The sequence below is a fragment of the Bacillus sp. FSL W8-1141 genome, from assembly GCF_038593205.1.
In the GTDB taxonomy this organism is placed as follows: domain Bacteria; phylum Bacillota; class Bacilli; order Bacillales; family Bacillaceae; genus Bacillus; species Bacillus altitudinis.
In genome coordinates, this window is the sequence record NZ_CP151973.1 from 1,365,639 (window position 1) to 1,480,981 (window position 115,343).

The 115,343-nt window shown below is 40.6% G+C and carries 123 protein-coding genes (2 of these 123 cut by a window edge); 99 read left to right on the forward strand and 24 right to left on the reverse strand.

What is annotated here, in order from left to right; translation table 11 throughout:
* From NSQ52_RS06900 to NSQ52_RS06965, 14 genes are all read left to right on the forward strand, one after another.
* Positions 1-279, forward strand: the end of a protein-coding gene (locus NSQ52_RS06900; protein ID WP_024719569.1) for an EAL-associated domain-containing protein. 942 nt of this gene lie to the left of the window's left edge; only the last 279 of its 1,221 coding nucleotides appear in the window; the start codon falls outside the window, past its left edge; its stop codon occupies positions 277-279.
* A gap of 262 nt (positions 280-541) precedes the next feature.
* Positions 542-1,438, forward strand: a complete 897-nt coding sequence (locus NSQ52_RS06905; RefSeq protein WP_019743902.1) for a manganese catalase family protein — start codon at positions 542-544, stop codon at positions 1,436-1,438.
* A gap of 184 nt (positions 1,439-1,622) precedes the next feature.
* A complete protein-coding gene (locus tag NSQ52_RS06910) occupies positions 1,623-1,865 on the forward strand; it encodes a DUF1797 family protein (protein WP_003212254.1) in 243 nt (80 codons plus the stop codon).
* A gap of 139 nt (positions 1,866-2,004) precedes the next feature.
* Positions 2,005-2,520: a ribonuclease H-like YkuK family protein gene (locus tag NSQ52_RS06915; RefSeq protein WP_024719568.1), complete on the forward strand. Its 516-nt coding sequence runs from the start codon at positions 2,005-2,007 to the stop codon at positions 2,518-2,520.
* Positions 2,521-2,669: 149 nt separating this feature from the next.
* Positions 2,670-2,861: an antirepressor AbbA gene (abbA, locus tag NSQ52_RS06920; protein WP_008347999.1), complete on the forward strand. Its 192-nt coding sequence runs from the start codon at positions 2,670-2,672 to the stop codon at positions 2,859-2,861.
* A gap of 147 nt (positions 2,862-3,008) precedes the next feature.
* Positions 3,009-3,452, forward strand: a complete 444-nt coding sequence (gene cbpB / locus NSQ52_RS06925) for a cyclic-di-AMP-binding protein CbpB (protein WP_007498671.1) — start codon at positions 3,009-3,011, stop codon at positions 3,450-3,452.
* A gap of 96 nt (positions 3,453-3,548) precedes the next feature.
* A complete protein-coding gene (locus NSQ52_RS06930) occupies positions 3,549-4,430 on the forward strand; it encodes a LysR family transcriptional regulator (RefSeq protein WP_039168691.1) in 882 nt (293 codons plus the stop codon).
* 95 nt (positions 4,431-4,525) lie between these two features.
* Complete coding sequence (locus tag NSQ52_RS06935; protein ID WP_058337405.1) at positions 4,526-4,933, forward strand: DUF4275 family protein; 408 nt, start codon at positions 4,526-4,528, stop codon at positions 4,931-4,933.
* Between the two features lie 199 nt (positions 4,934-5,132).
* Entirely contained in the window at positions 5,133-5,609 is a 477-nt protein-coding gene (locus tag NSQ52_RS06940; RefSeq protein WP_008347992.1) for a flavodoxin, read from the forward strand.
* Complete coding sequence (locus tag NSQ52_RS06945; RefSeq protein WP_058337404.1) at positions 5,599-6,492, forward strand: hypothetical protein; 894 nt, start codon at positions 5,599-5,601, stop codon at positions 6,490-6,492. Before NSQ52_RS06940 ends, NSQ52_RS06945 begins: the two co-directional genes overlap by 11 nt.
* Positions 6,493-6,508: 16 nt before the next feature.
* On the forward strand, positions 6,509-6,967 hold the full coding sequence (locus NSQ52_RS06950; RefSeq protein ID WP_008347989.1) for a flavodoxin: 459 nt from the start codon (positions 6,509-6,511) through the stop codon (positions 6,965-6,967).
* Positions 6,968-7,076: 109 nt separating this feature from the next.
* Complete coding sequence (gene dapD, locus NSQ52_RS06955; protein WP_008347987.1) at positions 7,077-7,787, forward strand: 2,3,4,5-tetrahydropyridine-2,6-dicarboxylate N-acetyltransferase; 711 nt, start codon at positions 7,077-7,079, stop codon at positions 7,785-7,787.
* 34 nt (positions 7,788-7,821) lie between these two features.
* Positions 7,822-9,000: an N-acetyldiaminopimelate deacetylase gene (locus tag NSQ52_RS06960; protein ID WP_268389761.1), complete on the forward strand. Its 1,179-nt coding sequence runs from the start codon at positions 7,822-7,824 to the stop codon at positions 8,998-9,000.
* Positions 9,001-9,050: 50 nt separating this feature from the next.
* Positions 9,051-9,293, forward strand: a complete 243-nt coding sequence (locus tag NSQ52_RS06965; protein WP_024424725.1) for a YkuS family protein — start codon at positions 9,051-9,053, stop codon at positions 9,291-9,293.
* Positions 9,294-9,315: 22 nt separating this feature from the next.
* Here NSQ52_RS06965 and NSQ52_RS06970 read toward each other — a convergent pair whose 3' ends face one another.
* Positions 9,316-10,125 carry a mechanosensitive ion channel family protein gene (locus NSQ52_RS06970; RefSeq protein ID WP_342474021.1) on the reverse strand — a complete coding sequence of 270 codons (810 nt, stop codon included), beginning with the start codon at positions 10,123-10,125 and terminating at the stop codon, positions 9,316-9,318.
* 271 nt (positions 10,126-10,396) lie between these two features.
* Between NSQ52_RS06970 and ahpA the strand changes: the two genes are divergently transcribed.
* The 3 genes from ahpA to NSQ52_RS06985 all read left to right on the forward strand — a co-directional run bounded on the left by ahpA (position 10,397) and on the right by NSQ52_RS06985 (position 12,737).
* The gene (ahpA, locus tag NSQ52_RS06975) at positions 10,397-10,939 is read left to right on the forward strand and encodes a biofilm-specific peroxidase AhpA (RefSeq protein WP_007498654.1); all 543 of its coding nucleotides are present in this window, start codon (positions 10,397-10,399) and stop codon (positions 10,937-10,939) included.
* Positions 10,940-11,215: 276 nt separating this feature from the next.
* Positions 11,216-11,674 (forward strand): TlpA disulfide reductase family protein, encoded by a 459-nt coding sequence (locus tag NSQ52_RS06980; RefSeq protein ID WP_008345174.1) that lies wholly within the window; start codon positions 11,216-11,218, stop codon positions 11,672-11,674.
* A gap of 481 nt (positions 11,675-12,155) precedes the next feature.
* Positions 12,156-12,737, forward strand: coding sequence for a hypothetical protein (locus tag NSQ52_RS06985; RefSeq protein WP_007498648.1), 582 nt, complete (start codon positions 12,156-12,158; stop codon positions 12,735-12,737).
* Between the two features lie 62 nt (positions 12,738-12,799).
* Here the strand turns inward: NSQ52_RS06985 and NSQ52_RS06990 are convergent, their stop codons facing one another.
* A complete protein-coding gene (locus tag NSQ52_RS06990; protein ID WP_041507373.1) occupies positions 12,800-13,717 on the reverse strand; it encodes a hypothetical protein in 918 nt (305 codons plus the stop codon).
* A gap of 83 nt (positions 13,718-13,800) precedes the next feature.
* Here NSQ52_RS06990 and NSQ52_RS06995 point away from each other — a divergent pair, with 83 nt between their 5' ends.
* Genes NSQ52_RS06995 through moaD form a run of 6 tightly spaced genes read left to right on the forward strand, consistent with a single transcriptional unit; the run spans position 13,801 to position 17,931 of the window.
* Positions 13,801-14,382, forward strand: a complete 582-nt coding sequence (locus NSQ52_RS06995; protein WP_208755865.1) for a molybdenum cofactor guanylyltransferase — start codon at positions 13,801-13,803, stop codon at positions 14,380-14,382.
* Positions 14,383-14,411: 29 nt separating this feature from the next.
* Entirely contained in the window at positions 14,412-15,428 is a 1,017-nt protein-coding gene (locus NSQ52_RS07000; RefSeq protein ID WP_342474022.1) for a thiazole biosynthesis adenylyltransferase ThiF, read from the forward strand.
* Positions 15,429-15,437: 9 nt separating this feature from the next.
* Positions 15,438-16,712 (forward strand): gephyrin-like molybdotransferase Glp, encoded by a 1,275-nt coding sequence (glp, locus tag NSQ52_RS07005; protein ID WP_342474023.1) that lies wholly within the window; start codon positions 15,438-15,440, stop codon positions 16,710-16,712.
* The gene (gene mobB, locus NSQ52_RS07010; protein WP_024719560.1) at positions 16,694-17,221 is read left to right on the forward strand and encodes a molybdopterin-guanine dinucleotide biosynthesis protein B; all 528 of its coding nucleotides are present in this window, start codon (positions 16,694-16,696) and stop codon (positions 17,219-17,221) included. The genes glp and mobB overlap by 19 nt, the downstream gene beginning before the upstream one ends.
* Complete coding sequence (locus NSQ52_RS07015) at positions 17,214-17,705, forward strand: molybdenum cofactor biosynthesis protein MoaE (RefSeq protein ID WP_041092418.1); 492 nt, start codon at positions 17,214-17,216, stop codon at positions 17,703-17,705. The genes mobB and NSQ52_RS07015 overlap by 8 nt, the downstream gene beginning before the upstream one ends.
* Positions 17,698-17,931, forward strand: a complete 234-nt coding sequence (gene moaD, locus NSQ52_RS07020) for a molybdopterin converting factor subunit 1 (protein ID WP_008345159.1) — start codon at positions 17,698-17,700, stop codon at positions 17,929-17,931. The genes NSQ52_RS07015 and moaD overlap by 8 nt, the downstream gene beginning before the upstream one ends.
* 47 nt (positions 17,932-17,978) lie before the next feature.
* Here the strand turns inward: moaD and NSQ52_RS07025 are convergent, their stop codons facing one another.
* A complete protein-coding gene (locus NSQ52_RS07025) occupies positions 17,979-18,356 on the reverse strand; it encodes a hypothetical protein (protein ID WP_039168668.1) in 378 nt (125 codons plus the stop codon).
* Between the two features lie 517 nt (positions 18,357-18,873).
* On the opposite strand from NSQ52_RS07025, the gene NSQ52_RS07030 reads away from it, so the two are divergent.
* From NSQ52_RS07030 to lepB, 8 genes are all read left to right on the forward strand, one after another.
* Positions 18,874-19,494, forward strand: coding sequence for a YIP1 family protein (locus NSQ52_RS07030; protein ID WP_024719557.1), 621 nt, complete (start codon positions 18,874-18,876; stop codon positions 19,492-19,494).
* A 20-nt stretch (positions 19,495-19,514) separates the two neighbouring features.
* Complete coding sequence (locus NSQ52_RS07035) at positions 19,515-20,621, forward strand: efflux RND transporter periplasmic adaptor subunit (RefSeq protein ID WP_024719556.1); 1,107 nt, start codon at positions 19,515-19,517, stop codon at positions 20,619-20,621.
* The gene (locus NSQ52_RS07040) at positions 20,618-21,304 is read left to right on the forward strand and encodes an ABC transporter ATP-binding protein (protein ID WP_045034218.1); all 687 of its coding nucleotides are present in this window, start codon (positions 20,618-20,620) and stop codon (positions 21,302-21,304) included. The genes NSQ52_RS07035 and NSQ52_RS07040 overlap by 4 nt, the downstream gene beginning before the upstream one ends.
* Positions 21,305-22,498, forward strand: a complete 1,194-nt coding sequence (locus NSQ52_RS07045; protein WP_058337396.1) for an ABC transporter permease — start codon at positions 21,305-21,307, stop codon at positions 22,496-22,498.
* Positions 22,499-22,833: 335 nt separating this feature from the next.
* Positions 22,834-23,589: a DeoR/GlpR family DNA-binding transcription regulator gene (locus NSQ52_RS07050; RefSeq protein ID WP_024719553.1), complete on the forward strand. Its 756-nt coding sequence runs from the start codon at positions 22,834-22,836 to the stop codon at positions 23,587-23,589.
* Positions 23,586-24,497 (forward strand): 1-phosphofructokinase, encoded by a 912-nt coding sequence (pfkB, locus tag NSQ52_RS07055; RefSeq protein WP_342474024.1) that lies wholly within the window; start codon positions 23,586-23,588, stop codon positions 24,495-24,497. Before NSQ52_RS07050 ends, pfkB begins: the two co-directional genes overlap by 4 nt.
* 13 nt (positions 24,498-24,510) lie before the next feature.
* On the forward strand, positions 24,511-26,403 hold the full coding sequence (locus NSQ52_RS07060) for a fructose-specific PTS transporter subunit EIIC (RefSeq protein ID WP_342474025.1): 1,893 nt from the start codon (positions 24,511-24,513) through the stop codon (positions 26,401-26,403).
* 210 nt (positions 26,404-26,613) lie between these two features.
* The gene (gene lepB / locus NSQ52_RS07065) at positions 26,614-27,186 is read left to right on the forward strand and encodes a signal peptidase I (protein ID WP_235701813.1); all 573 of its coding nucleotides are present in this window, start codon (positions 26,614-26,616) and stop codon (positions 27,184-27,186) included.
* Between the two features lie 63 nt (positions 27,187-27,249).
* On the opposite strand, the gene NSQ52_RS07070 is transcribed toward lepB, so the two are convergent.
* A complete protein-coding gene (locus NSQ52_RS07070; protein ID WP_024719551.1) occupies positions 27,250-27,525 on the reverse strand; it encodes a hypothetical protein in 276 nt (91 codons plus the stop codon).
* 144 nt (positions 27,526-27,669) lie between these two features.
* Between NSQ52_RS07070 and NSQ52_RS07075 the strand changes: the two genes are divergently transcribed.
* Entirely contained in the window at positions 27,670-29,289 is a 1,620-nt protein-coding gene (locus NSQ52_RS07075; RefSeq protein WP_007498620.1) for an ATP-binding cassette domain-containing protein, read from the forward strand.
* Positions 29,290-29,329: 40 nt separating this feature from the next.
* On the opposite strand, the gene NSQ52_RS07080 is transcribed toward NSQ52_RS07075, so the two are convergent.
* The 3 genes from NSQ52_RS07080 to mreBH form a co-directional block, all read right to left on the reverse strand.
* A complete protein-coding gene (locus NSQ52_RS07080; RefSeq protein WP_008345134.1) occupies positions 29,330-30,562 on the reverse strand; it encodes an aminopeptidase in 1,233 nt (410 codons plus the stop codon).
* 107 nt (positions 30,563-30,669) lie between these two features.
* A complete protein-coding gene (locus tag NSQ52_RS07085; protein WP_003210922.1) occupies positions 30,670-30,801 on the reverse strand; it encodes a protein YkpC in 132 nt (43 codons plus the stop codon).
* A 74-nt stretch (positions 30,802-30,875) separates the two neighbouring features.
* Positions 30,876-31,883: a rod-share determining protein MreBH gene (gene mreBH / locus NSQ52_RS07090; protein ID WP_017359401.1), complete on the reverse strand. Its 1,008-nt coding sequence runs from the start codon at positions 31,881-31,883 to the stop codon at positions 30,876-30,878.
* Positions 31,884-32,159: 276 nt separating this feature from the next.
* On the opposite strand from mreBH, the gene NSQ52_RS07095 reads away from it, so the two are divergent.
* The 5 genes from NSQ52_RS07095 to ade all read left to right on the forward strand — a co-directional run bounded on the left by NSQ52_RS07095 (position 32,160) and on the right by ade (position 37,442).
* Positions 32,160-32,438, forward strand: coding sequence for an AbrB/MazE/SpoVT family DNA-binding domain-containing protein (locus NSQ52_RS07095; RefSeq protein WP_017359400.1), 279 nt, complete (start codon positions 32,160-32,162; stop codon positions 32,436-32,438).
* Positions 32,439-32,582: 144 nt separating this feature from the next.
* Positions 32,583-33,872, forward strand: coding sequence for an ATP-binding protein (locus tag NSQ52_RS07100; RefSeq protein WP_024719547.1), 1,290 nt, complete (start codon positions 32,583-32,585; stop codon positions 33,870-33,872).
* 27 nt (positions 33,873-33,899) lie between these two features.
* A complete protein-coding gene (locus NSQ52_RS07105) occupies positions 33,900-34,742 on the forward strand; it encodes a gamma-glutamylcyclotransferase family protein (RefSeq protein ID WP_144678854.1) in 843 nt (280 codons plus the stop codon).
* Positions 34,743-34,779: 37 nt separating this feature from the next.
* Positions 34,780-35,448 (forward strand): TrkA family potassium uptake protein, encoded by a 669-nt coding sequence (locus NSQ52_RS07110; RefSeq protein WP_008345123.1) that lies wholly within the window; start codon positions 34,780-34,782, stop codon positions 35,446-35,448.
* 263 nt (positions 35,449-35,711) lie between these two features.
* The gene (gene ade, locus NSQ52_RS07115; RefSeq protein WP_259254152.1) at positions 35,712-37,442 is read left to right on the forward strand and encodes an adenine deaminase; all 1,731 of its coding nucleotides are present in this window, start codon (positions 35,712-35,714) and stop codon (positions 37,440-37,442) included.
* A 99-nt stretch (positions 37,443-37,541) separates the two neighbouring features.
* Here the strand turns inward: ade and rnjA are convergent, their stop codons facing one another.
* Entirely contained in the window at positions 37,542-39,209 is a 1,668-nt protein-coding gene (gene rnjA, locus NSQ52_RS07120; RefSeq protein ID WP_012009818.1) for a ribonuclease J1, read from the reverse strand.
* 5 nt (positions 39,210-39,214) lie between these two features.
* Positions 39,215-39,424, reverse strand: coding sequence for a DNA-directed RNA polymerase subunit epsilon (locus NSQ52_RS07125; RefSeq protein ID WP_008345114.1), 210 nt, complete (start codon positions 39,422-39,424; stop codon positions 39,215-39,217).
* 394 nt (positions 39,425-39,818) lie between these two features.
* Here NSQ52_RS07125 and NSQ52_RS07130 point away from each other — a divergent pair, with 394 nt between their 5' ends.
* The gene (locus tag NSQ52_RS07130) at positions 39,819-40,598 is read left to right on the forward strand and encodes a Cof-type HAD-IIB family hydrolase (protein ID WP_024719544.1); all 780 of its coding nucleotides are present in this window, start codon (positions 39,819-39,821) and stop codon (positions 40,596-40,598) included.
* A gap of 38 nt (positions 40,599-40,636) precedes the next feature.
* Here NSQ52_RS07130 and def read toward each other — a convergent pair whose 3' ends face one another.
* Together def and NSQ52_RS07140 are read right to left on the reverse strand one after the other, a co-directional pair.
* The gene (gene def, locus NSQ52_RS07135) at positions 40,637-41,194 is read right to left on the reverse strand and encodes a peptide deformylase (protein WP_039963315.1); all 558 of its coding nucleotides are present in this window, start codon (positions 41,192-41,194) and stop codon (positions 40,637-40,639) included.
* A 112-nt stretch (positions 41,195-41,306) separates the two neighbouring features.
* The gene (locus NSQ52_RS07140) at positions 41,307-41,486 is read right to left on the reverse strand and encodes a YjcZ family sporulation protein (protein ID WP_026050085.1); all 180 of its coding nucleotides are present in this window, start codon (positions 41,484-41,486) and stop codon (positions 41,307-41,309) included.
* A gap of 235 nt (positions 41,487-41,721) precedes the next feature.
* Between NSQ52_RS07140 and NSQ52_RS07145 the strand changes: the two genes are divergently transcribed.
* From NSQ52_RS07145 to lpdA, 5 genes are all read left to right on the forward strand, one after another.
* Positions 41,722-42,390, forward strand: coding sequence for a YkyA family protein (locus NSQ52_RS07145; protein ID WP_144678852.1), 669 nt, complete (start codon positions 41,722-41,724; stop codon positions 42,388-42,390).
* Between the two features lie 567 nt (positions 42,391-42,957).
* The gene (pdhA, locus tag NSQ52_RS07150; RefSeq protein ID WP_007498599.1) at positions 42,958-44,073 is read left to right on the forward strand and encodes a pyruvate dehydrogenase (acetyl-transferring) E1 component subunit alpha; all 1,116 of its coding nucleotides are present in this window, start codon (positions 42,958-42,960) and stop codon (positions 44,071-44,073) included.
* Positions 44,074-44,076: 3 nt separating this feature from the next.
* The gene (pdhB, locus tag NSQ52_RS07155; RefSeq protein WP_007498597.1) at positions 44,077-45,054 is read left to right on the forward strand and encodes a pyruvate dehydrogenase complex E1 component subunit beta; all 978 of its coding nucleotides are present in this window, start codon (positions 44,077-44,079) and stop codon (positions 45,052-45,054) included.
* A gap of 108 nt (positions 45,055-45,162) precedes the next feature.
* Positions 45,163-46,506, forward strand: coding sequence for a dihydrolipoamide acetyltransferase family protein (locus NSQ52_RS07160; protein ID WP_327878361.1), 1,344 nt, complete (start codon positions 45,163-45,165; stop codon positions 46,504-46,506).
* A 4-nt stretch (positions 46,507-46,510) separates the two neighbouring features.
* The gene (gene lpdA, locus NSQ52_RS07165; RefSeq protein ID WP_003211097.1) at positions 46,511-47,923 is read left to right on the forward strand and encodes a dihydrolipoyl dehydrogenase; all 1,413 of its coding nucleotides are present in this window, start codon (positions 46,511-46,513) and stop codon (positions 47,921-47,923) included.
* Positions 47,924-48,249: 326 nt separating this feature from the next.
* On the opposite strand, the gene NSQ52_RS07170 is transcribed toward lpdA, so the two are convergent.
* Positions 48,250-48,630, reverse strand: coding sequence for a hypothetical protein (locus NSQ52_RS07170; RefSeq protein WP_223255627.1), 381 nt, complete (start codon positions 48,628-48,630; stop codon positions 48,250-48,252).
* Positions 48,631-48,948: 318 nt separating this feature from the next.
* On the opposite strand from NSQ52_RS07170, the gene NSQ52_RS07175 reads away from it, so the two are divergent.
* Positions 48,949-49,068, forward strand: coding sequence for a GapA-binding peptide SR1P (locus NSQ52_RS07175; protein WP_003212464.1), 120 nt, complete (start codon positions 48,949-48,951; stop codon positions 49,066-49,068).
* 43 nt (positions 49,069-49,111) lie between these two features.
* On the opposite strand, the gene NSQ52_RS07180 is transcribed toward NSQ52_RS07175, so the two are convergent.
* Positions 49,112-50,584 (reverse strand): aminotransferase class I/II-fold pyridoxal phosphate-dependent enzyme, encoded by a 1,473-nt coding sequence (locus NSQ52_RS07180; RefSeq protein WP_135008947.1) that lies wholly within the window; start codon positions 50,582-50,584, stop codon positions 49,112-49,114.
* A 190-nt stretch (positions 50,585-50,774) separates the two neighbouring features.
* Here NSQ52_RS07180 and NSQ52_RS07185 point away from each other — a divergent pair, with 190 nt between their 5' ends.
* The gene (locus NSQ52_RS07185; RefSeq protein ID WP_338704980.1) at positions 50,775-51,044 is read left to right on the forward strand and encodes a UPF0223 family protein; all 270 of its coding nucleotides are present in this window, start codon (positions 50,775-50,777) and stop codon (positions 51,042-51,044) included.
* Positions 51,045-51,071: 27 nt separating this feature from the next.
* Here NSQ52_RS07185 and NSQ52_RS07190 read toward each other — a convergent pair whose 3' ends face one another.
* Positions 51,072-51,707 carry a DUF1054 domain-containing protein gene (locus NSQ52_RS07190; RefSeq protein ID WP_024720286.1) on the reverse strand — a complete coding sequence of 212 codons (636 nt, stop codon included), beginning with the start codon at positions 51,705-51,707 and terminating at the stop codon, positions 51,072-51,074.
* Between the two features lie 287 nt (positions 51,708-51,994).
* Here NSQ52_RS07190 and NSQ52_RS07195 point away from each other — a divergent pair, with 287 nt between their 5' ends.
* The 6 genes from NSQ52_RS07195 (at position 51,995) to NSQ52_RS07220 (ending at position 56,221) form a co-directional block, all read left to right on the forward strand.
* The gene (locus NSQ52_RS07195) at positions 51,995-52,183 is read left to right on the forward strand and encodes a hypothetical protein (protein WP_008345085.1); all 189 of its coding nucleotides are present in this window, start codon (positions 51,995-51,997) and stop codon (positions 52,181-52,183) included.
* A 133-nt stretch (positions 52,184-52,316) separates the two neighbouring features.
* Positions 52,317-53,123, forward strand: coding sequence for an inositol monophosphatase family protein (locus tag NSQ52_RS07200; protein ID WP_025207273.1), 807 nt, complete (start codon positions 52,317-52,319; stop codon positions 53,121-53,123).
* Positions 53,124-53,306: 183 nt separating this feature from the next.
* Positions 53,307-55,160 (forward strand): hypothetical protein, encoded by a 1,854-nt coding sequence (locus NSQ52_RS07205; RefSeq protein ID WP_342474026.1) that lies wholly within the window; start codon positions 53,307-53,309, stop codon positions 55,158-55,160.
* Entirely contained in the window at positions 55,150-55,413 is a 264-nt protein-coding gene (locus tag NSQ52_RS07210) for a hypothetical protein (RefSeq protein WP_342474027.1), read from the forward strand. Before NSQ52_RS07205 ends, NSQ52_RS07210 begins: the two co-directional genes overlap by 11 nt.
* Positions 55,413-55,931 (forward strand): sigma-70 family RNA polymerase sigma factor, encoded by a 519-nt coding sequence (locus NSQ52_RS07215; RefSeq protein WP_072367728.1) that lies wholly within the window; start codon positions 55,413-55,415, stop codon positions 55,929-55,931. The genes NSQ52_RS07210 and NSQ52_RS07215 overlap by 1 nt, the downstream gene beginning before the upstream one ends.
* Complete coding sequence (locus NSQ52_RS07220) at positions 55,928-56,221, forward strand: zf-HC2 domain-containing protein (RefSeq protein WP_025207277.1); 294 nt, start codon at positions 55,928-55,930, stop codon at positions 56,219-56,221. Before NSQ52_RS07215 ends, NSQ52_RS07220 begins: the two co-directional genes overlap by 4 nt.
* 44 nt (positions 56,222-56,265) lie before the next feature.
* Here NSQ52_RS07220 and NSQ52_RS07225 read toward each other — a convergent pair whose 3' ends face one another.
* A complete protein-coding gene (locus tag NSQ52_RS07225; protein WP_216895036.1) occupies positions 56,266-56,901 on the reverse strand; it encodes a hypothetical protein in 636 nt (211 codons plus the stop codon).
* A gap of 273 nt (positions 56,902-57,174) precedes the next feature.
* Positions 57,175-57,354 (reverse strand): DUF5325 family protein, encoded by a 180-nt coding sequence (locus tag NSQ52_RS07230; protein WP_003211596.1) that lies wholly within the window; start codon positions 57,352-57,354, stop codon positions 57,175-57,177.
* Between the two features lie 113 nt (positions 57,355-57,467).
* Here NSQ52_RS07230 and typA point away from each other — a divergent pair, with 113 nt between their 5' ends.
* Positions 57,468-59,306 (forward strand): translational GTPase TypA, encoded by a 1,839-nt coding sequence (gene typA, locus NSQ52_RS07235; protein WP_012009833.1) that lies wholly within the window; start codon positions 57,468-57,470, stop codon positions 59,304-59,306.
* Between the two features lie 54 nt (positions 59,307-59,360).
* Positions 59,361-59,684 (forward strand): YlaH-like family protein, encoded by a 324-nt coding sequence (locus NSQ52_RS07240; protein WP_007499841.1) that lies wholly within the window; start codon positions 59,361-59,363, stop codon positions 59,682-59,684.
* A 29-nt stretch (positions 59,685-59,713) separates the two neighbouring features.
* Here NSQ52_RS07240 and NSQ52_RS07245 read toward each other — a convergent pair whose 3' ends face one another.
* Both NSQ52_RS07245 and NSQ52_RS07250 read right to left on the reverse strand, forming a co-directional pair.
* The gene (locus tag NSQ52_RS07245) at positions 59,714-59,944 is read right to left on the reverse strand and encodes a YlaI family protein (protein WP_008345063.1); all 231 of its coding nucleotides are present in this window, start codon (positions 59,942-59,944) and stop codon (positions 59,714-59,716) included.
* 309 nt (positions 59,945-60,253) lie between these two features.
* Positions 60,254-60,871 (reverse strand): YhcN/YlaJ family sporulation lipoprotein, encoded by a 618-nt coding sequence (locus NSQ52_RS07250; protein ID WP_039168625.1) that lies wholly within the window; start codon positions 60,869-60,871, stop codon positions 60,254-60,256.
* A 140-nt stretch (positions 60,872-61,011) separates the two neighbouring features.
* Here NSQ52_RS07250 and NSQ52_RS07255 point away from each other — a divergent pair, with 140 nt between their 5' ends.
* On the forward strand, positions 61,012-62,334 hold the full coding sequence (locus NSQ52_RS07255) for a PhoH family protein (RefSeq protein WP_342474105.1): 1,323 nt from the start codon (positions 61,012-61,014) through the stop codon (positions 62,332-62,334).
* A 15-nt stretch (positions 62,335-62,349) separates the two neighbouring features.
* Here NSQ52_RS07255 and NSQ52_RS07260 read toward each other — a convergent pair whose 3' ends face one another.
* The gene (locus tag NSQ52_RS07260) at positions 62,350-62,832 is read right to left on the reverse strand and encodes a hypothetical protein (protein WP_008345056.1); all 483 of its coding nucleotides are present in this window, start codon (positions 62,830-62,832) and stop codon (positions 62,350-62,352) included.
* 120 nt (positions 62,833-62,952) lie between these two features.
* On the opposite strand from NSQ52_RS07260, the gene glsA reads away from it, so the two are divergent.
* From glsA to NSQ52_RS07285, 5 genes are all read left to right on the forward strand, one after another.
* Entirely contained in the window at positions 62,953-63,882 is a 930-nt protein-coding gene (gene glsA, locus NSQ52_RS07265) for a glutaminase A (RefSeq protein WP_019743436.1), read from the forward strand.
* 122 nt (positions 63,883-64,004) lie between these two features.
* A complete protein-coding gene (locus NSQ52_RS07270) occupies positions 64,005-64,286 on the forward strand; it encodes a YlaN family protein (RefSeq protein WP_003212509.1) in 282 nt (93 codons plus the stop codon).
* Between the two features lie 210 nt (positions 64,287-64,496).
* A complete protein-coding gene (gene ftsW / locus NSQ52_RS07275; protein ID WP_008345051.1) occupies positions 64,497-65,708 on the forward strand; it encodes a putative lipid II flippase FtsW in 1,212 nt (403 codons plus the stop codon).
* A gap of 79 nt (positions 65,709-65,787) precedes the next feature.
* Positions 65,788-69,234 carry a pyruvate carboxylase gene (gene pyc, locus NSQ52_RS07280; protein ID WP_342474028.1) on the forward strand — a complete coding sequence of 1,149 codons (3,447 nt, stop codon included), beginning with the start codon at positions 65,788-65,790 and terminating at the stop codon, positions 69,232-69,234.
* Between the two features lie 299 nt (positions 69,235-69,533).
* Positions 69,534-70,967 (forward strand): deoxyribodipyrimidine photo-lyase, encoded by a 1,434-nt coding sequence (locus tag NSQ52_RS07285; protein ID WP_327878357.1) that lies wholly within the window; start codon positions 69,534-69,536, stop codon positions 70,965-70,967.
* 39 nt (positions 70,968-71,006) lie between these two features.
* On the opposite strand, the gene NSQ52_RS07290 is transcribed toward NSQ52_RS07285, so the two are convergent.
* The gene (locus NSQ52_RS07290) at positions 71,007-71,930 is read right to left on the reverse strand and encodes a heme A synthase (protein ID WP_024720295.1); all 924 of its coding nucleotides are present in this window, start codon (positions 71,928-71,930) and stop codon (positions 71,007-71,009) included.
* Positions 71,931-72,319: 389 nt separating this feature from the next.
* Here NSQ52_RS07290 and cyoE point away from each other — a divergent pair, with 389 nt between their 5' ends.
* From cyoE to ctaG, 6 genes are all read left to right on the forward strand, one after another.
* The gene (gene cyoE / locus NSQ52_RS07295) at positions 72,320-73,237 is read left to right on the forward strand and encodes a heme o synthase (RefSeq protein WP_024720296.1); all 918 of its coding nucleotides are present in this window, start codon (positions 72,320-72,322) and stop codon (positions 73,235-73,237) included.
* Positions 73,238-73,515: 278 nt separating this feature from the next.
* Entirely contained in the window at positions 73,516-74,583 is a 1,068-nt protein-coding gene (coxB, locus tag NSQ52_RS07300) for a cytochrome c oxidase subunit II (protein ID WP_039168612.1), read from the forward strand.
* A gap of 188 nt (positions 74,584-74,771) precedes the next feature.
* Positions 74,772-76,643 carry a cytochrome c oxidase subunit I gene (ctaD, locus tag NSQ52_RS07305; protein ID WP_342474029.1) on the forward strand — a complete coding sequence of 624 codons (1,872 nt, stop codon included), beginning with the start codon at positions 74,772-74,774 and terminating at the stop codon, positions 76,641-76,643.
* A complete protein-coding gene (gene ctaE, locus NSQ52_RS07310) occupies positions 76,640-77,263 on the forward strand; it encodes a cytochrome c oxidase subunit III (RefSeq protein WP_089374148.1) in 624 nt (207 codons plus the stop codon). The genes ctaD and ctaE overlap by 4 nt, the downstream gene beginning before the upstream one ends.
* 2 nt (positions 77,264-77,265) lie before the next feature.
* Complete coding sequence (ctaF, locus tag NSQ52_RS07315; protein ID WP_003211520.1) at positions 77,266-77,595, forward strand: cytochrome c oxidase subunit IVB; 330 nt, start codon at positions 77,266-77,268, stop codon at positions 77,593-77,595.
* A 30-nt stretch (positions 77,596-77,625) separates the two neighbouring features.
* On the forward strand, positions 77,626-78,504 hold the full coding sequence (gene ctaG, locus NSQ52_RS07320) for a cytochrome c oxidase assembly factor CtaG (RefSeq protein ID WP_326111703.1): 879 nt from the start codon (positions 77,626-77,628) through the stop codon (positions 78,502-78,504).
* A 30-nt stretch (positions 78,505-78,534) separates the two neighbouring features.
* On the opposite strand, the gene NSQ52_RS07325 is transcribed toward ctaG, so the two are convergent.
* On the reverse strand, positions 78,535-78,900 hold the full coding sequence (locus NSQ52_RS07325) for a YugN family protein (protein WP_008345035.1): 366 nt from the start codon (positions 78,898-78,900) through the stop codon (positions 78,535-78,537).
* A gap of 161 nt (positions 78,901-79,061) precedes the next feature.
* Between NSQ52_RS07325 and NSQ52_RS07330 the strand changes: the two genes are divergently transcribed.
* The 9 genes from NSQ52_RS07330 (at position 79,062) to coaD (ending at position 84,123) form a co-directional block, all read left to right on the forward strand.
* Positions 79,062-79,484: a CBS domain-containing protein gene (locus NSQ52_RS07330; RefSeq protein WP_034646433.1), complete on the forward strand. Its 423-nt coding sequence runs from the start codon at positions 79,062-79,064 to the stop codon at positions 79,482-79,484.
* A 122-nt stretch (positions 79,485-79,606) separates the two neighbouring features.
* On the forward strand, positions 79,607-80,650 hold the full coding sequence (locus NSQ52_RS07335) for a CAP domain-containing protein (RefSeq protein WP_058337381.1): 1,044 nt from the start codon (positions 79,607-79,609) through the stop codon (positions 80,648-80,650).
* Between the two features lie 109 nt (positions 80,651-80,759).
* Positions 80,760-81,173, forward strand: a complete 414-nt coding sequence (locus NSQ52_RS07340) for a YlbD family protein (protein WP_024720298.1) — start codon at positions 80,760-80,762, stop codon at positions 81,171-81,173.
* 19 nt (positions 81,174-81,192) lie between these two features.
* Entirely contained in the window at positions 81,193-81,441 is a 249-nt protein-coding gene (locus NSQ52_RS07345) for a YlbE-like family protein (protein ID WP_017359376.1), read from the forward strand.
* A gap of 73 nt (positions 81,442-81,514) precedes the next feature.
* A complete protein-coding gene (locus NSQ52_RS07350; protein ID WP_007499810.1) occupies positions 81,515-81,922 on the forward strand; it encodes a hypothetical protein in 408 nt (135 codons plus the stop codon).
* Between the two features lie 57 nt (positions 81,923-81,979).
* Positions 81,980-82,429 (forward strand): YlbF family regulator, encoded by a 450-nt coding sequence (locus NSQ52_RS07355; protein ID WP_017359375.1) that lies wholly within the window; start codon positions 81,980-81,982, stop codon positions 82,427-82,429.
* A gap of 65 nt (positions 82,430-82,494) precedes the next feature.
* Positions 82,495-82,767: a YlbG family protein gene (locus tag NSQ52_RS07360; RefSeq protein WP_008345023.1), complete on the forward strand. Its 273-nt coding sequence runs from the start codon at positions 82,495-82,497 to the stop codon at positions 82,765-82,767.
* A 312-nt stretch (positions 82,768-83,079) separates the two neighbouring features.
* Positions 83,080-83,637 (forward strand): 16S rRNA (guanine(966)-N(2))-methyltransferase RsmD, encoded by a 558-nt coding sequence (gene rsmD / locus NSQ52_RS07365; protein WP_007499805.1) that lies wholly within the window; start codon positions 83,080-83,082, stop codon positions 83,635-83,637.
* A gap of 3 nt (positions 83,638-83,640) precedes the next feature.
* Positions 83,641-84,123, forward strand: coding sequence for a pantetheine-phosphate adenylyltransferase (coaD, locus tag NSQ52_RS07370; RefSeq protein ID WP_007499803.1), 483 nt, complete (start codon positions 83,641-83,643; stop codon positions 84,121-84,123).
* A 13-nt stretch (positions 84,124-84,136) separates the two neighbouring features.
* Here the strand turns inward: coaD and ylbJ are convergent, their stop codons facing one another.
* Positions 84,137-85,345, reverse strand: a complete 1,209-nt coding sequence (gene ylbJ / locus NSQ52_RS07375; protein ID WP_061418996.1) for a sporulation integral membrane protein YlbJ — start codon at positions 85,343-85,345, stop codon at positions 84,137-84,139.
* A 156-nt stretch (positions 85,346-85,501) separates the two neighbouring features.
* Between ylbJ and NSQ52_RS07380 the strand changes: the two genes are divergently transcribed.
* Together NSQ52_RS07380 and NSQ52_RS07385 are read left to right on the forward strand one after the other, a co-directional pair.
* Positions 85,502-86,281: a patatin-like phospholipase family protein gene (locus NSQ52_RS07380; protein WP_007499796.1), complete on the forward strand. Its 780-nt coding sequence runs from the start codon at positions 85,502-85,504 to the stop codon at positions 86,279-86,281.
* 4 nt (positions 86,282-86,285) lie between these two features.
* Entirely contained in the window at positions 86,286-87,314 is a 1,029-nt protein-coding gene (locus NSQ52_RS07385; protein ID WP_017359372.1) for a SepM family pheromone-processing serine protease, read from the forward strand.
* Between the two features lie 33 nt (positions 87,315-87,347).
* Here the strand turns inward: NSQ52_RS07385 and NSQ52_RS07390 are convergent, their stop codons facing one another.
* Positions 87,348-88,775: a nucleotidyltransferase gene (locus tag NSQ52_RS07390; RefSeq protein WP_342474030.1), complete on the reverse strand. Its 1,428-nt coding sequence runs from the start codon at positions 88,773-88,775 to the stop codon at positions 87,348-87,350.
* 26 nt (positions 88,776-88,801) lie between these two features.
* Between NSQ52_RS07390 and NSQ52_RS07395 the strand changes: the two genes are divergently transcribed.
* The 3 genes from NSQ52_RS07395 to gerR all read left to right on the forward strand — a co-directional run bounded on the left by NSQ52_RS07395 (position 88,802) and on the right by gerR (position 90,193).
* Positions 88,802-89,320: a DUF177 domain-containing protein gene (locus tag NSQ52_RS07395; protein WP_024720301.1), complete on the forward strand. Its 519-nt coding sequence runs from the start codon at positions 88,802-88,804 to the stop codon at positions 89,318-89,320.
* A gap of 21 nt (positions 89,321-89,341) precedes the next feature.
* On the forward strand, positions 89,342-89,515 hold the full coding sequence (rpmF, locus tag NSQ52_RS07400) for a 50S ribosomal protein L32 (RefSeq protein WP_008354700.1): 174 nt from the start codon (positions 89,342-89,344) through the stop codon (positions 89,513-89,515).
* A gap of 138 nt (positions 89,516-89,653) precedes the next feature.
* A complete protein-coding gene (gerR, locus tag NSQ52_RS07405) occupies positions 89,654-90,193 on the forward strand; it encodes a sporulation-specific transcriptional regulator GerR (RefSeq protein WP_017359370.1) in 540 nt (179 codons plus the stop codon).
* A 53-nt stretch (positions 90,194-90,246) separates the two neighbouring features.
* Here gerR and NSQ52_RS07410 read toward each other — a convergent pair whose 3' ends face one another.
* Positions 90,247-90,726: an N-acetyltransferase gene (locus NSQ52_RS07410; RefSeq protein ID WP_007499784.1), complete on the reverse strand. Its 480-nt coding sequence runs from the start codon at positions 90,724-90,726 to the stop codon at positions 90,247-90,249.
* Positions 90,727-90,936: 210 nt separating this feature from the next.
* Between NSQ52_RS07410 and NSQ52_RS07415 the strand changes: the two genes are divergently transcribed.
* The 20 genes from NSQ52_RS07415 to NSQ52_RS07510 all read left to right on the forward strand — a co-directional run.
* On the forward strand, positions 90,937-91,830 hold the full coding sequence (locus NSQ52_RS07415) for a 2-dehydropantoate 2-reductase (RefSeq protein ID WP_159159609.1): 894 nt from the start codon (positions 90,937-90,939) through the stop codon (positions 91,828-91,830).
* Positions 91,831-91,895: 65 nt separating this feature from the next.
* Entirely contained in the window at positions 91,896-93,515 is a 1,620-nt protein-coding gene (gene bshC / locus NSQ52_RS07420; RefSeq protein WP_058337376.1) for a bacillithiol biosynthesis cysteine-adding enzyme BshC, read from the forward strand.
* A gap of 128 nt (positions 93,516-93,643) precedes the next feature.
* Positions 93,644-94,075 carry a division/cell wall cluster transcriptional repressor MraZ gene (mraZ, locus tag NSQ52_RS07425; protein ID WP_003211163.1) on the forward strand — a complete coding sequence of 144 codons (432 nt, stop codon included), beginning with the start codon at positions 93,644-93,646 and terminating at the stop codon, positions 94,073-94,075.
* Positions 94,076-94,141: 66 nt separating this feature from the next.
* Positions 94,142-95,074 carry a 16S rRNA (cytosine(1402)-N(4))-methyltransferase RsmH gene (gene rsmH / locus NSQ52_RS07430; protein ID WP_007499781.1) on the forward strand — a complete coding sequence of 311 codons (933 nt, stop codon included), beginning with the start codon at positions 94,142-94,144 and terminating at the stop codon, positions 95,072-95,074.
* A gap of 36 nt (positions 95,075-95,110) precedes the next feature.
* Complete coding sequence (ftsL, locus tag NSQ52_RS07435; RefSeq protein WP_058337375.1) at positions 95,111-95,458, forward strand: cell division protein FtsL; 348 nt, start codon at positions 95,111-95,113, stop codon at positions 95,456-95,458.
* 7 nt (positions 95,459-95,465) lie between these two features.
* Positions 95,466-97,616 (forward strand): penicillin-binding protein, encoded by a 2,151-nt coding sequence (locus tag NSQ52_RS07440; protein WP_342474106.1) that lies wholly within the window; start codon positions 95,466-95,468, stop codon positions 97,614-97,616.
* Between the two features lie 125 nt (positions 97,617-97,741).
* Positions 97,742-99,661, forward strand: a complete 1,920-nt coding sequence (locus NSQ52_RS07445) for a stage V sporulation protein D (protein WP_019743279.1) — start codon at positions 97,742-97,744, stop codon at positions 99,659-99,661.
* 211 nt (positions 99,662-99,872) lie between these two features.
* Complete coding sequence (locus NSQ52_RS07450; protein ID WP_342474031.1) at positions 99,873-101,348, forward strand: UDP-N-acetylmuramoyl-L-alanyl-D-glutamate--2,6-diaminopimelate ligase; 1,476 nt, start codon at positions 99,873-99,875, stop codon at positions 101,346-101,348.
* Positions 101,349-101,484: 136 nt separating this feature from the next.
* Positions 101,485-102,459, forward strand: coding sequence for a phospho-N-acetylmuramoyl-pentapeptide-transferase (gene mraY / locus NSQ52_RS07455; protein WP_007499771.1), 975 nt, complete (start codon positions 101,485-101,487; stop codon positions 102,457-102,459).
* Positions 102,460-103,815 carry a UDP-N-acetylmuramoyl-L-alanine--D-glutamate ligase gene (gene murD / locus NSQ52_RS07460; RefSeq protein ID WP_342474032.1) on the forward strand — a complete coding sequence of 452 codons (1,356 nt, stop codon included), beginning with the start codon at positions 102,460-102,462 and terminating at the stop codon, positions 103,813-103,815.
* 59 nt (positions 103,816-103,874) lie between these two features.
* Complete coding sequence (gene spoVE, locus NSQ52_RS07465) at positions 103,875-104,975, forward strand: stage V sporulation protein E (protein WP_039166797.1); 1,101 nt, start codon at positions 103,875-103,877, stop codon at positions 104,973-104,975.
* A gap of 198 nt (positions 104,976-105,173) precedes the next feature.
* Positions 105,174-106,268: an undecaprenyldiphospho-muramoylpentapeptide beta-N-acetylglucosaminyltransferase gene (murG, locus tag NSQ52_RS07470; RefSeq protein WP_024720309.1), complete on the forward strand. Its 1,095-nt coding sequence runs from the start codon at positions 105,174-105,176 to the stop codon at positions 106,266-106,268.
* 30 nt (positions 106,269-106,298) lie between these two features.
* Positions 106,299-107,210: a UDP-N-acetylmuramate dehydrogenase gene (murB, locus tag NSQ52_RS07475; protein WP_007499764.1), complete on the forward strand. Its 912-nt coding sequence runs from the start codon at positions 106,299-106,301 to the stop codon at positions 107,208-107,210.
* A 136-nt stretch (positions 107,211-107,346) separates the two neighbouring features.
* Positions 107,347-108,126 (forward strand): cell division protein FtsQ/DivIB, encoded by a 780-nt coding sequence (locus NSQ52_RS07480; protein WP_342474033.1) that lies wholly within the window; start codon positions 107,347-107,349, stop codon positions 108,124-108,126.
* Complete coding sequence (locus NSQ52_RS07485) at positions 108,123-108,812, forward strand: DUF881 domain-containing protein (protein ID WP_007499760.1); 690 nt, start codon at positions 108,123-108,125, stop codon at positions 108,810-108,812. Before NSQ52_RS07480 ends, NSQ52_RS07485 begins: the two co-directional genes overlap by 4 nt.
* 20 nt (positions 108,813-108,832) lie before the next feature.
* Entirely contained in the window at positions 108,833-109,558 is a 726-nt protein-coding gene (locus NSQ52_RS07490; RefSeq protein WP_007499758.1) for a DUF881 domain-containing protein, read from the forward strand.
* Positions 109,558-109,926, forward strand: coding sequence for a small basic family protein (locus NSQ52_RS07495; protein WP_003210988.1), 369 nt, complete (start codon positions 109,558-109,560; stop codon positions 109,924-109,926). The genes NSQ52_RS07490 and NSQ52_RS07495 overlap by 1 nt, the downstream gene beginning before the upstream one ends.
* A gap of 159 nt (positions 109,927-110,085) precedes the next feature.
* A complete protein-coding gene (gene ftsA / locus NSQ52_RS07500; RefSeq protein ID WP_007499754.1) occupies positions 110,086-111,408 on the forward strand; it encodes a cell division protein FtsA in 1,323 nt (440 codons plus the stop codon).
* A gap of 33 nt (positions 111,409-111,441) precedes the next feature.
* Positions 111,442-112,587 (forward strand): cell division protein FtsZ, encoded by a 1,146-nt coding sequence (gene ftsZ / locus NSQ52_RS07505; RefSeq protein WP_007499752.1) that lies wholly within the window; start codon positions 111,442-111,444, stop codon positions 112,585-112,587.
* Between the two features lie 307 nt (positions 112,588-112,894).
* On the forward strand, positions 112,895-115,343 hold the 5' portion of the coding sequence (locus tag NSQ52_RS07510; RefSeq protein WP_342474107.1) for a S8 family serine peptidase. Its footprint extends 1,865 nt past the window's final position; 2,449 of the gene's 4,314 nt are visible here — the first part of the coding sequence; its start codon is at positions 112,895-112,897; its stop codon lies beyond the right edge, outside the window.

The following is a 115,343-nucleotide window of genomic DNA, read 5'->3' on the forward strand; positions in this document are numbered from 1 at the left end:
AATGAAGAAGGGTTTCAAATCACTGGAAACGTATTTAAGAAAGAGAAAGAATGGCTGTTTCAGCCAGAGTATATAGAGAAAAACTGGAGCTGGCGCCCTTATTTTCTAGCAAATATTCTTCAAATGAGAATTAGCGGAAAAGGATTTTTTAGCGATATCTACAGTGATTTAGAAACTGGAGAACGAATACGTACGTTTTCTTATCCGCTAGAGGGAGACGTGTATTTGTTTGTAGATCTTCCGTATGCTTATCTATATGAGCAGGAAGGATTAATTTAAAAGCAGCCGTCATGGCTGTTTTTTTTATTAGAAAAAAGATAGAAAAAATGGTTGACAATGAAACTGATAATCATTATCATTTAGTTATAGAGAGAAGCTACTCTCTGTTCCCCAACCCCTCTATCAGATCAAGATCCAAAAAACTTGGCGCTACCCCCGCCAAGTTTTTTTTTGTGCGCCAATCATTCCCTTCATGCATAGGACATCCCAATTCATCCATACACCTTAAATGATGATAGTTAGACAGTAGGAGGGAAAAGTCATGATCAAACGTGACAAGCGGCTGCTGATTGATTTACCAATGCCAGATCACCCAGATGCAAATGGTGCAGCGGCTGTGCAAGAATTACTCGGCGGAAAATTTGGTGAAATGTCCACATTAAACAACTACATGTTTCAATCGTTTAACTTTAGAGGGAAACGAAAGCTCAAACCATTTTATGATCTTGTATCAAGTATTACAGCTGAAGAATTCGGTCATGTAGAGCTTGTGACAACTGCAGTCAATCTCATGATTACGGGAACCACCCATGGGGGCGATCCAGATACGACCCCGATGAAAGCGGCTGTTGATAAACGAAATACGCAGCATTTTATCCAAACGGCACAAACAGGCTATCCGTTTGACTCCATGGCAAAGCCGTGGACGGGTGAGAATGTGTTCTCAAGTGGTAATCTGATTCTGGATCTTCTTCATAACTTCTTCCTAGAGTGCGGAGCTCGCACGCATAAAATGCGTGTATATGAAATGACGGATCACCCTACGGCAAGAGAAATGATCGGTTATTTACTTGTCAGAGGCGGCGTTCATGTTGTGGCGTATGCAAAAGCCCTTGAGGTAGCGACAGGGGTAGATGTTGGGAAGATGCTGCCAATTCCAAATCTCGACAATAAATACTTTGACTCTGCAAGAAAGTTTGAAGATCAGAATATTCATACAAAACTGTATACATTTAGTGATACGGATTATAAGGATATCAATCAAATTTGGAAAGGAAACCATCCGATTGATGGAAAGCCGCTGACAGTTATTGAGGGCACGCCAAAAGGTGCACCCGTGCCAGATTATAGAGATTTGCCGGAAGAGTTTGCTCCAGGTATTTCGAAAGAAGATTTTGACGAAATTGCAAAACGCCTGATGAGATCGGCCGGTTTATAAAAAACAAGATGCATGAGAAAAGAAAAAAGACTCAAAATAAAAAAACAGATTCTTTTTCTTTTTTTGAATTCAAGAGGAAAAATATCATCTGAGAACACTTTATGGTATGATGCTTTGTAGGACTTGTGTATAATCAATACGGGTTCATCTTGAGTTGTTTTTTTGAAAGGAGTCTTTTTTTAGAATGTCACAATTAATGGGTATCATTACAAGGCTGCAAAGTCTTCAAGAGACAGCAGAAGCTGCAAACGAGCCGGCACAGCGTTATTTCGAAGTGAACGGTGAGAAAATCTGTAGTGTTAAGTATTTCGAAAAGAATCAAACGTTTGAATTGACTGTTTTTCAACAAGGGGATAAGCCAAACACTTTCCCATTTGACAACATTGATATGATTTCGATTGAGATTTTTGAGCTTCTACAATCCTAAGCTGAATCGTATGAAATGTTTTTTCTAAGAATTCCTTCGTTGATTGCGGAAGCATACACTTCATAAGTGATGAACAAATGGAAGATGATCATTCAGTGCAATATTCGGATAAGAGACCATTGAAAAGGAGTTCCTTTCTGTGAGTGATTCTTTTTTCTTTAATCTTTCTGAAGAGCATTTAGCGTTTTCTGATGTTGTCATGAGAATGAAAGACTTTATTCAGAAAGACCCGAGATCTGTTTATGTACTATCAATTGGTACGGACTCTCAGGTCAATCAGAATGTCACAAGATTTATGACTGCAATTCATCTTCACCGGATCGGCAAAGGAGCTTGGGGCTGTCTCACGCAGCAAGTGTTGAATCGGCCTGTACAAAGTCTTAGAGAAAAAATTTCATTAGAGACAGCGTTTAGCCAAAAGGTATGTGCAGACATCCTTGAGGGACCTTTAACAGAACTGATGGATTTGCTTCTTCCGTTTGCTGAGGAAGGGGCAGACCTTCGTTTTGAAGTCCATCTAGATATTGGCAAAAAAGGAAGTACAAAAGAGCTGATCCAGGAAATGACCGGAATGATCACAGCCATGGGAATTGAAGCAAAAATAAAACCCGACTCATACGCAGCATTTTGCTACGCCAATCGATACACAAAATAAATTCCGTCATTTTTCTCCAAACGTTGTCGAAACGTGCGGTTGACGATTCGATTCTAGTTCCTTATTCTAGCTGTATAGAGAGGAAGCAGACATTCAAACGCCTGCTAATCAATATAAAAGCATATATGAAACAGGGGGCCTGATGTTGAATGAGCGTCATCGAAAATCGTTTTAATGAAGAAGAGAAAAAGCTATTATTAAACGTATTACTGAATCAGGAATATGCTGTCGAATTACTAAGCAGTGAGATCAATGATATAGAATGTGGAACAAAAAATGTCGACGACAATACGTATAAGAAATTGATCACATTGTATGACAGAGTAAGGTTTGAGAATTAATATCGATTGAACATTCTATTAGATACTCTACGCTGAGTATCTTTTTTATGCAGAAAAAAAATCTTTCGACAAAATTCGTTTTAGTTTATGCTTAATGTTAAAGGGGAATGTATGATTGATGATTGAGAGAAAAGGGGTCGAAGAAACATGATAGAGATAGAACCGGCTCAATTACTTGAGTCAACAGTAGCTGAGCATATGATTGATGCAGATAAAGTGGCACACGTTCAAATTGGAAATAATCTTGAGCACGCCCTATTGGTCCTGACAAAAACAGGATATACAGCGATACCTGTTCTGGATGCTTCTTATCACCTTCATGGGTTAATTGGAACAAATATGATCATGGATAAAATCTTTGGCTTAGAACGAATTGAATTTGAAAAGCTCGACCAATTGAAGGTAGAAGAGGTCATGCTATCAGATATTCCAAGACTGAAAACGACGGATCCTGTTTTAAAAGGCGTTCACGCTGTGACGAATAATGGATTTGTTTGTGTGGAAAATGAAGAGCAAGTATTCGAAGGAATTTTCACTCGGCGTGTTGTATTAAAGCGCTTAAATGAAGTCATTCATTCCGCAAAAAAATGAGCTGTAGCCCAGCTTATTTTTTTTGCCTTCATAAGCTATTATTTATATAATGACTATATAAAATAAGAAAAACTTATCAAGAGAAGGAGGGCGCCCATGCAGCTTCAAGAGTTACATATGCTTGTTGTACTTAGTGAGGAATTGAATATGAGAAAGGCTTCAGAGCGGCTCTTTGTCTCTCAGCCTGCCTTATCTCAAAGACTGCAAACGATTGAAAAAGAGTGGGGAACCAAAATCTTTTTTCGTTCACAAAAAGGCTTGACAGTCACTTCAGCTGGCGAACAGATTATTCAATTCGCCAAAGAGGTCACGACTGAGCAGGATCGAGTGCGAGAGAGAATTGACGAGCTTGAAGGAGAAATTCACGGTACACTCAAGCTTGCAGTTGCGTCCATTATTGGTCAGCACTGGCTGCCAAAGGTGCTGAAGCGGTATGTCGAGAAATACCCAAATGCCAAAGTATCTCTTGTGACAGGCTGGAGCAGTGAGATGCTTAAAAGTCTGTATGAAGACCATGTCCACATTGGCATCATTCGCGGGAATCCTGATTGGAAGGGCACAAAGGAATACTTAATGACCGATCATTTATATTTAGTCGATTCTGTCATCAAGGACGTGGATGAGTTAATTGAGACAGAACGCCCGTTTATTCAATTTAAAAGTGATAGCACCTATTATCAAGAAATTCAGCACTGGTGGCATCAAAAGTTTAAAGTGTCGCCAAAACAGACGATTCTTGTGGACCAGATTGAGACATGTAAACAAATGGCCTATCACGGTATCGGCTACGCCATTTTGCCTTCGGTCACCTTATATGATCATGAGAAAAGTGTACACAAAACCCCGCTCGTAGACGCAAATGGAGAGCAAATCGGACGTGACACATGGCTGTTAGGATATGAAGCCTCTTTTCAGTTAAAACAAGTTCAAGCATTTGTTGGTGTGGTGAAAGAAATGCTTGAAAGTGAGGCAGTGTAAGTACTTCTGGAAGAGGAGGTGCTTTTTAGGATAAGTGGTTTGATTAGGTTTCTAATAGATTTATCTACTGAAAAAGCAGAAAGCTGGAAGAAATGATGAGAAATCAACAAAAAAAGAAGATGGATATACCGAAGTGGGGAACTTATTTACGCGAGAGATGGCGTGGACGTTTTGCAAGTCATCTTTCTTTAGAAGAACAAAAAGAGATTGGGATGGATGGTTTCCTATGGCACTTATGCAGCTGGGGAAAAGTTGAATGCCTTGAAAAAGAGGCAGCGATAAACGCCTTTCATCAGCAATCAAAGCATACATGTACTATTTTTTATCAATTTACTCAAGAAGCGTATCTGTTTGAAAACGCCAAGGAACTGTCAGTGAAGGAATTGCCATATACAGACGGACACATGGACTATAGCGATCTGTATGTCATGGATTGGGAAGAAAATTGGACATTTGTGATGACGCACGAATCCGATTGCGGTCCATATTTTATTCAGAAATAAAAAAAGAGTAAATCACAAAGAGATAGAGTGATAATCAATTATAGCCGCCTTCCAATTGGAATGAGCGGTTTTTTGATGTACGTCATGTTTATTTTGAACAGCACCTTTTCATAAAACATTTGACAATGAAAATCATTATCATTTAAAGTGTACATATAATAATTGAAAATGATTATCATTTAGATGAGGTGACCAATAGATGAAAGCACTAATTGCATTTGCGAGTATGTCTGGCAATACGGAAGACATGGCAGCGATCTTAAAACAAACGCTTGAAGGAAAAGGGATAGAGACAGAGATGATGGAATTTGACGACACAAGTGCAGAAGATCTTTCTTCATACGATTATGTCATGATCGGCTCTTACACATGGGGTGACGGTGATCTCCCTTATGAAGCTGAAGATTTTTATGAAGAGGTCTCAGCTCTTGAACTTAGTCACATCAAAGCGGCGGTATTTGGATCAGGCGATTACAGTTATCCGAAGTTTTGCGAGGCTGTTCATACCTTTCATGACATGCTGAAATCGACAGGTGCATCCGTATTTCCTGAAACATTGAAAATGGAACTTGCACCAGATACAGATGAAGATGTGGCGTGCTGTGAGGAGTTTGCAACGAGCTTTTTAACGTGGGCATCATTGTCTGAGAAAAGAGTTGAAAATCATGTTTCATAAAGGTGCGACAGCTGTTGCTGCGTCTAAAAGTGGCGGCTACTTTGTTGCCGTCAAACGAGAAGGTATTTTTCATTACAGTGTGGAGGGCGGATGGCAGCAGCTTTTTAAGCTCAAGCATAAAATCCACGCTATCAGTTATATTGGTCCGTATTTGTTCGGAGTTGGTGAAAATGGAACTGTCATACGATCAGGAGATGAGGGCCACACATGGGCGCTATCATCTTTTCCAACAAATGCAGTTGTTTGGTCTATTACAGGACGCAAAGATGGGTTTGTATGCGCACATGGAAAGCATAGTATTTATGTGTCAACCGATTTCGGAATTTCCTGGGAAATTATGAAGCCGTTTGCTCATGTGAATCAGCCCCCTGTGATTCGTTCATTATGTGTAGCCGGTGATTATCTTTATATTGGAACGCAGATTCATGAGGTGCATGGAGGAATATGGGTGTATGACTTGCAAAGTGAACAGATTTTTCTCCTAAACAGAGAAGAGCACCGAATGACTGCTTCTATGCTGCTTTGCAGGGAACACCTCCTTGTCTGTGCGTTGGGCTCTAAAAAAGGGAAAAGAGGGTCTGTTCAAATTTTAGACTTACATACAAATATGCTGCATGATATTCAATCACAAGCTTTTGCGCAAGAGGAATCATTTTTGGATGTGTCAGAGGATAACGGCATTGTGTACGTGACCACTTCACAGGATGAGTATGGATTTTCTAAAGTGTATCAGCTTGATATAGAGCAAAAAGAGCTCAAATGGTTTGATACGATCAAAGGGCACGGTTTTCGTGTCGCCAATCAAAAGGAGAATTTTTTCTGTGCGGGTTTATATGAAAGTAAGTTTGTCAGGCCTTATGAGGAACCTGCACTGATTCATTAATAAGGAGGAAGAAAAAGTGACGAAAAAAGTTTTATTGGTGTATGCCACAATGTCAGGAAATACAGAAGCAATGGCTGATTTAATCGAAAAAGGATTAAAGGAAGCTGGTGCTAGCGTGGACCGGCATGAAGCGATGGATATTGATGCTGAACTCCTTCATGATTACTCGCACATTCTGTTAGGTGCATATACTTGGGGAGATGGTGATCTTCCAGATGATTTTATTGATCTATATGAGGAAATGGAAGAGCTTGATTTGACGGGTAAAGCATTTGCTGTATTCGGTTCTGGAGATACATCTTATGAACATTTTTGCGGAGCTGTGGATTTAATTGAAGAAAAAGTGAAGGAGCTGGGCGGTGATATCGTCCTACCATCCATCAAAATAGAGCTGAATCCAGAAGGAAACGAGGAAGAGGAATTGATTTCTTTTGGGAGACAATTTGTTCATCTTCATCAGCAAGAAGCGGGATAAAGAGGCCCGCTTGTTTTATTTGCCAAGGCGCAGACAATTCTTTCACTTGTCATTAAAACTCTCCTTTGGTACAGTAATGAAGTATAAATTAAGAGGAGGACATACATACATGAAACAAATGGACGCTAATGAAATTATTTCATTTATTCAAAATAGTACAAAATCAACACCTGTGAAAGTCTACATTAAAGGGGACTTAGAAGGTATTGAATTTGGTGAACATGCAAAAACATTTATCACAGGTAATACTGGGGTTGTCTTCGGTGAATGGAGCGAAATTCAAGAAGCTCTAGCATCAAACAAAGACAAAATTGAAGATGTTGTCGTGGAAAATGACCGTCGTAACTCTGCGATTCCTATGTTGGATTTGAAAAACATCAAAGCACGTATTGAGCCAGGTGCAATCATTCGTGATCAAGTGGAAATTGGCGATAATGCAGTCATCATGATGGGGGCATCTATTAATATCGGTTCAGTCATCGGTGAAGGTACGATGATTGATATGAACGTTGTTCTTGGCGGCCGTGCGACAGTAGGTAAGAACTGTCATATCGGTGCGGGATCTGTTCTTGCAGGTGTTATTGAGCCGCCTTCTGCTAAGCCAGTTGTAGTAGAAGATGATGTTGTCATCGGTGCAAATGCTGTTGTTTTAGAAGGTGTGACCATTGGGAAAGGTGCAGTTGTAGCAGCTGGAGCGATCGTTGTGAACGATGTCGAGCCTTACACGGTTGTAGCAGGTACACCTGCAAAGAAAATCAAAGACATTGATGAAAAAACAAAAGGTAAAACTGAAATCAAACAAGAACTGCGTCAGCTTTAATTGACACAATTCGCAGCTGAAGACATAGACGTGGATGATATATCCACGTCTTATTCGTATAGAGGAAAGGAAGCGAGTTCACTTGTTAAATCGTGAGCAATTAATATCCATTCGAAGAGATTTACACCAAATTCCTGAGCTTGGTTTTAAGGAATTTAAAACACAAGCTTACCTCATCAAGCATCTCGAATCGTACCCAACAGATCGAATCGAGATGGAAACATGGCGGACTGGACTTTTTGTGAAAGTAAAAGGGACAAATCCTACGCGCGTCTTTGCGTATCGTGCAGATATGGACGGATTATCTATCCCTGAAGAAACGGGCTACCCATTTCAATCGGTACATGAGGGCAACATGCATGCATGTGGACATGATCTTCATATGACCATTGCTCTTGGTATCATTGATCATTTCGTGCATCAGCCAATCAAAGAAGATCTGCTATTTATTTTCCAACCGGCAGAAGAAGGGCCAGGCGGAGCTGAACCAATGCTTACAAGTGATGTTCTAAAAAAGTGGACGCCAGACTTCATTACAGCGCTGCATATTGCACCTGAATATCCAGTCGGCACGATTGCAACAAAGCCGGGCCTATTATTTGCTAATACGAGTGAGCTTGTGATCGATCTTGAAGGAAAAGGCGGGCATGCCGCATACCCTCATTTAGCAAATGATATGGTGGTGGCTGCAAGTGCACTAGTAGGGCAGCTGCAATCGGTGATTTCACGAAATGTGGACCCTCTTGATAGTGCCGTCATTACAGTTGGCACGATTACAGGTGGCACTGCTCAAAATATCATTGCGCAGCACGCAAAGCTCGATGGAACCATTCGCACGCTCTCGCCAGAGTCTATGGAAAAGGTGAGAAAACGAATTGAAGCACTCGCAAAGGGAATTGAAATTGGCTACGAATGCAAGGCGACCGTTCGATACCCTTCATCTTATTACGAAGTGGACAATTCAAAGGATTTGACAGAGGAATTTATGTCATATGTAGCCGAAGAAGGGCTTGCGAATGTCATTGAATGCAGAGAAGCGATGACAGGAGAAGATTTCGGCTACATGCTGAAAAAATACCCTGGGTTCATGTTTTGGTTAGGGGTAGATTCAGAATATGGACTGCACCATGCCAAGCTGACTCCTGACGAAAATGCGATTGAAACAGCTGTGAACGTCATGACGGCTTATTTTAAAAAGCAAGCAGGTGAATGAATAATCAAATGACCTCCTGTACACCTTATGTACAGGAGGTGTTCTTGATTATGACAAGAATTGGTGTAGAACAATCTTTATCCGATGTAGAAGAGCTTTTGAAGCAAAAAGGGTATGATGTCGTACGTATTCAAAATGAACAGCAAATGGATCAGTGTGACTGCTATGTGGTCACAGGACTAGATTCAAATGTTCTTGGCATTTCAGACACAACGACAAAGGCATCTGTCATTACAGCGTCAGGTATGACGGCTGATGAAATTTGTCAAGAAGTAGAACAGCGTGTTCAATAAAACAAACAAAAGAACCAGGATTTTATGATCCTGGTTCTTTTTGCTCTTTGGCTAGATCAAGTGCTTCTTTCATTTTTTTGCGCAGAATTCGTTCGACACGCCACTGCTCCATCGTTTCAGTTTTTGCAATGATACGAAGGACGAGGGATGAGGAGCCAAATGATTCCACTCCAACGACTTGAGGACCTTCGATGATTTGCGGCATGCTCTCACGAACTTCATCACAGGCTGCTTGCAAAGTGGTGATCATCTGATCCACATTTTCATCTGGGGATAATTCGATATCAACGAGTGCCTGCATCGTCCCTCGTGAATGATTGCTTACATTAAGTATACTTCGGTTCGGAATGAAATGAAGAGTGCCATCAAAGCTTCTAAGCTGTGTTGTTCTCAGTCCAATTTGTTCAACGATCCCATCGAAACCAGCAACCGTTATATACTCGCCGACATCAAATTGTTTTTCCAGCAGTATGAAGAAGCCTGTCACAATATCACTCACTAATCCCTGAGCGCCAAATCCAATGGCAAGTCCTACAACACCTGCCCCAGCCAGCAAGGCGGTTGGGTTATAATGAAATAAGTCGAGGATCATCACAACTAGAATAAAAATCAGCAAGTAGGCGAAAATATTTAAGGTAAGACTTTGCAACGTTTGAGCTCGTGATAAAGAGACATCGTGCTTCTCAGAGAATGCTGAATAGGCACGCTTAATCATCTTGTTTCCAATCGCTTTGATGATAAAATAAATCACAAAAATAGCAATGAGTTTTAGCAAAATCATACTGATATTCATGATGATGGAAACCCAATCTGCTTGTTCAAGTGCTTTCATGATCTTCAAAACCTTTCTATGTATGTGCGAAATGAGAAGCTAATCATTTGTTCCCTTATGCAAGTCATGTTAAACTTTTAATAGTTGGAACGAGAGATTGTGACAAATCGTTAATTAAATTTATTATTAATTAATATTGACTAAAAATCGCTTAAGTATTATAATTATATTTGTGAAGTTATTAACTAAATGAGAATTTAACCTATTGATTCTCATTTTATATACAGCTAAGAAGTCTGTATAAAGATATTATTTTTGGAGGGATTTACATATGGCAGAGCGTTTTGTAGGAAAACAAGCTCCACGTTTTGAAATGGAAGCAGTACTTGCTAATAAGGAATTTGGTAAAGTGAGTTTAGAGGAAAACATCAAGAATGACAAATGGACAGTTCTTTTCTTCTATCCAATGGATTTCACTTTTGTTTGTCCAACTGAAATTACAGCAATGAGCGATCGTTATGATGAGTTTGAAGATTTAGATGCAGAAATCATCGGTGTATCTACTGATACAATCCATACGCATCTTGCTTGGATCAACACAGATCGTAAAGACAATGGTCTTGGAGAATTAAAATACCCACTAGCTGCTGACACAAACCACACAGTATCTAGAGAATACGGTGTTTTAATTGAAGAAGAAGGAATTGCACTTCGTGGTCTATTCATCATTAACCCAGAAGGCGAACTTCAATATCAAACAGTATTCCACAACAATATCGGTCGTGATGTAGATGAGACACTACGTGTTCTTCAAGCATTACAAACTGGTGGACTTTGCCCAGCGAACTGGAAGCCTGGTCAAAAAACACTTTAATTGATAGTTGAAGAAGCAGTCTAACTGATGTTAGACCTTCAGATTGTTGACAAAGGGCTAAAATGTTGTTTATTTTAGCCCTTTGTCTTCTTTTCAGCGTGATAGAAAACCCTTGCAGCCCTAGGAAGGACGAGTACTGGCGCGAAGCGAATGTGACATTCGTGAGCACCAGCACGCAGGACTGACAAAGAATGCGAGGGTTTGTCTACACGCTGGGGTCTAACTGATGTTAGACCTTTTTGTTTCGAGACATACAATGGATGGAGGCGCTTCAAAATGAAATTACGTCAACCAATGCCAGAACTAACTGGTGCAAAAGAATGGTTAAATGGAGAAGTAACAAGAGAAGAATTAATTGGTGATAAACCAACATTGATCCACTTCTGGTCAGTTAGCTGTCACCTTTGTAAAGAGGCGATGCCGCAAGTGAACCAATTCCGTGATGAATACAAGGATCAACTAAACGTGATCGCAGTTCATATGCCACGTTCAGAGGATGACCTAGACCTAGAAAAAATCAAAGAGGTTGCAAATGAGCATGAAATCACACAGCCAATCTTTGTAGACAGCGACCATAAATTAACAGAAGCATTTGAGAACGAATATGTACCAGCTTACTATGTATTCGATAAAACAGGTGCTTTACGCCACTTCCAAGCTGGCGGAAGCGGTATGAAAATGCTTGAAAAACGTGTCAATCGAGTTCTTTCTGAGTCTGAAAAGGCTGCAGAATAGGCTTTCCCCCCATGAATGGGGGTTTTTTCATGGGGAAAAATAGGAGTCATATTGCACTGGATGAATATGATTGTAGGTGGAATGCCTAAGAAAAGAGAAAATGAGGGATTTCATTAAAAAAATTCCCTGAAATAAAAAGGTATTATGACCTATTTACATTTTTATTTTGAAATGAAAATGTAAAGATTTTAACTTTTTACTATTCAGAACGTTTTTGCACAAAAGAAATTTCAGTTTGGTAAATAACTATATAAATCAAGTAGTATAAGCATTTATTCAAAATTTTTACAATATTTTAAAGGTGGTCAAAAGCCTATAGTGGCAATGAAATGGGTGCCGATTTTTCTTCTTTGGCAAAATTTTAGTTGGAAATACCTATCTGATAGCAAACTGTAAAATGATAAAAAAATAGTTGATAAAATTAGTTTTCTAATCTAATATTTACTATAGAATATTTTTTATATGATGAGGGGGAAATCCATTGTTTAATGAGAGGGAAGCGTTACGTTTACGATTGGAACAATTAAATGAAGCAGAAGTAAAGGTCATCCGTGAATATCAAATTGAACGAGATGCGATTTACGCAAAACTAAGAGAATTAGACCGTCAAGGTACAGGTCTCGTCACAGATACAAAAAAAGAAGTGCGTACAGAGAGAAAAACAGATTCACTGCCTGTATTAGCTGAGCTGGCTGCACAAGAAATGAGAAGCTACAATCAGCCTGCGCAAACGCAGTCAAACGTTACATCATCTTTAGGAACAGGTCAGCTAAATGGTGCACCTGTAGGTATTCCTGAAGGATCTACAAGACGCAGAAGAGGCACAGCTAGACCTGGATCAAAGGCAGCTAAGCTTCGTGAAGCTGCAATCAAAACATTAAAGCGTCATAATGCGGCGATTAAAAGCTCTGAACTTCAAAAAGAGATTGAAAAAGAGAGCGGTCTTGAAATTCCAAATATGACAACGTTTATGCAAAGCTTAATTAAAATGTACCCAGAAGTGAAGAAACCTTATCGCGGACAGTATATTTTAGAAGGCGACATTCAAACAGAAGACGAATAAATAAAAAAGAAACTGCTGGGCTTAAATGCCAGCAGTTTTTTCTTGCGTACGTGATGAACTGATCACTTTTTTTGATCAACTGTATAGACAATCTTTCGTTCTTTGGGCATGTTGTCGCGCTGTTTTTTAAATCCATCGATCTTCACTGTCATGACCTCTCCACTCCGCTGCACAGCATCGACTTTTGCCTGGAGCGTTTCTACTTGTTCGTTTAGTTTCTTCAAAATCGGTCCTATTTCTTCGGTTGTTTGCAAAATAGGGTCTTGTGAGAACGGCTCGGCATTTGTTTGGGCTGACTGGTCGATATCAGCAAAATGAGAAGCGATCCATTCCTCGCTTTCGGCTAACTGTTTTTGGTAGCTCGTGAGCGTTTCATAAAAAATGGCTTCTTTTGCTTTTTCGATTTGCAGTAATTTTTCTTGTGTTTCATAAAAACGCTCCTGTAGATGCCGGACGCCTTCTTGTAATAAATGTAGCTCTGCGTTTTTATCGCCTAGAGTTTGCTGCAGTTTTTCAATCACCACGGATAAAGTATTTCCTTTTTTCTCCTCTTTTGCAAGCTGTTTATCTTGGTCTAGTAATCGCTCCTGTAGTTGCTGAGACATTTCCTTATATTTTACAACCTTCAAATGCAATCGGTGCTTTTCCTCTGTTTCTTTTCGTCTATGATAGGTTTCCTTTTGCAGCATTTCATGAAGAAGGACGATTTTATGTAATAATTCCGATTTGCTATAAGAGAGATCCTGTATTTTAGATGATGCTTCGTCTTGGTCAATGGTCATTTCATCCAATTGTTGTTTTAATTGAGTGAAATCCTTTTTCATCTCATGATATTCTTGAGATAGCTTCTTGTTTTTAGCATACGTATATGTGGACTGTAAATCTGAAATCATCTGTTGATATTTGGCCGTTTCAGCTTTTAAAAATAGATTTTCTTGAGACAGATCATGGAATAGGGGAGAAGCATGGCGCCGGTTCATAGGTAGACCCTCCTTATTCATGTTATCAATAAAGTATGCGAAATGAGTGCGATTAGAACAACCATATCAAAGGGGATGAGATGATGAGAATAGTGAATGTGATACTAGCCGGAGGTGCTTCTAGGCGTTTTGGAGAGCCAAAGGCAAGTCATGTCTATCAGGGGAAACCACTATATGAACATGTGAAAGAGCAACTTTTGAAAGGGGAAACCATCATCATCAGTCACCCGAAGCTTCTGCCTTTTTTCAAAGCGAGAGGGGAACAAGCTGTTTGGTTAGATGATGAACAGATGCGTGGGTATGGCCCGCTTGCAGGCATATATACCGCTATGCAAAAGCAAGAAGCAGAGTGGTATTTAGTGACGGCATGTGATATGCCATTCATACGAAAAGAGACAGCCGTCGCTTTATCTTCTTATTGCCATGAGCATGTAGATGCTGTGGTCCCGATGGTGCAGGAAAGATTACAGCCGTTATTTGCGCTTTATCACCGCCGCAGTCTTCCGTTTATTTATGCGTGCTTAAAAGAGAATCAATTAGCTATTAAAGACTTATTACAAAAACTTCACGTCCAGGTTGTTCCAGCCGACGAACTGAACGTGGCACCAAATGAATTTCACAATATCAATAAAAGAAGCGATTTACCTGAAAACGGTATGATATGATACATAAAAACGAGGAGGAGAGAACAATATTGAACGAGCGATATTCAAGGCAAATCTTGTTCCCTCCGGTAGGGGAAAAAGGGCAGTCTGCGCTTGCCGAAAGTCATGTCCTTATTGTTGGAGCTGGTGCACTTGGAACAGCGTCTGCTGAAGGGCTTGTCCGTTCAGGAATTGGTACTTTGACGATTGTAGATCGTGATTATGTCGAATTCTCAAATTTACAGCGGCAGCAGCTGTACACTGAACACGATGCAAAGATGCATGTGCCAAAAGCGGCAGCAGCTAAAAAACGTCTCCAAGAGATCAACCATGAAGTGACCATTCACGCTCTTATTGAAGATGCAGGAGTAGAGCTGTTAAGACCTTTATTCCGAAAGGCAGATATCGTCATTGATGCGACTGATAATTTTGAGACAAGAATGGTGATGAATGACTTATCTTTAGAAACAAATACGCCTTGGATTTACGGTGCCTGTGTGAGCAGTCAGGGAATGTATATGACCATTTTGCCGGGCAAAACACCTTGCTTATCCTGTGTGTTTACCTCAATGCCTGTTGGGGGTTTGACATGTGATACAGCTGGTATTATTTCTCCTGCTGTCCAAATGGTGTCGGCTTATCAGCAAACAGAGGCATTAAAATATTTAACAGGGCATGAAGAGCAAATGGAGCGAAAGTTTGTCACGTTTGATTTGTGGCAGTCGTCTTCGTTTAAAATGGATGTATCTCGTACGAAGCAGGAAAGTTGTCCATCTTGCGGCACAAATAGAACGTATCCATATTTACAGGAACAGCGCAAAAAAACAGCGGTTCTTTGCGGACGTGCCACCGTTCAAATCATATCGAAGGATTTAGAAAACCTTTCATTTCAGCATGTAAAAGAGCGTCTGTCCTCTATTTGTGAGGTGGAAGTGAACGATTTTTTAATTCATATACGCTATGAAAGACACCGTATCGTTTGTTTTAAAGGAGGACGTGTATTAATCCATGGGACAAATGATGAAAAAGTAGCCAATTCATTACTAGCAAGACTGCTAGGCATATAGGAGTGAGAAGTGATGGAAAGACGACAGCCAATTCCAGTAGAAGAGGCAGTAAAGAAAGTCCACCAATTTCAAAAACATGGACAAGTCGAATGGGTTCCTTTAAAGAACAGCCTTGGAAGATGGCTTGCAGAGGATATTTTAGCAGATCACGATGTTCCTGCCTTTGATCGTTCTCCGTATGATGGTTTTGCACTTCGAGCAGAAGATACAAAGGATGCATCGAGCGAGCATCCGGTTGAATTTGAGGTCATTGATCATATAGGGGCAGGTATTGTTTCTGCAAAAACGATCGGCCCTTTTCAAGCGATTCGCATCATGACAGGAGCGAAGATTCCAAAAGGAGCAAATGTTGTGATCATGCTCGAATTGACGAAAACGTTTGAAAAAGACGGTAAATCAATGATGTCACTTAAAAGACCTCTGAAAAAGGGTGACAATATTTCTCGCCAAGGAGAAGAGACCCTCAAAGGGAACGTCATGATCAAAAAAGGCTCAAAAGTAACCCCAGGCGTGACGGCGATATTGGCAACGTTCGGGTATGCGGTTGTGCCGGTCGTCAAAAAACCGGTCATCGGTATCATCTCAACAGGCACCGAGCTCCTACAAGTAAGTGATGCCATGGTGGACGGTAAAATTAGAAATAGTAACCTGAGTATGGTCTACGCCCAGGTTCTTGAAGCTGGAGGAGAACCGCTTGATTTAGGCGGTGTATCCGATGATTTTGATCAAAGCTATGAAGCCGTAAAAGCAGCCTTAAGCAAAGTTGATATGCTCATCACAACAGGTGGTGTATCGGTAGGTGATTTTGACTTTTTACCTGCTATTTATGAAAAACTTGGTGCAGATGTGTTGTTTAATAAAGTGGCCATGAGACCTGGAAGTGTGACGACCGTTGCTGCGTTGCCAAATGGTCAATTGCTTTATGGGCTGTCAGGAAATCCGGCTGCCTGTTTTGTTGGCTTTGAACTATTTGTCAAACCGATCATTTATAAATGGTGTTTGAAAGAAAATCCATTTCCCGTTTTTGCTGAGGCGAAGCTGACACATGATTTTCCAAAAGCCAATCCGTTCACACGATTTGTTAGAGCATCACTTGATTTCGTTGGCAGCCAGCTGAGTGTGACGCCAACAGGTCTTGATAAATCTAGTGCGGTGACATCGATTGCTCATGCTGATTGTTTCATTGTATTGCCCGGAGGAACAAGAGGGTTTAGTGCAGGTGACCAGGTCAGCGTTCTGCTATTTCATCACGAAGGCGGTGCTCCATGTTGGATGACAAATTAAACATTCTACAAGTCGTGGGCTATCAAAATAGTGGTAAAACGACGCTGATCGAAAAATTATGTCAGCTGGCGGATGAAGAAGAAATGCAGCTAGGCTGCTTCAAACATCACGGACATGGCGGAAAGCCAGACCGTCTGTTCAAACAAAAAGATACGGATCGATATGTTCAAGCGGGTGCATTTGCCGCAGGTGTGGAGGGAGAAGGTGAATGTCACTTTTTCATACGGCACATGACATTCGCGCAACTACTCAACATGTGTCAGCATCTTCCTTTAGATGCCGTCTTGATCGAAGGATACAAACAGGCGCCTTACCGCAAAATCCTGTGTGTCAAAGACGAACAGGAACTCATTGATCTTTCAACACTTTCTCATATACAAGCAGCCATTTATTTCAATAAAGAAATACAATTCACTGAGAAATACCCGTTTCCTGTGTTTTCAGCATTTGATAAGCGCGGGATCACATTTGCTTTTAATTTATTGAAGGGGGAAGCCTCGTATGAATGAACTTTTTAACATCACAAAAGAGCCGATTGATGTGAATGAATTGATTCAGCATGTCACAAGACGCAAAGCGGGAGCCATTACGACATTCATAGGCACGGTAAGAGAATGGACAAATGGCAAAAAAACGCTGCGTTTAACATATGAAGCATACATACCAATGGCGGAAAATATGTTGAGTCAAATTGGACAAGAAATTAAAAAACGCTGGCCCGATACAGAAGCTGCTATTGTGCATCGTATTGGCACTCTTGAGATATGTGACATTGCAGTGGCAATAGCTGTTTCATCACCTCATCGGAAAGCTGCATACGAAGCCAATGAATATGCGATTGAACGAATAAAGGAAATAGTTCCTATTTGGAAAAAGGAATACTGGGAAGATGGAGAGGCTTGGATAGGTGATCAGCTTGAAACCGTTTCATACCCGGAAGGAAAACCTAGTACTCTCCAACTTAACGAGAAAGAAGGGAAGCGGCATGATTAGCGTATTATTGTTCGCCGGCCTTGCTGAGAAGGCCGGTAAACAACAAATCATCATTCAAAAAGATCAAACAACGGTTGATGAGATTAAAATAGAATTACAGGAGGTATATGGTGTTGATACTGCACAAAACGTGATGGTTGCAGTCAACGAAATATATACGAGGGGAAATGCTGAAGTGCGTAGCGGGGACACTGTTGCACTCATTCCTCCTGTAAGTGGTGGATAATAGATATTAGAGGACTTGGTTATGGCCGGCGGCTGTAACCAATTTTTTTATGTGTGAAAAGATTGTAGAGGTACTTGGGTATGATCTTCGTAAATAAAACATCCCCGGCGTGCTTTAGAAATGTGAGGATCGAGCTGTTGAATGAGATCATACAATTCGCTGATTCGTCTCACATTGAAATCTGTTCGTGCTTGAAGCTGTTCTTTTAATTCTTTTGTGCTCACAATGCTTCCCTTTTTTTCTTTAATAATATCTACACACCTTGCTGCGTAGTATATTTTGTCATTAGAAGGTCTGCTCTCTTTCATATCAAGTAATTTAAGCTCATGATAAATCAGTTCTCTTTCCTTTCGAAAGTATTGCCATGCTTCTTGTTCCTTTTCATAAAGTAAAATCAATTGCAGTTTCAATTTTTCTCTTAACATTCACTTGACTCCATTTCCACTATCATTTAACCTACCTCTATTTTACATTATATGAAAAAATAACATTTGATCAAGTAAAATCCTTTTATTTTTATTTTTTTAATATGAAAGTATTGTTACTAAAGGCTCATCTGTTCTATAAAAGGCGCTAAACATAGTCCTATAAAGCCGGGATTCATTGAAATTACTAGGAATATTTTAACAAAAAATTGTTGTGTCTAACTGAGACCATCTGAATCCAAAGGAAAAGGATATTTATTCCGAAAGACATGTTGTTTACTTCATAAAATGTTTTTCAGTCAGTAAAATCAGGATTTTTTCATATGAATATGGTCGGTCCAAGTATCATTTGAAGGATGTCGTTCATGAAAATAGAATAATAGATTCAATCCTATCACTATGAAAATAAGAAAATCAAATGATCTATCACTTATTGGCAATCTTTTGATAAAATAGAAACAACAAGAGTATGAAAAAACGTTTCCATACTTACAGCACATGGAGAGGATGACATTTGATGAAAGAAACAACGCAAAAACCCACAATTATAGGCGTAAGCACAAGACCATCAGAGCATTTAAAAAGAGTGTGGGAGCAGCCATTCGTTTGGTGGCCTTTATCATGTGTGCTTGTATTAACAGTTGTTGTCACTTATTTGTCTCAGCTAGTGAATGAAGGAATGTGGGCAGATTTAATTTTACCAATCCCTTTCGTTTATGTGATCACGCTCATTGGTTTGGTCATTGGGATTGTCATTAATACTGCCGTATACAAGTTCATCGTCTTTTTAGCAAAAGGTGATGCAACGTTTCAGCAGCTATTTTCAGGTGTGCTTTATATCACACCTATTACGATCATTGGTACGATCATTTCTCATTTAGCGATCATTATGTTTCATGTGCCAAAAGATATCACTATTACCTCATTAAACGCATTCATTCGAATGTCTGGTTCATGGCATGCTGTGTTAGGAAATATTGACCTTTTTGTGATCTGGAATCTTGTTTTAACAGGCTTTTTATTGATCAAGGTCGGCCGCATTTCGCCAAGAATATCTTGGATTATTGTGAGTGTCTTTTATGTATTATCTTTAATTTTTCAATATGTAGGAACTACGATCACCATCAACATGCAGTAAGCTGGAGGTAGAATGTTTTTATGAGAAAGAAAATCATCATCGGATCCATTATCATTATTGTGATTGGTCTATTTATTGGATTTAATATTGCAAAAAACCAATCAAAGCCTGCTTCTACGGCATCATTTAAAACAGTCCAACTTGCATCAAAAGAAATAACCTCTAAGGTGATGACGCCTGGAACACTTTCATTCTCGGAGGAGCAATTTATTTATACAGAAGAGGAGAAGGGAAGCCTGAATCATATCGCTGTGAAAGAAGGAGAAAAAGTGAAAGCTGGAACACCGCTCCTTACATATGAAAATAAGGAACTGGAGCTTGAAGAACAGCAGCAAGCACTTGCGGCTGAATCAAGTACACTAAAGCTTGAACAATTACAAAATAGACTCAATTCATTAGATGAAAATCAGGGAAAAAAGGCGGGCTCTGATTCGAAAAACGAGCGAGATCAGCTTGAACTCGAACTCAAAGCTGCTGAATTAGAGCAAAAACAAGCGGAGCTTAACCAAGAAAAAGTAAAGGCACAAATAGAAGATTTAACGATACATAGCAAAATTGAAGGAACAGTCATCTCCATCGAGCAAGATGCTGGCGCAGGGAAGCTAGAAGAGAGACAGCCGGTAATCCATATTGCCAATGAGAAAAAAATGATTGTACGAGGCTTAATCAGTGAGTATGATGCTATGAAAGTCAAAAAGAAACAAAAAGTAAAGGTAACGTCTGATGTCATTCGCGGAAAGAGTTGGCAAGGAGTGGTGAAAAAAGTGGGCGCTGTGCCTGCCCAGTCAACAGCAGAAACAGCTGCTAGTGATCAAACCGTACAATATCCAGTCGAAATTGAAATAAAAGGGAAAAAGCCGGATGCAAAACCAGGCTTTAAAATGATCATGGAAATTGAAACGGACAAGCGTCAAGTGCACACAATTCCTGAAACAGCTGTGAAAAAAGAGAAAGATGGTTCATACGTTTATGTTGTTGAAAAGAATGCACTGAAGAAAGTAAAAGTGACATTAGGTGAAACGTCAGGTCAAGATCTTGAAGTGACGAAAGGTTTAACAAAAGAAGATCAAATCATTGCAGAGCCATCAGATGATATGTATGACGGAATGGAAGTGAATGCTGAATGATTCAGCTTTCAAACGTGACAAAAAGCTACGAAGTCGCTGAGGAGACATTTGATGTATTAAGTGAAGTGGACCTCGTCATTGGTAAAGGCGAGTATATGTCCATTATGGGCCCGTCCGGCTCTGGGAAATCAACGTTAATGAATATCATTGGCTGTCTGGACCACCCGACCTCCGGACAGTACCATTTTCAAGGTATGGAGCTGTCGGCAGCAAAGGATCAAGAACTGGCAGTGATTCGAAATCGATCCATTGGTTTTGTTTTTCAACAATTTTATTTACTGCCTAGATTAAATGCGAGGCGAAATGTTGAACTTCCGATGATTTACGCTGGTATCAGTCAAAAGGAAAGAAAAGAACGTGCGGAAATGGCACTTGAAAAGGTTGGTTTGGCAGATCGAATGAAGCATATGCCAAACGAGTTGTCAGGGGGTCAAAAGCAAAGAGTAGCCATCGCACGTGCGATTGTCAATGAGCCGGAGCTTATCTTGGCAGATGAACCAACAGGCGCTCTTGATTCAAAAACGAGCGGCTCGATTATGGAACAGTTTACAAAGCTCAATGAGGAAGGAACAACGGTTGTGCTCGTTACTCATGAAGAAGAAATAGCTGCGTATACAAACCGGATAGTCGTTGTGAGAGATGGACGCCTCGCTCAAGATAGATTGATACAAGGAGACGAATGAATGAAACTCTTTGAAAATATCAAAATAGCGCTGAATTCTGTCCTTGCTCATAAATTGCGGTCTATTTTAACGATGCTTGGCATTATTATTGGGGTTGGCTCGGTGATTGCAGTCGTTGCCATCGGTCAAGGCGGCGAGCAAATGCTGAAAGAATCAATTTCAGGGCCAAACAATACCATTGATATGACCTATACACCCTCTGATGAGGAGTTAAATGCGAATCCGAATGCGTTATTTGAAGCCACATTTACTGAAGAAGACATTCAAAGTGTTCAAGCATTGAATGGGGTTAAACAGGTTGCCTCCTCCACGGCACAAGGCATGCAATTAAGATTCCAAGATACAACAATAGATGCAACGGTCAATGGGATTAATGAAGGTTACACGAATGTACACTCGTTACATATAGCAGAAGGACAGGACTTACGTGAAATCGATTTTAGGAGCGGAAGAAGGGCAGCTGTTATTTCAGAAGGGATACAAAAAGAATTGTTTAATGGAGAGAAGGCAGTAGGCGAGTTGATTTGGATGAATGGACAGCCGGTTGAGGTGATCGGAGTTCTAGCAAAACAGGAAGGGCTGTTTTCATTTGATATGAATGAAATATATGTCCCTTTTGCAATGCTGACAACTGCATTTGGTGTGAAAGAATATGATAAGTTGTCTATTCAAGTCGCACATGTTGATCAAATGAAAGAAGTAGGAAAGAGTGCGGCTGCACGCTTAAATGAAAATCACCATACAGAAAATGCTTACGAAATGATCAATCTGGAAGAGATTGCAGCAGGCATTGGTCAGATTACGTCTGTCATGACAACAATCATTGGCTCAATTGCTGGTATCTCATTACTTGTCGGCGGCATTGGTGTCATGAATATTATGCTCGTATCTGTCACAGAAAGAACAAGAGAAATTGGAATTCGAAAGGCACTTGGGGCAACTAGGGCTCAAATACTCGTTCAGTTTTTAATTGAGTCTGTCGTCCTTACACTGATCGGTGGGTTACTTGGAATCGCGCTTGGCTTAGGAGGTGCTTCACTTGTGTCACTGTTTGCAGGGTGGCCCTCTCTTGTATCGTGGCAAATCGTATGTGGAGGCGTCCTATTTAGTATGCTCATTGGTATTATTTTTGGACTGATTCCTGCCAATAAAGCAGCGAGGCTCGATCCTATTGAATCACTTAGATATGAATAATCCTAAAGTTAACGTTCAAGGTGCTGACAAGAAGGTAGAACGAGATATGTTGCCTGCTGTTCCGCACCTGAAGCCTTTATGCAAAACGCATAAAGGCTTTTTTTCGTTCAATTGAATGAAATGAAAAATGATAGAAATGCTAATATCATGACTTTCTTCTCAATGTCACATATTTTTCAGTTTACAAATGGTACATATAAAGGTAAGATGACCATTGTGAAAGATTTTGATAGTTATTGAATGTATTTGATTGTTTTGTATTGATAATGTTGAAAAAAGCGATTACAATAAAGGTGCGCGCAAAATGAATACGTTTTCAAAAGGGGGTGTTTTCAATGCTAACACCAGAAAGACATCAACTCATTATCGACTATTTAGAAGAAAACGATGTCATCAAAATACAGGACTTAACGATTATGACGGATGCGTCTGAATCTACAATTAGAAGAGATTTGTCAGCCCTCGAAGAAAAAGGTTTTCTTAAAAGAGTTCATGGAGGAGCTGCTAAAATATCTAGTATTCGTCTTGAGCCAGATGTGTTTGAGAAATCTGCCAAAAACCTTCATGAAAAGTCATTGATTGCAGAGGCAGCTGCATCACTTTTAAAACAAGGCGATTGTATTTACTTAGATGCTGGTACGACAACACAGCAAATGATTGACTTTATCGATCCAGATCAAGATATCGTGGTGGTGACAAATGGTGTCATGCACATTGAAGCACTCATGAGAAAAGGCATTTCTTTTTACCTGATAGGCGGATCAGTGAAACATCGAACAGGAGCCATGGTGGGAGCCGCAGCTTTGACAGCTATGGAAAATTACCGTTTTGACAAAAGCTTTGTTGGGACGAACGGCATTCATCCCGAGGCAGGGTTTACAACACCTGATCCAGAAGAAGCGCTCATTAAAAAAAGAGCTATAAAGCAGGCGAAAAAAACCTACATTTTAACAGATGCCTCAAAGTTTGGCGAAATATCGTTTTCAACCTTTGCTAGTTTACAGGAAGCCACCATTATCACAAACGACGCAAAAGAGGATTCATTCGATAATTACCATGAAAAAACGGTTATAAAGGTAGTGAAAACATGATTTATACAGTTACTTTAAACCCATCAGTTGATTACATCGTACACGTGGAGGATTTTGCGGTCGGCGGTTTAAATCGTTCAATCTATGACAAAAAATATCCAGGTGGTAAAGGAATCAATGTCTCAAGGCTTTTAAAACGGCACGGTGTTGAATCAAAAGCACTTGGATTCATTGGCGGTTTTACAGGCAAATATATTCAAGACTTTTTACAAAACGAACAATTACAAACAGCCTTTCATGAGGTGTCAGAAGATACACGTATCAATGTGAAACTAAAAACAGGCGAAGAAACGGAAATCAATGGGCTCGGTCCAAGTATTACTGAAGCACAGTTCGATTCGTTTTTATCCCAATTCACTTCATTAACAGAAGGCGATGTCGTTGTATTAGCAGGCAGCATTCCTTCTTCGCTGCCTCATAACACATATGAGCGCATTGCTGAAGTATGTGCGAAGCAAGGGGTAAGAGTAGTACTTGATATTTCTGGAGAAGCCTTAAAAAAAGCAGCAGATCTGAAACCATTCTTAATGAAACCAAACCATCATGAGTTAGGTGAAATGTTTGAAACCAGTATTTCATCTGCAGAAGAAGCCATTCCTTATGGGAAAAAGCTGTTGGAACAAGGTGCTGAACATGTCATTGTATCTATGGCTGGAGACGGCGCTCTCTTATTCAGTAAGGAAGGGATCTTTCAATCTAATGTTCCAAAAGGCAAGCTGATCAACTCAGTTGGTGCAGGTGATTCAGTCGTTGCAGGATTCTTAGCTGGCGTTTCTAAAGGCCTTTCCATAGAAGAATCATTTAAGCTTGGCGTCACATCAGGAAGTGCTACAGCATTTTCTGAGGAACTTGGAACAAAAGAGCTTGTCGATACATTATTGCCACAAGTAAAAGTCACACGCATTTAAAGGAGGAGTCATCATGAAAATTACAGAACTACTCACGAAGCATACGATTAAGCTTCAATTAGACAGCCAGCAAAAAGAAGCCGTTATTGAAGAACTGGTCACTGTATTAGATACAGCTGGTAAATTAAATGATAAAGAAGGCTACAAAGCAGCTGTTGTTAATCGTGAAAAACAAAGCTCTACGGGAATCGGAGAAGGAATTGCGATTCCTCATGCGAAAACAGCAAGTGTGAAAGAACCTGCTATTGCATTTGGTCGTTCAACAGCTGGTGTAGATTATGAATCATTAGACGGACAGCCAAGTCATCTTGTCTTTATGATTGCAGCAACTGAAGGCGCAAACAACACGCATTTAGAAGCACTTTCTCGTTTATCCACACTTCTCATGCGTGAAGAGATCCGAAAGCAACTTCTTGAAGCGGCTACTGAAGATGAAATCATTGAAATTATCAATACACATGATAAAGACGATGAAGAAGAAGAGGAAGTCAAAGAGGAACCGGCTGCACCGGGAAAACCTGCTAAAATTTTAGCGGTGACAGCTTGTCCAACAGGCATCGCGCATACATTTATGGCCGCAGATGCTTTGAAAGAAAAAGCAAAAGAAATGGGCGTTGACATTAAAGTTGAGACAAACGGTTCTAGTGGAATTAAACATGCCCTGACAGCAAAAGAAATTGAAGAAGCGCCAGCTATTATTGTGGCAGCTGATAAACAAGTGGAAATGGAACGCTTTAAAGGCAAACATGTCATTGAAGTACCTGTGACAGCTGGAATTCGCCGTCCGCAAGAATTGATCGAAAAAGCCATCAATCAAGATGCGCCGATTTATAAAGGTTCAGGCGGCAGTTCTTCAAAAGATGAAAATGAACCGTCAGGTAAGGGAAGAAGTGGATTCTATAAGCACTTAATGAGCGGTGTAAGCAACATGCTTCCGTTTGTTGTTGGGGGCGGTATCCTCGTTGCGATTTCATTCTTCTGGGGAATTAACTCAGCTGACCCTAAAGATCCTTCTTTCAATTCATTTGCAGCTGTATTAAAAGGAATTGGCGGAGATAATGCACTTGCCTTAATCGTTGCTGTATTAGCTGGATTTATCGCAATGAGTATTGCAGATCGTCCAGGTTTCGCACCAGGTATGGTTGGCGGATTCATGGCCTCAGCAGCAGGTGCTGGATTCTTAGGCGGATTGATTGCTGGTTTCCTTGCTGGTTACATCGTGGTGCTACTCAAAAAAGTATTCACTTTTGTACCACAGTCGCTCGATGGTATTAAACCAGTTCTGCTCTATCCATTGTTCGGTATTTTCTTTACAGGGATTATCATGCATTACATCGTCAACACACCTGTTAAAATGGTCATGGACGGATTAACACACTGGCTTGAATCACTTGGTACTGGAAACCTTGTATTAATGGGGATTATTTTAGCTGGTATGATGGCCATTGATATGGGTGGTCCGATTAACAAAGCGGCCTACACATTTGGTCTTGCGATGATTGCTGCTGGCAACTATGCACCGCATGCTGCGATTATGGCAGGTGGAATGGTGCCGCCTCTAGGAATTGCCCTAGCGACAACGATCTTTAGAAACAAATTCTCTAAACGTGACCGCGAAGCAGGTATTACATGCTACTTCATGGGAGCTGCGTTCATTACGGAAGGGGCGATCCCGTTTGCAGCGGCAGATCCTCTGCGCGTCATTCCTTCAGCTGTGATTGGTGCAGCAGTTGCAGGTGGATTAACAGAATTCTTTAGAGTGACGCTTCCTGCACCGCACGGCGGACTATTCGTTTTCTGGGTAACAAACCATCCAGTTCTTTACATCATCAGCATCTTAATCGGTGCCATTGTTACAGCGCTACTTCTCGGAATTCTAAAAAAACCAGTCCGACAAGAAGCTTAATTTGAAAAGAAGCATCGTGAAGAGCGGTGCTTCTTTTTGTTTAATCATCAGCAAATTGGGAAAAAATATCTAAATGAATGGTTGTCTTGTGAATTTTTAAATGACATGTGATAAAGTAAAGTTATTCAATTCGCGTTTCAAGTCTTTTAGCAGAAAGTCTTAGGAGGAAGCAGTATTTTGAACGAAGAAAACAAACAAAACGAAAATGACATTCAATCTGATGGGAAACAAGCCAAAACAGAGAAGAAAAGTTCTCTGTTTGAATGGATCAAAGCCATTTTAATTGCACTTGCCCTCGTCCTCATCATCCGTACGTTTATTTTTGAGCCGTATGTGGTGGAAGGAGAGTCAATGGAACCAACCCTTCATGATGGAGAAAAGCTGTTTGTTAACAAAACCATCAACTATCTCGGTGGAGTCAAACGTGGTGACATCGTGATTATTAATGGAAAAGACGGTCAGAAAATTCATTATGTCAAACGATTGATCGGCCTTCCAGGCGACACGATTGAAATGAAGGATGATACGCTTTACATTAATGGTAAAAAAGTAGATGAGCCTTATTTAAAAGAGAACAAGGCGCATGCCAAAGAGTATGAGGTACATTTAACAGGAGATTTTGGTCCAGTGAAAGTACCGAAAAACGATTACTTTGTTATGGGTGACAACAGACTGAATTCCATGGACAGTCGAAATGGACTCGGACTCATTGAAAAGGATCGGATTGTCGGCACATCAGAATTTGTTTTCTTCCCATTTGGCGATATTCGACAAACACAATAAACACACCTTTCTCATTGCGTAAGAAAGGTGCTTGAATGGACGACCCTTCATGTAGGGTCGTTTTTAATTTGGTGTGAGCATCGTGACAATGATGACAATGGCCAAAACAGAAGCGAAAACGGACCCGGTAATCGCCACAACAGAACGGAATAATCCAATTTTCACATTGTCTTTTCCGCGCTTTTGTAAAAACCGTTTTGAAAAGATATGGACCAGTGTGTAAATGAGGACAAGTCCAATATAAAGGCCAAAGTCTCTTGCATTAAAGCCAGTCGCTGATAAATAAATGCCCATAAAGAAAATCAATAAACAGTATTCCATGAGTGTGAGTAATCTCAAATCGCCCGAACTCCTTCAACAAAAACATTCCCACTTATTATACCATATTGGACAAAAAGCCTTTGTTCTTAGCGAGAGACGTTTCTATCAATCGTTATTCATGTTATACTTCATATTGATGAATGAGTGATGGAGGATTAATAAATGATTGCAGTGAATAATGTTAGTTTGCGATTTGCCGATCGTAAATTATTTGAAGAAGTAAATATTAAGTTCACTCCTGGCAACTGCTACGGACTAATTGGTGCCAATGGAGCTGGTAAATCAACGTTCTTAAAGATTCTTTCTGGAGAAATTGAAGCTCAAACGGGCGATGTTCATATGAGTCCTGGTGAACGTTTAGCGATTTTAAAACAGAACCACTTTGAATACGAAGAGTTTGAAGTGTTAAAAGTCGTCATCATGGGTCACAAACGTCTATATGATGTGATGCAGGAAAAAGATGCGATTTATATGAAACCTGATTTCTCAGATGAAGACGGGATTCGTGCAGCAGAGCTTGAAGGTGAGTTTGCTGAGTTAAACGGATGGGAAGCGGAAAGTGAAGCTGCGATCCTATTAAAAGGTCTTGGCATTCCAGAGAGCCTACAATCGAAGAAAATGTCTGAGCTTGGCGGATCTGAAAAGGTAAAAGTATTGTTAGCACAAGCTTTATTCGGTAAACCTGACGTTCTCCTTCTCGATGAGCCAACGAACCACTTGGACTTACAAGCGATCCAGTGGCTGGAAGAGTTCCTCATTAACTTTGAGAATACCGTCATCGTCGTATCGCATGACCGTCATTTCTTAAACAAAGTATGTACGCATATTGCAGACCTTGACTTTGGAAAAATTCAAGTGTATGTCGGAAACTATGATTTCTGGTATGAATCAAGCCAGCTGGCATTAAAACTCAGCCAGGATGCCAACAAGAAAAAAGAAGAACAAATTAAGCAGCTTCAAGAATTCGTTGCTCGGTTCAGTGCGAACGCATCTAAATCGAAGCAAGCGACATCAAGAAAGAAATTGCTTGATAAGATTTCGCTAGATGACATTAAACCATCTTCTCGTAAATATCCTTATGTTCATTTTGCGCCAGAGCGTGAAATCGGAAATGACGTCCTTCAAGTAGAAGGTCTATCAAAAACGATTGACGGTGTAAAAGTACTGGATAACGTCAGCTTTATTATGAATCGTGAGGATAAAATTGCGTTCTTAAGCCGTAATGAGCTTGCTGTCTCTACTTTATTTAAAATCCTTGCTGGTGAAATGGAGCCAGACAGCGGGACGTTTAAATGGGGCGTGACAACATCTCAAGCCTTTTTCCCTAAAGACAACAGCGAATATTTTGAAGGAAGCGATTTAGATCTTGTTGATTGGCTTCGTCAATATTCACCTAATGATCAAAGTGAAAGCTTCCTGCGTGGTTTCTTAGGCCGTATGCTTTTCTCTGGGGAAGAAGTGAAGAAAAAAGCAAGCGTCTTATCAGGTGGAGAAAAGGTTCGTTGTATGTTATCAAAAATGATGCTGTCTGGAGCGAATATTTTGCTGTTAGACGAGCCGACGAACCATTTAGACCTAGAGTCCATCACAGCGCTGAATAACGGTCTAATGAGCTTTAAAGGGGCTATGCTCTTCTCGTCTCATGACCATCAGTTTGTTGAAACAGTTGCAAACCGGATTATCGAAGTGACGCCAAATGGCATCGTTGATAAACAAACAACTTATGATGAGTTCTTATCAGATCAAGAGATTCAAAAAAGACTACAAGAGCTGTATGCATAAACATAAAGAAAAGACATCCACATGAGGATGTCTTTTTTCTTTAAAAAGCCCAATTTCCATTTCGGAAAATCGGTTCACGTTTACCATCTTTTGTGATTCCATCAATATTCATTTCCTTTGAACCAATCATGAAATCGACGTGTGTAATACTGCTGTTCACACCAGCTGCGTCTAATTCCTCTCGTTTCATCTCTTTACCGCCTTCGATATTAAATGCATAACCGCTGCCGATGGCAAGGTGATTGGATGCATTTTCATCGTAAAGTGTATTGTAATAGAGGATATTTGAGTTAGAAATTGGTGAATCATCTGGTACAAGGGCAACCTCACCTAGATAATGTGAGCCTTCATCTGTTTCAACGAGAGAGGTTAAAATGTCTTCGCCCTCTTTTGCTTTCACATCTACAATACGCCCATTTTCAAAGGTTAACGTAAATTCATCGATAATGTTTCCTGCATAACTAAGTGGCTTAGTGCTAGAGACAGTTCCGTTTACACCATCTTTTTTAGGTACGGTAAAGACCTCTTCTGTCGGCATATTGGCCATGAATGATACGCCGCGTTCACTCACGCTGCCAGCACCTACCCAAATATGCTGCTCTGGAAGTTCAATCGTTAAATCTGTACCTGGTGCTTCATAGTGCAGCTTGTGGTAGTGACGTTCATTTAATACTTTTACTTTTTCATTTAGTGATTCATCATGCTTTTTCCACGCTTCAACAGGATCTGGCTGATCAGCGCGGGCGACTTTAAAGATTTGATCCCATAATAATGCAACAGCTTCTTCATCTGCATGCTCAGGGAAAATCTTTTTCGCCCAATCTTTTGATGCAGCCCCGACGACTGTCCATGCAACTTTGTCAGATTGAACGTATTGACGATATGTATGAAGTGCTGAACCTGCAGCTTTTTGCTGTGAAGCAATTTTTTTCGAGTCAATGCCACTTAGAAGATCAGGGCTTTCTGACAAGATCGTAATAAAAGCACCGCCACGTTTTGCGATGGTTTCCATCATCTGTGCTTCCCATTCTGGAAATTGCTCAAACACATCTTGTGGGGCATGTTCATATTTTAAACGGGTCAGAACACCATCACTCCAGCGGATATGTACGTTTTTCGCTCCACGCTCATATGCGTGTTTTGCCACAAGGCGGACAAGGTCTACAGATTCAGTGAACGCAGATACGACCACTTCTTGACCACTTTGAACATTTACACCTACTTCAACGATGGTTTTTGCATATTGATCTAGTTGTTTTTCAAATGAACTCATAAAAAAACCCTCCTTTAGTCATGTTCATCATATCAGATTTAAGACCGAAAAGGAAAATGGGGAGCCGTCCCGAAGCAAAATAAAAAAGCCGCTTTCGTGCGGCTTTTTTAGCGGTTCAGTTGTTTCACAGGCTGTGCATTAGAAGGGGGCATATGTGAAAACGACAGGCTCATTCCTCCTAAAATAATACCGGTTAAAATGACTGTGACAACGACCCGTTTACCTAAATCAAGCAACATGTTCTTCCTCCTTCACGTTTATCCATTCATCACGATATGATCGAAATGAAGAAAAAAGAAGTAGAACATGAAGATTATTTTAATGTTTTTTGCAATTTGTCGATTACTTCTAATGAACGACCTGTTCCAATTGCGACAGATTCAAGAGGATTTGCTGCGATATGAACTGGGACGACAATTTCTTGAGAGAGCCATTCTTGAATGCCGTTTAATAGTGCACCACCGCCAGTTAGAATGACGCCACGATCTACGATATCACCACTCAGTTCTGGAGGGCTGTCTTCTAATGTAGCCCGAATCGCCTCTAAAATATGAAGAAGTGATTCTCGCATAGCACCTTGAATTTCTGTTGATTCAAGTGTAATTGTTTTTGGAAGACCTGTGACAAGGTCGCGTCCACGAACTTCTAATGACTCAGGTTCGTGTTCAATGAGTCCATAACCAATTTCCATTTTTACCTGCTCAGCTGTCCGTTCACCGATCAGTAAATTGTATTTCTTTCTCACAAAAGTAATGATATCTTCATCCAGTTGATCTCCGCCAATTCGGATCGAGTGGCAAGAGACAACTCCGCCAAATGAAATGATCGCTACCTCTGTCGTTCCTCCGCCAATATCTACAACGACGTTGGCAACAGGCTCGTCCACCGGGAGATCAGCACCGATTGCAGCTGCGACGGGTTCTTCAATTAAATGCACATGCTTTGCCCCACAATTTTTGACAGCATCGCTGATCGCGCGGCGTTCGACAGCTGTTGAACCTGATGGTGTACAAACAACCACAGTCGGCTTTCTAAAGGTAAACCCAATATTTTTTCCTGCTTTTTTCATAATTTGTTTGAGTAAATCGGTTGTCATATCATAATCAGCGATGACACCATCTTTCATCGGACGGATCGCTACAATTTTTCCAGGTGTTTTCCCAATCATCTCTTTTGCTTCTGACCCCACTGCAAGGACAGTTTTTGTTTCCGTATCTACTGCCACAACGGATGGTTCATTGAGAATAATTCCTTTATTTTTACTGTAAACCAATATGTTAGCTGTTCCTAAATCAATTCCAATTTCGGCATTTTGAAACATGTTTTCACCCAATCTCTATTTTTGCTGTTTTAAACAATTTTACATTTAAAAGTTCAGAGGGTTGAGGTCATTTGTGGGGGTTTGTGATCACCTTGAAATGAATCTGTAAAATTCAAGTCTCATTTTGACAATCACAATAAATTTTCCCTTTGGTTTTTCGATTTTGAAAAAAATTTTTATGCAGGAGAAACCTTTTAAGAATCTCTTACGTCTACGATATATCAATTGGTGAAAAACAGATTGATCTTGAGCTAATGAAAGAAAGAGGGAACGAAATTGAAATCTATCGGAGTTGTAAGAAAAGTAGATGAACTAGGGCGTATTGTGATGCCAATCGAATTGAGAAGAGCACTTGATATCGCTATTAAAGACAGTATGGAATTTTTTATAGATGGAGATAAAATCGTCTTGAAAAAATATCAGCCAGAGGGCGTCTGCCTGATGACTGGTGAGATTACTTCTGAGAACCACGAGTATGGAAATGGTCAAATTACATTAAGCGCTGAAGGCGCAGAACTACTGCTAAAAGAGCTTCAAGAAGCCCTTCAGCAGTAAATAAAAATAGCCTGTTCTCTCCCATTGTGCTGAGAGCAGGCTATTTTTTCTAAAAAAGTTCCTTAAAAATGCCGCATCTCCCTCAAAAAATAAGTGGAAAATGGTACAATTGACAAAGAATCTCAGGGCGGCAGGTGGAATTATTTGAACAAAACATATCAAGTACGGATCCTGTTATCCGTTCTTGCATTTATATTAATTTTGAGCTGGGATTTCTTTTATTATCTTAGCGGCTATCACATTAATTGGCCGCTCGATCTAGCCTTTACAGTCGTTGTTTTGGCCGGTATTTGGAGCATCTCAGGCTATGTGGACCGGTTGAATTTGCTTGTATCAGATTTAAATAAACGAGAAAAAGAAGCACACGAACTGACAGAGCGGCTGAATCGAATAACAGATAACTTGCAAGAAATCGTCTTTGAAACCAATGAAAAAGGTGAAATCATTTTTTTAAATCAAGCATGGAAACAAATGACGGGTTACGACATAGAGGAGTGTCTAGGTACGATGTATAATCAGTACTTTGATCAAGAAGAGCATGTCGTTCAGCATTTGTTGTCTGTGATCAAAGAGCATAAGGATGAGGGGCGGGTGGAGCTGCAGCTTCTCCATAAAGAAGGAAAAAAGGTATGGGGAGATGTGCATTATAAGCTTTATTTCGATGAACAGCACCAGTTTACTGGAGGTATTGGAACGGTTGCAGATATCACGAAACAAAAGCAGGCAAAGCTTGAACTTGAAAGATCAAATCAGCAATTACAAATGCAGGCACAAAAGCTGGCTGTTGCAGGACAAATAGCTGCTGGCATTGCCCATGAAGTCAGAAATCCGCTCACCTCAGTCAATGGATTTTTGCAGCTGATGAAAACGCAATATCCTGAAAGAACCGATTATTTTGATATCATCTTTTCTGAAATTAAACGCATTGATTTTGTTTTAAGTGAGCTGCTTGTCTTAGCAAAACCTCAATCGGTTCAATTTCAAGAAGTACAGCTCCATGATTTGCTAGAGCAGGTGATTACGTTATTAAAGACCAATGCCGTTCTTTCAAATATTGATCTCAAACAGCCATTTAAAAAGCAGGATGCTGGCACGATATTAGCAGACGCCAATCAAATGAAGCAACTGTTCATTAACTTAATCAAAAATGCGATCGAGGCGATGCCTGAAGGCGGCAGTATATACATATCAACAGAAAAAGTGATGAATGAATGGAAAATCACGATTCAAGATGAAGGAAAAGGAATGTCCGAAGAGGACATTCTGAAAATATATGATCCTTTCTTTTCGACTAAAAAAGAAGGTACAGGACTTGGTTTAACGATCTGTGCGACGATCTTAAAAGATCACCATGGAAGAATGGATGTAAAGAGCGAGCTCAGCAAAGGGACGGCTTTTGATATTTACTTACCTGTGTATCAAAAAAGCAGATAGTAGCAAGGTGAGAGGATGTGATGTGTGATGACGAAGGAGACAAAGACGTTATTTGTGTATGGGACACTTTTAAAGCACGAAAAGTATCACGAGACATTGATGAAAGAAAGCAGTCCATTAGCAGCATCTGCTTGGATAAAAGGGAGACTGTACGATACAGGTGAGGGTTACCCTGTGTGTGTTGTCTCGGAACAAAACACAGTATATGGTGAATTGTATGAGGTCAGTGATGAAACGCTGCATAAGATAGATGAGCTAGAGGAAGGGTATGACCAGCAGGAAATAGAGGTTATGACAGACCAGGGGCCAAGGTCAGCCGTTGCTTATACAATATGTAAGCAGAAGGCATCGAGTCTAAAGGAGATTGAAAGCGGCTGCTGGAAGTCATATCAACTATGGGAGCGCAAACCGTCTTCCTTCTATTATTTTGCCTATGGGTCCTGTATGGATGATGCAAGGTTTAAGCTTGCGAAAGTGGAACATTATTTCAAACAAATCATCGGCGGCGGCACACTTGATCGTTTTACCACAAGGTTTACATTGGTGCGCCCTGATGGATCAAGAGCAGATTTGGTAGAAGACGGCGGAGAAACAGAGGGTGTTCTATATGAAGTACCTTTTGATGCCATTCGTTATTTGTACAAACGAGAAGGTGTAAATGAAGGGACTTATCGTCCAGCATTTGTCGATGTCACAGTAGGTGATCAAGTGTATGAGGACTGCTTGACGTTTCTCGTTTTAAAAAAGAGCGAAGAAATTGCGCCTCCTGGTCATTATCGCAGTGAAATCGAAAAAGGAGCAGACCTTTACTTAAGTGAAGCGTTCCGTAAAAAAATACGGTCGCATATGGATTCATTAATGAAACCGTAGTAAAATGCATGGTAAGTGATATAAAAGGAGTCTGAACATGAAAAAGGAATATGCAGTCATTGGTCTTGGACGCTTCGGCGGAAGTATCTGCAAGGCGCTAAGCGAAGAAGGACTTGAAGTCATGGCCATGGATATGAATGAAGATCGTGTGAACGAATATGCTAAAATTGCATCACATGCCGTGATTGGTGATTCGACGGACGAATCTGTCCTAAAAAACCTAGGCATCCGCAATTTTGATCATGTGATCGTGGCGATAGGTGAAAACATTCAGGCGAGTATTTTAACAACGATTATGCTGAAAGAGCTTGGTGTCAAAATGGTCACAGTGAAAGCTCAAAATGACTACCATGAAAAGGTTTTGAATAAAATTGGTGCGGACCGTATTGTCCATCCTGAACGAGACATGGGCAGACGGATTGCACATAAAATTATTTCTAACAACGTGCTTGATTATTTAGAGCTGTCAGATGAGTACAGCCTCATTGAAATCGTCGCCAACAGCAGACTTGCTGGGCACTCTTTGTTAGATCTCGACATTCGTGCAAGGTACGGGATCAATATCGTGGCAATTAAACGCGGGAAAGAAGTGATCGTTTCACCGCTCGCAGATGAAATGATTCAAAAAGAAGATATCCTCATTGTCATTGGGGCAGTGGCAGATATCGGGCGCTTTGAAAAACGGGAAATGCAGAACGACTATTAAACACTCCGAGAAGGGGTGTTTTTTTGCTTTAGAAGTGTACATATTGGGCGGACATTGTGGGAGAGCACAAAGTGGAAAAGAGCCGTTTACTTTCTAAAAGAACAGCAAAATAGAACATGGTTATTTTTCAGCCAATTATCACTATTCAGAAATAAAAATCAATCTTTTGATATGGTTGATTTTCTCTAAATGTCATTGACTGGGCAAACAGATTCGTTTACGATAAGAAACATTATATTGTTTACTCGGAGGAGGCAGTGTCGTTGGATAAGGAGCTTTTCAGACATCAAATTGAGGTAGCTGCAAAGAGAAAAAAAGCAGCCCTAGTGATTAAACATGCGAAGGTTATGGACGTGTTTAACCAGGAATGGATAGACGCTGATGTCGCTGTTGAAAATGGAAAAATAGTAGGAATTGGGGAGTATGAAGGAGAACAGGAGCTGGATGCAACAGGTCAAATGCTTGTTCCCGGTTTCATTGACGGCCACGTTCATATCGAATCCTCGATGGTGACTCCTGCTGAATTTTCCAAAGCTGTCGTTCCTCACGGTGTGACAACTGTTGTAACAGACCCGCATGAAATTGCCAATGTATCCGGTGTTGCAGGTATCCGTTTTATGCTCGAAGAAGCGAGAAAAGCTGCTCTAAATATATATTTCATGCTGCCATCCTGTGTACCGGCAGTCAGCTTTGAACGATCAGGTGCTACACTAAAAGCAAAAGATTTAAAGCCTCTTTATCAGGAGAAAGAAGTGCTTGGTCTTGCCGAAGTGATGGATTATGTCGCGGTGGAACAAGCGGAAGAAGATATGCTTCAAAAACTGCTTGATGCTCAACATGAACATAAACTCATTGATGGCCATCTAGCAGGATTAACGGACCGATTAATTAATGTGTACCGAACAGCTAATGTCCAAACGGATCATGAGGTGACAACAGCTCAAGAGGCCCTTGAACGTGTCAAAAGAGGCATGTATGTCATGCTGAGAGAAGGCTCTGTTGCTAAAAACGTGAAAAACGTATTGCCTGCTGTCAATGAGAAGAATGCGAGACGCTTTTTCTTTTGTACGGATGATAAACATTTAGATGATTTAATGGCTCAAGGAAGTATTGATGAACAAGTACGGATGTCGATACAAGAAGGATTGGACCCCTTTTTAGCATATCAAATGGGAAGTTTAAACGCAGCGGAGTGCTTCGGTCTCAAAACAAAGGGAGCAATTGCACCAGGCTTTGACGCGGACTTTATGCTCATTTCTGACTTACATGAGGTAGGAATTACAAGCGTCTTTATCGCAGGAGAATTGGTCTCTGAACATGGAGAATATTTGCCAAGTGTCGACAAGATCACGCCAAATTCTTCGCTCATGCAATCGGTACATGCAGTGGACGTTCAAGAGAAAGATCTAACGCTGCCTATAACAGATCACCAAAAGATGAATGTCATTCGCATTATACCGAATCAGCTTGAAACGAAATTAGAACAAATATCTCCTTCTGGAAGCGATGGACAATTTACGAGTGATATTGATCGAGATGTATTAAAAATAGTACTTGTCGAACGCCATAAAGGTCTATCTGAAATTGGGATAGGGGTCGTCAGCGGTTTCGGCTTAAAAGAGGGGGCGATTGCAACAACAGTTGCCCATGACTCGCATAACTTAATTGCTGTTGGAACAAATGATGCTGATATGATCAAAGCCATTGAGACGTTAAAAGAAGCAGGGGGCGGTTTGACCGTTGTAAAAGACGGAGAAGTTCTTCATACGCTTCCATTACCGATTTCCGGTTTATTATCAGATCAACCTGCACATACGGTCAATGAAAGCCTTCATGCACTCCATGATGCTTTAAAGGAAACAGGCTTTGCCTTAGACTTTAATCCGTTTTTGACATTATCCTTCTTGGCACTGCCAGTCATTCCTGATGTGAAAATGACAACACAAGGATTGTTTGATGTGAGAAGTTTTCAGCATCTCCCGATTCAATCGTAAAACAATGACTGAACCCGCACGTATCGTACAGATATGCGGGTTTTTTTATTACGCATAAAAAAGAGACACAGCCAATTGGCTGTGTCTCCTTGTACGTCATTACACTTCCATAATAATCGGTAAGATCATTGGGCGGCGTCTTGTTTTTTCATAAAGGAAAGGAGCAAGAGTGTCAGTAATCTCGTTCTTAATTTCTGACCATTGAGTCGTCTTACGTTCCATTACTTTTTCAAGATGCTTTGAAATGAGATCTTGTGCGTCGTTGATGAGGTCGCCAGATTCTCTCATGTAGACAAAGCCTCTTGAGATTAAATCAGGACCTGCAGAAATTTTGAATTCTTTCATATCCATGCTGACAACAACAATGACAAGACCTTCTTCTGAAAGAATGCGGCGGTCTCTTAACACGATGTTGCCGATATCACCAATACCGCTACCGTCGATATACACGTTGCCTGATGGAATTTTGCCAGCGACACTTGCTTCGTCACCTTTCAGTGCAAGTACTTCACCGTTATCCATGATAAAGCAGTTTTCCTCAGGGATTCCGCAATCATTCGCAAGTTTAATATGCGTTTTTTGCATGCGGTACTCACCGTGAATCGGCATGAAGAATTTTGGTTTAATTAAACGGAGCATCAGCTTTTGTTCTTCCTGCCCGCCGTGTCCAGAGGTATGAATATTATTGAGTGAGCCATGAATGACTTCAGCACCAGCACGATAAAGCTGGTTAATGGTACGGCTTACGCTAATATTGTTACCTGGGATCGGTGAAGACGAGAAGACAACAGTGTCTCCAGGGTTAATTGAAATCTGGCGGTGCGTACCGTTGGCAATACGAGAAAGAGCGGCCATCGGTTCGCCCTGACTACCAGTACAAAGAATGGTTACTTTGTTTGCTGGTAGGCGGTTAATTTCATTGTGTTCAATGAACGTGTTTTTTGGACATTTAATGTAGCCAAGATCTTGTCCAATATCAATAGCAGACTCCATACTTCGTCCAAACACCGCAACTTTTCGACCGTTGGCAACAGCGGACTCGATCACTTGCTGAAGTCTGTGAATGTTAGATGCAAATGTAGCAAAGATAATACGTCCATCTACTTTTCTGAAGATGTCATCAATGCTTTCACCTACACGTCTTTCGGACATCGTAAATTCTGGAATTTCACTATTTGTACTGTCAGATAGAAGACAAAGAACGCCTTCTTTTCCGATCTCAGCCATTTTCGTTAAATTGGCAGGCTCGCCAACAGGAGTAAAGTCAAACTTGAAATCGCCTGTATGTACGATGTTACCAGGAGGTGTCTTCACGACAATTCCATAAGAATCTGGGATACTGTGCGTCGTTCTAAAGAAAGACACAGCTGTTTTTCTAAATTTGATCGTATCTTCTTCTTCAAAGATGTGAAGTTTGGTCTGTCTTAATAGACCATGCTCTTCCAATTTGTTACGAAGTAGGCCGATTGCGAGTTTGCCTCCGTAAACTGGAATATTCACTTGCTTGAGAAGGTAAGGGATACCGCCGATGTGGTCTTCATGTCCGTGAGTAATAAAAAGACCTTTGATTTTATCTTCGTTTTTAACTAAATACGTATAGTCAGGGATGACGTAATCAATTCCAAGAAGTTCATCTTCAGGGAACTTAATACCAGCATCAATCAAAATGATTTCATCTTGAAATTGAACGCCATACGTGTTTTTACCGATCTCGCCTAATCCGCCGAGCGCAAAAACTGCCGCCTGATCGTTTTTTACAAATTTCATTCCTCTCATAGCTCCAATACTTTAAAATTTTCACTTTCTCGTTCATAGTCTAAAAAAGCACCGTCTACAGGCTGAATGAATTCAATATTGTAGTTATGTTTTTTCAACTTATCGCGTACGTCTCTTTCAGAAACCGCTTCAACGTATAGTGAATCTGTGTGTTCTCTCACAGGTACCTCAGTCGTACTTGCCTGAAAAAATACCTTATATATCATCCAAATCTCTCCTTAAATACCGTATGTTACACTCGCTTATTCTATTATATTAAAAAAACGCGCATAAGAAAAGTCTCAGAGAAAAAAGGACCTTCAGCAAATGTGCGGAAGATCCTTTTAAGCAATCGATTTTTTACGAAGCATGTCCTTCCATTGTCTTCGAATTTTCTTGCGCAGACGACGAAGCATCGCGGATCGCCTCCTTTCGGTATGAGTCTCATTCAGCCATTTGTTCCGTTCTCTCTATATACTTGTATTATATGATGTTTCCACTTAATGTTACATGGTTATATGTGGGAAATGGGCGTTTTAAGAGGAAGTGGTTTCGTCAGTGAAGATCTTTCTGTATGATGAAGGGGAGAGGGTATACATAACAAGAGACAGGAGACGAGATATGAATAAAAAAGTCATCTTCTTTGATATCGACGGTACTTTATATGACCATGATAAAAAAATACCTGAATCAACGAAGCGAGCTGTTCGTTTATTAAAAGAAAAAGGGCATCATCTCTTCATTGCATCTGGTCGTTCGCCTTTTCTCATCCAGCCTATTTTAGAAGAAATAGGGCTTGACTCATTTATTGCTTATAACGGTCAGTATGTCATGTACGAAGGAGAAGTCATTTACGGCAATCCGCTTAAGCAAGAGCTGATGGATAAAATTTATGAAACAGCGGATCAACATGATCATCCGCTTGTTTTCATGGGAGAGAAGACGATGAAGGCGTCTGTGCCGAACCATCCATTTATCCATGAAGGGATTGGCACTTTAAAAACAGAGCATCCCGAGCATGATTTGTCATTCTTTAAAGAAAACGTCATTTATCAAATGCTGTTATTTTGTAAAGCAGAAGAGGAACATCTATATGAAGCGTTCCGTGAAGAAATTGATCTCGTCAGGTGGCATGAGCTGTCTACTGATGTCCTGCCAAAAGGTGGATCAAAGGCTGAAGGAATTAAACGAGTCATTGAAAGACTTCCTTACGATCAAAAGGACACAATTGCCTTCGGTGACGGGCTGAACGATCGAGAAATGATTTCTTTTGTTGGAACAGGCGTTGCGATGGGGAATGCAGTCAATGAATTAAAAACATTAGCTGACTTTGTCACCAAACCTGTAGATGAGGATGGCATATTCCACGCTGTGACTGAATTAGGCCTTATTGATGAATAAAAAACAAGACCCGCTGATGGACGGGTCTTGTTTTTATATTATGATCTGCCGATCGCAACCGCGTTTTCTGGCTCGGCGAATGGATGATCTTTTTGAATATGATCATAAAACATAATGCCATTTAAGTGGTCAATTTCATGCTGAAAAACGATGGCCGGAAACCCTTTTAGGCGAATATCAATGTCTTCACCTTCAAGCGTTGTACCTTTCACCCTGATTTTTTCATAGCGCGGGACGAATCCAGGGATGGCTTCATCAACAGATAAACAGCCTTCTCCAGTAGCTAAATAAGCTCTTTTGACTGAATGGCTAACAATGCGAGGATTGAATAATGCATAGCTGTAAAGTTCTCCGCCCTCGTCTTCACAGTGAACAGCGATCATTCGTTTACTGATATTGATTTGCGGAGCTGCTAGGCCAACACCGGGTCTAAGTTCATATTTTTCAGCAATGTCTGCATCCTGACTGTTTTTGACAAATTCAATCATGTCAGCTAATTGCTGTTTTTCTTCTTCTGTTGGCGGGAGTTCGACCGCTTCAGCTGTTTGTCTTAAGACGGGATGCCCGTCTCGTACGATATCATCCATGGTAATCACAAAACTTCACTCCTATTTCCTTTGTATGTAAAGTATATAAAATGATACACAACATATGCAATGAAATAAAGAAGACCGGTCGTATGAGACCGGTCAGAGGCTTATTCAGCCATTAGCAGCAGCCACCGCCGCCTAAGAATGCTGCGCCAACAATGATCAATAGAATGAATAGGACGACGATTAAAGCGAATGTACGTCCACCACCGTAACCGCAACCGTATCCACCACCATAACTTGGATAGCAACAACCGCCGCCGTATCCATAACCGTAACCGCCGTATCCACCATACATACTTCCATGACTATAATTAGACATACTTTTGACCTCCTTTGGAAATACACTCGGCCTCTCATAAGTGAAGGCGAAGCGTGTAATATAAACTATGTATGAATGCACTATTTGTATAGTCATGAGCCTAGAGCATGAAAAAAATCTTCTTTCCCCTCAAAAAACCATCCTCTTTCCTTGTCACAACCGCCCTGAAAAATTATAGTGGTATGTGGAGATGTAAAGGGGGACCTTGTAATTGAAACAGATGAAAAGAAGAATAAAAGCAGGTGCAACTTTAGCGGGGATATGCACCCTCTTGCTTGCGGGCTGCGGAGGTCAAAATCCGCTTAATGAGATGCAAGATGCCATGACAAAAATGAGCGAAAAAGAAGCATCCTTTGAAAAAGAACAAGGCGCACTGCAAAGCTATGAGAAAAAAGAGCAGCAGTTGTATAAAAAAATGATTCAAACAACAAAAGACCACACAAAAACCGTCTCAAACTTGTCTGATCAAGCATTAGCATCGGCAGAAAAGCGTGAAGAACATTTAAAAACAGAAAAAGACAGCATGGATCAATCGAAAAAAGAATTTCAATCTGTAAAGGAATTCGCTGAACAGATAAAAGATGCGGAAGTAAAAGACAAAGCAGAACAAACAGTCAAATCAATTGAAAAAAGATATGCATCGTATGATCAGCTTTACCGTGAGTATCAAAAGGCGCTGAAACAAGACAAGCACTTGTATGAATCCTTAAAAAGAAAAGACTTAGGATACGCCGAACTGAAATCCAAACTGAAAACAGTCAATCGTTCCTATAGTAAAGTTAGAAAAGAAAGCAAGAAGTTCAATCAATATACAGATCAATTGAACGAATATAAACAAGCTTTATACAAAACAGCTCAGAAAGAATCACAAAATAGCTAAAAACAGTACTTGCATATTTGCTAGCTCTGTTTATCGCTGCTACTCACAAAGTGCCTGCGTGTCGTTACTCGTTTTTCCAAGATGTCAAACTGAAAAGAAGAGAGAGGGTTAAAATGAAGTTCATTTTAACCCTTTGTCCATCACGATCAAAAGAGCTGAAAATAGCTCTTTTTTTATTTTTCGACAAAAACAAACATGTGCTATTGTAGTACAGTGATCCACTCTATACTAGTACAGTTTGTGCTGTTGATTAAACAGATTGATACAGGTCACCATAAAAAGTAAAGCGAATACATTTATTTAAATAAAGCCGTTAAATCAATTGACGGACTATTTTTCTTGTTGTAAACTATTCCTTGTTAACAGAAGTTGTATTAGTTTTTTGTGAACTATCGTTAATACAGTTAGAAAAACTCAAAAGCAAGCGATCATCCAATGTTTCGACAATGATCTTTGTGGCTATTATATACAGGAGTCATATGAGCATTTTGGGTTATCCTATATCTGTATGTATAAATGGATTCACGACAAATTGACTGTTAAAAGAAAGGAAGAGGTGACTTTAGAATGGCTGCAAAAACAAAAAAAGCAATTGTTGATAGCAAAAAGCAATTCGATGCCATCAAAAAGCAGTTTGAAACGTTCCAAATTTTAAACGAAAAAGGCGAAGTCGTAAACGAAGCGGCAATGCCAGATCTTTCAGATGACCAATTAAAAGAATTAATGCGCCGTATGGTGTTTACACGTGTATTAGATCAACGTTCAATTTCATTGAACCGTCAAGGACGTCTTGGCTTCTATGCGCCAACAGCTGGACAAGAAGCTTCTCAGCTTGCAACTCACTTTGCACTTGAGAAAGAAGATTTCATTCTTCCAGGATATCGTGATGTACCACAATTAATCTGGCATGGTCTTCCACTAACAAAAGCATTCTTGTTCTCTCGTGGACACTTTGTTGGAAACCAAATGCCTGAAGATGTGAATGCACTTTCTCCGCAAATTATTATCGGTGCACAAATCATTCAAGCTGCTGGTGTAGCTCTTGGTTTGAAAAAGCGCGGTAAAAATGCTGTTGCAATCACTTACACTGGTGATGGTGGAGCTTCACAAGGTGATTTCTACGAAGGTATTAACTTTGCAGGGGCTTACAAAGCGCCAGCGATTTTTGTTGTCCAAAACAACAGATATGCGATCTCTACACCTGTTGAAAAGCAATCTGCTGCACAAACGATTGCACAAAAAGCAGCTGCAGCTGGTATCGTAGGCGTACAAGTTGACGGTATGGATGCATTAGCTGTATATGCAGCGACTGCTGAAGCTCGTGAGCGTGCTGTAAATGGTGAAGGTCCAACATTAATTGAAACTCTTACATTCCGTTACGGCCCACATACAATGGCTGGTGACGATCCAACAAGATATCGTACAAAAGAAGATGAAAATGAGTGGGAGCAAAAAGATCCATTGGTACGCTACCGCAAATTCTTGGAAAACAAAGGCCTTTGGTCTGAAGAAGAAGAGAATAAAGTCATCGAAGATGCAAAAGAACAAATCAAACAAGCAATCAAAGAAGCTGACGAACAGCCTAAGCAGAAAGTCACTGATTTGATTGAAAACATGTACGATGTGAAACCATTTAACTTGGTTGAACAGCTTGAAATCTACAAACAGAAGGAGTCGAAGTAAGCCATGGCGCAAATGACATTGATTCAAGCGATCACTGATGCGTTACGCACAGAACTGAAAAATGACGAAAACGTTCTTGTTTTCGGAGAAGACGTTGGTAAAAACGGCGGCGTATTCCGTGCGACTGAAGGATTGCAAAAAGAGTTTGGTGAGGATCGTGTATTCGATACTCCACTTGCTGAATCTGGTATTGGCGGTCTTGCAATTGGCCTTGGACTACAAGAATTCCGCCCAGTAATGGAAATTCAATTCTTCGGATTCGTTTACGAAGTATTAGATTCTGTTTCTGGACAAATGGCTCGTATGCGTTACCGTTCTGGTGGACGCTGGCATTCTCCAGTGACAATCCGTTCTCCATTTGGCGGAGGAGTTCACACACCTGAGCTTCACGCTGATAGCTTAGAAGGTCTTATTGCACAACAGCCTGGTATCAAGGTTGTTATTCCTTCAACACCTTACGATGCAAAAGGACTATTAATTTCTGCAATCCGTGACAACGATCCGGTTGTATTCCTTGAGCATATGAAACTTTATCGTTCTTTCCGTCAGGAAGTTCCTGAAGAAGAGTACACAATTGAAATCGGTAAAGCTGACGTGAAACGTGAAGGTTCTGACCTTTCAATCATCACTTACGGTGCAATGGTTCACGAATCACTTAAAGCTGCTGAAGAACTTGAAAAAGAAGGCGTTTCTGCTGAGGTCGTTGACCTTCGTACAGTGAGCCCGCTTGATATTGAAACAATCATCGCTTCTGTTGAAAAAACAGGCCGTGCGATCGTTGTTCAAGAAGCACAAAAACAAGCTGGTATTGCAGCAAACGTAGTAGCTGAAATCAATGATAGAGCAATTCTTAGCCTAGAAGCACCAGTACTTCGTGTAGCTGCACCTGATACTGTATTTGCTTTCTCTCAAGCTGAGAGCGTATGGCTTCCAAACCATAAAGACGTGCTTGAAACAGCTAAGAAAGTTCTTGAATTTTAATTAAATGACAGAGGGGAAAAGAATTTATTTCTCTTCCCCTTTATCAATTACATGACCGTGTAATGTTGACAGAACAAGGGTTTAACATAATCTAGGAGGCGAAAAACAGTGGCATTTGAATTTAAACTTCCGGACATCGGAGAAGGTATCCACGAAGGTGAGATCGTTAAGTGGTTTGTAAAACCAAACGACGAAATCAATGAAGATGACGTTTTAGCAGAGGTACAAAATGATAAAGCAGTTGTAGAAATTCCTTCACCTGTTAAAGGAAAAGTATTAGAATTAAAAGTTGAAGAGGGAACAGTTGCAACTGTAGGACAAACAATCATTACGTTTGATGCACCTGGTTACGAAAATCTTCAATTTAAAGGCAGCGAAGAAGAAGGCGAAGCGAAAACTGAAGCTCAAGTACAAGGTACTGCTGAAGCTGGTAACGAGCCTGAAAAGAAAGAAGTTGCTCAAGAAGAAGCGGCAGCAGCAACTGGTGCTGGCGCACAAGAGCAAGTAGATGCTGATCCTAACAAACGCGTTATTGCTATGCCATCTGTACGTAAATATGCGCGTGAAAAAGGCGTTGAAATTTACAAAGTTGCAGGTACTGGTAAAAATGGCCGCGTGCTAAAAGAAGATATCGACAGCTTCCTTAATGGCGGTTCTGCAGCAACTCAAGCAGCAGCACCTCAAGCAGCTGAAAGTGCGAAAGAAGAAGCGGCTCCAAAAGCGGCAGCAGCTCCAGTTCTAGAAGGAGAATTCCCAGAAACTCGCGAGAAAATGAGCGGAATCCGCAAAGCGATCGCGAAAGCAATGGTGAACTCTAAGCACACAGCTCCTCACGTAACATTAATGGATGAAGTTGATGTAACAAACCTTGTTGCACATCGTAAACAATTCAAACAAGTTGCAGCTGATCAAGGAATCAAGTTAACTTACTTGCCTTACGTTGTAAAAGCTCTAACTTCTGCTTTGAAAAAGTACCCAGTACTTAACACTTCTATCGATGATAAAACAGATGAAGTTGTTCAAAAGCATTACTACAACATCGGAATTGCAGCTGATACTGAAAAAGGCTTGCTCGTTCCAGTTGTGAAAAATGCAGATCGCAAAGCGATTTTCGAAGTATCTAATGAAATCAACGAGCTTGCAACAAAAGCACGTGATGGTAAATTGGCTCCAGCTGAAATGAAGGGTGCATCTTGCACAATCACAAACATCGGTTCTGCTGGTGGACAATGGTTTACTCCAGTCATCAACCACCCAGAAGTAGCGATCCTTGGTATTGGCCGTATCGCTGAAAAAGCGGTTGTTCGTGATGGCGAAATCGTTGCAGCTCCAGTCTTAGCTCTTTCCCTAAGCTTTGACCACCGTATGATTGATGGAGCTACTGCGCAAAATGCCCTTAACCACATCAAGCGTTTATTGAATGATCCACAATTAATTTTAATGGAGGCGTAAATTCATGGTAGTAGGAGATTTCCCAATCGAAACAGATACTCTTGTCATCGGTGCAGGTCCTGGTGGATATGTAGCTGCTATTCGTGCTGCACAGCTAGGACAAAAAGTAACAATCGTTGAAAAAGGAACACTTGGCGGCGTATGTCTAAACGTCGGCTGTATCCCTTCAAAAGCATTGATCAATGCTGGACATCGTTTCGAGAATGCAAAGCATTCTGAAGACATGGGTATCAAAGCTGAAAACGTAACAGTTGATTTCACAAAAGTTCAAGAGTGGAAAGCTTCTGTTGTAAACAAATTAACAGGTGGAGTTCAAGGTCTTCTAAAAGGAAATAAAGTAGACATCGTCAAAGGTGAAGCTTATTTCGTAGATAGCAACTCTGTACGTGTCATGGATGAAAATTCAGCGCAGACTTATACATTTAAAAATGCAATTCTTGCAACTGGATCTCGTCCAATCGAATTGCCTACATTTAAATACACAGACCGCGTGATTAACTCAACTGGTGCTTTAGCGCTTAAAGAAGTACCTAAAAAGTTAGTTGTCATCGGTGGTGGATACATCGGTACTGAGCTTGGTACTGCTTATGCGAACTTTGGAACAGAAGTTGTCATCCTTGAAGGTGGAGACGAAATCCTTCCAGGTTTTGAAAAGCAAATGAGCTCATTAGTGAAACGTAACCTGAAGAAAAAAGGAAACGTTGAAATTCACACAAACGCTCTTGCAAAAGGCGTTGAAGAAAAATCTGACGGTGTCACTGTTACTTTCGAAGTAAAAGGTGAAGAAAAAACTGTCGATGCTGACTACGTACTTGTGACTGTTGGTCGTCGTCCAAACACAGATGAGCTTGGTCTTGAGCAAGTTGGTGTTGAACTGACAGACCGCGGAGTTGTCAAAACTGACAAACAATGCCGTACAAGCGTTTCAAACATCTATGCAATTGGTGACATCGTTGATGGACCACCACTTGCACACAAAGCTTCTTACGAAGGTAAAATTGCTGCTGAAGCAATCGCTGGAGAGCCAGCTGAAATTGATTACCTTGGTATTCCTGCTGTTGTATTCTCTGAGCCAGAACTTGCAACTGTTGGATACACTGAAGCAGAAGCAAAAGAAGAAGGAATCGACATCGTTGCAGCGAAATTCCCATTCGCAGCGAACGGACGTGCACTTTCTCTTGATGCAACTGATGGCTTCATGAAGATGATCACTCGTAAAGAGGATGGTCTTGTGATCGGTGCACAAATCGCAGGTGTTGGTGCTTCTGATATGATTTCAGAGCTTAGCCTTGCAATTGAAGCTGGTGTGACAGCTGAAGATATCGCAATGACAATTCACGCTCACCCAACTTTAGGTGAAATCACAATGGAAACGGCTGAAGTAGCAATCGGAAGCCCAATCCATATCGTAAAATAATGAACGTTGAAACCCTCTCCACACGGAGAGGGTTTCAGATTGTTGACAAAGGGCTAAAATGAACTTGATTTTAGCCCTTTGTCTTCTTTTCAGCGTGATAGAAAAACTTTGAAGTCTAGGAAGGACGAGTACTGGCGCGGAGCGAATTTGACATTCGTGAGCACCAGCACGCAGGACTGACAAAGAATGCGAGGGTTTGTCTACACGCTGAAGCCCTCTCCACATGGAGAGGGTTTTTTTATGTATGTGAAACCTCGCTGAAAACGAAAAGCCCTCATGAGCTGAGGGCTTTTTTCATATGGATATATAAGTGCAAAGTCGAACCGTTAATTTGTATTCACTCGATCTAATGCTTGGCATATGGGTGATAAGATATCCTCTTTACTTCGGACATTACCTTCCACCTTCACAATGACCTTTTCATTATTGACAAGTAAAATAGCCGGCAGTTCGTCTACTTCATTTTTCCAGCCTTTACGATCTTCTTTGACAATCATCTTGGACATTTCCTTCGGATATTCATTTTTTAAATCGAGCACTGCGTCATAATAAGGACTTTCTTTATCAAGATTTTCTGCATCAGTAAAAAAGAGAATTCTCGGCTTTTGAATATGACTGACCTGGTCTGTCTGATTCGGTATGATATACGCAAATGAGCATGAACTAAGTACAAAGAGCATAGGGAATATAATGAGAAGGGTCCTCATAAAATTCAATCTATTCACCTCAAAATCCTTTGGGGTTGTACCAACATTTTTAGGAGCCAGTTCCCTGTTAGTCACTCTAGTGTATCACGTCCTTTTTGACAATTTTCGATTGTTACTCAATTGTTACAGAATTGATATGAAGCAAAATACATTTGAAACGTTTCCTCAATATGTTGAGAAAAAAGCATATTTTTATAAAAAATGATTAAATGTGTCATACAATTAACCGTTGACAACTTAAATGTGACATCATATTATAGAGATATGAAATAGATTAAACGCTTTCAAACTTTGAGTAAAGAAAAGGGGAATGTACAAGTGGGTACAATTATTTGTCAAGATTGCAATGAAACCATTGATCAATTTGAAAATGAAAAAGTGACAACACTTTATGGAACATGTGGTCACTGTCATTGCTGTGATGAAGCCTCTGAATAAATAAAAAAGCATGCAGCCCCAATTGGGGCTGCATGTTTCTTTTTTATAAAATGGCTTTTTGTTCTTTAATGACACGAATCATATCTAGTGTGGAATCTTCAGGTCCTTGAACAGGAAGACCGATTTCGATATTTTTAAAGATATAGGAGATATTTTCTTCTGTGATGATTTCTCCTGGTATAAAAATAGGAATACCAGGCGGATAAACCATGACAAATTCTGCAATGATCCGGCCAGCCGCTTCTTTAAATGGAATGACTTCCGTTGTTGCGTAAAAGGCGTCACGCGGGGTCATCGCAAGCGAAGGGATCTCAGGCAGTAACACTTCTGTCACTGCTTGTTTGCCGCTTTGACGTGCAGAGGTGGCCGCAATTTCCTTCATAGCCGTTACAAGCGTATCAATCGTCTCATCACAATCGCCAGGCGTCACGATACATAAAATGTTGTATAGGTCAGAGAGCTCTACTTCAATTCGGTAGCTTTCTCTCAGCCATTTCTCTACATCATGGCCATTCAGTCCAAGGTCTTTAATGGAGATGATTAATTTTGTTGGGTCATAATCGTAAGTAGAAGGTGAACCGAGAATTTCTTGACCAATACAAGTAATACCTTCAATTTCGTTTAAACGAGTTCTTGCTGATTCAGCTAATCGAATGGCTTCATCTGCAAGTGCCTTTCCTTCAGTCGCTAATCGCTTTCTAGCGACATCCAGGGAGGCTAAAAGCAAATAAGAAGTAGACGTAGTTGTCAGCATGCTTAAAATAGATTGTACTCGATCCTTTGAAACAAGCCCTTCTTTTATATTTAAAATCGAGCTTTGGGTGAGAGAGCCGCCAAGTTTATGCACACTTGTTGCTGCCATATCAGCTCCCGCCTGCATCGCAGACAATGGAAGCTCATCGTGAAAATGAATATGCACACCATGTGCCTCATCTACAAGAACAGGTACGTCATATGAATGAGCAATCTCTACAATGGTTTTTAAATCAGCTGAAATGCCAAAATACGTTGGGTTAATTACAAGCAGCCCTTTCGCATCTGGATGTTTAGTCAGCGCTCTTTTAGCTGACTCTGGCGTGATGCCATGAGAGATGCCAAGCTCTTTGTCAATTTCCGGGTGAATAAAAACAGGTACTGCACCAGAAAATACAATAGCAGACATAATCGACTTATGGACATTACGTGGAACAATAATTTTGTCTCCAGGGCCACAGACGGTCATCACCATTGTCATGATCGCACCGCTTGTTCCTTGTATAGAGAAAAACGTATGGTCTGCACCAAATGCTTCTGCTGCAAGCTCCTGTGCTTCTTTGATCATTCCTCGAGGCGAATGTAAATCATCAAGAGGTTCTATATTAATAAGGTCAATGCTTAATGCATTGTCTCCAATGAATGCTCTAAATTCAGGATCCATTCCGGCTCCTTTTTTATGGCCTGGAATGTGAAATTGGACTGGATTGGTTGAAGCGTGTTTTTTTAGTCCAGTGTATAAGGGTGTATCATGTTGTGACAATTGCTTTCCCACCTTCATCGAAATACCTGCTATTATTATCCCAATAACAGCAGATTTCATTGCATAAAACAAAAGAATTATATTATGAACTGATCGGAATGTAAAGCATAAAATCAATCGGATTCTGATCAAACAGATGCTATAATAAAAGTTCAAATAAGAAATGTGGATTAAAGTGAGGGACAAGTAAATGGAATATCAATATCCAATGGACGTCGACTGGACAACTGAAGAAAAGATGGCGGTCATTTCATTTTTTCAAGCCGTTGAAAAAGCCTATGAAACAGGAATTGCGAAACAAGCATTACTAGAGGCTTATAAACGATTTAAAGAAGTTGTACCATCAAAAGCAGAAGAAAAGACGCATTGTGCGGCGTTTGAAAAGGGAAGTGGGTATTCCCCTTATCGCACAGTAAAAAGTGCAAGAGAGGCTGAAGAAGCAGCTATAATACGGATGTAAAAAACGAGCCAATATAGGCTCGTTTTTTTATACAGATTCTTTTTGTGTAAAGCGGTATAGATAAGTTACTGTGCGGAAGGCATCTTCAATTTTCGATAAGAATTCTTCATTATTCATTTGAACAACTTCTTCTCTAGGAAGCTGGATGCCGCAAAGGAGTTCGGCCTTTTTGACTGTTTGAACACGTTCAAATAGTGTTCTCAGCTGTTCAGCATCAAGTTCGCTGTGGCGGAGGACGTCCGGTTTCATATGATCCTTAGACCAAACAAAGTTTTGCGGTATTTTCTTTTGGATCGTGTTCAGCTCTTTTTCGAATAGTTGCCCATATTCACCTTTCACTGGAGATTCATAAATGAGCGCAAACCATACAAATACATGAGTTTTCCAAAGCCCAATTTGAAAATGAGGGAGCTTTTTATACCCACGCTTACTGTTAGCGAAAGCCACCCAAGTGTCATTTGGCGGGTTGACTGATCTTCTTGCATGTTTTGCCACGTGGACAAACATTTCGTCACCTGTAATAGAAGAAAGAAGCGGTGCAAAATGTTCACCAAGTGCTTCAAGCTTTGGACGGACTCTCTCTTTTAATACGGTCATACGTTCATCTAAACCGTCTACTGTGAATGTTTCAAAATCTTCATCTCTAAAACGCATTTCACTCATGTTATGCCTCCTGTATCTTTTCGCTGATCATATTTTATCATAGCTTGGGTCAAGCTCAAAAAAAGATGCACTTTAAAGAGAAAGATAGCAGGGATCTTGGTTCGGCGTTTAAAAACTTCGATTTTGTGGTACATAACAAATAGGTAAAAACACAATTTTCAGAATGTCGTTGCGGTTATGCGATCGCTTCATACGATATAAGCAAGAACCATTTCTCTTATCGATTGTATTTTTTATCAATGAAAACTGACAAGGAATGAATCATTCTCTGGAAGGGGCGTTGACCAGTGAAGCAAATCGTGAAGCATGGGTATAGACAAGAGAAGAAGAATCGCATCGCTGTGTGGAGATTAGAGGTTGATTATGAGCTTTCTACGCTTCATGAAGCCATCGAGCAAAAAGATGATATCCAGGTAGAACGCAGCAAACGAAAGCTTGAGCGCCTAAGAAAAGAATGGGAGCAGCTTCAAGGGTAAAACAAGGTGAGGTAAAAACGAACCAATTCATCGGTTCGTTTTTGTATGAAGCTGCTTTTTTCTTGCTTTTACGTACATAATATCAGTATGCTAATACAAATAGGTACTACATAGAAAAGAGGTTTACAGTCCGATGACAAACTGGGTGGAAATTGACCGACTTGCAAAGCTTTGGGTAAAAGAAGCGGGTAGCCGCATTAAAGCATCCATGCAGGAAGGTCTATCAATTGAAACGAAATCAAATCCAAATGATCTTGTCACAAACATCGATAAAGAAACAGAACGTTTCTTCATTGAAAAGATACAGTCGACATTTTCAGATCATCATATTTTAGGAGAAGAGGGCCAAGGGGAAGAAGTGACCTCTCTAGACGGGATAGTATGGATCATTGATCCAATTGATGGCACCATGAACTTTGTCCATCAAAAACGAAATTTTGCCATTTCAATTGGGATATTTGAACATGGTGTGGGGAAAATCGGCCTTATTTATGACGTCATCCATGACGAGCTCTATCATGCAGTCAAAGGAGAAGGGGCGTATATGAACGATACCTTACTCCCGCCTTTAAAAGATGTTGCCATTGAAAAAGCCATTGTCGGCATTAACCCAACATGGGCGATTGAAAGCCCCCATTTTGACGCTAAGCCGTTTGCCCGTCTCGTACGCGATGTGAGAGGAACACGAACGATTGGGTCAGCTGCACTTGAACTAGCTTATATTGCAAGCGGAAGAAGCGACGCATATGTCACGTTAAGGTTAGCGCCTTGGGATTATGCGGCTGGATGTGTGTTACTTGATGAAGTAGGCGCTGTTTACTCGAATATTCACGGAGAACGCTTGACGTTTCTAGAGAAAAATAGCATTGTTGCTGGAAATCGATCCGTCTGTGAAAAAATCTTGCATGATTACATAAAGGGAAGCGGAAATAAAAAATAAACAACATCACTTCATGAGAATGAAGTGATTTTTTGTATTTGATGAAACTTTTTGACAAGTCAAATGTCTATACGAACGAGGCCTTAATTTGAAGTAAAGGATTGTGTAGCGATGTTTGATTTGTTTAGTGATTTATCCCTCCATTTTGAAAGGTTTTTTATTTTAAATGAGTACAGTATTCACATGATTCAATGGTGTGTGCTTGGACTATTTGTCCTTTTCATTACACTTCCCATATGGAAAGAAAAGAAGAGTAGTTATGTATTTTATGCTGGAATCGTATTAAGAGTAGTTCTGCTAGGGAGTATGACACTTGAGATGATCCACCAAGTGCTAGCTAGACAGTATACGATCGAAACATTTGAAGTGCTGACAGATTTCATGCAATTTCTCATCTATGGATATGTCTTGCTTGCATCACTTTTCTATGTGATTTCTCTTCCTTATTTAAAAAATAGGGGCATGTTTTTTGCATTTGATTTATCTGTGTTACTTCTGCCTTTATGTCAAACGGTATTTATTGTGTTAGTTGAAAGCAAAAAGTTCTTTCTCAGCGGTGATACGGAGCTGATATGGAGAAATTTGATGACCATTGTGCTTATGATTGCCTTTGCCGCTTTGGTACTTTACCTATTCTTTCGTTTGTTTTGGCATCAGAAGTGGAAAGAATTGCTGTTTTTCTATGGCCTGATTTTCGCTGCGCTGCTGTATATTTTTTATCCTTCTATCTCGAAGTATGAGCTGCAATCTTCGTTTAAATCCATTGTGATTTTAGTAGCGGCCGCAGGAAGCTTTATGACATTACATTTGTTATGTGCGTTACTACAAAACAAGGTGAAGTTGAGAAAGTGGGGTGCTTGGGGAATTGTCGTCTTTTTTATGCTAATGCTAAACCCGGTCCTAAATCTCCCACATATCATGTTTCAATTCACCAAAACGGAACTGACAGATACTTTTTCAGAAGAATATCGCCCTTTATCTGAAGCAAGTGCAAAAGCATTCGCTTCAAAGTTTGTACCGGCGGACACTTCATTATATTCAACGACTATTAAACAGCCGATCTCTGATAACTACGTGTTTGCAGCCGATCAATATGAAGTGAATGTTTCTGCGTTTACAGGTGAATTAAACAGCTATTTTTATCATGGTCGCGCAAAGGGTCAGCATTTGACCGATAAAGAATATAGGGAAAAAACCATTGAATTTTTTGAAAGAAGCGGCCGATCCGTTGATCTAGACCGCATTCATGTAGTGGTTGAAAAAGAAGACGGGGAGACAAGCGTTCTTCTTTTGCCAAAAATGTCTCAGAATAAAGATGAGAGCTTAGCGTTTGCCACCTGGAAAAAAGAGACGCTTCGACAAGCGCAATATGGGAACGCCATCTTTCAATTGAAGGATGTAGACGGGATCAATTTAACAAACAAAGAAATGAAAACGAAAATTAATCGTATTTATAAAAAGTTAAATTTACAGCCCCCAGCTTACCAGATCACAGACGTTGATGCTTTTTATTTTGAATGGCAGCATGAAGTGGCGGTAAAGACAGCCGATCAATCTGAATTTCTGTTTAATGGTTCAACGAAAGAATTGCAGAAAATACAGCTATCAAAAGCGATTCTTCAACAGAAAAAAGGAAATATCAGTGACGAAGATTTGTTTGAAATGATAGGGGAACAGTCAAAAGACGTGAAGATAGAAACAGGAACTCGTGAACACAAACAATATACTTTTCACGGATCATCAAATTTACTTCATGTGACGAGAGATGCCGATGGAATTGAGTTGAATTGGCAATCAGACTCTTCTTTACCGCATACGGTATCGAATCAAGAACGTGATGAAGTCTATCAGCAAGTTCTCAAAAAGTATGAACCTTATGCCATCTATAAAAAACAAATCAAGCCGGTGAGAATGATCGACAAAGAGGGAAAAATGAGCATTTCGTGGTTTGTGATCATTCAAACCTTCGGATCGAATGAGCGGAAAATATATGAAGTAAATGGACGAACAAAAGAGGTGCAACGTTTTGACAGATAAAGAAAAACAAGCCATCTTTCAAGACTTATATGAATTGTATCAGGAAGGGGAGCTTGGAGAAGAGGCTTCTAACTGGATGAAGATGCATGAAAAGCAGTTTCAGCATTCTGTTAAGGGAAACGAGTTTGCTCCTGCACACACTGAGGATCAGAGCGATTATCACGAATTAAAACGCATGAAGTGGTTTATTTCTTCGTTATACTTCTTTTTTATCGTTTTATCAATTTGGATGACTGTGTGGTTTTATTTTTGATGTCTAGACCGACCAATCAAATTGAAAAAATATATGAAGAATATTTTCAGGAAATCACCAAATATTTATATCGCAGAACGGGAAATGTCGAAACAGCCAAGGATCTTGCGCAGGATGTATTTATCAAGGCATTGCATGGATTATCCTCTTTTAAAGGACATTCAAGCATTAAAACATGGCTTTACACCATTGCTTATCATACATTTGTCAACGACTATCGCCGAAAAGTAAAACGAACTTTTACGGATGTAGAAAAAGCTGACTTTTTAGAGCAGCAGATATTCATGACACCTGAAGAGCATTTAGAAACTCAAACGGATATTCAAAGACTGTGGAGCCATATCAATCAATTGAAGGATTCTTATCGAGAAGTCCTCATTTTAAGAGATATTCAGGAATTATCGTATGAAGAAGTAGCGGAAATTTTGAATTGGACTTTATCTAAAGTAAAGACAACCCTTCATCGAGCAAGATTAGAGCTGAAACGAAAGCTACATTGTGAGGAGTTCAACAAATGAACTGTTATTTGATTGAAGAACTATTACCACTTTATATAGAAGGGGACACGAGTGAAGAAACAAATCAATTAGTGAATGAGCACTTACGTTCATGCAAAAAATGCCTTCATCTATATGAAGAAATGAAAGAACCAGTCTCTATTGCAAAGTCAACAGATTTCATACCGTTCATAGATGAAAAAGAAGAAAAAAGAAAGTTTGAAAAGCGCTACTATGGAAAACTGTTATTACGGGCAAGTATCGTATTTAGTATCGTCTATCTCATCATGCTCTTGATTTATTGGATATAAGAAAGAACCCCCATCTGGATGAACCGGATGGGGGTTTTTTGAGCTTAGTTCAATTTTTCTTTAGCAATTTGAACTGCATCATAGAATGTTTTTAATTGCTCTTGAGGAATTTTCTTAAGCAATTGGTTGAAAACAAGTAATTCAGTAGAGCTGAATCCAAGACCTTTAGCGATTTTAGAATCAATTACAACGTTTCCTTTTTTGTCTAGAACAAGTGCATCACCAGCAAGATCAGCAATTCTGATCACTGATTTGAAAAGCTTTTCGAATTTAGTTGCTTCTTCTTTAGTAAGACCAAGTTCAACAGCTTTTTCTGCATCAAAAACTAATTTTCCTTTTTCGTTTTTAGAGATGCTTTCACTGAAAACGATTGTAAGAACAGCTGCGCGATCTAAGAATTTCTCAGCAGTCGCCGCTTCTTCTTCAGTCAAACCGAGCTCAACAGCTTTTTTCACATCAAATGTGTAGCTGTTGTCTTCCTCAACAAATGAATTGATGAGAATGCTGATAACACGCTCGTTTTTCTCCAATAAATCTTTAATAATTTGTTGCTGCTCAAAAGGAATCCCTTTGAAAGTTGCAGCGCTTGCTTGCCCAGGAGCTACTGTTGTGAAAGTAAAAATGATAGCTAAAGCGAAAAATACAACAGAGCTGAGCGATTTGCTCAAAAACTTCTTCATGCTTCTTTTCTCTCCCTTTTCTGTTAAATTTTGTTGCAAGAACAGCATACCATGAGAAACTTTGTGGAAGAATAGGAAAAATGTAACTTTGTGTTTGATTTTGGAGAACTATAAAAGTTCTTGTCGAAAAATGGAGGAGTTCAGATTGCTTAGATTTGCCAACACTATATGAAATTTTTAGTTGAATCATTAGTGTTACATAGGTGGTTGGTCTTGTTTTTACCCAAAATAAAAGCCTTCTACATGTAAAATGTAAAAGGCTTTTCATAAATTTTATGATTGTACGTTTAATTTTCGTTTTAATGTAAATCCTGTACCCATGAAAATCATGGCGAACACAATACTTAGACAAATACCCAGCACGTTTTTTTCTGCAAGAGTTACCCCAATAAACGCCATACTGACAACCGCAAGTAATGCACATAATAATAGAAGCCATTTGATTTGTTTCATTTGTCTCCATCCCTTTTTTTAGAGTTAATATAAGTTTACAGAAAAACGATCGGCATTTAAAGGGGATTGTGATATAATATGAAAGTTATCTAATTATTTTAGGAGATGAAAATGTGAAACTTCGAAAAGACCTTCGCAACATCGCAATTATTGCCCACGTTGACCATGGTAAAACGACGCTTGTTGACCAATTGCTCCATCAAGCTGGTACTTTCCGTGCGAATGAAAATATCGCTGAGAGAGCCATGGATTCAAATGATTTAGAGCGAGAGCGCGGTATTACGATCTTAGCTAAAAATACTGCGATCCATTATAAAGATACACGCATTAATATTTTAGATACACCAGGACACGCCGATTTCGGTGGTGAAGTTGAGCGTATCATGAAAATGGTAGATGGTGTACTTCTCGTTGTGGATGCATATGAAGGTTGTATGCCTCAAACACGATTCGTGCTAAAAAAAGCACTTGAGCAAAACTTAACACCAATTGTTGTTGTCAATAAAATTGACCGTGACTTTGCTCGTCCAGCTGAAGTAGTCGATGAAGTCATTGACTTGTTCATTGAATTGGATGCAACAGAAGAACAGCTTGAATTCCCAGTTGTGTATGCATCAGCAATCAATGGTACAGCAAGTAACGATGCTAGTAAGCAAGATGAAAACATGGAATCGTTGTTTGAAGCGATTGTCAACCATATCCCATGCCCAGTCGACAACCATGAAGAGCCGCTTCAATTCCAAGTGGCACTACTTGATTACAATGATTATGTTGGAAGAATTGGAATTGGCCGTGTATTTAGAGGGACGATGCAAGTAGGACAGCAAGTTGCTCTAATGAAAGTGGATGGCAGTGTAAAACAATTCCGCGTGACGAAGATTTTTGGTTTCCAAGGGTTAAAACGAGTGGAAATCAATGAAGCGAAAGCTGGAGATCTTGTTGCAGTATCTGGTATGGAAGACATCAACGTAGGGGAAACAGTCTGCCCGGTAGAGCACCAAGAGGCATTGCCGATCCTTCGTATTGATGAGCCAACACTTCAAATGACATTTGTTGTGAACAACAGCCCATTTGCAGGTCGTGAAGGAAAATACGTGACGTCACGTAAAATTGAAGAGCGTTTAGAACAGCAGCTTCAAACAGACGTAAGTCTTCGTGTAGATCCAACGGATTCACCTGATGCTTGGGTCGTATCAGGACGCGGTGAGCTTCACTTATCAATTCTGATTGAGAATATGAGACGTGAAGGATTTGAACTGCAAGTATCGAAGCCAGAAGTTATTGTAAAAGAAGTTGACGGTGTTCGATGTGAGCCTGTTGAGCGCGTTCAAATTGATGTACCTGAAGAGCACACTGGCTCTATCATGGAATCAATGGGCGCAAGAAAAGGTGAAATGATTGACATGATCAATAATGGTAACGGTCAAGTTCGCCTGATCTTTACAGTGCCATCACGTGGTTTAATCGGATATACAACTGAATTTCTTTCATTAACTCGTGGTTTTGGTATTTTGAACCATACGTTTGACAGCTACCAGCCGATGCAGTCTGGTCAAGTTGGCGGACGCCGTCAAGGTGTACTTGTTTCAATGGAAACAGGTAAAGCAACTGCTTACGGAATCCAAGGCGTTGAAGAGCGCGGTGTGATTTTCGTTGAGCCGGGTGTTGAAGTATACCAAGGAATGATTGTTGGTGAGCATAACCGTGAAAACGATCTTGTTGTCAACGTGAGCCGTATGAAACAACAAACAAACGTACGTTCAGCGACAAAAGATCAAACGGTTAGTATGAAAAAACCACGTATTATGTCACTTGAGGAATCTCTTGAGTACTTAAATGAAGACGAATACTGTGAGGTTACACCGGAATCTATCCGTTTAAGAAAGAAAATTTTAGATAAAAACGAACGTGAGAAAGCAGCGAAGAAGAAAAAGCTAGCAGGATTATCTTAATTCCATGAAGAATTAAAAAGATAGAACCCTGAAAGATAAGGGGAGGGAATCTTTTTGAATGATCAGGAAGTAAGTGAGAATCTATCCTTTTTCGCGATGCTGTTTCGTGTCGATGAAAATCCGCAAACAGGGATGTGGCTCTTATATGGCACCATCCTTGTTTTAGCGATTATTGTTTTTAAACTCGGCTTTGCTAGACGTTTACCGATTTTAAAAGCACTTGTCATTTATTTGTTTTTGATTTTTGGCTGCACGTTTCTCACATTTCTAGGTATCTTCTTGCCAGTCGCAGAAGGCCTGGTTGTGGCAGCTGTCATTTTGATTATTTATAAAATACGGCTGCATCGTGCGAAAAAAGAAGGAACAGTAAGTACGTAAAAAAGACCTGAACTTGTGTCAGGTCTTTTTTACGTCTTCTGTTCTTTTTTTCCTTTTTTCTTCTTTTTCTCTTTCGTCGCAGGATCTTGATAAAGAGAGAATCTGCCAGTTTTGATGCGTGCCTCTGTCTTTACTTTAATTCTTTCCTGGCAGTCATCGCACATATATGTATGAATCGGTCGATTTCTTAACCGTTTAGCAACAAGTGTATCATCATTAATGGTTTCAAGCTTTTCACATAATGAGCACTTCACTCTCATCATTTTCACCTCACTTTGGTCATGCCTTCATTATAGCATGTTTTTTGAGCCACTTAAAATCAGCATAAAAAAGGCTTATATCACAAGAGATATAAGCCGCAGCGTGTAGACAAACCCTCGCATTCGGTGTCAGTCCTGCGCTTCGGTGCTCACGAATGTCAAATTCGCTCCGCGCCGATGCTCGTCCTTCCTAGGGCTGCAAAGGTTTTCTATCACGCTGAAAAGAAGACAAAGAGCCAAAATAAAGTTCATTTTAGCCCTTTGTCAACAATCTGATGATTATATCACAATAGATATAAGCCGTTCTCATTATTTCTTCTGATTCATATGATGGTTTGATTGATCATTTTGGTTTTTTTCTAATTGCTTTTGATCTTGTTGTTTGAGCTGATGATTCGGATCATTTGTCGGATCTATTTCGTTACGGTCGATTTCATTTCGAGGCATTTCTGGCATAACACGGCCCACAATAGCTGCTAATTCGTCCATAATTCCACTTACTGGCCTGCCAGCTTGTATTTCTTTGCCCATTTCCTTTAAACGGCTCACTGTATCTGGATCAGCGACGACAACAGCATTCGCACCTTCTGGGTCATTTTTCAGTGCTTTGGCGACTGAATATTTAATGGTTTCAACTTTGCTTCTATCTAAATCATCTTTTACATCAATGCCGACGACAGCATACTTGCCGATGACGATCGCTGTTGCGTCATTTACATCTGCTACATGCTCAGTCACATTCACTAGGTGCTTTGCCACATCTGTTGATGGGCGGGCTTTGTCAGTGTTTTTCTTGGATGAGTCTGATACTCTTACTAAATGCTTGTTTCCGTCTTGATGTTCTTGTGCCAAAGGCTTCTCTTGATGTTGGCAAGCGCCTAATAAAAGAATGGTTTGAACCATGAATAACGTCAAAAATAGTCGCATGTGTATTCCCTCCTTCACAAACTGCATGATTTATTTTATTGTTGAATTAACCTTCTAACTTTATTCATGAAAACATATATTTTAACAATCGTTTTTGGAAAGACAAGGATGAATGAAACCCCGATCAGGAGGCGAAGGACCTGAGTAAAATTTATGTATTAGACACAAATGTGTTATTACAGGATCCGAATTCAATCTTTTCATTTGAAGACAACGAGGTCGTGATTCCGGCCGTAGTGTTAGAAGAAGTAGACTCGAAGAAGAGATATATGGACGAGGTTGGGCAAAATGCACGACGTGTCTCACGTTTAATCGACGGATTGAGATCGAAAGGGAAACTGCATGAAAAAATTACGCTGGAGTCAAAAGGAACGCTGCGTATTGAGCTGAATCATCGCTCTTTCCACGAGCTTCAAGAAATTTTCATCGAAAAAACAAACGATAACCGAATTTTGGCTGTTGCGAAGAATTTGAGCCTAGAGGAAGAAACAAAACCGGATGGCCGGCCTGTTATTTTGGTCAGCAAAGATGTCCTAGTGCGAGTAAAGGCGGATGCCATTGGTCTGCAAGCAGAGGATTTCTTAAGCGATCGAGTGCTACAAAATGAAGACATTGATAACGGCTATCACGAGCTCTATATTCCGACTGAGCAGCTGAATACATTTTATAAGCAAAATCAGTTACCGATAAAAGAAGTCACCCAGGCGCCATTAAACCCTCATCAATTTATCATTATGAAGGGAAATGAAGGTGGTTCTGCTTTGGGGATGCTTGATCAAAAAGCAGAGCATGTAAAACGGCTTATTTATGACCAAGAACATATTTGGGGAATTCGCCCAAAAAATGTCCAGCAAACGATGGCGCTTGAGTTACTTTTACGCCGCGATATTCCGCTTGTGACACTTATCGGAAAAGCGGGAACAGGAAAGACACTGCTTGCGCTTGCTGCTGGATTAATGCAGACAGAGGACCTCGGCATGTTTAAAAAGCTCATCGTGGCCCGCTCCATTGTTCCTGTTGGTAAGGACTTAGGGTATTTGCCAGGCGAAAAAGAAGAGAAGCTCAGACCGTGGATGCAGCCGATTTATGACAACCTAGAATTTTTATTTAACACAAAAAAAACTGGTGAACTCGATGCGATACTAGCGGGCATCGGTTCAATTCAAGTGGAAGCTTTAACGTATATTCGCGGGAGAAGTATCCCTGATCAATTTATCATTATCGATGAGGCGCAAAATTTAACAAAACACGAAGTGAAAACATTATTAACGCGGGTTGGTGAGGGAAGTAAAATTGTGCTGATGGGAGACCCAGAGCAGATTGATCACCCTTATTTAGACAGCTTAAATAATGGGCTCACATATGTCATTGAGCGTTTCAAAGGGCAGCAAATATCTGGACATGTCAAGCTTGTCAAAGGAGAAAGGTCTGGACTTGCACAGCTTGCAGCTGATTTATTATAGTCCAGACCCGTCATCTTATGTAATGATTAACTCTTTGACGCCTTTAATCGGCTGAGTGATGTTGGACTGATCCTCGAAATATACGTGGATTGGTCCTTCTTCTGTTATAGGCTTTCCATTTTGGCTGAAATGGGCAATGCTATCCATCGCCTTAGAGAGCGGAACAGCAATTGTTTCTGTTTCTGTGACAAATTCACACGTCTCCGCTTGTTCGAGCGGTTCTGCATTTTTTATCATGTCGCCAAGTTTCATCCCGAAGCTTCCTGTGACAAGTCTTTCTTTTTCGTACTTTTTCTCTGTTTTTAATGTGGGTGGAAGTGTTTGACCTTCTCTTATGACCCGCTCTTGATCGAGTTCCTGATCTAGCTGCTGCTCTTCGTTTGCTGCACTTTTCTCAAAAAATGAATCCATTAAAAATTTACGGTCATCAAAAATCCATACACTCGGATCAATGGTGATCTTGTATTGTACGTTCCCCTTGATTTGAATAATACTCATGTTCAAGACAACCCCTTTCCAACATAAATTATAGAAGTTTTCGCCCGCTTTGTCACTTTCATAAACATGCACCTCCTTGTACACACTACGATTAGACGAAAAATAGGGAGGATTTTGGGCATGGCATGTCGTGACAATGAAGAGCTTCAGCGATTTGTAGAAGAGGCAAAAAAGGTGGCCAAAAATGGAAAGGTAGCATCCTATATTCCGGCACTCGGTAAAGCGGATCAATCGGATTTATCTGTCGCTGTTTATCATGTGAGTAATACGTGCCACTCAGCAGGGGATGTTGATAAACGATTCACCCTGCAAAGTATTTCAAAAGTATTAGCACTGGCGCTCGTGCTCTCAGAAGAAGGACCGAAAAAAGTGTTTCAATATGTTGGACAAGAACCGACTGGCGACCCGTTTAATTCGATGATTAAACTAGAGACAGCAAGCCCCAATAAGCCGCTTAACCCAATGATTAATGCAGGAGCGCTTGCCGTTACAAGTTTAATAAGAGGGGCAACGCCGCAAGATCAGCTGAACCGGCTGCTTGGTTTTATTAGAGAGCTTGCCAATGACACCACCATTACATATTGCAAAGAAACCGCTGCATCCGAATTTGAAACATCAATGATTAACCGCGCAATGTGCTATTATATGAAGCAATATCATATCATTAAAGGGAATGTAGAAGAGGTGATGGATGTCTATACGAAGCAGTGCGCCGTCATGATGAATAGCCTGGATTTGGCGAAGATCGCGTGTGTTTTTTCATTAGATGGCAGGCATCCAGAGACAGGAAAGCAAATTCTTTCGAAAGATGTTGCTAGAATTTGTAAAACGTTTATGGTCACATGCGGTATGTACAATGCGAGCGGGGAATTTGCGATCAATATCGGAATCCCTGCTAAAAGTGGTGTTTCAGGCGGAATTATGGGGGCGGCGCCATACGACTTTGGGATAGGTATATTTGGGCCTGCTTTGGATGAAAAAGGGAATAGTATTGCGGGTATTAAGCTGCTTGAACTCATGAGTGAAAAATATGAGATGAGTATCTTTTAATGACGAATGGCTTCTTTTTATTTTTACAGAGCGAACTGTACAAATCTGCTTGCAATTTTGGGCGTTTCGCTTTATGATAAATAGAAGAATTAGGTACTCGCCTGGGGAACGGAGGGATACTTTTGGCGTCAGAAATTTTAGTCGATCATCGGCAAAAAGCACTGGCTTTATTAAAATTGGATGCAGATAAAATTTTAAAATTGATCCAAGTGCAAATGGACAACTTAACGATGCCGCAATGTCCTCTTTATGAAGAGGTTTTAGATACTCAAATGTTCGGATTATCGAGAGAAATTGATTTCGCTGTCCGGCTTGGATTAGTTGATCAACATGAAGGCAAAAAACTACTCGATAAACTTGAGAGAGAACTATCCGCACTTCATGATGCGTTCACAAAAAAATAATGATTGAAAACTCAAACTTCCACAACATAAGTTTGAGTTTTTTTGTCCGCCTTTTTATTTTGATTGATGCCAAACGGACTTGATTGTCTCATGAAAGACGAACAATATAAAGAGGTAAAACGGGATCAAACGGAGAAAATGTAGTAGAATAAGAACAGCTAAGAGAAGAGAATATCAAGCAGTAGAAATAGACGTTAGGAAGAGGATTATATGTTAAAGAGAATGCTAAAATCGTATGACTACTCATTATTGTTCGCCATTATATTAATTAGCGCATTCGGCTTGGTGATGGTGTATAGCTCAAGTATGATTACATCTGTGATCAGATATGATGCTGCGCCAGATAATTTTTTCAAGAAACAGCTTTTATTTATGATTGTCGGGGCGGTCATCTTGATTTTTACAGCCCTCATTCCGTATCAGCTGCTCTTAAATAAAAGATTCCAAATTGTGATGCTTTTGCTATCTGTGTTTTCTCTCATTTATGTGTACTTTGGCGGTCACATTGCAGGGAATGCTAGAAGCTGGATCAAATTTGGGCCTTTTAGTCTTCAGCCAGCGGAATTCGTGAAGATCGTTGTCATCATTTATCTTGCTGCTGTCTATGCAAAGAAGCAGCATTATATTGACCATATTTTAAGAGGGGTTACACCTCCAATTGTGGTTGTCTCCATCCTATGCGGATTTATTATTTTGCAGCCAGACTATGGGACAGCTTTTATCATTGGTATGATTGCCCTTGCGATGATTTTATGCTCAGGGTTTAGCGGTAAAACGCTGGCCAAGCTGCTCGCTTTATTTAGTGCGGTGATGGTTGTTGTGACACCGTTTATTATTCTTTTTTGGGATAAAATTTTCACGCAGAATCGTCTTGGACGTTTTGAGAGTTTCCAAGATCCATTTAAAGACGCAGGCGCTTCTGGGCATCAATTGATTAATTCATATTATGCGATTGGATCAGGCGGCTTTTTTGGGCTTGGTCTTGGAGAGAGTGTACAAAAGTATGGATACCTTCCAGAACCGCATACAGATTTTATCATGGCAATTATCTCGGAAGAGCTTGGTTTTTTCGGTGTATTTTTTGTCCTTGCTCTCCTTGGCTTTATTGTTGTGAAAGGTTTTTACATTGCGAGAAAGTGTGAAGATCCGTTTGGAAGTTTGCTTGCAATAGGAATTTCTTCAATGATTGCCATCCAAACGTGTATTAATTTGGGCGGTGTTTCAGGTCTCATTCCGATCACTGGGGTCACACTTCCGTTTATCAGCTACGGGGGATCCTCTATCATTTTACTGAGTGGATGTATGGGAATATTGCTGAATATCAGCATGTTTACTGAATATAAAGAGCGTTATAAAAAGAAAAAATCAATCAGCAAACCATCGATTCAAAAAAATGGATTGCAGAAAACTTTGAATCTTTAGAAAACAAAAGTGTACAGTTTTCATTTCTTCCTTTATTATAGAGTACATATAAAATTTTAAGGGATATGGAGGAGTGAGAATGTCACAGAGAACAATTCAAAAGGTTCTAGTTGCAAACAGAGGGGAAATCGCTATCAGAGTCTTTAGGGCCTGTACGGAGCTCAACTTACGTACAGTGGCCATTTACTCCAAAGAAGACTCGGGCTCTTATCATCGCTATAAAGCCGATGAAGCATATCTAGTTGGAGAAGGGAAAAAGCCGATTGATGCCTACCTTGATATCGAGGGGATCATCGAAATTGCAAAACGAAATGACGTGGATGCAATTCATCCAGGATACGGATTTTTATCTGAAAACATTCATTTTGCAAGACGATGCGAAGAGGAAGGCATCCAATTCATCGGCCCAACTTCTCAACATTTAGATATGTTTGGAGATAAAGTAAAAGCGAGAGATGAAGCGAAAAAAGCTGGAATTCCAGTCATTCCAGGAAGTGACGGGCCAGTTGATTCGGTCAAAGAAGTCGAAAAATTCGGTGAAGAATACGGTTACCCGTTTATTATTAAAGCTTCACTTGGAGGCGGCGGCCGAGGTATGCGGATTGTCAGATCAAAAGAGGAGCTGAGCGAAGCCTATGACCGTGCAAAGTCAGAGGCGAAAGCGGCTTTTGGAAATGACGAAGTATACGTTGAAAAGCTGATTGAAAATCCGAAACATATTGAAGTGCAGGTGATTGGAGACAATCACGGCAATATCATTCATTTATATGAGCGTGACTGCTCTGTTCAAAGGCGTCATCAAAAAGTCATTGAGGTTGCACCAAGTGTGTCTCTTTCTAATCAATTGCGTGAAGACATCTGTGAAGCGGCTGTTCAGCTGGCCCAGAATGTATCGTATATCAATGCAGGGACTGTAGAATTCCTAGTGGCAAATGGCGAGTTTTATTTTATTGAAGTCAATCCTAGGGTCCAAGTGGAACACACGATCACAGAAATGATCACAGGTGTCGATATCGTCCAAACCCAAATTCTTGTCGCAAAAGGACATGACCTCCACAGCAAAGAAGTCGGGATACCAAAACAAGAAGATATCTTTACACATGGATTTGCCATTCAATCAAGGGTCACAACAGAAGATCCTTTGAATGATTTTATGCCAGATACAGGAAAAATCATGGCTTACCGTTCAGGCGGTGGTTTTGGTGTACGTCTTGATACAGGGAACAGCTTCCAAGGTGCGGTGATTACACCTTATTACGATTCACTGTTGGTCAAGCTGTCAACTTGGGCACTTACATTTGATCAAGCTGCGGCTAAAATGGTCCGAAATTTACAAGAATTCAGGATTCGCGGTATTAAAACAAATATTCCGTTTCTTGAAAACGTTGCAAAGCACGAGAAGTTTCTAAGAGGGGAATATGATACATCGTTTATTGATTCAACACCTGAGCTATTTAACTTCCCTAAGCAAAAAGACCGCGGAACGAAAATGCTTACTTATATTGGTAACGTTACCATTAATGGGTTCCCTGGTATTTCGGAAAATAAGAAGCCTCATTTTGATCAACCAAATGTGCCGAAACTTGCTGTCCATGAAACGATACCTTCTGGAACAAAACAATTGTTAGACAAGCATGGACCTGAGGGGCTCGCCAATTGGGTGAAAGAGCAAAGCGGTGTACTCTTAACGGATACAACCTTTAGAGACGCACATCAATCCCTGCTTGCAACACGCTTTAGAACGCACGACTTAAAGAAAGTTGCGCAGCCAACCGCAGGCTTATGGCCAGAGTTATTCAGTATGGAAATGTGGGGCGGTGCTACATTTGATGTGGCATATCGTTTCTTGAAAGAAGATCCTTGGGAAAGATTGAAAGAGCTTCGTCAAGAAGTGCCAAACACCTTGTTCCAAATGTTATTAAGATCATCAAACGCTGTTGGATATACAAACTATGCGGATAATGTGATTAAAGCATTTGTAAAGGAATCGGCAGAGGCAGGCATTGACGTCTTCCGTATTTTTGACAGCCTAAACTGGGTCAAAGGCATGACGCTTGCTATTGATTCTGTTCGTGAATCAGGCAAAGTGGCAGAGGCAGCGATTTGTTATACAGGTGATATTCTTGATCCATCACGTCCGAAATATGATTTGAAATATTATGTCTCTCTTGCGAAGGAGCTTGAATCCGCAGGCGCTCATATTTTAGGCATTAAAGATATGGCGGGATTATTAAAACCGCAGGCGGCTTATGAACTTGTATCTGCTCTAAAAGACGAGCTCACGATTCCAATCCATCTTCATACACACGATACGAGTGGAAATGGACTCTTCACCTATGCAAGAGCGATTGATGCAGGTGTTGATATTGTTGATGTTGCTGTCAGCTCTATGGCGGGGCTCACATCACAACCAAGTGCGAGCTCATTATATTATGCTTTAGACGGACATGAAAGAAAGCCCGAAATGAATGTTCAAGCGGTTGAACGTCTTTCTCAATATTGGGATTCCGTCAGAAAATATTACCATGAGTTTGAAAGCGGAATGAATTCACCGCATACAGAAATTTATGAGCATGAAATGCCTGGTGGCCAGTATAGTAACCTGCAACAGCAGGCGAAAGGGGTCGGCCTTGGCGACCGCTGGAATGAAGTAAAAGAAATGTACAGACGTGTAAATGACATGTTTGGTGACATTGTGAAAGTGACACCGTCTTCTAAAGTGGTCGGAGATATGGCACTTTATATGGTGCAAAACGATCTGACAGAAGAGGATGTTTATGAAAAAGGAGCAACACTGGATTTCCCAGATTCGGTTGTTGAATTGTTTAAAGGCTATTTAGGACAGCCTCATGGTGGATTCCCAGAAAAGCTGCAAAAGCTGATTTTAAAAGGGGAGGAGCCGCTTACTGTCAGACCGGGTGAGAAACTGAAGCCTGTGGACTTTGAAGAGATCAAAAAGCAGTTCAAAGAATCACATGATCTGACGTTGACAGAACAAGATGCCATTGCATATGCTTTATACCCGAAAGTCTTTTCTGAATTTGTTCAAACAGCAGAAAGCTATGGAGATATCTCTGTTCTTGACACACCAACCTTCTTCTACGGCATGAGACTTGGTGAAGAAATTGAGGTGGAAATTGAAAAAGGGAAAACCCTCATTGTCAAACTCGTGTCCATTGGAGAACCGAATCCGGATGCTACAAGAGTGCTTTACTTTGAACTGAATGGACAGCCGCGTGAAGTGGTCATTAAGGATGAAAGCATCAAATCCTCCGTTCAAGAAAAAATGAAGGCAGATCGCTCAAATCCAAATCACATTGCCGCATCGATGCCAGGTACTGTGATCAAAGTGCTTGTTGAAAAAGGACAGAAAATTTCTCAAGGTGAGCACTTGATGATCAATGAAGCGATGAAAATGGAAACGACGGTACAAGCACCGTTCTCAGCAATCGTGGATGAAATTCATGTCACGAATGGAGAAGGGATTCAAACTGGAGATCTGTTGATTGTCTTAAAGCCTGAATAATGAGTGAGACACATCCACTGCGATGTGTCTCAGCGTATAGACAAACCCTTGCATTCTTTGTCAGTCCTGCGTGCTGGTGCTCACGAATGTCACATTCGCTCCGCTCCAGTACTCGTTCTTCCTAGACTTCAAGTGCTTTCTATCACGCTGAAAAGAAGACAAAGGGATAAAATAAAGAGCATTTTAGCCCTTTGTCAACAATCCAAGACACATCCCCTGCGATGTGTCTTTTTTTGAGCGCATTAAAATGTGCAGCCGCCCGCTAGAGTGATTACACTATAGAATGAGGTGAAGAAAGAGTGGAAATTGTCGTGATTTGGTTTCGCCGAGATATGCGATTGGATGATCATATCGCCTTATCAAAAGCGATCACATATGCAAAAAAACATCAGTACCGATTATTTGCTTTTTATCATCTAGATCCATTTTTTACAGAAATGGAACTGGATTTGAACAACGAACATTTCTTTCAAAACTTGGCCAATTTCGTCAAGGAAGCGAGAGAATCTCACATGTATGTTCATCTCATTCATGATGATATTTTGTCCGCTTTTCAAAAGCTCATGAATGCTTATGACATCAATGCGGTCTTTTTTAATGAGGACGAAGTAGGAAATGGTCGAATTCGTGATGAGCAAGTGACCTGTTTCTTAGAAGAAAAGGGCATTCATGTGTCAAAGTGGCAAGATACGCATCTGCATGGGGCGAGAGATATTTTAAAAGCGGATGGTTCTCATTATCAAGTGTTTACTCCATACTACCAAGCGTGGCGGAAGCAGGAGAAGCAGTCTGTGATAAAAGTTGACAAATCATTTCTGAGCAGTGAGCATACGATTTGTGATGAGTCACTTTCTGAAAAGGGAGATGCGAAACTAAGGGACATCATCAAGAAATGTACAAGGAAATTCGATCAGATTGGATCAGACAAAGCGATGAGCACGCTAGGCGGCTTTATTCAAGAAAGATTGACGCATTATCATGAGAAACGAGATATTCCGTCTGTTTTTGGGACGAGCAAGCTGTCTCGGTTCTTAAAAACCGGGACCATTTCTATTCGCACGATCTTTCATGCAGTCAATGAGGAAGAACTTTTTGAAGATGAGGGCAAGGAAACATTTATGAAAGAGCTAGCGTGGCGCGATTTTTATCATATGATCTTTGCGCATTATCCAGAGATGAAAGAAAAAGAAATCAACTCCTCCTTTCAACATATAAAATGGAATGATGATGAGACACTTTTTGAAGCTTGGTGTAAAGGACAAACAGGCTTCCCACTCGTTGACGCTGGGATGAGACAGTTAAATGAAGAAGGCTGGATGCATAACCGTTTGAGAATGGTGACGGCTTCATTCCTGACAAAAGATTATCTCATCGATTGGAGAATGGGCGAAGCGTATTTCGCGAGAAAACTTGTCGACTATGATGAGGCTTCGAATATTGGAGGATTTCAGTGGGCAGCCTCTGTCGGAACGGATGCTGTTCCTTACTTCCGTATTTTTAACCCAACGACCCAGTCGAAACGATTTGACCCAAGCGGAGAATATATTAGAAGGTATGTACCAGAACTAAAGCATGTGAATGAAAAATGGATTCATGAACCGAGTAAAATGCCGATAGATGAGCAAATGAAATCGGGATGTGTGCTGGGGGATACATATCCTCTGCCTACAGTCGATCATCAAGAAAGACGAAAAAAAGCCATTTCGCTATTTGAAGAAGCGAAACGAACATAAAAGAAATCCCCCTTTTCGGATGAAAGGGGGATTGTATGTTTATCTGAAAGGCTCTCTATTTTCATATTTAAACCGGGCAATGAGTAAGCAGAAGTAGCATAGTACCCCAAATAAACAAGAAATAAAGAATGAATGAGCAAGCGCATAACCGAGTGCGAGCTGAGAATAAACAGACATGACACCAGAGATCGCTTGAAGTGTAATCAGAATGGCTGAAATGATCCATCCATAATACAGCTGCTTTTGTTCTTTATAATGTTTAAGGGCATGGAACATCGCAACAAATATCCAAACGAATAAAAGAAGGGCTGCTGCTCGGTGAGACATTTGAACCCATTGATTAAAATACGCTGGAAGTGCGCCGTCTTTTGAACAAAATGGGAAGACAGAGCATGCAAGACTTGATTTTGTATGTCTCACATAGGCGCCCGTATACACCACAATATACGTATATGTGATCAACCCATAAATATGGAACTGCATTCTTTTGCCGATATGAAGCGGCTTCACAAGCTTTGTTTCAGATCTGGTGGCTTCAAACACAAGCAGTGCCAGCAGTAAAACGGAAGCAAAAGAAATCAGTGAAATACCGAAGTGCAGTGCCATGACAAGTGCGTTAGAACCAAACACAACGGCGAGTGCCCCTAACAGCGCTTGAAGCAGTAAGAATATAATGGACATGATGACCAAAAATTTGGTTTCACGGAATACTGGACTGATTTTTTTCCAGCATAAGACCGCCAGTGCCAATACAAGAATGGTGGAAACTCCTGTTGACATGCGGTGGCTCCATTCGATAATGGAAGCAGGGTTCATTTCTGGAAAGAAACGACCGTGGCAAAGGGGCCACTGTCTGCCGCAGCCAAGACCGGAGCCAGTTTTCGTCACAAGCGCACCGCCAATCAGAACGATCAGCATCACAAATGTTGTGACAACGCTCAATAACCTTAAAGCAAATTTCATCAAATGATTTCACCTTCTCTAAATAACTTCTGATCTAAATGAAAACCTCACATGCTCTCAAGTTTAAGCCAAATGCGTGTTCTGTTGCAATTCATAATGACCAAAGTTCACAAAAAAATGATATGTTAGTTCACAAAGTTTACAGATTTAGAGTGCTTGATCTTTCTTTGACAGTCTGATAGAAATAGAGGAGAGAATATTTCATTTTGCACCGCCTTCTGAAACGCACATCCTAATAAATTCACGAAAAGTTCACAAATAACTTCAAGTTTGTCGTTTATTATTTAATAGGATGTTTTTTTACAGCTCTTTATCTTGTATGATAGAGTTGTAACGATTTTACGTTTTATTCGTTCGTTTGAAGGTTTGGGCAAGGGAGGTTATACACATTGGCAAATTCCAAAACAGCCGCGGAAGCAGCTATTCATGGACAAATAGAAGAAACAACCGCTTTAAAAGATTTTCTTGCTCTTATTAAAATGGGCATCGTCAATTCCAATTTCATTACAACTTTTACTGGAATGTGGCTTGCTTTTTATTTTACAGGTATGAGTTTTCTTGGGAATCTTGATATTGTGCTGTTAACAATGATTGGTTCTTCTCTTATTATTGCCGGTTCATGCGCCATTAATAATGCGTTTGACCGTGATATTGATATACTAATGGAAAGAACAAAAACAAGACCGACGGTGACAGGTAAAGTTCAGCCGGGTCAAGCGTATGCATTTGGTATTCTGCTTGTTGTACTTGGACTGATTATGCTTCTGATGACAACTGTTACATCAGCAGTGATTGGATTTATCGGTGTCTTTACTTATGCAGTTCTATACACGATGTGGTCTAAACGTCATTACACCATTAATACAGTCATTGGGAGTGTATCTGGTGCGGTTCCGCCATTAATTGGCTGGACAGCTGTTACAGGCACCATCGACACAACGGCTTGGGTCCTGTTTATGATTATGTTCATCTGGCAAATTCCGCATTTCTTATCACTTGCGATTAAGAAAACGGAAGATTACCGTAAAGCAGGTATTCCAATGCTGCCAGTTGTTTACGGCTTTGAAGTCACAAAACGCCAAATCATCATTTGGACAGCATGTCTTCTCCCGCTTCCATTTTTCTTAGGTGGATTAGGATGGCCGATTGTCGCACTTGGCACATTGCTGAACATTGGATGGCTCGTTATTGGTCTTATGGGCTTTAAAATGAAAGATATCATGAAGTGGTCAACACTCATGTTCGTTTATTCATTAAACTACTTAACGATCTTTTTCGTTGCGATGATTATTATTACACTATTCTAGAGTGAAATACACTTTGATCACATCAAAACAATGGCTATATCTTATAACACAACATTTTCTTACAACTATGAAAGCCGCCTGATATTCAGTTCTATTTAGGCGGCTTTCTGTTTATACATAGATGGTATTTTGAGTAAAAACATCATTTTTTTATGAAAAGAGGAAATGTAAGTGCTTTTATAAGAGGCGGGGGTTATGGATGGGTGAAAGGTGATTTTATAAATAAGAGGTAAAAGCGAAAGGCAAAGGAGATCAAGCAAAAGGGGTTGGGACAAATTATGATAAGAAAATGGCGTGTTTATTCACTGTTTCTCTTACTGACGCTCGTTTTGGCGGGCTGCGGTGAACCATACTTATCAACACTCAAGCCAGTTGGGGAAGTAGCAGATAAACAGTTTTTCCTAACGGTACTGAGTACACTTATTATGGTTCTTGTCGTTATTGTTGTATCGATCATTTTCTTTTACGTCATCATTAAATTCAAACGTTCTAAAGTGGGAGAAGATACGATTCCTAAACAGGTAGAAGGGAACCGTAACCTCGAAATTACGTGGACAGCGATTCCGATACTTCTACTCATTATTCTCGTTGTACCTGTTGTGGCATACACGCTTGAGCTAGGGGATACAAGCGCCATGGATAAGAAAAAACGAGATCCTGAAAAGACACTTGTAGTGAATGTAAGAGCCAGCTTATATTGGTGGGAATTTGAATACCCTGATTATGGGATTGTGACAAGTCAGGAATTGATTGTTCCAACTGATCAAAAGGTTTATTTTAAGCTGAAAGCATCTGATGTGAAACACTCATTCTGGATTCCATCAGCTGGGGGTAAAATTGATACAAATACAGACAACGAGAACAAGTTTTATTTAACATTTGACTCAAAACGAACGAAAGATGCTGGAGAATATTTCTATGGGAAATGTGCAGAGCTTTGTGGTCCATCACATGCTTTAATGGACTTTAAAGTTAAAACGCTTTCTCAAGATGAGTTTTTAGGCTGGACGAAAAAGATGACAGATTATAAGAAGCCTGCATCTACGTCAGATCTAGCCCTTGAGGGTGAAAAACTCTTTAAAGAGAAAAACTGTTTAAGCTGTCATGCGGTAGAGCCTGGAGATGAACGGCCAGAGGCGGCAAGGACTGCACCAAACCTTGCAACCTTCGGAGAGCGGACAAAAGTAGCTGGAATTAAAGACATGAACAAAGAAAATGTCAAAGCATGGCTGAAAGATCCAGAGAGCTTTAAACCAGGTAATAAGATGACAGGGACGTACCCTAAACTAAATGACTCAGAAGCAGACGCACTCTACGAGTATTTAAAAGGTCTTAAAATACAGTAAATGCCTTGAGCAGCTTGAAGTTGCGCACATTCAAAAGGGTATACGATCTATGTGAAGTTTTTGTTAAGAGCTCCCGAATAAGTCTCTACATCCAAGAATAAGTCATCTGTCAGATATAGTCTGTTTTTAGAACGTGAAGATAGACATTGATATGAAAAGGGGCAAATGGGAGATAAGAGGGGGATTTCATGGTGAGTACAATAGCTAAAAAGCGGGGGTTTGGCGCTGTCTTATGGGATTACTTAACGACGGTTGACCACAAAAAAATTGCCATATTATATTTAGTGGCAGGGGGATTTTTCTTTTTAATTGGTGGCCTGGAAGCGATGATTATCCGTATTCAGCTAGCCATCCCTGAAAATGATTTTGTGAGTGCAGGGTTTTACAATGAAGTCATGACGATGCATGGAACAACGATGATTTTCCTTGCAGCAATGCCGCTTTTATTTGCATTAATGAATGCGGTTGTACCCATTCAAATTGGTGCACGTGACGTAGCGTTTCCATTTGTGAATTCACTTGGTTTTTGGCTCTTCTTTTTCGGAGGTATTTTCTTAAACCTTGGATGGTTTATGGGCGGAGCACCTGATGCAGGCTGGACTGCCTATGCGTCGCTCACGCTGAATTCAGATGGGCACGGCATGGATTTCTATATTTTAGGGTTGCAGATAGCGGGTATTGGTACGCTAATTGCCGGAATCAACTTTCTTGCAACGATTATTAATATGAGAGCACCAGGTATGACGTATATGAGAATGCCACTCTTTACCTGGACAACGTTTGTGGCATCTGCACTAATTTTATTCGCATTCCCGCCGCTGACAGCAGGGCTTGCGATGCTGATGCTTGATCGAATGTTTGATACGAGCTTTTTTAATCCAGAGCTCGGAGGAAATACAATCATCTGGGAGCATTTGTTCTGGATTTTTGGACACCCAGAAGTGTATATCTTGATTTTGCCGGCATTTGGGATTTTCTCTGAGATCATTCCGGTGTTTGCAAGAAAAAGATTGTTTGGTTATTCGTCCATGGTGTTTGCGACTGTATTAATTGGTTTCCTTGGATTCATGGTGTGGGCGCATCACATGTTCACAACAGGACTTGGTCCAATTGCCAATGCGATCTTTGCCGTAGCCACAATGGCGATTGCGGTGCCAACTGGAATTAAAGTATTTAACTGGTTGCTCACCATATGGGGCGGTAATGTGAAGTTTACAACGCCGATGCTATATTCAGTTGCGTTCATTCCGTCATTCTTACTTGGCGGTGTAACCGGCGTCATGCTTGCAGCAGCAGCAGCGGATTATCAGTTCCATGACACGTACTTCGTTGTGGCGCATTTCCACTATGTCATTATCGGTGGTGTGGTCTTCGGTATTTTAGCAGGTGTGCATTATTGGTGGCCGAAGATGTTTGGGAAAATACTGAATGAGAAGCTTGGGAAAATTGGCTTTGTGCTGTTTTTCGTCGGTTTCCATTTAACGTTCTTTATCCAGCATTTTCTCGGTCTTTGGGGCATGCCGCGCCGAGTCTTTACATTCTTGCCAGGTCAGGGTCTAGACCTTGGGAACTTGGTGAGTACGATTGGGGCACTGTTCATGTTTGTAGCAGTTGTCATCATGCTGATTAATATCATCTGGACGACAGCAAAAGGGGAGCGTGTATCGGGCGATCCTTGGGGAGATGGAAGAACGCTTGAATGGGCAGTATCTTCACCTCCGCCAGAATATAACTTTAAGCAGCTGCCTCTTGTACGGGGACTTGATCCATTATGGATTGAGAAAATGGATGGTAAAAAAGGAATGACAGCATCTGAACCGCTCGATGATATTCACATGCCGAATAATTCCATCTTGCCTATCATTATCTCATTCGGTCTATTTGTGTCAGCGTTTGGTTTTATGTATCGTCAAGAACACAGCTGGGGTCTACCGGTGATCTTCATTGGTCTTGGCATCACTTTTGCGACCATGCTCGTTCGCTCTCTTAAAGATGATCATGGATACCATATTCACAAAGAAGATTTGACGGATGACGATGACAAAGGGGTGAAAGCATAATGGAACCACAAAAAATGACAGCGGAAACCTTTCCAGCTTCTCCTGAGAAAGCCACGTTAGAAGGAAAGAATAAGTTCGTCGGGTTCTGGTTGTTTCTTGGGGGAGAAACGGTCCTGTTTGCATCTTTGTTTGCCACTTATTTGGCGCTGAAAAATTCAAATGCAGGCGGCGCAACAACAACTGAAATGTTTGACCTCACACTTGTCTTTATTGCCACAATGCTTCTGTTAACGAGCAGTTTAACGAGTGTGTATGCTATGTATCATATGAAAAACTTTGCCTTTAAAAAAATGCAGCTTTGGCTAGGTGTAACCGTTCTTTTAGGTGCTGGATTTTTAGGGGTAGAAATTTATGAGTTTTATCATTATGTGCATGCGTATGAATTTACCATTACGAGCTCTGCACTTGGCTCTTCCTTCTATACGCTTGTTGGAACACACGGGGCTCACGTCGCATTTGGACTTTGCTGGATCACCGCTCTGATGATTCGGAATATGAGACGCGGACTCGATTTATACAATGCACCAAAATATTATGTGGCAAGCCTTTATTGGCACTTCATTGATGTTGTGTGGGTCTTCATCTTTACCGTTGTATATTTGATGGGAATGGTGGGATAAGAATGGGAAATAAAAACACAAATCAGTCCAAAGTCGATCTTGTCTATCGGAAAAAGAAAAATGCCGAAGAAATGAAGCATCAGCTCATTTCTTTCGGCTTGATGATTGGTTTAACGTTTGTTGCCTTTTTAACAATCGCCTCTGAAGACGTCGGAAATTGGTTCGCTGTCCCTTTTATTTTACTGCTTGCAGTGATTCAGGTCGCTTTTCAGCTTTATTATTTTATGCACATGAACCAAAAAGGGCATGAAACACCCGCGTTGTTTCTTTACTCAGGTGTGTTTGTCGCGTTTATTACCGTTTTAGCCTTTTTGACCATTATTTGGTGGTAAGCTCGCTTTGCCCTTGAAGGAGGCGCAGCAATGGAAAACTTAGAGATATTTGGATTTCGTGCATTATGGAGTCCTTACTATTTGACATGTATTGTAGCAGCAGCCGCTTTTTATCTGCTTCTCGTGACGAAGGGTAAGCACCGTGCGACGGTGAAAGAGAAAACGCTGTTTCTCACGGGGCTTGTGTTGCTTTATGCAGTGAAGGGGAGCCCGATTGATTTAATGGGGCATATTATGTTCAGTGCGCATATGGCGCAAATGGCAGTGCTCTATTTGGTCATCCCGCCCCTTCTTATCACAGGTGTACCTGCGGCGATTTGGGAGCGGATCATTCAAACACGGGGTATTCAGCCGATTTTCCGCTTGTTTTCTAAGCCGTTGATTGCCTTACTCGGTTTTAACGGGTTGTTTTCGCTGTATCATATTCCGCTTGTGTTCGATTTTGTAAAAACAGATCCGTTTTATCACGCATTGATGACGGTTGTCATTTTTATCGCTGCCTTTTTCATGTGGTGGCCGCTTGTCCATAAAGTGCAAAGTCAGCCGCAGATTACAGGCATTTTAAAGCTTGGATATATTATGGCAGATGGGATTTTAATGACACCTGCCTGCGCACTCATTATGTTTAGTGAAGCGCCTATCTATGCCACTTATTCAGATGCCGGCGCATGGATACAAGCACTGCACCTATGCGTACCGAGTGATATGCTTGCTGGTCTTGCGCTTACGGGACCTGACATGTTTCATACATTGCCGCTGCTAGAAGATCAGCAGCTAGGTGCTATTTTGATGAAAATCATTCAGGAGATTGTATACGGATCGATTCTTGCTGTTGTCTTCTTTGACTGGGCGAGAAAAGAAAGAGCGAAAGATGCCGTACCAGATGCGCTCATTCCGAAATATGAATAAATGAAAAGCACAGCCGCAGGGGCTGTGCTTTTATGCTTCAGCAGTTATCGCTTCTAGTTTTTCTTTCAATTGGTTCAGTGTTTTTTTGCTGGATTGAATAAGAGATTTAGGGAAATCTTCGCCTTCTCCATATTCAACACCATGCGGATAATAGTGTTTTCCAAGTAAAGGTGTCAGCAGCTGGATGTGGGCTTTTTTGGAGCCGACATCTCCCTCAGTGGCGTAGCCAGAGATCCGTAAGTAAAACGTCCCCTCTACCATGTTATACTTCCTGTCGTACGTCACACGCTCATAATCCCATTGATCGGCTCGTACAAATCCTTCACTTTCCATAATGAAATCCAATTTATTTAAGTCAGCTGATACCTTTTCAATCCCCGTACCTTCAAACTTCACCCAAAATCCCTCCTTATAAAAATTCCCTTTACTGACAATCATAGTATGAAAGCGTTAAACTTTCAACTGTGAAGGGTATGTTCTTTTATAAGCTGGTTACAGTAATAAAGAAAATAACGGATGGAGGAATCAACGTGAAAACGAAAAAAATCAAAGATATCATGACGAAAAAAGTAGTGACGTTGCAAAAGGACGACAATGCATATGAAGCGGCAGTCAAAATGAAAGATGCTGACATTGGTGCCATTCCAGTAGTCGACGGAGATCAGCTTGTTGGTATTGTCACAGACCGCGACCTTGTACTTAGAGGTATTGCTGAGAAAAAGCCGAACTCACAAGAGGTTGGTGCCATCATGACGAAGGAAGTTTTGACAGCTGAAGAAGATGCAACCCTAGAAGAAATTGTCCGGTTGATGTCAGAACATCAGCTCCGCCGTATCCCGGTTGTCAAAAACGGGGCACTCACAGGGATCGTAGCCCTTGGGGATTTATCAGTTGAAGATTTATCAAACGATCGTGCAGGTGATGCCCTGACGGAAATCTCTCAACAAGACCAGGATCATGGCCAAGGATTTCTTCATTAGGAGGGGCATATTTTAAATTCGTGTTAAATAGGCTGTATTGTCGTTGATAAATGGAGCAAGTTTTGTTTAAATGACAGTAGAAGGTACTTTTTGTACCTTGCCAATTTAACGGAGGTGTTTATTTGAAAACTGTGCTGAAAACACTCTTCATCCTCCTGATTATATCTGGAACGTATGTTCTGTTTATTCAATATGGATCTTCACCAGAAAAAGAAAACAGCAATGAGCCGAAGGTGTCTAATGAAGAAACATCTAGCGATAAGCCGATCAACATTCCGAAAAAAGGTCTCATGTCCTTTATGGGGAAGTCTTCAAACGAAGTGCTTAAACAGCTAGGGGAACCAGATCGCATTGATCCTTCCGCATATGATTATGACTGGTGGATATACAATCAATCGAAGAAGCACTATATTCAAGTAGGGGTAAAGGACAGTAAAGTGGTGACCTTGTTTGCGACAGGGGATGGGCTGAATGTTGAGCCGTTTAAAATCGGTCAAGCCACAAGTGAAGTGTTTAAAAAAACACAAATCGCTCCTTACATTCATGTAGAGGACGAGGGAAATTCATATCGCTTTGAATTCTCAGAAGATGATATGAATACCAGGCCGACGGTGAAAGTGGGAGATGATGTGTATGTCCAGCTCTACATGGATAAGTTTGAAAGCACTCTTTCGAGCATTCGAGCCTTTAACGCAGATACATTTGTCAAACAAAAGCCGTATGAAGTCGTTTATCGAGGTCAATTAATTGAACCTGAGGCGATATCAGGCGAAAAGTGGAAGGATATTGAAGCGTCGAGTCAAAAACAAATTTTTGATATGACCAATATTATCCGCCATAAGTACAAACTGCCGACCTTAAAGTGGGACGATGAAACCTCTGAAGTGGCATTCATGCATAGTGAGGACATGAAGGATAATCATTATTTCTCCCATGAATCTAAAAAATACGGCACGCTGAAAGACCGGTTAGAAAGAGGCGAGGTCGCATTTCAGCTTGCGGGGGAAAACATTGCGTATAATTATGTTGATGGCCCTGCAGCTGTAGAAGGTTGGCTGAATAGCGAAGGTCACCGGAAAGCATTGTTAAATCAAGATTACACGCACCTTGGCGTTGGTGTGAAAGAAAAGTATTATACACAAAACTTCATTAAGAAAACGTCTTAATCCTCTAAACAGCTGCGCACAGATGGCGGCTGTTTTTTTATGAAAAGGGCTCACCAAAATAGACCCAGATGTATATAGTATAGTAGGCATTTGTATGGGGGGTGAGGATATGACAAATAAGCAAAAGCAAACATCCATTGATGAATTTAAACAGTTCGTCAGACGCCATCCGAAATTAATTCAAGAAGTGCAGACGCAAGAAAAAAGCTGGCAAAGTTTATACGAGAATTGGGTCATGTTTGGTGAGGAAGATGACATGTGGTCTCCTTACCGGCAAACACAAACGGAAGAAGCAAAAGAAGAAAAAGCCGCTAAGCAAAGTGAACCGGGAAAAGCAGATTTTATGTCTAAAATGGTTTCTGCAGTGAAAAAAATGGACGCTGATCAAATGAATGAACAAATTAATAAAATGAGCCAGTCTATTTCCTCTTTACAAAGCTTACTCGGTCAATTTTCATCAAATGGCTCAAAGAAGGGTTCATCTGGAGGCAGCCAGCACCCATTCTCCTTCAGGAAAGATTAATTGAAAGGGGATGCTTTTGGTGCGGAGAGAAGTACAAGAGTTTGTCATGGCCGAAGAGGATCGAATCAAATTCATCAGGCAGCGCCCACTCTGGTATAGACAGTTAACGCGGCATCCTGAAAATGTCACTTCGTTTGAATTAGATAAAATGAACTTTTACGAAAAAACCATTCCTCATCGTGTGAGCCAGTTGAGCAATAGTGTCCAAATGGCTGAAATGATGATCCAGATGTTCCAAGCAATGCGCAATCAAAATGGAGCCGGGTGAGGCTTTTTTTGAGTTGATTAAGATGTCTATTTCATGAGCATCCTATGAAAGTAGACGAAAGGAGAATCAGAACATGAAATGGATGCTGTCAATATGCGCATTGCTTTTTCTTCTCACCGGATGTCAAAGTCAACATGATCAAGAGCAAGTAACTAGGCAAGAACCAGCAGTACCAGTCATGCAGCAGACGCAAAGTGAAATGAAGCAGCAAGGCTTTTTAAAATACAAAGTGCAGGGATCTGTTGTGTATATAGAAAGTACACTTCAAGATTTTCACCTTGAACCTTCACCCCTAAAAAAGGATAAGAAGGCTGGGTATTTTACTGTGTATGTAGACGGGAAACGGGCAGGCAATGAGTATACTGCGGCGTTTGTGGTCAAGCACCTTTCAAAAGGAAAGCATAAAATGACCGTTGTGCTAAATTCTCGTCACCCTGAATATAAGCAGAAAAGAGAGACGTGGGATGTATTTGTCACGTAAAAGCATTTTCTGATCCATAGGTTTCGTGGTAAACTATGAATTGGAGGTGCAACATTTATGTATGCGACAATCGAATTCGTGGAGCTCCAAGAGGAAGCAAATCAATTGGCTGCCATGATTCTTCAGTCGGAGGAGGCTGAACATTACCGCAACTGCTTTAAGCGTCTCCAGCAAGACGAAGAAGCCCAACAAATTATTGCCCATTTTACAAAAGTAAAAGAGCAATATGAAGATGTGCAGCGGTTCGGCAAATACCATCCGGACTATAGAACGATCTCAAAAGAAATGCGTGAGGTCAAAAGAAAGCTAGATCTTCACGATACAGTGGTTGATTTCAAAAAAGCAGAAACAGCGATTCAATCCATCTTAGATGAGATTAGTATTGAAATCGGTCAAGCTGTATCAGCATATATTAAAGTTCCAACAGGGAACCCATATTTTGATGGTCTATCATCATGCGGCGGTGGCTGTGGATCAGGAGGCAGCTGTGGCTGTAAAGTATCTTGACGAGACTTGAACGTCTCGTCTTTTACATAATGAACGGAAAGAATTGAAAAGCGGCAGGTGAAAAGATGGATACCAAACGTCAAGGGATGGTCGTTTGGCTGCATTCGTTAAAGCAGTCAAAAGCGCTAAGGAAATTTGGGAATGTTCACTATATTTCAAGGAAAATGAAATATGCAGTGATTTATTGTGATATGAATGATCTTGAGCGCCACATGGCAAAGCTCAGTTCATTGCCATTTGTAAAACGTGTTGAGCCTTCCTATAAACCTTTTATTAAATTAGAGTACGAATCGAAATTGGACAAAGCAAAAGAGTATGATTATAAGGTGGGCTTTTAAAGACACAAAAAAATCCCCGCGGCATCACCCGCGGGGTCCTTCTATTCTTAATGATTCATTAAGGAGAAGGCAAAGGGAGAGGAGAAACCGGAGGAAGAACTTATGGGGAAACGTAAGTCTTCTCCGCGGTTGGCAACAGCACCACATCAGATGCTGTTAACAGTAGTATGACCCTCTCTTTTGTGATCTATACATAGAAAATGAATGGAATTCAGTGCATTGTCCCATGTGGAGTGGATATGGTAAGATAATGTTGAATTTTTTGTCATCAAACAATATTCAATAGATGCAAGCAGAAAAAGTGGTGGAAAAATGAGAGTGATTTCTGGAACAAAAAAAGGCCGCACGCTGAAAGCCGTACCCGGCCAATCAACAAGACCAACAACAGATAAAGTAAAAGAATCCATTTTTAATATGATTGGACCGTATTTTGATGGGGGATGGGCCCTTGATTTATTTGCTGGAAGTGGTGGTTTAGGTATTGAAGCGCTTTCTAGAGGATTCGATCATTGTATATTTGTGGATCGAGATATGAAGGCGATTCAGACGATTAAAGGCAACTTGAATCAATTGTCGCTGATGGATCAAAGTGAAGTGTTTCGAAATGATGCAAACCGTGCACTCGCCGCTGTAGTGAAGCGAGAAGAATCTTTTCAAGCCATCTTCCTTGATCCGCCGTATAAAGATCAAAAGTTGAAAGCACTTCTTGATACGATTGATGAGCATTCCTTATTAGCAGATGATGGCGTCATTGTGTGTGAGCATGATAAAGATGTGACACTGCCAGAGGAAGCAGGACAGCTGCATATCTCAAGGCAGGAAATGTACGGAATGACTGGCATTACGATCTATAGAAAGCGGGGAAATTAAAGCATGGGGAATATAGCCGTTTGTCCGGGTAGCTTCGATCCAGTCACATTGGGCCATTTGGATATTATCAAAAGAGGGGCAAAGATTTTTGATGAAGTATATGTGTGCGTCCTCAATAACTCGTCAAAAAAGCCGTTGTTTACTGTTGAAGAGCGATGTGAACTCATTCGTCAAGCAACAAAGGAGCTACCAAATATCAAAGTGGAATCCTTTCATGGACTGCTCGTTGATTATGCGAAACAAAAAGAGGCGAAAGTCATTTTACGCGGACTTAGAGCGGTGACGGACTTTGAATACGAGATGCAAGGGACATCAATGAACAAAGTGTTGAATGATGACATTGAAACGTTCTTTATGATGACGAATAATCAATACTCCTTCTTAAGTTCAAGCATTGTTAAAGAAGTAGCGAAATATCATGGATCAGTCAAAGAGCTTGTACCGCAAGAGGTCGAAGCTGCGCTGAAAGAGAAATTTAATGGATGAGTGCATTGTGCACTCATCCATTTTTTAATTTCTGATAATAGAGTGCAATATACACGATCAGACTGAACAAGGTGATGAGAGGACCAGCAGATACAAGCTGATTCCATAACATGCTGCTAAACATCACGACTTGCTCGCTTGTTTCAAATGCCCCTGCTGGAAGCGCCATGTCTGCTTTAGAGACATAAAGGGGTTTGAATAACAAAAAGGCAAAGACGGCTGCGTAAATACCGTGAAGCAAACGGGCGAAGAAAAACGGTTTAAAGCGTATATCGGTTGCTGCCAAAATCCCGGCTACCTGAGCTTGAACGGAGAATCCGCTAAATCCTAAAATAAAGCTGACCACAATTGTTTTAGCGAGCATGGAAACCTCTTGTGATCCTGTGAGCTGACTTCCTAATGTGATTTCAAATAGACCCGCAATCATGGCTAGATCTAATTCCGGCGGAAGGTGCATCGTTTTCAGTATAGAGCCGATCCCGATAGAGAGAAGATCTGTCACATGAACGACAGCGAGCATTTGACTAAAGACAGAAAATAAAATGATAAAGCCGCCAATCATAAATAAAGTTTGAACAGATGACATGACAGCGTCACTTAATATTTGGCCAAGTGGTCTTTTCTCTGCAAGTCTTGCCGTATGAAGAGCGCTGAATGCTTCTCGAATTGGAGGCAATAAAAATCCTTTTCGGCTTCTGAGGTGCGCATCATGACGTGCTTTATATCCGCGCATCGTCACCCCAACCGCGAGATTTCCTAAATAATGTGCACAGGCTAACACAATGCCTATAGCTGGGTGATGAAAAAATCCTACAGCCACTGCTCCAAAAATGAACAAAGGGTTTGAAGAATTGGTAAATGACACAAGGCGTTCTGCTTCAATTCTTGTCAGCTGTCCTTCCTGCCGAAGTCTTGTCGTCAATTTAGCGCCAGAAGGAAAACCAGAGGCCATTCCCATCGCTAGTACAAATCCGCCGACACCAGGCACCCGAAAGATAGGCCGCATAAATGGCTCTAATAATACGCCGACAAATCTGACAATCCCGAAACTGATTAATAGCTCGGACAAAATAAAAAAAGGTAGCAGCGATGGAAAAACCACTTCCCACCACATTGCAAGTCCATTTTTCGATGCTTGCAAAGAGGCTTGTGGATGTGTAATCACAGTGGCTGTTAAAAAGATAAAAAAAGCAGCGATGAACAGAGTGTTCCATTTTTTCATGGAGATGTCGCCCCTTGCCGTTATAATCTATTGGCGAGCTCGTGATTAAAGAAAAAGAGATGCTAGCCGAGCCTGTCTTCTATTACTATACGATGAGAAGGGGCATGTTTAGACCTATAGATTCGTATATATGCATAGAAAGAGGAGGGTGGATTCATGAAACGACCGATTATCGGGCTTGCGCTGGGCTCCGGGGGTGCCAGAGGGATGGCGCATATCGGGGTTTTATCTAGTCTTGAGAAACAAGGAATTCAGGTGGATATGATCGCAGGAAGCAGTATTGGTGCTCTTGTGGGGAGCTTTTATGCAGCAGGACAAGACGTAGAAAAAATGAAAAAACTTGCACTTGTCTTCAGAAGAAAGTATTATGCTGACTATACACTGCCAAAAATCGGTCTGTTAAAAGGAAATCGAATTTTGCAGCTGATTCACACGTTTACATATGGGAAGAATATTGAAGAAATGCGCGTGCCTCTTGCGATTGTCGCCTGTGACCTTCAGACAGGGGAGAAGGTTGTGTTTAAAGAAGGGTCTGTCTCACAAGCAGTCAGGGCAAGCATTAGCATTCCGGGTGTGTTTGTTCCGCATGAAATAGGCGGCAGGCAATTGGTGGATGGAGCGGTAGTGGACCGCATTCCTGTCTCTGTTCTCAAAGAAATGGGGGCAGATCTCATTATCGCCTCTGATGTATCAAGGGTGAAAAAAACAGAAAAGGCAACGAGATTATCGGATGTCATTATGCAAAGTTTGGACATCCTTCAAAATGAATTGGTTCGTCACCAAACCATTCATGCAGATCTCATGATTCGGCCGAAGCTCGAGACCTTTAGCTCTAGTGCGTTTACACAGGTTCAAGAAATGATTGAAGCAGGTGAACTCGCCGCCGACCAACTAAAAGAAAAACTGAAAGATGTCATTGATAAATGGGAGTGTTAATCGAATGAAAAAATTAAATATTCGCTGGCTCAGCTTTTTTGCTGTTGTTCTAGTCTTATTTGGCTTAACTTTTGTGAAACTGCCCTATTACGTCACAAAGCCAGGTGATGCAACAGAAATTGCGCCACACATTCAAGTAGACGGAGGATATGGCGAGAAGGGGAGCTTTTCTCTTATGACCATTAAAGTAGGTCCAGCCAATCCATATACGTATTTGCTTGCAAAAATGAACAAGTATGACGAAATCGTTCCAGAAGAAAATATTAAAGCGGACGGAGAGTCTGATGAGGATTATATGAAACGGCAGCTGCAGCTCATGAAAAGTTCTCAAGAAAATGCGATGATTGCCGCTTATACAAAAGCAGGGAAAAAAGTAGATTATACGTTTAATGGGGTATATGCGAGCTATGTGATGAAAGGAATGCCTGCATATGGGAAGATTGAAGTGGGCGATAAGATCAAAAGCGTCGACGGCCATACATATGAGTCAGCAGATAAAATGGTTTCGTATATCAGCAGTAAAAAAGCAGGCACGACTGTCCGTTTTGTACTTGAACGTAATGGCAAAGAAATCACGCAGAACGTGACGTTAAAACCATTTAAAGAAGAGCCAAAACGAGTGGGAATTGGCGTATCATTATTTACAGACCGTCATGTGAAAGTGTCTCCTTCTGTGAAAGTGGATATTGAAAACATCGGCGGTCCATCGGCTGGTTTAATGATGTCACTTGAAATTTATAATCAGCTGACAAAAGAAGATGAAACACACGGCTATGCGATCGCAGGAACTGGAACGATTGATGCAGATGGTACAGTCGGACCGATTGGCGGAATTGATCAAAAGGTTGTTGCAGCAGACAAAGCAGGGAAAGACATCTTCTTTGCACCGAATGATAAAGGTGACCCAAACTCTGACTACAAAAATGCAGTCAAAACAGCAAAAGATATTAAAAGTGATATGAAAATCGTTCCTGTGGATACCATGCAGGACGCACTAAACTATTTAAACAAATTAAAAGAGAAAGCATCATAAAAAAGAGCAGCCTGCAAATCAGGCTGCTTTTTTCTATCGAGGTGAAAAGAGTCCGCTCTCTTCATCATATCGAATCGGTGATGTTTTAAACTCTGCTTTTGTTAACTCTGTTTGCATGGGTTCAGAGATGGGAAGGCTGAACACCCTTGAAGCGCGAATATCAAGATCAAGGGCGGGATGTGAAAAGGAAGACAGTTTACTCACAAGTGGTACATCCAACTCTTTTTTTACAAGAGACAAGTACTGTTGTCCTTTCCTTGTCATTCCAAGTAAACGAATATAGGGCGCTTTTTTCTCTTCAAGCAGCTCGTGCATCGTCTTTTTCTTCACGTTCATTAATAGATGCGTATTCATCCGCTGTAACCTTGTCCACGTATATCGTTTTGTTTTGACAAGTGATAGATACTCATCGTAGGAAGACGCATGTGTTATGGCTTTTTGCATGCGGTGTTCAATGCCTTCTTCAATTTCATAGATGCCCTCTAATTCACTCGTATCCATTGTATGAAAAACATGTTTCAGAAAGCGAAAATAGGCTTCTTGCGTATGTAAAAGACCATATGAAGAATGATAGTCGTGTAATTGCTTTAAAGTAGCGTCTGGTAGGTAGGGCGTGACTTCTTGAAATGAGCTCTGTTCTTTTAATGCTTTTCGGATACTTGTGGCGCTTGCGATTTTTTGGTTGTCAGGCAGTTCTTCATCATGATAATCAGATGCAATTCTTTGAGACGTAAAAGGCTGCATGTGAGGAGCTCTCTCTAAGATGGCTTTAACATAATGAAAGCCTAAAATGTTATTTGGTTTGGACAAATCCAGTAAGTGTTCAGAATGAATGGCCTCTTGAAACGCACCTGCTGCTGCTGCGGGATAACTAAGACCTTCTTTCACCTTTTCTTTTGTTAAAAGATCAATCTCTGCCTTTTTTTCATGCCAAGCGTGTGCTGTGCGCTCAAATGCGTTGATTTCTCCATCCTCACTGCCGAAAAAAAGAGAATGGCATTTTAATGCATCGAGGATGGACACAGCGCCATTGGCGAAGGTTTCTGCCTTTTGTACGGCATATATGTATGGAAGCTCACACACAATGTCTACACCGTTTTGCAGTGCCATTTTTGTACGTGCCCATTTTGAGACGATGGCAGGCTCCCCGCGCTGGAGGAAAGAACCGCTCATAACGGCAATGGCAACATCTGAGGAGGTTTGTTTTTTCGCCTGATTCACATGATAGGCATGCCCATAATGAAATGGATTGTACTCGACAACGACTCCCACTGCTTTCAATAGATGTTCCGCCTTTCTTGCTATGGTTAAATGGTCTGTGCTACAGTAGCATAAGGGAAAAATGAAGACCATTTTTTTCAGTGTAGGCATTCCGAGAACTGATGTCAAACAGCCCTTTGACATCATGAAGGACTGTAAAGAAAAAATATTGACAAATAGCATGATGAAAGCTATAATCATGTTTGTTGCTCTTAGAGGTGATACAATTGAAATGGACAGTTTATCAGTTACATCAAAAAGCTAAAAACAGCTTCGATTTTCATGAGACGGTTGACTTAAATGAACTTACTAGCCTTCATTCAGATATACGTCGTATTTCACCAGTAGAGGTGAAAGGGACTGGAGTGATCGAATCAAAGCAAGTCGCATTTGATTTAACCATCACAGGTGAAATGACATTGCCTTGTTCAAGAACGCTTGTTGATGTAAATTATCCATTTGCGATTTCAACAAAAGAACTATTTGTACTTCATAAGACAGACGACATAGAAGATGAAGACGTTTCTATTGTAGAAGACGATATCATCGACTTAACGCCTATAGTCAAGGAAGAAATTCTTCTTGAAGTGCCCATGCAAATCTTTTGCGACCAAGCTGGCGTAAAAGGTGCTGCACCACAGGAAGGGAATGACTGGGCGGTCATTTCGGAAGATGCACATCAAAACCGAATTGATCCTCGTCTGGAAGGCTTGAAGAAGCTCTTAGAAGAAAATAATGAATCTTAACTCTTTAAGGAGGTGGGAATAATGGCTGTACCTTTTAGAAGAACTTCTAAAATGAAAAAAAGATTGCGTCGTACGCATTTCAAACTACAAGTACCTGGTATGGTAGCTTGCCCAGAATGCGGTGAAATGAAAATTTCTCATCGTGTCTGCAAATCTTGCGGAACATACAAAGGCAAAGACGTAAAAAGCAACTAATGCTTGATAAAAAAACGTGAGGGAATCTTCCCTTGCGTTTTTTTATTGATCTATTTTTTAGGTTTCTCTCCTGCAAATAGTCTATCTACTCTAGTAAGCGCATATGATGTGGTATTCAGATTCAGGGGGGATGATGAGTTGACGATTACACGGCAGGACGCATGGACACAAGATGAAGATTTACTTTTAGCAGAAGTTGTCTTAAGGCATATCCGAGATGGAGGTACCCAGCTTTCAGCATTTGAAGAGGTTGGAAAAGCATTGTCAAGAACAGCAGCAGCATGTGGATTCAGGTGGAATTCTTACGTCAGAAAGCAGTACCAGGCAGGCATTGAGCTTGCCAAAAAACAGCGAAAAGAACTGCGTAAAAAAATTGGTATCCATTCTTCGGGTTTACCGCAGCATGCGTTCACCATAGAAGAGAAGGCATCTTCTGATCAGACTGAACTGACGCTTCGAGAAGTAATTCGGTTTCTAGAGCAGCTTGAGAAAGAACCATCTGGTCCAGCTTATTTACGGGAGGAGCTTAAAGATGCACAGCATCAATTAAAATCACTCACCGAAGAAAATGAACAGCTGAAACGTCAATTAAAAATGACAGAAGAAGATTACCGGGCACTTATTGGTATTGTTGAAAGAGTCAAACAGAATATCAGCTTAAAAGATTACGCAAAATAAGAAAACGCCCCTCATAGATGGAAAGAGGGGCGTTTTCTTAATGATTAAAATGATTAAGCGGACTCACCTGTGTTCTTTTGAATATGTGCAGGCTCCCAAATGAGTGGGTTTTCTCCTTTATCGCGTTCCATATCATATTTCACCGCTTCAAAGCCCATTTTATCCCAAAAACCGGCGGATTTGACGCGTGGATTCGTTCGAATTGGAAGGCCAAAAGATTTTGCGAAATCAACAAGTGCTTCACCGTATCCTTTACGTTGATATCCTGGCAACACTTCTAGCTTCCACAGCTCTAGATAATCATGATTATGGTCAAAATACGTCGTCGTCGAGCCATCTACTTGATAGAGGCTCATACGTGCCACAAGCTTATCTCCAAAGTAAATCCCATAAAATGGAGAGTTGCTGTCATTTTCAATCATATTACTTTCTAGGTCTTCAAGCATGGAAAGTTCTTGTATGCCATATTCCTTAAATTGTTTAAATTCCTCTAATGTTTTGTAGTTAATCAGAAGACGTTTTACTTGTGTCATGTGATCTTCCCCCTTACACACATAATGTCGACAGTGATGTCATTGAAGGCGTTTTCATCCCATCCGCCTAAAAAAGTTTTTACACTTATTATTATAGTTTTTTAATTAAAAAAATTCAATCATAGCGCGTTATCTGCTTTTTGCATCGTAGCACTAAACTGGTAAAATGGTTGATAACATGAAGTAAACAGAAAAAAGGAAGTGCGGCAATTGAAAATTGGAATCATTGGCGGTGGTGCGATTGGTCTGCTTTGTGCCAGTTATTTATCAGAGCATCATGACATCACCGTCTTTACAAGAAGAAAACAGCAGGCAGAAGAAATTCGAGCATTAGGCATCGAACGAATGGTAAGAGGGGAAACCATTCAATCAGCTGTTGGGGCCGATACCGGGGTCAAAGGAATATTTGATTTGCTGATTGTGACAGTGAAGTATCATCATCTGCAAGATGTTCTAGGGGAATTATCGGGACTGCCTCGTCATCGGATCTTATTTTTGCAGAACGGAATGGCCCACCTCGTCGATTTAAAGAACTGGAAAACGGCACATCAGTTATATATTGGTGTAGTAGAGCATGGCGCAATGAAGGTGTCTGATCGCGCAGTAAACCATACAGGAATTGGTGTCATCAAGTGGGGAGCATTTCTGCATGAGGAAAAAGAACCTATGGGTAGTGAACTATCAACGGTCGATTTTCAAATGGTTTATACAGATGAATGGAAGAAAGTACTGGAGGAAAAACTGCTCGTCAATGTGTGTATTAATCCGTTGACGGCTTTATTACATGTGAATAATGGGGAATTGGTATCGAACCCGTCATATGAACATATGATGACATGTGCATTTGAAGAAGCGGTTTCCATTCTAGGGTTGCTTGAGAAAGATCGTCTATGGGCTCATGTGAAATCAATTTGCCATCAAACGGCTGCCAATCAATCGTCGATGCTGCAAGATATCGTCAAAGGCCGCCAAACTGAAAGAAAAGCAATCATTGGCTACCTTTTAAAAAAAGCTCAAGGTCAAGGGATGACGCCGCCATTCCTCACTTTCTTGAATAGAAGCTTGGAAGTATTGGAAAAAAAGCAAACAAAATCTTTTGAGTGAGCTCATTTACATGCTATACTTTTTTCGGGAAACTAACTATTTATTGAAGAAAGGAAGTTCTAAACATGCAATTGACTGAACTTTCCATCCGAAGTCAGAATTTATTCATACGTGATTATATAGAAGAAAAAAAAGAGATGACTGCTTTTTTTGATTATGATATACATTCTGAGCACACATGGAAAAAGAGATACGACGATCTCATGGAAAGGAGCTTCCCGCGCGAGGCTTTAGCGGATTATATGAGCGCATATCATGCAAAATTTGATTCGGCTGCCATGCGTGAGAATATTGAGAAGATCCGTGATGAACGGAGCGTCATGGTGGTTGGAGGACAGCAGGCAGGCCTCTTAACAGGTCCGCTTTATACCATACATAAAATCATTTCCATTATTCAGTTTGCCAAAGAAAAAGAATCAGAGCTTGGCGTTCCTGTTATTCCGGTCTTTTGGGTAGCGGGTGAAGATCACGACGTAGACGAAATTAACTTTGTGTACACGTCTGGCGAAAAAGGCCCAGTCAAACAAAAGCTTCCATTACATCATGTGAAAAAAACAGCTGCGAAAAGAACACCTCTCCACCAAGAGAAAACAGAGAGATGGCTTCGTGATGTATTTTCAACCTATGAGGAATCTGCTTACACAAATGACTTGTTTGATCAGCTTCTTCGATGTTTACGCAAATCAGAAACGTTTACTGATTTCTTTGAGTGGATTGTTTGCGATCTATTTGAAGAAGATGGACTGCTGTTATTGAATTCAGGAGACTTCGGCGTGAAGCCACTTGAACGTACGTTATTCAAGCAAATTGTGGAGTCGAGTGATGCGATCGTGGCTCACTTAAATAACACGCAAGCTGCCATGGAACAAGCGGGGTATCAGCCGATTATTGAAGCTGGTGACCATCAAGCCAACTTGTTTTACGAATATGATGATGAGCGTTTCCTCATTGAACAAGAGAATGGCCAATTTTCTATATCTGAAGTGGGGCTTACTTGGACAAAAGATGAGCTTTTGCAGGAAGTCGAGGAGCACCCAGAGCGGTTTAGCAATAATGTGGTGACCCGTCCATTGATGCAGGAAACCCTTCTTCCAACGCTTGCTTTTATGGCTGGACACGGTGAAGTGAACTATTGGGGTGAGCTGAAAGGCATCTTCGAGTACTTCGATGTCAAAATGGCACCCGTTCTTCCAAGATTGCACGTCACCATTCTTGAAAGGCATATTGATAAGAAGCTGCCGATAAGAGAATTGTCGGTTGAAGAAGTGCTGACAAAAGGCGTGAAAGAAAAGAAGGATGCGCACTTTCAGCAAAGTCTTCCAGACAGCTTCGTTCAATCGGTTCAACATGCCAAACGTGAATTAGCGAATGTTCACGAGGCCATGAGACAAGAAGCGCTAGAGATCGAACCAAGCTTTGAACAGCTATTAGATAAAAATGCCAAATTTATAGAAGACCAGCTTCAATTTGTTTATCAAAAGGTTGCAAAGCGTGTGGAAGAGAAGGAAGGATACATCCTTCGAGATTTTGAACGGATTGAAAATAGTTTAAAACCACTCGAAGCACCACAAGAAAGAATTTGGAATATCATGTACTTTTTAAACAAATATGGTCCAGAATTCTTCAAAACGTTTAAAAATCTGCCATTTTCATTTCAAAACAAGCAACAAATTGTCAAACTTTGAAATAAAGTTTTAATGAACCCTGACTAGTTCAGGGTTTTTTTTTATGTAGAAACAGTGTAAAATAAGTTTTGTGGAGAGAAGTGGTGGATAGTGGAGAGTATAGGTGAGAAAGTGGGGCTCTGATGATCATGTTCATGGGTGAATACCAACATACGATTGATACAAAAGGGCGCATGATCATCCCTGCTAAATTTAGAGACGGTCTCGGAGAACAGTTTGTGCTGACGAGAGGGCTTGATCAATGTTTATTTGGCTACCCTATGAGTGAGTGGAAACTAATTGAAGAGAAACTCAAAGCACTGCCGCTAACGAAAAAAGATGCACGTGCGTTTACCCGGTTCTTCTTCTCCGGCGCAGTTGAATGTGATCTGGACAAGCAGGGGCGCATTAACATCGCATCCAACCTACTCCAATATGCAAAACTCGAAAAAGAATGTGTGGTCATCGGCGTTTCAAATCGAATTGAGTTGTGGAGTAAGTCGATCTGGGAACAATATACAGAAGAGCAAGAAGATTCTTTTGCTGAAATTGCTGAAAACATGATTGGATTTGATATATAATAATCCCTTGTGCAGCAAGCTTTCTACACATTCATTTCTATTTGAAAAAGGTGGGACCATATCATCATGTTTCAACATGAGACAGTATTATTAAAAGAAACAGTTGACGGTTTAAACGTCAAAGAAGACGGTACATATGTGGACTGCACGCTAGGCGGCGCAGGTCATAGCTCATATTTACTATCTCAATTATCAGAAAAAGGTACATTAATTGGGTTTGACCAAGACGATGCTGCACTGGATCATGCACGAGAGAAGCTCGCACATGTTAAAGCGAACATTCTTTTCATAAAAAGCAACTTCCGATATTTAAAAGAACGTCTGAATGAACAAGGAATTACAAGCGTAGACGGTGTGATTTTTGACCTTGGGGTTTCATCACCTCAGCTTGACACACCAGAGAGAGGCTTTAGTTATCACCATGATGCACCTCTTGACATGCGAATGGATCAAACCGCTGCTTTGTCGGCAAAACAAGTGGTGAATGAATGGCCATTTGAAGATCTAGTTCGGATTTTCTACAAATATGGGGAAGAAAAGTTCAGCAAGCAAATCGCACGCAAAATTGAAGAAGCCAGAAAAAAAGCGCCAATTGAAACAACAGGAGAGCTTGTCGACATTATTAAAGAAGGAATTCCCGCACCTGCAAGACGAAAAGGCGGACATCCAGCGAAAAGAGTATTTCAAGCGATCCGAATTGCCGTAAATGATGAATTGAAAGTATTTGAAGAAGCACTAGAACAAGCAATAGAGTTACTCAATCCGAAGGGGAGAATTTCTGTCATTACATTCCATTCACTTGAAGATCGGATTTGTAAAAGTACATTTAAAGAAATGTCTTCTCTTCCAGAACTTCCGCACGGACTGCCAGTGATTCCAGAAGGACTTGAACCAAAACTGAAGCTGATCACGAGAAAACCAATCGTTGCATCAGAACAAGAGCTGGAATATAACAACCGTGCCCGTTCAGCGAAGCTCCGAATTGCAGAAAAAAAGTAAACGACACCATAGATGATGATAAAAAGGAGGTTTCTTATGAGTAATTTGGCTTACCAAAGAGAAGTAAAGCAACATCAAACCGAGCAACAAGGTCAATCGGTTGTGATTAGAAGAAGAGGTTCTATTACACTTGGTGAAAAAATCTTACTTGTCATGTTTGTCATGGCTCTCATGTGCAGCTCGATCCTCATCATTTCGAAAGCCTTTGCTGTTTATCACGCAAATATCGAAGTGCAGAAGCTAGAACAGCAAGTGACTTTAGAATCGAAAAAGATCACTGAACTGCAAAAGCAAAAAGATTTACTAAGTGAACCAGAGAGAATCATTGAAGCCGCTAAAAAAGCAGGCTTAAGCATGTCGAAAGATGTTAAGAAGGTCGATTAACATGGCGATGCCTAAAAAGAATAAAATGATGAACAGAGGCGCGGCAATTGCGAGTATTTGCTTCGCCCTGTTTTTCTTTATCATCCTTGCACGTTTTATTTATATTCAGATTACGGGAACCGTCGATGGACAAGTGTTAGCTGCAAAAGCCAATGAACAATATCAATCGAAAAAAACACTTGAAGCCAAAAGAGGCTCCATTTTAGACAGAAACGGAAATGTGATTGCGGAAGATACATCTGTGTATAAACTGATTGCGATCATGAGCAAGAAAATGACGGTCGATCCAAAGCATCCGATGCATGTCGTTGACAAAGAAAAGACAGCAAAAGAGCTGTCAAAAGTCATTGATATGAGTGAGAGTGAAATTTTAAAGCGTCTGAATACAAAGGATGCGTTCCAAGTCGAGTTTGGTAAAGCCGGAAAGGATATTAGTTTTTCAACTAAGGAAAAAATTGAAAAGCTAAAACTTCCTGGGATCGCCTTTGAAAAAGATACAAAGAGGTATTATCCAAACGGCATGTTTGCTTCGAACTTAATCGGTTATGCTAGATTAGATGAAGCCACCAAGGACATGTCAGGCGCAATGGGTCTAGAAAAGGCTCTGAATAAATATTTAAAAGAAAAAGATGGCTATGTAACGTATAACAGCGATAGAAGCGGATGGGCACTTCCGAATAGTAAAGAAGACATCGTTGCCCCGAAAGACGGGAAAAACGTCACACTGACCATCGACCAAAAAATTCAAGCATTTCTTGAAGAAAGTATGACGCAGGTCGCTAAAAAATATAAGCCGAAGAAAATCATTGCGACAGTCGTTGATCCGAAAACTGGAAGAGTTCTTGCAATGGGACAGCGGCCAAGCTTTAATTTAAATGAACTCGACATTACGAATTATAACAACGATGTCATTTCTTACGCATTTGAACCAGGTTCAACGATGAAAATTTTCACACTCGCTGCTGCTATCCAAGAAGGAGTGTACCAAGGCAGTGACAAGTATCAGTCTGGTACTTATAAAGTAGGCGGCGGTCTTGTAAGAGACCATAACAACGGAAATGGCTGGGGAAAAATTGATTTTCATGAAGGTGTTCTACGTTCTTCAAACGTAGCTTTTGCGAAATTGGCAAAAGAAAAATTAGGTTTCACACGCTACGAACAATACTTGCAAAAATTCCATTTCTATGACAAAACAGGCATAGACTTGCCAAACGAAGCGTCTAGTAAAATCAATTTCAGATACGAATATGACAAAGCATCGACTGCTTATGGTCAGGCGTCCGCGATTACCCCAATTCAGCAAATTGAAGCGGCGACAGCCATTGCAAACGGTGGAACGATGATGAAGCCATATGTAATCGATCATATTACAGATCCGAACACAAACAAAACAATTTTACAGCACGAACCAACAGTAGCAGGAAAACCAATTTCTTCTGATACAGCGAAGCAAGTCCGTGACATTTTAGGTGAGGTCGTTTCCTCAAAAATTGGCACAGGACAGCCATACCAAATCAAAGGTTTTGATGTCGCTGGGAAAACGGGTACAGGACAAATTGGCGGTGCTGGCGGCTACCTTCAAGGGAGAAACGATTACGTCTTTTCATTTATGGGAATGGCACCAAAAGATGATCCGAAGCTGCTCGTTTATGTGGCTGTCCAACAGCCTCAGCTATCTGAAACACAAACAGGCTCTGCCCCTGTTTCAGAAATCTTTAACCCTGTGATGAAAAATAGTTTGCTCTATTTAAATATCGCACCAACAAAAACAGACGATAAAAAATCTGGCAAACAGAAAATAAAACAAGAAACAATGCCGTCATTCCTAGATTTAGAAGTGAAACAGGCAGAAACAGAAGCAAAAAACAAAAAGTTATCACCTGTTGTCATTGGTGACGGTTTATCCATTAAACGCCAATGGCCAAGTGCGGGCTCTGAATACTCTGAAAGCCAGAAAGTCTTTTTGAAAACAGCAGGGAAAACCATTAAAATGCCTGATATGACAGGCTGGTCCAGAAGGGAAGTTCTTCAATATGCGTCTATTTCAGGTGTGCATATTGAAACAAATGGACAGGGATATGCTGTCAAACAAAGCGTGAAAAGTGGAGCAGAGATTTCAGATAAAGTCGTCACAGTGACCTTCAAAAGTCCAAATTAACTTGAAAACCTAGCAAATCATTTGCTAGGTTTTTTTCTTTTGCTTGAGCGATGGACGAGATCGTTCTATAAAAAGACGAGCCTGCATATGATGAAAACAAGCCATATGTAAGGAGTGAACCGGGCGTGCGAGTGTCAAGTGTAACAGTGAGAAAACGATTGCTTTTCGTGCTGCTGTTTGGGGTGATCATTTTTTTCATCATAGATACTAGATTAGGATATGTGCAGTTTATTATGGGCGAGAAGCTGACTAGTTTAGCGAAAGATTCATGGAGCCGTAACCTTCCATTTGAACCAGAACGAGGAGATATTTTGGACCGAAATGGGGTGGAGCTTGCGACGAACAAAAGTGCTCCCTCTATTTTAGTCGTGCCGCGGCAGGTGAAAGACCCAGCAGAAACAAGCAAAAAATTAGCTGCAGTACTGAATATGTCTGAGGAGAAAGCGTACAAGCATGTCACCAAGAAAACGTCTATAGAACGAATTTCCCCAGAGGGGAGAAAAGTATCTCATGAAAAAGCAAAAGAAGTCAGAGAACTTGATTTAGATGGAGTCTATGTAGCAGAAGACAGCATCAGACATTACCCGTTTGGAAGTTTCTTATCTCATGTATTGGGTTTTGCTGGAATTGATAATCAAGGCTTACTTGGGCTAGAAGCGTACTATGATGATGACCTAAAAGGTGAAAAAGGCTCTGTGAAATTTTATTCTGATGCAAAAGGGCAGAAAATGCCAGATGAAGCAGATGATTATACACCGCCTAAAGATGGGCTTGATATGAAATTAACAGTTGATTCAAAAGTGCAAACCATCATCGAACGAGAATTAGACAATGCTCAGGCAAAATATAACCCAGATGGCATGATTGCCATTGCCATGAATCCGAAAAATGGTGAGGTGCTGGGAATGTCGAGCAGACCTGACTTTGATCCGGCTGACTATCAATCAGTTGATTCAAAAGTATTTAACCGAAACTTACCGGTGTGGAGCACATATGAGCCAGGATCGACGTTTAAAATCATTACACTGGCAGCTGCTCTGGAAGAAAATAAAGTAAATTTAAAACGTGATCAATTTTTTGACAGCGGATCTGTGACAGTGGATGGCGCAAGGCTCAGATGCTGGAAAAAGGGAGGACATGGATCACAGTCGTTTCTAGAAGTGGTACAAAACTCTTGTAACCCAGGATTCGTCGAGCTAGGCGACCGTCTTGGAAAAGATAAATTATTTTCTTATATTAAAAATTTCGGCTTTGGTCAAAAGACAGGCATCGACCTTCAAGGAGAAGGTAGAGGAATTTTGTTCCCGCTTGATCGTGTTGGTCCTGTAGAACAGGCAACAACAGCCTTTGGTCAAGGTGTATCTGTTACGCCGATTCAACAAGTAGCTGCAGTGGCAGCCGCAGTAAATGGAGGAACGCTTTACACGCCGTATATTGCAAAAGAATGGATCGATCCAATTACAAAAGAGGTGGTGAAAAAGCAATCACCAATTGCCAAGAAGAAAGTCATTTCAGCGGAGACGTCTAAAGAAATCAGGTATGCCCTTGAAAGTGTAGTCGCTCAAGGAACTGGCCGGAATGCATTCGTTGAAGGATATCGGGTGGGCGGAAAAACAGGAACAGCACAGAAAGTAAAAGACGGAAAGTACATGGAAAATAACCACATTGTGTCATTTATCGGGTTTGCACCTGCGGATGATCCAAGCATTGTTGTATATGTAGCAGTAGATAACCCAAAAGGCACGATTCAATTTGGTGGGACAGTAGCAGCACCTATTGTGGGCCATATTATGCGAGACAGTCTGCCTGAAATGGGCGTGAAAAAAAGAAAAGGACAAATTGAAAAGAAGTACCAATGGCTGGACACAAAAACCATTGAGGTACCGAATCTTGTAGGAGGATCTGTTTCTGACCTTGAATCACTCCTGATTAATTTAAAGATTGATGCTTCAGGAACTGGCAGTAAAGTGGTGAAGCAATCGCCTGCTGCCGGCACAAAGGTCAAAGAAGGTTCCACGATCCGATTATACTTAAATGATGAATAATAAAGAATGAACAGAGGGTAGCCGCACTCATTCGGCTGCCTCTTTTTGTTGAAAGTGAAGGGTCGCTTTAAAAAAAGAGCATAAAGTGTGTTTTTTCCAAGAGAAACTTAAGGAATACGCTGGATGTATCCTTTTTTTTACGATAAAATATAGACTGTGTGTTTTTTTCACAAGACATGCACGTGAACGAATTTGAGAGGTTTGATATGAAATGAAATTACAAGAACTCCTTACATACTTTAAAAGTGAAAACAGAGAACTGATAAACGAAAATCCGGAGATTACTTCCATTGAAATGGATTCAAGAGAAGTGAAAAAAGGGAGTCTTTTTGTCTGTATAAAAGGCTATACAGTAGATGGACATGATTACGCTGAAAAAGCTGTGAAAAGCGGGGCTGCAGCGATTGTAGCAGAACACCCACTTCACATAACAGATGTACCAGTCATTATTGTAAAACACTCTCAAAGAGCACTTGCAAGAATGGCAGATGCTTTTTACGAACAGCCAACTCATAAACTCAATCTAATTGGTATTACAGGAACGAACGGGAAAACGTCCACAACACACATGATTGAGCAAATCATGAGAAAAGCCGATAAAAAAACAGGTTTAATCGGTACGATGTATATGAAGGTAAACGATGAAATTCTCGAAGTGAAAAACACAACACCTGAGAGTGTCACCCTTCAGAAGACCTTTAAGCAGATGCTTGATCAAGACGTAGATACGGCCATTATGGAAGTGTCATCACATGCTTTGCATCTTGGGCGTGTTCATGGATGTGATTATGATATTGCCGTCTTTACAAATCTTACCCAAGATCATCTGGACTACCACAACACAATGGAAGAATATAAACATGCAAAAAGCTTGCTCTTTTCCCAGCTCGGAAGTGCCTTTCAGCACGATAAGCCGAAGCATGCCATTTTAAATGCAGATGATGAAGCGTCTAGTTATTTTGAAAAAGTCACAGCTGCTGAAATTATGACGTATGGCTTAGAGCAAGAATCAGATGTAATGGCAAAGAACATTCAAATTAAACCAAAGGGAACACAATTTGATTTGATCACCCCAATCGGCACAAAAAATGTGACGGTTGCCCTTATTGGGAAATTCAATGTGTATAACATTCTAGCAGCTGTATCAGTAGGAATTGTATCAGGCTTAACGTTTGAAACGATCGTTAGTGCCATTGAAGAACTTGAGGGAGTCAAAGGAAGATTCGAACTTGTGAATTTTGATCAAGACTTCCCAGTCATCGTTGATTATGCGCACACACCTGACAGTTTAGAAAATGTACTGACTACGTGTAGAGAATTAACAGAAGGTAGAATTTTCTGTGTAGTTGGCTGCGGGGGCGACCGTGATAAAACCAAGCGCCCTCAGATGGCCCAAATCGCTGTGAAATATGCAGATGAGCCTGTTTTCACATCAGATAATCCAAGAAGTGAAGATCCATCAGCCATTTTGAAAGACATGGAAAATGGCGTGCCAAACGCCTATTATCACAGCTTTGTGAACCGGAAACAGGCCATCTTTTTTGCCATTGCTAATGCAAAAAAGGGCGATACAGTCTTAATAGCTGGAAAAGGCCATGAGACGTACCAAATCATTGGTGATCAAGTCTATGACTTTGATGATGCCAAGGTGGCAGCGGACGCTATTTTAGATCTAAACAAATCTTAAAAATGATGAAAAGAGTGTAATGAAATGAAGCATTTTGTACAAAAACAACATACGAAAGACACGAATGAATATCATAATAATGAATGCTATTTTCTAATGGAAAACGGCTTTGGAAATTCGGAAGGAGTAAAGAACAATGCTTGAACAGGTGATATTGTTTACAATCATAATGGGATTTTTAATCAGTGTTCTTTTATCCCCGATTTTTATTCCGTTTTTAAGAAGACTTAAATTTGGTCAAAGTATTAGAGAAGAAGGACCTCAGTCTCACCAAAAGAAATCTGGTACCCCAACAATGGGCGGAATTATGATTATCTTTTCTATTACAATTACAACGATCGTAATGATTAACAAATTCTCTGAGATTAGTCCAGAAATGTTTTTATTGTTATTTGTCACCCTTGGCTACGGATTATTAGGATTTTTAGATGATTATATTAAAGTAGCGATGAAGCGAAATCTTGGCTTAACATCGAAACAAAAACTGATCGGGCAAATTGTGATTGCTGTGATTTTCTATGCAGTCTTCCATTATTATGAGTTTGCAACGACTATTCGCATTCCAGGAACAGATGTCAGCTTTGACTTAGGATGGGCATACTTTATCCTCGTCGTTTTCATGCTTGTCGGTGGTTCTAATGCGGTAAACCTTACGGATGGACTTGATGGTTTATTATCTGGAACAGCTGCTATTGCATTCGGAGCTTTTGCTATATTGGCTTGGAATCAATCTCAGTATGATGTGGCGATCTTTTCGGTAGCAGTAGCAGGCGCTGTCCTTGGGTTCCTTGTCTTTAATGCGCATCCTGCAAAAGTATTTATGGGTGATACGGGATCGCTTGCTTTAGGCGGTGCCATAGTGGCCATTGCCATTTTAACGAAACTTGAGATTTTACTCGTCATTATTGGAGGAGTATTTGTTGTTGAAACGTTATCCGTTATCCTTCAAGTCATCTCCTTCAAAACAACTGGAAAAAGAATCTTTAAGATGAGCCCGCTTCACCACCACTATGAGTTAGTTGGCTGGTCTGAGTGGAGAGTAGTTGTCACCTTCTGGACAGCTGGTTTATTGCTTGCTGTTTTAGGAATTTACATCGAGGTGTGGTTATAATTGAATAGGATGCAAATGTTAAAAGACGAACATGTACTAGTACTAGGCCTTGCAAAAAGCGGATATGCGGCAGCCTCAATTCTTCACGAGCACGGAATAAACGTGACGGTCAATGACCAAAAAGCTTTTGAAGAAAACGAGCCTGCTCAGTTACTTTCTGAAAAGGGGATTGATGTCATTTGTGGCAGTCATCCTCTTCGTATGTTCGACGATAAAGAAATTACGATTTTAATTAAGAACCCTGGAATTCCTTATGAGAATGTGATGGTTCAAGAGGCGCTTCGCCGAAAAATTCCAGTTTGGACTGAAATAGAATTGGCGTATCATTTGACCTCATCTCCTTTTATTGGGATTACCGGATCAAATGGAAAAACGACCACGACCACTTTGATTTATGAAATGTTGAAAAAAGACAGTCAAAAAACATTGGTAGCAGGTAATATCGGAACGGTCGCAAGTGAAGTTGCCGCGCGTGCAGCGGGCGATGAATGGATCGTAACTGAGCTCTCATCATTTCAGTTAATGGGAACCTTTGAATTCAGACCTAAAATCAGCTTAATATTAAATATTTTTGACGCACATTTAGACTATCATCACACGCGTGAAGAATACGAAAAAGCAAAACAGAAAGTGTATGCACATCAACAAGAAGATGACGTAGCTGTGGTTAACCTAGATGATCCATCTGTTGTCAAACTAGCAGAAGATTCGAAAGCGCAAAAAGTGTTTTTCTCAGTTAAAGAGCCGGTAGCACATGGAGCGTTTATTAAAGATGGTGCCATCTACTATATGAATGAACTTGTCATTGACCTCAAGGATGTTGTTCTTCCTGGTGAGCATAACCAAGAAAATATTCTAGCAGCTATTTGTGTTGTAAAAAATGCAGGCTGCTCAAACGAAGCGATTGCGCAAGTTCTTACTACATTTAGTGGAGTGAAGCATCGTTTGCAATTTGTGGAGACGATTCAAAATAGAAAATTTTATAATGACAGTAAAGCGACCAATATACTGGCAACAAGTAAAGCTTTGTCTGCCTTCAAGCAGCCGACCATTTTACTAGCAGGTGGACTGGATCGTGGCAATGAATTTGATGAATTAAAACCTTTTATGAAGAATGTAAAAGGAATAATTACATTTGGTGAGACTGCGCCTAAGTTTGTGAAGCTTGGTGAAGAGCTGGGAATACATCACGTAAAACATGTCGATAATGTTGAACAAGCAGTACCTGCGGCGTTTAGCATATCTGAAGAAGAAGACGTGATTTTATTGTCTCCAGCTTGTGCAAGCTGGGATCAGCATAAAACATTTGAAGAACGTGGAGACATGTTTGTAAACGCCGTGCATATGCTTAAATAAGGGCTTGTCTCTCATATGACTGACAGCCCAAATGAAATTATGCTTGGGGTGTCGGTCTCTTGACGAATAAGAAAACTTCTCCGGATTTTTTGCTTGTTGTCATTACGTTACTTTTATTGACGATTGGTTTAATTATGGTGTACAGCGCAAGTGCTGTGTGGGCATCGTATAAATTTGATGATTCGTTTTATTTTGCAAAAAGACAGCTTTTGTTTGCCGGAATCGGAGTTATCGCAATGTTTTTCATTATGCGGGTCGATTATTGGACGTGGCGGACTTGGTCAAAGATACTGATTGCAGTGTGTTTTCTCCTACTCGTGCTTGTCTTGATTCCTGGTATCGGTATGGAGAGAAATGGTTCAAGAAGCTGGATTGGTGTCGGTGCGTTTAGTATTCAGCCATCTGAATTTATGAAGCTTGCGATGATTGCGTTTCTTGCAAAATTCTTATCTGAAAAACAAAAGAATATCACATCCTTTCGTAAAGGTTTCGCCCCAGCACTAGGCATTGTGTTTTCTGCATTTGCCATCATTATGCTACAGCCGGACCTAGGTACAGGAACGGTTATGGTTGGAACCTGTATTATTATGATATTTGTTTCAGGTGCGAGAATCGCTCACTTTATCTTTCTCGGTCTTTTAGGGCTTAGCGGATTTGCCGCACTTGTCTTATCAGCACCCTATCGAATAAAACGAATTACATCTTATTTAAATCCTTGGGAGGATCCACTTGGCAGCGGGTTTCAAATTATTCAATCCTTATACGCTGTCGGTCCAGGCGGTCTGTTTGGAATGGGGCTAGGTCAGAGTAGACAAAAATTCTTCTATTTGCCTGAGCCTCAAACAGACTTTATCTTTGCTATATTGTCTGAAGAACTTGGATTTATAGGTGGATCACTCATTTTGCTGCTCTTTAGTGTTCTATTGTGGAGAGGCATTAGAATAGCCCTCGGTGCACCAGATTTATATGGAAGTTTCTTGGCAGTGGGCATCATCTCAATGGTTGCCATTCAAGTAATGATTAATATCGCAGTTGTCACAGGTCTCATCCCTGTGACGGGCATCACACTCCCATTCATAAGTTATGGCGGTTCATCACTGACATTAATGCTGATGGCAATTGGCGTACTTTTGAATGTAAGCAGGTATGCTAGATATTAATGTGCTGATAGTTCATGAAACCATATAGACTTTTATTTTGCAAAAGTATGAAAAAATGATTTGAAGAGTGAAAATGGCAGTTTCTGTTTCGAAAACATGATGATTGACTCTTCTTTACAGGTTTTGACGGAGCCCTGTTGTTTAAAACAGGGTTTATACTTTGTTCAGAGCAGAAAAAAATTGAGGGGAAATGGTATAATGCGTATAGTTATTAGTGGAGGCGGAACAGGCGGGCATATTTATCCTGCTCTAGCTTTTATTAAAGAAGTGAAAAGACTGCATCCTGATGTGGAATTTTTATATATTGGCACTGAGAATGGGCTTGAAAAGAAAATTGTAGAAAGAGAAAATATCCCTTTTAAATCAATTGAAATTTCAGGTTTTAAAAGAAAGCTTTCCTTTGATAATGTAAAAACAGTGATGAGGTTTCTAAAGGGCGTCCAAAAAAGTAAATCTTATTTAAAAGAATTTAAGCCGGATGCTGTTATTGGAACAGGTGGTTATGTGTGTGGTCCAGTTGTTTATGCTGCGTCTAAGCTAAAAATCCCAACGATCATTCACGAACAAAATAGCCTGCCAGGCATCACAAATAAGTTTCTGGCACGGTATGTGAATAAAGTAGCCATCTGTTTTGAAGAAGCAAAGGAACACTTTCCTTCAGAAAAGGTTGTTTTTACGGGAAACCCAAGAGCCTCTGAAGTCGTCTCTATTAAAGAGGGAAAATCTCTTAAAGAGTTTGGGCTGGATGAGAAGAAAAAAACGGTTCTTATTTTTGGCGGGAGCAGAGGTGCAGCTCCAATCAATCGAGCAGTGATTGACATGCAAGATGAATTAAAGGCAAAGAACTATCAGCTTTTATATATTACAGGTGAGGTTCATTATGAAAAAGTGCTGAACGAATTAAAAGAAAAAGGTGAAGCACCGAATATGATCACAAAGCCTTTCTTGCATCAAATGCCGGAGTATTTAAAATCAATTGATGTCATTGTTGCAAGAGCGGGAGCCACAACGATTGCTGAAGTGACGGCACTTGGAATTCCGACCATCTTCATTCCAAGTCCATACGTGACCGCAAATCATCAAGAAATTAACGCTAGATCACTTGAAAAACATGATGCTGCGATCGTTTTAAGAGAATCAGAGCTTTCTGGAGATCGCTTGCTTCATGCAATTGATGAAATTGCTGGTAATGACGAGAAACTACATCAAATGAGCCGTTTAACAAAAGAACTTGGAGTACCAGATGCGGCCACACGTTTATATAATGTGTTAAAAGAAATTACGACTTCATGATGAATGATATGAGGTAAGGCGGAGGGTAATATGGAGAACTTGAAGAATGAATTATTAGAAGCGCAAGTTGGTAAAGTACTTGAAAATGAACCGCTTGCAAATCATACGACAATGAAAATAGGCGGACCGGCCGATCTATTAGTCATCCCTAAAGATGTCGATGCTGTCAAAACAATTATGGATCAGGTGAAAAAACATGATACTCAATGGACGGTCATTGGGAGAGGATCCAATTTACTTGTCCTTGATAAAGGAATTCGCGGGGTCGTTTTAAAGCTGGGCGCTGGGCTTGATCACTTAACTGTCAATGATGAAGAAATTACAGTTGGTGGAGGCTATTCAGTTGTAAGACTCGCGACGTCTCTTAGTAAGCAGGGGCTGTCAGGATTGGAATTCGCAGCTGGTATTCCAGGATCTATTGGTGGTGCTGTTTATATGAACGCAGGGGCACATGGATCTGACATTAGCAAGATTCTTGTGAAAGCGAGAGTCTTATTTGAAGATGGAACGATCGAGTGGTTAACTAATGAGCAAATGAATTTTAGCTATCGAACTTCTGTGCTTCAAAAGGAACGCCCTGGAATTGTTCTCGAAGCAGTGTTCAAGCTTAAACAGGACGAACGTGAGAAAATCACAAAGAAAATGCAGCAAAATAAAGATTATCGCAAGGAAACACAACCGTATAATAAACCATGCGCCGGCAGTATTTTCCGAAATCCATTACCTGAATATGCAGGACAGCTTGTAGAAAAGGCGAATTTAAAAGGATATCAGATTGGCGGCGCTAGAATTTCTGATATGCACGGAAACTTTATTGTCAATGCTGGTGGGGCGAAGGCTCAAGATGTGCTCGACTTAATTCAGTACATTCAAAAGAAAATCAAAGATGACTACAATGTAGAGATGCATACAGAAGTAGAAATTATTGGTGAAGCAAATTAAAGGCTACTACTTATGAATGATGGTATCACAGGAAAACAAACGGCATTTTTTCATGCCGTTTGTTTTCTAATCAATATGAGATAAAGAATGATCCAAAGGTGCGGACAAGCAGCTTTGAATGAGGTGAAGAGTATATATGCGGCCTGATCATGAAAATGAAAAGATCGTCAATATAGAAGAGCGAATCCCTAAAATTAAAGAACAAAGGAAGCAGAAAGCGAATCGGAGATTAATCTCTTTTATTCTGCTGTTTTTTATCATGGTTTTAATTATTGTCTATTTGCAAACACCAATCAGTAAAATTTCTTCTTTGACCATTAGTGGTAATGAACATGTACCAACAAAACAGCTCGTTAAACTTTCGCAAATTAAAGAAGGCGAGACAGAGTTTTGGAACTTAAATAAAGATATGACAGCAGACCATATAAAGCAAAATAAATTGATTAAAAGTGTCAGTATCAAAAAACATTTCCCTAATAAGGTCAGTATTGCTGTCAAAGAGTATGCAAATATTGCGTATCTGCAAAAGGGACATTTTTATTATGAGCTTCTTGAAAACGGGACGGCTTTGCCAGATGAAGTAACGCCAAGTCACGCAGGACCTATTTTTGTCGATTGGGACAATAAAGAGAAATTGAAGCAAACAGTGAAAGCTCTGAATCAACTGCCGGCTTCTATTCAGGAACTAATCTCAGAAGTATATTACGTACCGACTAGCTCCAATCAGTGGCTCGTTAAATTTTATATGAATGATGGAAACACCGTTATTGCATCAATTAAAACATTCGCAGATAAAATGACAACGTACCCTGCCATTGTCAAAGAGCTTTCGTCCTCTGAGAAAGGTACGATTCATATGGAAGTAGCCACATATTTTGAAGCTTTTAAATCTAAGAAAAAGGAAGATGAACGTTGAGAGGCAAAACCGTCATATTCTCAATTGTAATGCTTGTTCTTGGATTTCTGATTTCTTTTTCATACCAATATACGAAGCAGCATCGAGCAGATGTCAATCGAACAGAACAATGGAAAAAAGAATATTCTTTGAAAAGTCAGCTAACAAAGCAAGAAAAGGCGAATCAAAAACTTGAAAAAGAACTTTATCGTCTTCAATCAAAAGTCCAAGAAACAGAGTTTGGTTTGAAAAATGAAAAAGAGCAGTATTTTAATGTTTTGGAAGATGTTGAGAAATACAGAATGTTTACAGGAGAAATAGGTGTAAAAGGGAAAGGGGTAAAAGTATCTCTTGAAGATGCATCTTATATCCCGAGTGGACAAAATGTCAATAATTACATTGTGCATGAGAGCCACATTTTCCATGTGATAAACGAACTATTTATATCAGGGGCATCTGCTGTAGCTATAAACGGACAAAGAATCACACACCAATCATACATACATTGTAACGGTCCAGTCGTCACGGTTGATGGTGTTCAACATCCAGCACCATTTGTCATTTCTGCTATTGGAGATCCAGCTGTTTTAATTCCTGCATTAAACATTGCAGGCGGGGTGGTTGATCAGCTGACAAGTGATCATATTTCCATGACGATTGAAAAGAAGGATATTCGTATGAATCCTCTTCTAAGAAACAAAGATTAAATGTGAAAAGGTGAGTGGTGTTGAGGAAAAAGAAGCCATTACTTAGTTTGACAGTCCTGATGGTCATATTTGGCATCATGGTCTCCATCCAGTTTAACTCTCTACAAAAGCCTAAAGTTCGCGATACTCGAGACGTTTGGGAATTAAGAGAGGATTTATCTGCATCTAAAAGTAAAGAACTGGATTTATTGAAAGAAATTGATAAATATGATGAAATGCTAAAAAAGTATGGCAACCAAGAAGATCAATCAAAAGAAGCACAATTAACAAAAACGTTGAAGGATTTGAAAGAAAAGGCTGGTTTTACAGAGGTAACGGGTGAAGGAGTTGAAATAGAAATTACTCAGCTTTTTTCTAAGGAACTTACCGGAGAAGAAGTCAAAAATATACCACCTGATCTTCTGAAAAAATTAATCAACGAAGCCAATATGTTTGGGGCAAAACATATTTCCATTAATGAACACCGGGTGATTAACACCAGTGTTATTCGAGATATTAATGGTACGACGAAAATGGATGGTTACAGCATAGATGGTGATACAGTCACGATTAAGATGGTCAGCGAGCAGGCCGATAAATTATACAGCCGTTTAAATGTATCAGATATTGGTGATTTGTTTGCTCAGGAAAATTTCAGTTTGAGTATTAGACCGCCGAAGAAAAAAATTCATTTAAAAGCATTTGACGGTACAATTCAATTAAATGAATTGAAGCCTCTTGACGATGTAAAGGAGGGAAAATCTTAATGTGGCTTCCTGTACTTGGTTTAATCATAGGAGTTGCGATCGGTTTCTTAACGAATTTTACGATACCGAATGAGTATTCTAACTATCTTTCCCTCGCCGTACTTGCTGCGCTTGATACATTGATTGGTGGAATCAGAGCACATCTGCAAGGGGCATACGATGAACTAGTGTTTGTATCAGGTTTCTTCTTTAATATTATACTCGCAATAAGTTTAGCTTTTCTGGGCGTCCATCTTGGTGTAGACTTGTATTTAGTCGGAATGTTTGCATTCGGTGTTAGATTGTTTCAAAATATCGCCGTTATTCGAAGAATTCTACTAACAAAATGGACAATTTCTAGAGAAAAAAAGAAAAAAAGTGAGTCATAAAAAAGGATATACATATGATGTAACGAATATTTTCAGTAATCCTAATAAAAAATGTTGATTTTTTAAGTTTTGTTACACACTTGTAAAAACACATTCATTGTATTGTTGTTCAGCAAATAATAGAATAGAAAGTATTGATATGTGAGGAGGTGCCATAGAATGAACAACAATGAAATTTACGTCAGCCTTGACATCGGTACATCCAATATAAAAGTCATCGTCGGAGAAATGGCGGATGATTCGCTTAACATTATAGGTGTTGGAAATGTCCCTTCAGAGGGGTTAAAAAAAGGATCGATTGTTGATATAGATGAAACAGTTCATTCTATTAGACAAGCATTTGAACAGGCTGAGAGAATGGTAGGTTTTCCTTTACAAAAGGCGATAGTCGGAATTAACGGAAACCACATTCATATTCAAAATACGAGCGGCGTTGTCGCAGTGTCTAGTGAAAATAAAGAAATACATGCTGAAGATGTGAGACGTGTCTTGGATGCTGCACAGGTAGTATCTATTCCGCAAGAACATCTCGTAGTAGACGTAATTCCGAGACAATTTATCGTCGACGGAAGAGATGAGATCACAGATCCGAAAAAAATGCTAGGTGTACGGCTAGAAGTGGATGGATCGTTAATCACAGGTTCTAAAACGATTCTACATAACTGGCTCCGATGTGTAGAGCGGGCTGGTATTGAAATTATGGATATTTGCTTGCAGCCACTCGCATCGGGTTCAGCAGCGTTATCGAAAGATGAAAAAAATCTAGGGGTAGCTCTTGTCGATATTGGCGGCGGCTCTACTACGATATCCGTATTTGAAAACGGGCATCTCTATTCTACTCACAGTATCCCATTGGGCGGAGAGAACATTACAAAAGATTTGTCTATAGGACTTAGAACTTCCACTGAAGAAGCTGAACGAATCAAAAAGCAATTTGGGCATGCATTCTATGATGAGGCATCGTCTGAGGAGACATTTGAAGTTTCCGTCATCGGTACGGACCAAAAACAGACGTATACACAACTTGAAGCAGCCAATATCATTGAAGCACGATTGGAAGAGATTCTGCTTTTTGTGGCAGAGGAATTACGCAATATGGGTGTCCATGATTTGCCTGGCGGATTTGTTCTAACAGGTGGACAGGCAGCTATACCAGGTATCCTTTCTCTGGCACAAACGGTCTTACAAAACAATGTAAGAATCGCAAGTCCTAATTATATTGGGGTCAGGGAACCTCAATATATGACAGGAGTGGGCCTGATCCATTTTGCTTATCGCAATGCAAAGATTCAGGGCAGACAGGTTGGATTCCAAATGCCGGATGAAGCATTTCATGAAGTAGGCGCGTCCATGGAGCCGGTTTCTTCTACACCACAAGTAAAAGAAGCTCAGCCAAGACCGAAAGTGAAACAAAAAGCGCAACAAGAGACAAATAAAAAACCGGGCAAAATGAAAAAACTATTTAATATGTTCTGGGAATAGAACTAGATTTTCGACGGATTAGGAGGATTCAGCATGTTGGAGTTTGAAACAAATATAGACGGCCTAGCATCAATTAAAGTAATCGGTGTAGGTGGCGGCGGAAATAACGCTGTCAACCGAATGATTGAAAATGACGTACAGGGTGTCGATTTTATTGCAGTGAATACAGATGCACAGGCGTTAAACTTATCAAAAGCAGAAACAAAAATGCAAATCGGTGCTAAGCTGACAAGAGGGCTTGGAGCAGGTGCGAATCCTGAAGTCGGTAAAAAAGCTGCTGAAGAAAGCAAAGAACAAATTGAAGAAGTCCTAAAAGGCGCTGACATGGTCTTTGTGACAGCCGGTATGGGCGGTGGAACTGGTACGGGTGCTGCACCTGTCATTGCGAAAATCGCAAAAGATTCTGGAGCCTTGACAGTTGGAGTTGTGACTCGTCCTTTCACATTTGAAGGAAGAAAGCGTCAGCTTCAAGCAGTTGAAGGGATTGCTTCTATGAAAGAAGCAGTTGATACGTTAATCGTGATTCCAAACGATCGCCTGCTTGAAATTGTCGATAAAAACACGCCAATGCTTGAAGCATTCCGTGCAGCAGATAACGTGTTAAGACAAGGTGTTCAAGGGATCTCAGATCTCATTGCAACACCAGGTTTAATTAACCTTGACTTTGCTGACGTGAAAACGATCATGTCTAACAAAGGTTCAGCTCTTATGGGAATTGGTGTCGCAACAGGCGAAAACCGTGCTGCTGAAGCAGCGAAAAAAGCCATTTCTTCACCACTTCTTGAAACAGCGATTGATGGAGCACAAGGTGTTATCATGAATATTACTGGTGGTACGAACCTTAGTCTTTATGAGGTACAAGAAGCAGCGGATATTGTTGCATCAGCCTCTGATGAAGATGTCAACATGATCTTTGGATCTGTCATTAATGATAACTTGAAGGATGAAATTGTGGTCACAGTCATCGCAACCGGTTTTATTGAGCAAGAGCCGGAAGTGACAAAACCTCAAAGAAATCCATTAGGACAAGGATTAAAGCAAAATCAATCCATTCCACAAAAGCGTGAAGTAAAACGTGAGGAACATCAGCAAACATCATCACAACCAAGACAAAATACACAGTCAAGTGATGATACATTGGATATCCCAACGTTCTTACGTAACCGCAACAAACGATAAGCAGGCACGATTCATCCCCTTCCTTTGGAAGGGGTTTTTTTATGTCTGCATGGTGAGAAGATCCTGAGCCTGATTGATATAAAAGTCTTGTTTCCGACGTGTTATTTGGAACTATCGTATGTGTTTTGGTTTGAGTCTTTTAAGTCAAAAGAATCATTTTTAATTCCCTTTACAAAAAACGACAAAATGTTGAACTTTATTTGACTACATTAATGAGAACACCATGAAACTTGTCATGATCAAAAAGAAGGGGGAGGGGCAGGATACACACTGTTTGACCATTTGAGGAGGAGGGATTTTATTGAAAGTGAAGTTTCGCAAAACCGCCGTCTATCGTTTCATGAGTCTTTTGGTGATTGGTACTTTAACGATGACAAGCTTTGGGATGGTTCAAGCAAAATCGACTTCTACCTCATATCAGGAGGAAGCCGTTTCCTCTAAGACAACAAAAGCCAAGATTTCTTCGAGATTAAAGAAGCAGTTTCAAAAGGAAGATAAGGTGACCTTCTTAGTCAAAATGAAGGAACAAACGAATGTACAAAAAGTAGCAAAAGAAGCTGTATCAAAAGCAAAAAAACAAAAATTAACTGCGGCTAAAACGCAGTACACAAAAAGATCATCCGTTGTATCTGAGCTGAGAGCAACATCTGATGAAACGCAGCAAGCGCTCCTAGCGTATTTACAAAAGGAAAAAAAGAATAAGCAAGTGAAAGATATTCATTCCTACTATATTGTGAATGGTCTAGCTGTGACGGCAACAAAAGAAGTGATGGAAAAGATTGCTTCTTTTCCAGAAGTAGCTCAAGTGCTGCCGAATGAAACACGTCAACTTCATCGTCCTGTTGATTTGAAGCATGCTAAGCCAAACAAACAAATCAAAGCAGTAGATGGGGTCGAATGGAATATTGCTCAGGTGCATGCACCAGAAGCGTGGGATTTAGGCTATGACGGGACCGGAACCGTTGTGGCAAGTATTGATACAGGTGTCGAATGGGATCATCCTGCGCTAAAAGAAAAATACCGCGGGTTTGATCCTGCTCGTCCGAACGAACCATCTCATGAACTGAATTGGTATGATGCCACGACAGGCTCTGAAGTCCCTTATGATGACTTGGAGCACGGGACCCATGTGACAGGCACAATGGTTGGTTCTGAGCCAGATGGAAAGAATCAAATTGGGGTCGCACCGGGAGCAGAATGGATTGCAGTGAAAGCTTTTTCAGAAGATGGCGGTACAGATGCTGATCTGTTAGATGCCGGTGAGTGGGTTTTAGCACCGAAAGATCAAAACGGAAATCCTCACCCAGAAAAGGCACCTGATGTTGTGAATAATTCGTGGGGCGGTGGCCCAGGTCTTGATGATTGGTATAAAGATGTAGTGAATGCTTGGAGAGCAGCAGACATCTTTCCAGAATTTTCAGCCGGTAATACCGATTTATTCAATCCAGGTGGCGCGGGTTCGATTGCAAATCCCGCTAACTATCAAGAAGCCTTTGCTACAGGCGCAACAGATCATGACAACAAGTTAGGGTCTTTCTCCCTTCAGGGTCCTTCTCCATATGGCGTAATGAAACCAGATATTGCTGCTCCGGGAGTAAACATTCGTTCTTCGATCCCGGGAAAAGGATATGAGGATGGGTGGAATGGTACATCGATGGCAGGTCCGCATGTCTCAGCTGTTGTTCTTCTTCTTCGCCAAGTGCAATCAGACCTTTCTGTTGATGAAATTCAGCAAATTCTCATTGAGACAGCGAAACCACTGACAGATCAGCAATTTCCTGAATCCCCTAACAACGGCTATGGGGCAGGGTTAGTTGATGCAAGAGAGGCGATTACGGCCTTAACCAATGGAATCGGTACGATTGAAGGCCAGGTGACAAAAGAGGGAGAAGATACAGAACCACCTGTTTTTTCACATAAAGGTCCGAATGAAATTTTTGCTGCAACGCCAACCCCATTGACCATCACTGCAGAAGATGAGATAGCAGTGGCAAATGTTTCTTTGACTTACCGAGTAGATCAAGGTGAATGGGAGACGTTGCAAGCCAACCGCACGGATGGAAATCATTTAAAAGGAACCTATACGGTACAGCTCCCTGAACTTGAGGGGGAAAACGTGACGTACCGATGGATTGTGAAAGATTTTGGAGAAAATGAAGCGGCATCAGATTCTTATACACTTCCAATTAAAACATCCATCACCACTGGCTACTCACAAGATTTTGAAGCATGGCCAAGTGGATGGTTCAGTGGTGGAACCAAAGATCCGTGGCAGTGGGGAAAACCGTCCACAGGTCCAAAACAAGCATTTAGCGGGGAACATGTCTATGCCACCAATTTAGACAGTCCTTATGAAAATAAAACGGACGCCAATTTGTCTATGCCGCTCATTGCTGTATCAGATTCAGCTTCTTCCTACCTGCAATATCAATACTGGCATGATCTCGAAGCCAATTATGATTATGTGCATGTCTATGTACAGCCAGAGGGTGAAGACGCCGTTCAAGTGACAGCTTATACGGGGAAAACAAATGCGTGGACAGCAGGCGAAGTTGATTTATCTGCTTATAAAGGGCAAAAAGTGAGAGTCCTGTTTCAGATAAGAACAGATGGCAGTGTCACAAAAGATGGCTTTTATTTAGATGATGTGAAAATCACAGATGAGGCTTTGTCTCAACAAGCTAAGAACCAGCTAGGTGTGATCAAAAAAGAAAAATCCACAAGCCAGAATAAGAAATCAGTTGATCCAAAAAAGG

Excerpts from the sequence above, each read along its gene's own strand:
- abbA (WP_008347999.1), top strand. The coding sequence starts at position 2,670 with ATGAGCGTCATCGAAAATCGTTTTAATGAAGAAGAGAAAAAGCTATTA.
- NSQ52_RS07200 (WP_025207273.1), top strand. The coding sequence starts at position 52,317 with ATGACAAACTGGGTGGAAATTGACCGACTTGCAAAGCTTTGGGTAAAA.
- NSQ52_RS07225 (WP_216895036.1), bottom strand. The coding sequence starts at position 56,901 with ATGAAGAAGTTTTTGAGCAAATCGCTCAGCTCTGTTGTATTTTTCGCT.
- ftsA (WP_007499754.1), top strand. The coding sequence starts at position 110,086 with ATGAACAACAATGAAATTTACGTCAGCCTTGACATCGGTACATCCAAT.
- NSQ52_RS07030 (WP_024719557.1), top strand. The coding sequence starts at position 18,874 with ATGAAAGAAACAACGCAAAAACCCACAATTATAGGCGTAAGCACAAGA.
- NSQ52_RS07170 (WP_223255627.1), bottom strand. The coding sequence starts at position 48,630 with ATGAGGACCCTTCTCATTATATTCCCTATGCTCTTTGTACTTAGTTCA.
- NSQ52_RS06935 (WP_058337405.1), top strand. The coding sequence starts at position 4,526 with ATGAGAAATCAACAAAAAAAGAAGATGGATATACCGAAGTGGGGAACT.
- NSQ52_RS07125 (WP_008345114.1), bottom strand. The coding sequence starts at position 39,424 with ATGATATATAAGGTATTTTTTCAGGCAAGTACGACTGAGGTACCTGTG.
- NSQ52_RS07085 (WP_003210922.1), bottom strand. The coding sequence starts at position 30,801 with ATGTTGCTTGATTTAGGTAAACGGGTCGTTGTCACAGTCATTTTAACC.
- lpdA (WP_003211097.1), top strand. The coding sequence starts at position 46,511 with ATGGTAGTAGGAGATTTCCCAATCGAAACAGATACTCTTGTCATCGGT.
- rsmD (WP_007499805.1), top strand. The coding sequence starts at position 83,080 with ATGAGAGTGATTTCTGGAACAAAAAAAGGCCGCACGCTGAAAGCCGTA.
- rnjA (WP_012009818.1), bottom strand. The coding sequence starts at position 39,209 with ATGAAATTTGTAAAAAACGATCAGGCGGCAGTTTTTGCGCTCGGCGGA.
- NSQ52_RS07230 (WP_003211596.1), bottom strand. The coding sequence starts at position 57,354 with ATGAAACAAATCAAATGGCTTCTATTATTATGTGCATTACTTGCGGTT.
- NSQ52_RS06960 (WP_268389761.1), top strand. The coding sequence starts at position 7,822 with ATGATATATCCACGTCTTATTCGTATAGAGGAAAGGAAGCGAGTTCAC.
- NSQ52_RS07045 (WP_058337396.1), top strand. The coding sequence starts at position 21,305 with ATGAAACTCTTTGAAAATATCAAAATAGCGCTGAATTCTGTCCTTGCT.
- NSQ52_RS07205 (WP_342474026.1), top strand. The coding sequence starts at position 53,307 with ATGATTCAATGGTGTGTGCTTGGACTATTTGTCCTTTTCATTACACTT.
- pfkB (WP_342474024.1), top strand. The coding sequence starts at position 23,586 with ATGATTTATACAGTTACTTTAAACCCATCAGTTGATTACATCGTACAC.
- NSQ52_RS07245 (WP_008345063.1), bottom strand. The coding sequence starts at position 59,944 with ATGAGAGTGAAGTGCTCATTATGTGAAAAGCTTGAAACCATTAATGAT.
- murB (WP_007499764.1), top strand. The coding sequence starts at position 106,299 with ATGGAGAACTTGAAGAATGAATTATTAGAAGCGCAAGTTGGTAAAGTA.
- ylbJ (WP_061418996.1), bottom strand. The coding sequence starts at position 85,345 with ATGAAAAAATGGAACACTCTGTTCATCGCTGCTTTTTTTATCTTTTTA.
- NSQ52_RS07050 (WP_024719553.1), top strand. The coding sequence starts at position 22,834 with ATGCTAACACCAGAAAGACATCAACTCATTATCGACTATTTAGAAGAA.
- NSQ52_RS07330 (WP_034646433.1), top strand. The coding sequence starts at position 79,062 with ATGACGAAAAAAGTAGTGACGTTGCAAAAGGACGACAATGCATATGAA.
- NSQ52_RS06910 (WP_003212254.1), top strand. The coding sequence starts at position 1,623 with ATGTCACAATTAATGGGTATCATTACAAGGCTGCAAAGTCTTCAAGAG.
- glsA (WP_019743436.1), top strand. The coding sequence starts at position 62,953 with ATGGCATGTCGTGACAATGAAGAGCTTCAGCGATTTGTAGAAGAGGCA.
- ftsZ (WP_007499752.1), top strand. The coding sequence starts at position 111,442 with ATGTTGGAGTTTGAAACAAATATAGACGGCCTAGCATCAATTAAAGTA.
- ctaF (WP_003211520.1), top strand. The coding sequence starts at position 77,266 with ATGGGAAATAAAAACACAAATCAGTCCAAAGTCGATCTTGTCTATCGG.
- NSQ52_RS07360 (WP_008345023.1), top strand. The coding sequence starts at position 82,495 with ATGGATACCAAACGTCAAGGGATGGTCGTTTGGCTGCATTCGTTAAAG.
- NSQ52_RS07340 (WP_024720298.1), top strand. The coding sequence starts at position 80,760 with ATGACAAATAAGCAAAAGCAAACATCCATTGATGAATTTAAACAGTTC.
- mraZ (WP_003211163.1), top strand. The coding sequence starts at position 93,644 with ATGTTCATGGGTGAATACCAACATACGATTGATACAAAAGGGCGCATG.
- pdhA (WP_007498599.1), top strand. The coding sequence starts at position 42,958 with ATGGCTGCAAAAACAAAAAAAGCAATTGTTGATAGCAAAAAGCAATTC.
- mreBH (WP_017359401.1), bottom strand. The coding sequence starts at position 31,883 with ATGTTTCAAAATGCCGAAATTGGAATTGATTTAGGAACAGCTAACATA.
- NSQ52_RS06990 (WP_041507373.1), bottom strand. The coding sequence starts at position 13,717 with ATGAACCGGCGCCATGCTTCTCCCCTATTCCATGATCTGTCTCAAGAA.
- NSQ52_RS07215 (WP_072367728.1), top strand. The coding sequence starts at position 55,413 with ATGTCTAGACCGACCAATCAAATTGAAAAAATATATGAAGAATATTTT.
- NSQ52_RS07035 (WP_024719556.1), top strand. The coding sequence starts at position 19,515 with ATGAGAAAGAAAATCATCATCGGATCCATTATCATTATTGTGATTGGT.
- NSQ52_RS07040 (WP_045034218.1), top strand. The coding sequence starts at position 20,618 with ATGATTCAGCTTTCAAACGTGACAAAAAGCTACGAAGTCGCTGAGGAG.
- NSQ52_RS07355 (WP_017359375.1), top strand. The coding sequence starts at position 81,980 with ATGTATGCGACAATCGAATTCGTGGAGCTCCAAGAGGAAGCAAATCAA.
- pyc (WP_342474028.1), top strand. The coding sequence starts at position 65,788 with ATGTCACAGAGAACAATTCAAAAGGTTCTAGTTGCAAACAGAGGGGAA.
- NSQ52_RS07410 (WP_007499784.1), bottom strand. The coding sequence starts at position 90,726 with ATGACACAAGTAAAACGTCTTCTGATTAACTACAAAACATTAGAGGAA.
- ftsL (WP_058337375.1), top strand. The coding sequence starts at position 95,111 with ATGAGTAATTTGGCTTACCAAAGAGAAGTAAAGCAACATCAAACCGAG.
- rsmH (WP_007499781.1), top strand. The coding sequence starts at position 94,142 with ATGTTTCAACATGAGACAGTATTATTAAAAGAAACAGTTGACGGTTTA.
- NSQ52_RS07190 (WP_024720286.1), bottom strand. The coding sequence starts at position 51,707 with ATGAGTGAAATGCGTTTTAGAGATGAAGATTTTGAAACATTCACAGTA.
- moaD (WP_008345159.1), top strand. The coding sequence starts at position 17,698 with ATGATTAGCGTATTATTGTTCGCCGGCCTTGCTGAGAAGGCCGGTAAA.
- ctaG (WP_326111703.1), top strand. The coding sequence starts at position 77,626 with ATGGAAAACTTAGAGATATTTGGATTTCGTGCATTATGGAGTCCTTAC.
- NSQ52_RS07260 (WP_008345056.1), bottom strand. The coding sequence starts at position 62,832 with ATGAGTATTATTCAAATCAAGGGGAACGTACAATACAAGATCACCATT.
- NSQ52_RS07105 (WP_144678854.1), top strand. The coding sequence starts at position 33,900 with ATGACGAAGGAGACAAAGACGTTATTTGTGTATGGGACACTTTTAAAG.
- NSQ52_RS06965 (WP_024424725.1), top strand. The coding sequence starts at position 9,051 with ATGACAAGAATTGGTGTAGAACAATCTTTATCCGATGTAGAAGAGCTT.
- murG (WP_024720309.1), top strand. The coding sequence starts at position 105,174 with ATGCGTATAGTTATTAGTGGAGGCGGAACAGGCGGGCATATTTATCCT.
- mraY (WP_007499771.1), top strand. The coding sequence starts at position 101,485 with ATGCTTGAACAGGTGATATTGTTTACAATCATAATGGGATTTTTAATC.
- NSQ52_RS06945 (WP_058337404.1), top strand. The coding sequence starts at position 5,599 with ATGTTTCATAAAGGTGCGACAGCTGTTGCTGCGTCTAAAAGTGGCGGC.
- mobB (WP_024719560.1), top strand. The coding sequence starts at position 16,694 with ATGTTGGATGACAAATTAAACATTCTACAAGTCGTGGGCTATCAAAAT.
- NSQ52_RS07385 (WP_017359372.1), top strand. The coding sequence starts at position 86,286 with ATGAAAAAATTAAATATTCGCTGGCTCAGCTTTTTTGCTGTTGTTCTA.
- NSQ52_RS07025 (WP_039168668.1), bottom strand. The coding sequence starts at position 18,356 with ATGTTAAGAGAAAAATTGAAACTGCAATTGATTTTACTTTATGAAAAG.
- NSQ52_RS07480 (WP_342474033.1), top strand. The coding sequence starts at position 107,347 with ATGCGGCCTGATCATGAAAATGAAAAGATCGTCAATATAGAAGAGCGA.
- NSQ52_RS06930 (WP_039168691.1), top strand. The coding sequence starts at position 3,549 with ATGCAGCTTCAAGAGTTACATATGCTTGTTGTACTTAGTGAGGAATTG.
- NSQ52_RS07440 (WP_342474106.1), top strand. The coding sequence starts at position 95,466 with ATGCCTAAAAAGAATAAAATGATGAACAGAGGCGCGGCAATTGCGAGT.
- NSQ52_RS06970 (WP_342474021.1), bottom strand. The coding sequence starts at position 10,125 with ATGAAAGCACTTGAACAAGCAGATTGGGTTTCCATCATCATGAATATC.
- NSQ52_RS07130 (WP_024719544.1), top strand. The coding sequence starts at position 39,819 with ATGAATAAAAAAGTCATCTTCTTTGATATCGACGGTACTTTATATGAC.
- NSQ52_RS07390 (WP_342474030.1), bottom strand. The coding sequence starts at position 88,775 with ATGATTATAGCTTTCATCATGCTATTTGTCAATATTTTTTCTTTACAG.
- NSQ52_RS07185 (WP_338704980.1), top strand. The coding sequence starts at position 50,775 with ATGGAATATCAATATCCAATGGACGTCGACTGGACAACTGAAGAAAAG.
- pdhB (WP_007498597.1), top strand. The coding sequence starts at position 44,077 with ATGGCGCAAATGACATTGATTCAAGCGATCACTGATGCGTTACGCACA.
- NSQ52_RS07380 (WP_007499796.1), top strand. The coding sequence starts at position 85,502 with ATGAAACGACCGATTATCGGGCTTGCGCTGGGCTCCGGGGGTGCCAGA.
- NSQ52_RS07450 (WP_342474031.1), top strand. The coding sequence starts at position 99,873 with ATGAAATTACAAGAACTCCTTACATACTTTAAAAGTGAAAACAGAGAA.
- NSQ52_RS06980 (WP_008345174.1), top strand. The coding sequence starts at position 11,216 with ATGAAATTACGTCAACCAATGCCAGAACTAACTGGTGCAAAAGAATGG.
- NSQ52_RS06940 (WP_008347992.1), top strand. The coding sequence starts at position 5,133 with ATGAAAGCACTAATTGCATTTGCGAGTATGTCTGGCAATACGGAAGAC.
- NSQ52_RS06995 (WP_208755865.1), top strand. The coding sequence starts at position 13,801 with ATGAGAATAGTGAATGTGATACTAGCCGGAGGTGCTTCTAGGCGTTTT.
- NSQ52_RS07075 (WP_007498620.1), top strand. The coding sequence starts at position 27,670 with ATGATTGCAGTGAATAATGTTAGTTTGCGATTTGCCGATCGTAAATTA.
- NSQ52_RS07140 (WP_026050085.1), bottom strand. The coding sequence starts at position 41,486 with ATGTATGGTGGATACGGCGGTTACGGTTATGGATACGGCGGCGGTTGT.
- NSQ52_RS07495 (WP_003210988.1), top strand. The coding sequence starts at position 109,558 with ATGTGGCTTCCTGTACTTGGTTTAATCATAGGAGTTGCGATCGGTTTC.
- NSQ52_RS07220 (WP_025207277.1), top strand. The coding sequence starts at position 55,928 with ATGAACTGTTATTTGATTGAAGAACTATTACCACTTTATATAGAAGGG.
- NSQ52_RS07080 (WP_008345134.1), bottom strand. The coding sequence starts at position 30,562 with ATGAGTTCATTTGAAAAACAACTAGATCAATATGCAAAAACCATCGTT.
- NSQ52_RS07290 (WP_024720295.1), bottom strand. The coding sequence starts at position 71,930 with ATGAAATTTGCTTTAAGGTTATTGAGCGTTGTCACAACATTTGTGATG.
- bshC (WP_058337376.1), top strand. The coding sequence starts at position 91,896 with ATGCAATTGACTGAACTTTCCATCCGAAGTCAGAATTTATTCATACGT.
- NSQ52_RS07015 (WP_041092418.1), top strand. The coding sequence starts at position 17,214 with ATGAATGAACTTTTTAACATCACAAAAGAGCCGATTGATGTGAATGAA.
- cbpB (WP_007498671.1), top strand. The coding sequence starts at position 3,009 with ATGATAGAGATAGAACCGGCTCAATTACTTGAGTCAACAGTAGCTGAG.
- ftsW (WP_008345051.1), top strand. The coding sequence starts at position 64,497 with ATGTTAAAGAGAATGCTAAAATCGTATGACTACTCATTATTGTTCGCC.
- coaD (WP_007499803.1), top strand. The coding sequence starts at position 83,641 with ATGGGGAATATAGCCGTTTGTCCGGGTAGCTTCGATCCAGTCACATTG.
- NSQ52_RS07350 (WP_007499810.1), top strand. The coding sequence starts at position 81,515 with ATGAAATGGATGCTGTCAATATGCGCATTGCTTTTTCTTCTCACCGGA.
- NSQ52_RS06905 (WP_019743902.1), top strand. The coding sequence starts at position 542 with ATGATCAAACGTGACAAGCGGCTGCTGATTGATTTACCAATGCCAGAT.
- NSQ52_RS07110 (WP_008345123.1), top strand. The coding sequence starts at position 34,780 with ATGAAAAAGGAATATGCAGTCATTGGTCTTGGACGCTTCGGCGGAAGT.
- NSQ52_RS07250 (WP_039168625.1), bottom strand. The coding sequence starts at position 60,871 with ATGCGACTATTTTTGACGTTATTCATGGTTCAAACCATTCTTTTATTA.
- rpmF (WP_008354700.1), top strand. The coding sequence starts at position 89,342 with ATGGCTGTACCTTTTAGAAGAACTTCTAAAATGAAAAAAAGATTGCGT.
- ctaD (WP_342474029.1), top strand. The coding sequence starts at position 74,772 with ATGGTGAGTACAATAGCTAAAAAGCGGGGGTTTGGCGCTGTCTTATGG.
- NSQ52_RS07060 (WP_342474025.1), top strand. The coding sequence starts at position 24,511 with ATGAAAATTACAGAACTACTCACGAAGCATACGATTAAGCTTCAATTA.
- coxB (WP_039168612.1), top strand. The coding sequence starts at position 73,516 with ATGATAAGAAAATGGCGTGTTTATTCACTGTTTCTCTTACTGACGCTC.
- dapD (WP_008347987.1), top strand. The coding sequence starts at position 7,077 with ATGAAACAAATGGACGCTAATGAAATTATTTCATTTATTCAAAATAGT.
- ahpA (WP_007498654.1), top strand. The coding sequence starts at position 10,397 with ATGGCAGAGCGTTTTGTAGGAAAACAAGCTCCACGTTTTGAAATGGAA.